Genomic DNA, 110,929 nt, shown 5'->3' with positions numbered 1-110,929 from the left:
TCATTCCCATGCGCCGCCCGTCCGACGGCAGGGCCTATGCCGATTGCCCCGTTGCCGGCGAGGATCTGGTCGATCAGGCCGTTCAAACGGCGAAGGCGGCGCTGAAAGACAGCAACTGGGGCGGCGTTCGCCCGCGCGAGCGCCTGAAGGTGCTGCACCGATGGGCCGATCTGATCGAGCAGGAAGCACCTCATCTGGCAAGGCTGGAGGCGCTGTCGTCGACCCGTCCCGTCGGTCATCTGGTGGAAGGCGACATAGCGGTTTCGGCCGAACAGATCCGCTTCTTCGCCGAGTTCGCCGACAAGGAGGGCAGCGATCTGGTGCCGACCGACGACGGCAATCTCGGCATGATCATGACGGAACCCTATGGCGTGGTCGGCGCGATCACGCCGTGGAATTTTCCGATATCGATGGCGGCATGGAAGCTCGGCCCGGCGCTCGCTGCCGGCAATGCGGTGGTTCTGAAACCCTCCGAGATGACGCCCTTTTCGACCATTTATCTGGCGGAGCTCGCCCTTCGCGCCGGCCTGCCGGCCGGGCTGATCAACGTCGTTCTGGGCGACGGCCCGGTCACCGGCACGGCGATAACGGGCCATCCCGATATCAGCAAGGTGAGCTTCACCGGCTCGACGCGGGCGGGATCGGCGATCATGGAAAACATCGCCCGAACCGGTATCAAGCCGATGACGCTGGAGCTTGGCGGCAAGAGCCCGCAGCTCGTCTTCGCCGATGCGGATCTCGACAAGACCGCGGCCGCGATTGCCGCCGGGATCATGAGCAATGCCGGCCAGGCCTGTGTGGCCGGCTCCCGCCTGATCGTCGCGGAAGCCGCAGCCGGCCCGCTCGTCGAGGCGATCGCTGCCCGGATGAAGACCGCCGTTTCGGCTCCCACCTGGGATAGCGCGGCGCAATATTCACCAATCATTTCCGAGAAGCAGCAGGATCGCATCCATGCGATCGTCTCCGCGGCTCTCGATGCCGGCGGCGAATGCCTGACCGGCGGCAGTCCGATGGATGCCCCCGGCTATTTCTACAGGCCGACCCTGATCGTCGGGATCGACGGGAATTCGCCCGCGATCACCGAAGAGATTTTCGGCCCCGTGCTGACGCTTCAGACATTCCGGGACGAGGAAGAAGGGCTCGCGCTGGCGGATCATCCGACCTACGGCCTTGCCGCGGGGCTCTTCACCCGCGACCTTTCCCGGGCGATCCGGCTCACCCGCCGCCTGCAGGCCGGAACGGTCTGGGTAAACCGGTACAACCGCTCGCGCGATCACATCCTTCCCACCGGTGGCTACAAGCAGTCGGGCATCGGCAAGGACCTCGGCCGCGAGGCCTATCATGCCAACCGCAAGAGCAAGAGCGTCTTGATCAGCCTTTGAGGAGGATATCGCCATGACAACCTATCGGATCGCTCTCATTCCAGGCGACGGTATCGGGCGCGATGTCACCGCCGCCGCCTGGTCGGTACTTGAGAAGGTGGCCGACAAGACCGGCTTCACGCTTGATGGTCAGGAATTCCCCTGGTCCTGCGCCTTCTACAAAGAAACCGGCACAATGATGCCGGCCGACGGCATCGAGACGCTGCGCGGCTTCGACGCGATTTTACTCGGCGCTGTGGGATGGCCGGCCGAGGTGCCGGATTCGGTATCGTTGCACGGCCTTCTGCTGCCGATCCGCAAGAGCTTCGTGCAATATGCCAATATCCGCCCCCATCGCCTGTTGCCCGGCGTGCAGGGCCCGTTGAGGTCCGCAGGCTTCGATATCCTCTGCATCCGCGAAAACACCGAGGGCGAATATTCGGGCGCCGGGGGCCGCGTCCATCAGGGCACGGTGGACGAGGTGGCTGTGGAGACCTCCATCTTCACCCGTACCGGCGTCGAGCGCATCCTGCGCTTCGCATTCGAACAGGCGCGTGCCCGCCGCGGCAAGCTCGCCTCGGTGACGAAGTCGAACGCGCAGAAATATTCGATGGTCTTCTGGGACGAGGTCACCCAAAGGCTTGCCGCAGAATACACCGATGTGGAGGTGACGAGCTACCATATCGACGCCATGGCGGCGCGCATGGTGATGGCGCCGGAAAGCCTCGACGTGATCGTCGCCTCCAATCTCTTCGGCGATATCCTCACCGATCTCGGCGCCGCCATCCAGGGCGGGCTCGGCTTTGCCGCCTCGGCCAACATCAATCCTGGCCGCAGCGCGCCGTCGATGTTCGAACCCGTGCACGGATCGGCTCCTGATATCGCCCATCTCGGCGTCGCCAATCCGATCGCCGCCATCTGGTCCGGTGCCATGATGCTCGACCATCTCGGGGAGAAAGCTGCCACCGGTACCATCATCAAGGCGATCGAATGGACCACCGGCTGTGGCATCGGCACGGTTCCGGGCAAGGACCGGACCGAGGCGATCACCGCCGCCATTCTCGCTCAGCTGTAATTTCGTCATCGGGGACAGATAGATGCAGAACTTGAAGGAAGCCGGCCTCTTCCGGCAACAGGCGCTTGTCGGCGGAAAGTGGATTCCGGCCGCATCCGGCAATAGCATCGACGTCGTCGATCCAGCCACACAGGCGATCATCGGCACGGTCCCTGACATGGGAACCGCTGAAACGCGGGCGGCGATCGAGGCCGCGGAAGCGGCCTATGGCCCGTGGAAGAAGAGGACGCATGCCGAACGCGCCGCGCTTCTCGAGGCGTGGCACGCCCTGATGATCGAACATATCGAGGATCTCGCGCTGATCCTGACCACGGAACAGGGCAAGCCGCTCGACGAAGCCCGCGGCGAAATCCGCTACGGCGCTTCCTTCGTGAAATGGTTTGCCGAGGAAGCCCGCCGCATCGGCGGCCACACCATCCCCTCGCCGACGCCGGATCGCCGCATCGTCGTCTTGAAGGAGCCGGTTGGCGTCTGCGGCATCATCACGCCCTGGAACTTCCCCAATGCGATGATCACCCGCAAGGTGGCGCCGGCACTTGCCGCCGGATGCACGGTCGTCATCAAGCCCTCAGAATTTACGCCCTATTCGGCGCTTGCCATCGGCTGGCTTGCCGAAAAGGCCGGCATTCCGGCCGGTGTGATCAACATCGTCACCGGTATGCCGACGGGGATCGGCAACGAGATCATGGCCAATGAGACGGTCCGCAAGATTTCCTTCACCGGCTCGACCCGCGTCGGCTCGCTGCTGATGCGGGGAGCGGCCGACAGCGTCAAGCGGCTTTCCCTGGAACTCGGCGGCAATGCCCCTTTCATCGTCTTCGACGATGCCGACATCGATGCCGCCGTCGAGGGAGCGATCGCCTCGAAATTCCGAAACGGCGGCCAGACCTGCGTCTGCGCCAACCGCATTCTCGTCCAGGCGGGCGTCTACGACGCCTTTGCCGAAAAGCTCGCGGCCTGCGTCGACGCGATGAAGGTCGGCCCGGGCACGGAAGCAGGCATTGCGATCGGGCCGATGATCAATGAGGCGGCGATCGCCAAGATCAACCGCCATGTCGAGGATGCGCTTGCCAAGGGTGCCGCGATCGTCACCAAAAGAGCGGAGCTGCCGCCCGGCCGGCAATATACTGCCCCCATGGTCCTGACCGGCGCCACCACCGACATGCAGCTCGCCGGCGAAGAGACGTTCGGCCCGGTCGCGCCGCTTTTCCGCTTCGAGACCGAGGAACAGGCGCTGGCGATTGCCAACGGCACGCCCTACGGCCTCGCCGCCTATTTCTACACGGAAAGCCTGAAGCGGGCCTGGCGGGTCGGCGAAGCGCTTGAATTCGGCATGATCGGCCTTAACACCGGCGCCGTCTCGACCGAAGTCGCCCCGTTCGGCGGCGTCAAGCAGTCGGGGCTTGGGCGCGAAGGCGCGCAGGCCGGCATCGAGGAATATCTGGAAATGAAGTCCTTCCACATCGGCGGCCTCGCCTGAGCAGGCAAAGCCGAAGGGCTGCTTTCGCAGCCCCTCGATCCGCTTCAAATGGAGAAAGGCGCAGCCGGCTTACCGGATTTTGTCGAGCATCTTGTAATAGAGCCCCACCAGCGGCAGGAACCAGGGCTTGCCGAAATGGCCGGGAACCGCCGGCCATTCCAGGCCCTTGAGCGGATTGTGGTCCGGGCGGCCGAGGATCGCGTCGGCGATCGTCATTCCGAGATGGGTGGAGAGCTGCGCCCCATGGCCGGAATAGCCCATCGCAAACCAGGCGCCGTCCTGATATCCGGCGCGGGGGTAACGGTCCTTGGTCATATCGACCAGCCCGCCCCAGCAATAGTCGATCCCGACATCGGCAAGCTGCGGAAAGATGCGGGCGAGGCTGTCATGCAGTATCGCGCCGCTTTTGGCATCGGAACGCTGATCTGACGTGGCCGAAAAGCGCGCCCTCCCCCCGAAGATGAGGCGGTTGTCAGGCGCAAGACGCCAGTAATTGCCGATGTTCATCGAGTTCACGCAGGTGCGGTTGCCGGGCATGGTCGCCGCGATTTCCGTTTCCGTCAGCGGCCGCGTGGCGATGATGAAGCTGCCGACCGGGATGATGCGGCGGCGGAAATAGCCGAAATTCGGCGTCGTATAGGCGCCGGTCGCAATCAGTACCTGATCCGCCGTCACGGTGCCCTTTTCCGTCTTCAGCACGTGCCTGCCGTCCGCTTGGCGATGGTCGCTGACCGCGGCACCTTCGACGATCGTCGCGCCATGGCGCCTGGCGGCCTCCGCCAGCCCGACGACATAGCGGCCCATATGCATCATGGCGCTCTTTTTCGACAGCATCGCGCCATGGAAGGGTGCGCCGACCTCGCTTTTCAGGTCGCTTGCCGAGAGGAGAGCGGTCTCGGCATCGACCTCCGCATGCACCGCCTCGAAATTGCGGGCGATCGCATCGTAATGCTGCGGCTTGGAGGCGAGCTTCAGCTTGCCGGCGCGGCGGAAATTACAGTCGATCCCCTCCTCGGCGATCAGTGCCTCGATGGTGTCGATCGAAGCGTCGAGCGCCCGGTAGAGCGCGACGGCGCGCTCTTTGCCGAGTTCGGCCTTGGCGCCGATGAAGCTGTGCGCAAGGCCGTTGTTGAGATGGCCGCCGTTGCGCCCCGAGGCTCCCCAGCCGACCCTCTCGGCCTCCAGCACGATGACGCGCGCACCGGCCTTGGCGAGCTGGCGCGCCGCGGCGAGCCCGGTAAAGCCGGCGCCGACGACTGCAACGTCGTAATGGCCTTCCACGGGTCCCTGCGCTGCGTTGGCGAAAGCCGGAGCCGTATCGTGCCAGTAGGATTGGAGCTTCATCGCCTCGCGTCCCTCAGAGCCCGACGACGCCGGGCAGGCCGGAAATATCGGGAATTTCGACATAGCCGTAATAGGGGTTCGCAGGCTCGTGGCCGCGATTGACCCAGACCTTATTCTTGATCCCGAGGTCATGGGCCGACATCAGGTCGTAGCGGAAGGAGGACGAGCAATGGAGGATGTCCTCCGGGCCGCAGCCCAGCATGTCAAACATGTATTCGAACGCTTTGAAGCGCGGCTTGTAGGCATTGGCCTGCTGAGCGGTATAGACCGCATGGAACGGCGCCCCGAGTTTTTCGACATTCGACATGATCTGTGCGTTCATGGCGTTGGAGAGGATCACCAGCGGGATTTCCTTGGCGACCTTGGCAAGGCCCGCCGGAACGTCCGGATGCGGACCCCAGGTCGGCACGCGCTCATAGACCATCCGTGCGGCTTCCTCGCGGAATATTATGCCGTTGCGCTTGCAGGCCCGTTCGACGGCATTGTGCACCACCTCATTATAGGGCTTCCAGTCGCCCAGGATCTCGTCGAGACGATAGGCCGCAAAGTTCCTGATGAACTCCGCCATCCGGGCCTCATCGAGCTGCTCGTCATAGAGATCGCGGGCGGCCTCCGCCATTTGGAAGTTCGTCAGCGTGCCGTAGCAGTCGAAGGTGATGTATTTCGGACGGAAGTGAGCCATGACGGTATCCCTGATGTTTCCAGCTGCCTTCATCATAGGCTGCGGCTCGAGCGTCCGCTCACCTGAAATCCGGACCGTCGAAGCAGAATGTTTCGTATCCTGAGCCGGCTTTGGCAGAAGGTTGTGTGCGGCCGCCGCCTTCGCTGCTCATCTTGTCGAAAAGGTTCGTGAAGCGTCTGCACCCGCCAGCATAAGATGCGGCGGGCCGTCCAAGCAACGCTATAAGATACTGTCGGGACTGACGCCTTCAGACGATCTGCCGGTCGATCCTGCACCAAAATTCCCGGCAAGAGATGAAGGACATCGCAATGCAGACAAGTCAGATCGATCTCGTGGCCTTCGGCCCCGAACACCTGGAGGGAGCGGTTCAGCTCTCCCGGCAGGCGGGTTGGCCGCACCGGCTGGAGGATTGGCAGATGGCCTTCGTCCTCAGCAAAGGTGCCGTTGCGATCGAAGGCGGCCGCGTCGTCGGAACCGTTCTGACGACGATCTATGAGGCCGACTGCGCCGCCATCAACATGGTGATCGTCGACGAAGCCATGCGTGGACGCGGCCTCGGCCGCAAGCTGATGGATGCCGCATTGGAGATCGCGGGGCGCCGCCCCCTCCGGCTGGTCGCGACCGAGCAAGGCTTGCCGCTCTATGAAAAGCTCGGCTTCCAGCCGACGGGTGCCATCCGGCAGCATCAGGGCGTGGCGGGAGAGATTGCCGCGTTGCCGGGGACGGAAGCGGCGATCGCCGGCGACATGGGCGCGATCATCCAACTCGACCGCCGCGCCTTCGGCGCCGATCGCAAACGGTTGCTCGCCTACCTCGCGGCGGCAGGCGAATTTGCGGTGATGCGCCGCGACGGCCGCCTTTGCGGCTTTGCAGCGCTTCGGACTTTCGGCCGCGGCGAGGTCATTGGTCCGGTCGTCGCCACCGGCCTCGACGATGCCAAAGCCCTTGTCGCCCACTTCATCGCCCGGCGCGCCGGACAATTTCTGCGGGTCGACACGACAGTCGATACCGGACTGGCGCCCTGGCTTGCCGAACAAGGTCTCGCCCATGTCGGAGGCGGGATCGCCATGGCAAAGCCGGTGTTCCCGCGTGATGCCGATCCGGCCGTGACCACTTTCGCACTCGTCAATCAGGCCCTCGGCTGAGGCAGGAGATGTCAATGTACAGCAATTCTCTCATCGAGCTCGACCGCGCCCATCTCGTTCATCCCGTCGCCTCCTATCGCGGCCATGAAGCGCAGGGCGTGCGGGTTCTGGCCTCCGCCAAGGGAGCGACGGTGACCGACGCCCATGGCCGCCAGCTGATCGATGGCTTTGCCGGCCTCTGGTGTGTCAATGCCGGCTATGGCCATGAATCGATCGTCGAGGCCGCCACGCGCCAGATGCGCGAACTGCCTTATGCGACGGCCTATTTCGGCCTCGGTTCCGAACCCGCCATCCGCCTTGCCGCCGAACTCGCCGAGCGCGCGCCGGGTGATCTGAACCACATCTATTTCACGCTCGGCGGTTCGGATGCCGTCGACAGCACGATCCGCTTCATCCGCTACTACTGGATCGCCCGCGGAAAACCGCAGCGCGACCAGTTCATTTCGCTGGAGCAGGGTTATCACGGTTCCTCAACGGTAGGTGCGGGTCTGACCGCACTGCCGAACTTCCATGCCGGCTTCGGCATTCCCTTCGACTGGCAGCATAAAATTCCGTCGCCCTACCCGTATCGCAATCCCGTCGGCGACGACCCGCAGGCGATCATCGCGGCATCGCTTGCCGCGCTCCGCGCCAAGGTAGAGGCGATCGGCGCGGACCGTGTCGCGGCCTTCTATGCCGAGCCGATCCAAGGGTCCGGTGGCGTCATCGTGCCGCCAAAGGGCTGGCTGAAGGCCATGCGCGATCTCTGCCGCGAGCTCGATATTCTTTTTGTCGCCGACGAGGTGATCACCGGCTTCGGCCGCACCGGGCCGCTGTTTGCCTGCTCCGAGGAGGAGATCGTTCCCGATTTCATCACGACCGCCAAGGGGCTGACTTCAGGCTATGTGCCGATGGGGGCGGTCTTCATGGCGGATCATGTCTATCAGACGATCGCCGAGGGTGCCGGCGCTTCGGCGGTCGGCCACGGTTATACCTATTCCGCCCACCCGGTCAGCGCCGCCGTCGCTCTCGAAGTGCTGAAGCTCTACGAAGGCGGCTTGCTAGAGAATGGGAGAAAGGCCGGGGCCCGGCTAATGGCGGGCCTCGAGGCGATGAGGGATCATCCGCTGGTCGGCGATGTGCGTGGGCGCGGCATGCTGGCGGCCATCGAACTCGTGAGCGACAAGACGGCCCGCACGCCGCTTCCCGCCGAAGCCCAGCCTGCCCGGCGCATCTTCGACCGCGCCTGGGAAAACGGACTGGTGATCCGCGCCTTCGCCAACGGCGTTCTCGGTTATGCCCCGCCGCTCTGCTGCACCGATGCCGACATCGATGCGATCCTGGAAAAGACCCTCAGGACGCTCGACCAGACATTGGAGGACCCCGACGTCAGGCGGGCGCTGAAGGATTGAAGCCCAGCCGGCGAAATACCGCCGGATGCCGATATTCGGAATTTTGTGCCGCACCACGGCGTCTATTCGGCGCAATCCATGCCGAGAAGGTGCCAAACTCGAAAAGAGCAGAAGCCAAGCGCCCCTAAAAAATAGGGGCTCATCATAAGGCCCCGGCAAAAGCCGGGCTTGGGAACGACATAGATTTTTGCGAAGCGGCGGCAGTCCATGCCGCTTTCGCCCGACACTGGGGACACGACATGACGAAGTCTCTGCCTGAATTCAAATATATGAGTTTCGACGTCGTCGGAACGCTGATCGATTTCGAGAGCGGCCTGAAATCCTGCCTTGAGGAGATCGCGGCCGAAGCTGATGTGACGATCGACGGCGAGCAGGCGCTGACCCTTTATCGCGCCGCCCGCTACAGCGAGAACGCGTCGCTCTTCCCCGACGATCTCGTGCGCGTCTATCTCGCCATAGCCCCCGATCTCGGCCTGCCCATCGATAAGCGCCATGGCGAGCGCCTGCGCGATTCCGCGAGGAGCTGGAAGGCATTTCCCGACAGCGCGGCTGCGATGGCGCGGCTTGCCCTGGACTACCGGCTGATCGCCATGACGAATGCCCGCCGCTGGGCCTTCGACCATTTCTCCGAAACGCTCGGCAACCCGTTCCATGCCGTCTTCACGGCTGACGACACCGGTACGGAAAAGCCGGATCCGGCCTTCTTCGAGAGCGTCTTCGATTTCGTGGCCGCCGAGGGCGCGTCGAAAAGCGATATTCTGCACGTGGCCCAGAGCCAGTATCATGACATCGGCATCGCGCGCGCGCTCGGCATGACCAATTGCTGGATCGAGCGCCGCCACGCGCAGAAAGGATATGGCGGCACCATCGAGCCGGCCGAATTCACCGAGCCCGACTACCATTTTACATCCATGGCCGGCCTTGCCGAGGCCGTGGCCGCAGCGCGGAGCTGAACCGCGGGAAGACCCGATCGGGGCCAAGCCCGCGTGGAGACGGGCAGCCCCCCAACCAGACGACAAAAGGGGAATGACATGACCAATAAGATCACCAACTGGACCGCGTCTGATGACGCAAAGATCGAAAACGCCATCCGCCGCGGTGCAACCCGGCGCGAACTTCTGCAGATGATGCTGGCAGGCGGCGTCGCCATGTCGGCGGGCGGGCTGATCCTCGGCCGCGCCTCGAAGGCGGTCGCGGCGACACCCGTTGCCGGCGGTGCGCTCAAGGCGGCTGGCTGGTCGTCCTCCACGGCCGACACGCTCGACCCGGCGAAGGCTTCGCTTTCGACCGACTATGTGCGCTGCTGCTCCTTCTACAATCGCCTGACCTTCCTCGATAAGACGGGCACGCCGCAGATGGAGCTTGCCGAGGCGATCGAATCCAAGGATGCGAAAGTCTGGACCGTCAAGCTGCGCAGCGGCGTGACCTTCCATGACGGGAAGCCCTTGACCGCCGATGACGTCGTCTTCTCGCTGAAGCGTCACCTCGATCCGGCGGTCGGCTCCAAGGTTGCCAAGATTGCGGCGCAGATATCAGGCGTAAAGGCGATCGACAAACAGACCGCCGAGATCACGCTCGCCAATCCAAACGCCGACCTGCCGACGATCCTGTCGATGCATCACTTCATGATCGTCGCCGACGGCACCACCGATTTCTCCAAGGCCAACGGCACCGGCGCCTTCGTCAAGGAAGTGTTCGAGCCGGGCGTGCGCTCGGTCGGCATCAAGAACAAGAACTACTGGAAATCCGGCCCCAACGTCGATTCCTTCGAATATTTCGCGATCAGCGACGACAATGCCCGCGTCAACGCGCTGCTTTCGGGCGACATCCATCTTGCCGCCTCGATCAATCCGCGCTCGATGCGCCTTGTGGAAAGCCAGGGCGCCGGCTTCGTGTTGTCGAAGACGACCTCCGGCAACTATACCAATCTCAATATCCGCCTGGATATGGAGCCCGGCAGCAAGCAGTCCTTCATCGAAGGCATGAAATATCTCGTCAATCGCGAGCAGATCGTCAAATCGGCGTTGCGGGGATTGGGCGAAGTCGGCAACGACCAGCCGGTCTCTCCCGTCAATTTCTATCGCGACGCCAATCTCAAGCCGAAAAGCTTCGACCCCGATAAGGCGAAGTTCCTCTTCCAGAAGGCCGGCGTGCTTGGACAGTCGATCCCGGTCATCGCTTCGGAAGCGGCGAATTCCTCGATCGACATGGCCATGATCATCCAGGCCGCAGGCGCCGAGATCGGCATGAAGCTCGATGTCCAGCGGGTGCCGTCGGACGGTTACTGGGACAATTACTGGCTCAAGGCGCCTGTTCATTTCGGCAATATCAATCCGCGCCCGACGCCCGACATCCTGTTTTCGCTGCTCTACGCATCGGACGCACCCTGGAACGAAAGCCAGTACAAATCGGAGAAGTTCGACAAGATGCTGCTGGAGGCGCGCGGCCTGCTCGACCAGGAGAAGCGCAAGGCCATCTACAACGAAATGCAGGGCATGGTCGCCGAGCAGGCCGGCACGATCATTCCGGCCTATCTCTCCAACGTCGACGCAACCAGCGCCAAGCTCAAGGGCCTGGAGCCCAGCCCGCTCGGCGGCCAGATGGGTTATGCCTTCGCGGAATATGTCTGGCTCGAAGCCTGAGGAAGTGAGCGGCCGGGGGCTGAAATTGTCCCCGGCCCGCCTTCCCCTGCGTTATAATCCTCAGCCGAATGCCGAAGGGAGCGCGCGCATGAATAAAGAGGTGCTGTCCCTCATATCGAACCGTTTGCTTATCGCCCTGGTTACTCTGGTGATCGTCTCCTTTGCCGTGTTTTTCGCCACGACGATGCTGCCCGGCGACACGGCGACGATCCTTCTCGGGCAAGCGGCGACACCCGAAGCCGTCGAAGGCCTGCGCAAGGCCATGCATCTGGACCAGCCGGCTATCCTGCGCTTCCTCAGCTGGCTTTACGGCCTGCTCTCGGGCGATCTCGGCACCTCCTATGCCAACGACATGCCGATCAGCCAGCTGATCGGCGGCCGCTTTGTCAACACGCTGAAGCTCGCCGGCGTGACCGCGCTGTTCTCAGTGCCGATCGCGCTGACGCTCGGCATCACCGCCGCCATGCTGCGCGGTTCCGTCTACGACCGGATCGTGACGATCCTGACGATCGGCGTCATTTCCGTGCCCGAATTCATGGTGGCGACCTCGGCGGTGCTGGTTTTTGCCGTCTATCTCCGCTGGCTGCCTGCGCTTTCGCTTGCCAATGAAGTCCACTCGCTTGCCGATATGCTGCGGGTCTATGCCATGCCCGTCATCACGCTGACTTTCGTTGTCTCAGCGCAGATGATCCGCATGACGCGCGCTGCGGTCGTGGAAACGCTGAGCACGCCCTATGTCGAGATGGCTCTTTTGAAGGGCGCGTCGCGGACCCGCATCGTTCTCAGGCATGCCCTGCCCAACGCGCTCGGCCCGATCGTCAATGCGATCGCCCTGTCGCTCTCCTATCTTCTCGGCGGCGTGATCATCGTCGAAACCATCTTCAACTATCCCGGCATCGCCAAACTGATGGTCGATGCGGTCGCCACACGCGACCTGCCGCTGATCCAGAGCTGCGCGATGATCTTCTGCCTCGGCTACCTGATCCTCATCACGCTTGCCGACATTATCGCCATTCTTTCCAATCCGAGGCTGCGATGACATCCCATATCGAACATCAGCCCGCCATGACGCGCCGGCTCGGCTACCGCTTCAACCTCGTCGGACTCCTGGGGCTTGCCGTCATCCTCTTCTGGGCCTTCATCGCGATTTTCGCGCATTTGCTCATCCCCTACCCCGTCGGCGAGATCGTCGACACCGATTATTTCGGCCCGATATCCCCGCAGTTCTGGATGGGGTCGGATTATCTCGGCCGCGACGTGTTCTCGCGCATCCTGATGGGCGCTCGCTACACGGTCGGCATCTCGCTCGCGGCGGTGACGATCGCCTGTTTCAGCGGCGTCGTGCTCGGCATGATCGCGGCCGTCGCCGGCGGCTGGCTCGACACCCTGCTTTCGCGCTTTCTCGATGCGATGAACTCCATCCCGGGCAAGCTCTTCGGCCTCGTCGTGGTCGCGGCCGTGGGGTCGTCGATTCCGGTGCTGATCCTGACGCTTTCGGTGATTTACATACCCGGGTCTTACCGTTTCGCGCGGGCGCTCGCCGTCAACGTCAATTCGATGGATTTCATTACCGTCGCCCGCATTCGCGGCGAAAACACCCTTTATCTCATCCGCTCGGAAATCCTGCCCAATATCGTCGGTCCTGTGCTTGCCGATCTCGGGCTGCGCTTCGTCTTCATCGTTCTCTTGCTCTCCGGCCTCTCCTTCCTGGGGCTCGGCGTGCAACCACCCTATGCGGACTGGGGAGCGCTCGTGCGCGAAAACATCGGCGGACTGCCTTTCGGGGCGCCCGCGGTGATGTTCCCATCGCTGGCAATCGCGAGCCTCACGATCAGCGTCAATCTCCTGATCGACAACCTGCCGCAGAAAATTCGAGATCGGAGCGAGTGATGACCAATCTCGTCGAAATCCGCGACCTCAGGGTCGAAGCCACCACCGATTCCGGCCGCCGCGTCGAAATCATCCGGGGCGTCAGCCTCGACATATCAGAGGGCGAGATCGTCGCGCTGATCGGCGAAAGCGGCTCCGGCAAGACGACGATCGCGCTGAGCCTCATGGGACATTGCCGGCCGGGCTGTCGTATCTCAGGCGGCAGCGTTTCGCTTGCCGGCAAGGACATGGTCAAGCTTGGCGAAAAGCAGCGCGCCAGGTTGCGCGGCACTGAGGTCGCCTATGTGCCGCAATCGGCCGCCGCCGCCTTCAACCCAGCCATCACGATCATGGATCAGGTGATCGAGGTCACGCGCATCCACGGCCTGATGTCGGCCGACGAAGCGAGAGGCCGCGCGGTCGAACTCTTCCGGGCGCTTTCCCTGCCTGAACCCGAGATCATCGGCACACGCTATCCCCATCAGGTCTCCGGAGGCCAGTTGCAGCGCCTGTCGGCGGCAATGGCGCTGATCGGCGACCCGAAGCTTATGATCTTCGACGAGCCGACGACGGCGCTCGACGTGACGACGCAGATCGAAGTTCTGCGGGCCTTCAAGTCGGCCATGAAGCAGGGAGGCATATCGGGCGTCTACGTCTCGCACGACCTCGCCGTCGTCGCCCAGATCGCCGACCGGATCGTCGTGCTGAAAGGCGGCGAGGTTCAAGAGATCGGCACGACCGAAGAGATCCTCACCGCGGCGAAACATCCCTATACGCGCGAGCTGCTGGCCGCCTTCGAGCCGAAGGCGCGCAGTCCCGAAGCCGATGGCAAGGCCGCGCCGGCGCCGCTGCTGACGATCGACGACGTCGTTGCCGGCTACGGCCAGCGCCAGGCCGACGGCCGGCCGCTCGTCTGCGCCGTCCAGCAGGTGAGCCTCAAGGTCGAGAAAGGACGCAATCTCGGCATTATCGGCGAATCCGGCTGCGGCAAGTCGACCCTTGCCCGCACCATAGCCGGCATCCTGCCGGCCGCCTTCGGCAAGATCGTCTTCGACGGCAAGGAGCTCGGCCACAGCGCCCGCGAACGCTCGCGCGATCAGTTGCGCGCGATGCAGATCGTCTTCCAATATGCCGATACGGCGCTCAACCCGGCAAAATCGGTCGAGGACATCCTCGACCGGCCGCTGGTCTTCTACCACGGCATGGCGGCCAAGGCGCGCAGCGCCCGCATCGACGAATTGATGGACATGGTCCGCCTGCCGCGCAGCCTCCGCCATCGCCGTCCGGGAGAGCTTTCGGGCGGGCAGAAGCAGCGCGTGAATTTCGCCCGGGCGCTTGCCGCCGATCCGAAGCTGATCCTCTGCGACGAGATAACCTCGGCTCTCGATACGGTGGTTGCCGCCGCCGTGATCGACCTGCTCAAGGAACTGCAGCGGGAACTCGGCCTCTCCTACATCTTCATCAGCCACGACCTTTCGGTGGTCGAGGCGATCTGCGACGAGATCGTCGTGATGTATGACGGCAGGAAGGTCGAGGAAATCACGCCCGAGAAGATCAAGGCAGCGCAGCATCCCTACTCCCAGCTGCTCTTCTCCTCGGTGCCGAAGCTCGATCCGGCCTGGCTCGACGGGTTGACGCAGGATCCGGAACTGGTGCGCGCCTATAGCCGGGGCTAGGACCGGCGCTGGGACGCTCTAGGTCAGTCACCGCCTCATATCGCTCAATCAGATTTTGGCTGAAGCGAGTTTGACGAGAGCAAGGTCGTTTTCGCTGGACCTAGAGCGGAAACAGGCTCGTCAGCGGCATATGCGCCCTGACGATCGGCGACTTGAGCACGACAAAGCTGAAATATTTGTCGATGCCGACGTCCATGTCGGTCAGGCGCTCCATGATTGTCTGGTATTCGCCGATCCCCGAAGTGACGAATTTGACGAGGTAATCATAGCCGCCGGAAACCAGATGGCACTCGATGACCTGCTCGACCTTTTCGATCGCCGCGAGGAAACGGGCAAAATCGATCTGCCGGTGGTTCTTCAGGGTGATCTCGGTAAAGACGGTCAGCGTCTGGCCAAGCTTGCCGACGTTGATCTGCGCCGAATAGCCTTCGATATAGCCTTCCGCCTGCAGCTTCTTCACCCGCATCAGGCAGGGGCTCGGGGAAAGCGCCACGAGGTCTGCCAGTTCCACATTGGTGATGCGCCCGTTCTTCTGCAACTCGTGGAGGATCTTGACGTCGATTCGATCGAGTTTCACGAAGCACCTATTCGGGTTATGGCCGACGGGAGACGGCAGATTATGCTGCCGTCCTCCCTTGATTGAAGGTAACACATTGCCTCTACCTGTCTATTTCGTTTTGAGCGTCGGCGCGAAGCACAACTGTCTGCGCGCTTCCGGCAAGACGGCATGTTCTGCTGCGCGCCGGTCAAACTCCAGCAACGCACGTAAGCAAATCCCGCTAGATTAGTCCGCAACCGGAGACCGCTTCATGCCAGCACCGCTGAAACTCGTTGAGTCACCCCTTGCACTTCCAGCGGCTGCCGATGCCGTGGTGATCGGCGGCGGCATCATCGGCGTCTTTACGGCCTATTACCTGGCGCAGCGGGGCCTGAAGGTCGTTCTCGTCGAAAAAGGCCGGATCGGTGCGGAACAGTCGAGCCGGAACTGGGGCTGGTGCCGCCAGCAGAACCGCGATGCGCGGGAGCTGCCGATGGCGACGAAGAGCCTCGACCTGTGGGAGCGTTTCCAGGCGGAGTCAGGCGAGGATGCCGGCTTTCGGCGCTGCGGCCTTTTCTATCTGAGCAATAGCGACGAGGAGCTGGCCGGCTGGGCGCGCTGGCGCGACTTTGCCCGCACGGCAGGTGTCACCACGCATATGCTCGACGGCGCCGAGGCGAGCGAGCGCGGCCGCGCAACCGGCAAAACGTGGAAGGGCGGTGTCTTCTCCCCGACGGACGGGACGGCCGATCCGGCGAGCGCTGCCCCGGCGGTCGCGCGCGCGATCCTGAAGCTCGGGGGCGCGGTGCGGCAATCCTGTGCTGCGCGCGGTATCGAGACCGAAGGCGGGCGTCTTTCCGCCGTCGTCACCGAGCATGGCACCATTCGTACGAAGACCGCGGTTCTTGCCGGTGGCGCCTGGGCTTCCTCCTTCTGCCATCAGCTCGGCATTCGCTTTCCGCAAGCCTCGATCCGCTCGTCGATCCTTTCGGTTTCCGCGCCTGCCGCTGCGCTGCCGGATACGCTGCACACCTCCGCCGTTTCCGCCACGCGCCGTGGCGATGGCGGCTATACGCTTGCCATCAGCGGCGGCGGCCGCGTCGACCTGACGCCGCAGCAGTTCCGTTACGCGCCGCAGTTTCTGCCGATGTTCATCCGGCGTTGGCGCAGCCTCGCGCCCGGCGGATGGGAGGGAATGAGATCCGGCCACGAGACCTTGCGGCGATGGCGGCTGGACGCTCCGACGCCGATGGAGCGGATGCGCATTCTCGATCCGAAGGTCGATCAGGCGACGATCGAGCGCACCCACGCACGCGCCCTAGAACTCCTGCCCGATCTCAGGACCACGCAGATCACCGCCGCCTGGGCGGGTTATGTCGACAGCACGCCGGACGGCGTGCCTGGCATCGGCGAGATCACATCGATTCCGGGCTTCATTCTCGCCGCCGGCTTCAGCGGCCACGGCTTCGGCATCGGGCCGGGTGCGGGCCATCTGATCGCCGATCTCGTCAGCGGCGACACGCCGATCGTCGATCCCAAGCCCTATCACCCTGACCGGTTCAAGAGATCGGCCTGGGGCAAAGTCGCCGATTTCTAGGCGGGGAGTAAACTGAGCGGCGTGGCGTTCCAGTCCCGCAGGGCATCGCAGACTTCCGTTCGGCTCGGAGCGCCGGTACGGCCGCCGAAGACCTGGCATTTGAGAGCAGCCGCCATGGACGACAATCGCATCGTCTCCTCGATCGGCATGCCTTCGGCGATCGCGAGCGCGAAAGCGCCGTGAAAAATATCGCCGGCCGCCAGCGTATCGACGGCCTTCACCTCAGGCGCACTGAGATGACGGATTTTGCTCGTGGGGTCATCGAACCAGAACGAGCCGTTTTCGCCTGACGTGACGCTGATGAAGGCATGTTCGTATTTTCGTTTCAGACGGCCGACGATCTCCGGGAGATCGCTCGTTCCGGCAAGGCGCTCGGCCGCCGGCTGGGAGAAGACGATGTGGCTTGCCGCCGGCGCCAGCATCTCGATCACACCGTCGCCCGCGACATCGCCGTCGAGAATGGCCGGTTTTCCCGCCTCCCGCGCCGCCGACAGCGTCGCCAGAGCGAGCTTCGGCCATCGTACATCGACGAGCACCGCGTTGAATGACGAGACATCCCGCGTCGTAACGGGCATCACCCTATCGTGCAGGCGGGAATCGTAGAAGGGCACGATCAGGCGCTCGCCCTGATCATCGATCAGGATGGTCGAGACGGCCGAGCGGGCGCCCTGCGCAACCACCATGCCGCTCGTGTCTATGCCGCTCGCGCCGAGATCGGCGATGATGCGCTCGCCCGTGGCGTCGTCACCAACCGCACCCCAGAGGCTGGCATGGCCGCCGAGTCGCGCGACTGCGAATGCCGCGCTCGATGCCATGCCCTCGGCGACCTGCAACATGTCGTAGGGAAGGATCTTGCCCTGGCCGATCGGCAGCGAGCGGACGCGAAAGAGGGTGTCGAGAACTGCCGCGCCGACGCAGAGGACGCGGCGCGCTGGACCGGACGGTGGATCGAATGCGGAAGAAGTCAAACTCGGTCTCACCTGCTTATTTGACGGCTCCGGCCGTCAGGCCCGCCACGATCTGCCGCTGCGCAAACACCGTCAAGATCAGCACCGGCAAGGTGACGATCAGCGCTGCCGCCGCGAGCGGTCCCCAGCTCACCTGTTCGAAGGAGAGCATATTGTAGACGGCGACGGGAAGCGTGCGCGTCTCGCGGCTGGCGAGCACGATGCCGAAGACGAAGTTGTTCCAGGAAAAGATCACCGACAGGATGAAGGCGACGACGATGCCCGGCCTTGCGATCGGCAGAGCGACCAGACGGAAGACCTGCCAGGGTGTCGCGCCGTCGATGCTTGCGGCCTCTTCCAGTTCCATCGGCGTCGTTTCGAAATAGCCGATCATGATCCAGACGACGATCGGCACGGTGACGACGAGATGGATGATGATCTGCGGCATCAGCGTGCCGAGCAGGTTCAGCCACTGGAACAAGAGGAAGAGTGGGATCAGGAAGGAAAGGCCCGGCGTCATGCGCGCGATCATGATGACCATCGCGGATTTCTCAGCCTTGAGGCGGGCGATGCCATAGCCGGCCGGCACGCCGATCAGGAGCGCCAGAAGCGTGGCGGCGCCCGTCACCAGCACCGAATTCCAGAGATAGAGGAAGAAATTGTTCTCCTCGAAGACCTTCACATAATTCGACCAGGCGAAGCGCTCGGGGATGAAGATCGGCGGATAGGCGCCGTTGTCGATCTCGTATTTCAGCGACAGCGAGATCATCCAGAGAAAGAACAGGACGACCGGCGAGATCATCACCAGGGCAACGAAAAGCAGTCCGATACGATCGAGCGTCTTGCGCTTCATCACCGTGCCTCCCCGTCGGACCAGTTCAGGCGCTGTCGGATCATCATGAGGACGAAGGAGAGGAGGACGATGAGGATGAAGAAGACGACCGCCATGGCCGAGCCATAGCCGATATCGTAATAGGCGAAAGCGGTGTTGTAGAGATAGATGTTGATCGTTTCCGATGCCGTGCCGGGGCCACCCTGGGTCATGGCATAGATGATGTCGAAGCTCTTTACCGCATCGATGCTGCGGATGATGACCGCGATCATCAGGAACGGCGCGATCATCGGCAGCGTGAGGTAGCGAAATTTCTGCCAGACATTGGCGCCGTCGATCTCCGCACTTTCATAAGGCTCACGCGGAACGGCGGCGAGACCGCCGAGCACGATCAGCATGACGAGCGGCGTCCACTGCCAGCTTTCGACCAGGACCAGCGAGGGAATGACGCTGCGCTGATTGTAGATCCACTCCTGCGGGCCGATGCCTGCGAAGGAGAGGAGATAGTTGAGGACGCCGAGTTGGGGATGGTACATCATCGTCCAGACGAGCGCGATGGCGACCGGGGTCGCCATCATCGGCATCACGAATATGCCTCGGATGAGGCCGCGTAGCGGAAATTGGGCATCGAAGATCAGCGCCGCGAGCGTTCCGAGAAAAAGCGGAACCAGCACGGAGAGCGTCGTATAGAGCACCGTATGCGAGAGCGACTCCCAGAAGCGCATGTCGACGGCGAGCCTGATATAATTGTCGAGGCCCGCAAAGGTCTGCGACTGGCCGAGCGTCCAGCTGTTGACGCTCACCCATACCGTGAACACCCATGGAAAGACGATCACGGCTGCTATGACGATGAGCGCCGGGATGACGAAGGGCCAGTAATTGGGAGCAAACCGGTCCGGTTTGCTCCTTCCTTTCGACGCCTTGGCCATGGCGGCCGTTTCGATGCCCGCCGAAGCCATTATCCCTCGCTTTTCGCCAGGACGGGTTCGAACTGGGCCGTTGCCGACTTCAGCTCGGCCGCGGGATCGGCGCCGCCGATCATGTTGGTGAGGCCGACTCCATAGATGTCGCGGAACTCGGTGACCGGAATGATAACCGGCAGCGCGAGTTGCGAGATCTTGCCGGAACCGACGACCGCATCCAGCCATGAGCCCGGCATCTTGACGCCTTCGCGGACCTTCGCATCCTCGAGGATGGACTGGCGGAAAGGAACGCCGGCGCCGGCCTGCAGCAGGCGCGCGCCCATTTCATGCGAAATCGCCCATTGGCAGAAGAGATAGGCGGCTTCCTTCTTCTGGCTTGCCGCCACGACGCCAAGACCGTCGCCGAAGGTGCCCGCAGCCTGCGCCTTCGGGCCCTTCGGCATGATGCCGTAGCCGACCTGGCCGACGACGCGCGACTTTTCCGGATTCTCGATCGGCGGTGCAAAGCCGACGCCATCGAGCCACATGCCGATCTTGCCCTGCAGGAAGGCCGACTGGGCTTCTGCCCAGTTGAAGCCGGATACGCCGGGAGGGGCGGTCTTGGTCATCAGCTTCTGGTAAAGCTTGGCGGCTTCAACCGCGTCTTCCGAGGTCGTGCGCAGCTTGCCGTCGGGGCCGAGCGGGCTTGAACCATAGCCGAGCAGCAGCGTCGTCCAGACCGGCGTATTGGCATTCTTCAGGCCGCGGGCGACGAAGCCGTAAGTGTTGGTGGAGGGATCGGTCAGCGCCTCGGCGGCACTTGCCAGTTCCTCGAAGCTCTGGGGATAGGCCAGCCCCTTCTTCTCGAACAGCGCCTTGTTCCAGTAGATGATCCAGTAATCGACCGAGAAGGGAAGAGAGCGCAGGACGCCGTTGGCATCCTTGGCGAAGGCGAGGCCGGCTTCGGCGAAGTCGCCTTCCACCAAGGACGGATCGGTCAGCGAGGCATCCTTGAGGAAGCCGCTGATATCGGCAAGCCAGCCGCCCTTTTCGAACTGCCGCTTCTGGACATGGTAGCTCATGTGCACGACGTCGAAGCTCGGTTTTCCGGAGCTGAGCTCGATCGTCGTCTTCTGGCGCTGCTGCTGCTCGGGCGTTGCTTCGGCATTGACTTTGATGCCGGTGAGTTCTTCGAACTCAGGCAGGTACTTCAGCAGGATTTCGCTGCGCGGGCTCTTGACCAGGTTGACTTCGAGTGTCGTGCCGGCGAAGCGCTTCCAGTCGACGGCCGCCGATGCCGACCGCATGCCGAGCATGCTGCTTGCCCCAAGCGCGGCCGTGCCCGCCAGGAAACCTCGCCTTGTCGGATTGATGAATGATGGCATGTGACTCCTCCTCCTTATGTGCCGGCGATCTCCTCACCCCGGCTGCTTATTCCCCGATTAAATCCCCAGTGCACGATCCCTTGCGTTATTGATGTGTGCGACAAGGCTGTTGACGGCGTCCTCCACCGATCGCCGCTCGATCGCCTCGAGCACCTTCAGGTGCTCGCCCATGACGGGGCCGACGTGACCCGCGATGCGGAAGCGGTCCTGGCTGATCAGGCGCATCTTGATCGAGTTCACGCGGTAGGCGTTCGAGATGATGGTGTTTCCAAGCGCGTCGATGAAAGCGTCGTGCATTCCCCAGTCGACGGCCTGGGCGCGCAGTTCAAGTTCGTGCGAGCCGTCGCCGCTGCGGATGGCGTCGGCGATATCCCGGTGCTGCTTCAAGAGCTTTGCGATCGTCTCGTCCGAGGCGGATTTGGTGAAGAGCGCCACGGCTTCCTTCTCCAGGAACACGCGCAGCTGGAAGGCCTCGCGAATGAGAACGAGATCGATGTGGGCGATCTGCAGACCTCGCTGCGGCACGGTTTTGATCAGCCCTTCGGCTTCGAGCCGGGGAATGAGCTCGCGGATGGCGCCGAGCGGCAGTCCCGTCAGCTCCACGAGCCGGCGCTGGGAAACGAACTGGCCGGGACGCACGTCACGGGCAAGGAGGTGGCGCGTGAAGCTCGCATACGCCTTTTCCCTGAGTGTCGGCTGCTCCTCGGTTCCGTCCATCGCCTCCTCCAGAAACATCTCCGGCCTATGCTGCTTTCGAGCGGAATAGAGTATCGAAAGCCAGAGCGAGCTGCGCCTGCCCTTCGCCGGATAATGAAACGAGCGGCGGACGAACCGCAAGCCAGATCTCCTCCGAGGTCACGCGCGCGATCATCGCCTTCACGGCCGGGATGACGGGATGTTTCAGCAGTTCCACCACCATATTCTCGATGCGGACGTCGTCCCCGCCCTCCTCGGCCAGCGGCCTGAGTTCGCGGGGCGCGAAATTCGCCATGCCTGATATCGCACCCTGGCCGCCGAGCCGCACGGCTCTCGCAAGGTGCCGTTCGTCGCCCACCAGGATGATGAGATCGCTATGCGCCTTCAGCAGGCTTTCGGTATAGGGCCAGTCGCCGGAGGAATCCTTGACGCCGGTGACGATATTGGGAAAGGCGGCCTTGAGACGGCCGATCAGCGATACGCTCAGCGGCACCATGGTGACCGAAGGCAGGTTGTAGACGATGATATCACGCGCCTTTTCGCCCAGCATGGCGAACACGGCCGAGAACCACTGGAAGACGCCGTCGTCGCTGACGTTCTTGAAGTAGGACGGCGGGGCAAGAAGGATATTGCGGGCGCCCCTGGAAAGAGCCTGACCGGCCTGCATTGCCGCATCCTCGGCGGCATCGACCAGCACGCCGACGATGATGTTCTTTGCCGCTATGCCGGCATCGAGGAAGGCTGAAAGGACGCGCTCGCGTTCCAGGCTTCCGATGGAGGAACCTTCACCCGTCGTCCCGAACAGCGTGACGCTGGAGCAACCGGCCGCAAGGCTGCGCCGCGCCTGCGCGATCATCGCATCGATCGCAATATCGCCATTGCCGTCAAACGGCGTGGCGAGAGCGACCGAAAGCCCGAATTTCTGTGTCAACGTCATCTTCTCCCAGCTGATGGGTTAGGCATAGCAGACTAACATGTTAGCTGTAAAGATGTGATTGTTTACTGTATCTACCGCGAGAAGATTCGAGTCTTCATCATCTCGTCTGCAGAGGCCCTGCCCGTCGCCCGCCTGGTGTGCAACGCGTTCGAGCACGATCCCTTCATCACGACGATCTGGCCCGATGGCGTCTTCCGCGTGGCGAAGGACACCCTTCAGGATCTAGGCCGAGGTGGCGGACGCCCGCGTTGACGTCTTGCACGCTTCGAGCAAGGAAATGCGCGCGCATCTGCCGGTCACAAGACAAATCCGAATGTGTATCGCCGTCAGTCAGATCATGGAACCGCCACCTCGCCGGAGCGTTTCTTGCTGACATCGGACCCTACCGGCATCCCGCTGGCACTCCCGAACCGGAGGTAATCATGAAAACGCTGATCGTATCCATGAGCCTGTTGGCTGCAACCGCCTTTTCGGCCTTTGCAGCGGAACCGGCCAAAATGGTCGACACGAAGATGGGTAAGATCCTGGCAAACGCCAAAGGTATGACACTCTACACGTTCGACAAGGACGAAATGGGCAAATCAAACTGCGACGAGGCCTGCTTGAAGAAATGGCCGGCCTTCCACGCCGCCGCCAAGGCCAAGGCCGAAGGCGAGTGGTCACTCGTCAAGGCAGCCGACGGCAAGGAGATGTGGGCTTACGAAGGTAAGCCGCTTTACACTTTCGCCGGAGACAAGAAGTCTGGCGATATGACCGGCGATGGCGTCGGCGGCGTTTGGCATGTCGCCAAGTAGGCCGGCGCACTAGAGCCTTTCAGGGCTGAACTGAAAGGCTCGAAACTGGGGATGAGGGCGATGATCCATCGGCGTGCGCGCCTCATCCCCGTCCGACACCGAGACAATCACCCCTTCGGCGGAGTTTCCGGAGCCGGTGTCAGCGCGCGCTTCCCAGCCCGATGCGAGGTGTCGCAGAAGCACGGCGTTCGGCAAATCGAGCAGTCAGCCAGCACGTCGGCTCGTCGAAAAATACGTCGAGGCCGCAGCACCGATCGTTCCGGACTTCAGGGCCTACCCGAGAGCATTATCCGCATCCTGGACTGTTGCCAGACCACTCGCCAGTTCATACGTTCTGTGATCCAACCTCACAGGAGCAGAAGATGCAGATCGACCTCACAGGCAAGACCGCGCTAGTCACGGGATCGACCGAAGGCATTGGATACGCGATCGTCCGCCAGCTCGCGAGGGCGGGCGCAGACGTGGTGGTCAACGGCCGGTCCGAAGAAAAGACCGCGAAGGCAGCGGACCGCTTGAAAGGCGAAGGTGCCGGGGGAAGCGTAACCGCCGTCGCAGCCGATCTCGCAACCGCTGAAGGATGCAGCGGCCTCGTCGCCAAAGTTCCTCATGTGGACGTCCTCATCAACAATGCGGGCATCTTTCAGCCGCTCGATTTCTTCGACACGGACGACGAGATATGGGACCGTCACTGGCAGGTGAACGTCATGTCCGCCGTCAGACTTTCACGGGCATATCTTCCCGGCATGCAAAAGCGCGACTGGGGCCGCGTCATCTTCATCGCGTCGGAATCCGGCTTCAACATTCCGGTCGAGATGATCCACTACGGCGTCAGCAAGACGGCAGACATCGCGGTTGCCCGCGGCCTTGCCAAGCGTATGGCTGGCACGGGCGTCACGGTGAACTCGGTCCTCCCCGGCCCCACGCTTTCCGAAGGCGTTGAGGCGATGCTCGCTGATGAGCGGGCGAAGACGGGGAAACCGATCCAGGAGGTCGCGGCGGACTTCGTCAAGAAGCACCGCGGCAGTTCGATCATCCAACGAGCTACGAGCGTAGAAGAAGTCGCCAATCTCGTCACCTACCTGGCCTCGCCTTTGGCCTCCGCAACGACCGGCGCTTCGATGCGTGTGGACGGAGGGCTGATCGACACGCTCTGACGGGCTCCACCGACCTGCCGCTGTACCGTCTTCGTCGGAAGTAGTCTCGACAATGCGCTGCAGTGGCGGGCTATCTTAGTCCCGCCCAGTTCCTCCGCGTTCACGTGTTTTTCGTCACAGTTCGGATCCATGTCCCGCGATAGCGCGTGGGAAGGACGGTTATTCATGTTCCGCAAGGACGCAAAACGCCCAGGACTGTTCAGGCAAACCGAACCACCTTTATGCTGGACCCGTTCGCCATTTTGCATGCTGCGGTCTAGGTCAGGGAAAACTTGCGGCCTAGGTAAGCACGGATAGGCGCATCGAACTGAATGTAGAAGAAATGTGCTGCACCGATAGCGGCAATGATGGTGACGCTCGCTGTGACTGGCTGTGGAATTGCGCCATCGGCAAGCTTGTGGAACTGAGCGCCAAGCTGAACAACAGGTAGGTGGACGATATAGAGGGGATAAGACAACTGCCCGAGATATGCAGCGAACGGCCGCACCGCACCCTGCGGTACTGCCGTTGCGAGCGCGACCACGATCGGAATGATGATAGCGATACAGAGGAAATCGTAGATGTCCCTCGGGACCGCGAACGGGAAAAATAGAACGGCGATCAGGACGAAAAGCGGGATCTGGGGTGGAACGCCCCTCAAACGATCGTCGATATGCCGGCGGAAGATCAGGACGCCGGCAAGAAACGAAAAACCGACCCTGACAAATCCTTCAAGGAATGCTCGCCAATTCCCGAATCCAACTGGCCCAATAGTACCCTCTATAGCGATAATCTGGAAAAGCGCTGCGGCCAATAATGTGAGTGCCGCCATCTCATGCCAAATATGAAACCTTCGGCGAGCGATGGATCCGTAAGCCATGCCGGCGACCATTTCAAAGCAGAGAGACCAGAGCGGATTGTTGATCGCGAATCCCTCCTGACCGACCAGAAATCCCAGGGGCAAGAGGAATAACGCGCCCACGGCAAGAATTGAGACGTCGATGAGGGCAATAGCTGGCGTCAAAGCAACTTGTGACGCAATAACGCCCAAGGCGACACCAACGACGACCATGGGATAAAGCCGCACCATGCGCTTCAAGATGAATGTATTGCTCCGTAAAACGCCTGACTTCAGCTTCTGGTCATATCCGTTGGCGAGAACGAAACCGCTCAGGCAGAAGAAAAAATCTACGGCAAGATAAGCGTATGAACGAAGGCCGAAGCCAAAGATCTGGCTGGCGTGCAAGAGCACCACGGATAGCGCAGCTATCCCCCGAAGCTCGTCCAGAAAAACAAAGTGCTTCTTTACCGGGTCTGCCCTGCTGGCGAAACCTGCAGCATCTTCCAGCCCGGGATCCGCGCCCTCGTAGAAGTGTGAACGTGTCAATTCTTCACTCACGAGAGGGGTTCTTTCTATGGGTAACCGGAACGTAGCGCATCTGCTCTTCCTCAGCTCCGGTTCATCTTGAGGTAGATCGAACATGCCCGCTGTAGTTGAAGAATCCCCTAACGCGACATGGATGACTTTACCGATAGGAGGCAAATAGACCGAGTTTGCCACTCGCAATTGCTGCGGTGGCCAATGTGATCAGCCGTCAACCATCGCGCCAGTTTCATTGGCCGTGTTAGCTGGAATAGCTGCCCATTGGTGATGTGCAGTTTGGCGAATGGGCCTTGTCGGAACAGATTGATCTCGTCGGTCCATGGGTCGCTGTCCCTTCGTTTATTTCCGCTCCACCGTCAAAACCATTGGCATTGCCCAGGTGGCCTGTGGAATTGGCCAGCGCAGCAATTTGACGTTGTCGTCCTCGACTTGCGCTTCCCATCGCGCATAGAATTTTTGGCTATACCCGTTCAGTCGGACGCTCCGGCATGCGATGGGGCCGCCATCGAGGTTGAGGGCGATCTTGAGATCCAGCGGCGACGCCTTGAGGAAGTCCGCCATCCGGTCGAGGGAAAAGAACGCTTCCTTCGTGGTGCCGATCACAATGCGGCCTGAGCCGTCCTTGGCCACAAAGGTCCGATTGGCCAGCCACCGGCTTTTCACGTTCACATGGGTTTGGCCATCGTCACCAATCAAAAGCGGATAGGAAACCATCGCATTCGTCGCCCCACCAAAGGCGCCTCGCCAGTCTTGATGGGTGAGGTCGCGGATATCAGCGGAGGTCGCATCTGCAATAAAGGCGCCGGCCTTCGCATCATACTGCTGAGGCCCCATCGCGACAGCTTCACTGATGAAGGGCGTGTCGGGCCTGCCATGCGTGTCGTAATAGCTGCCGTTGACGATCAGAACGGCTTTCGGCAAGGCAAGTTCCCATTCGTCGACGCCCGTGTCACCCTTTGGTGCGTTATGGACGACGAAGCGGAAGCGTGCAGGATCAATCCGGCTGAGGAAAATCCGGTCGACTTCGCGTCCATCGGCAAGCACCGGCAGTTCCGCCACCTCGAAGCCAGCCTCCGGTTGTTGCCAGGCCAACGGCCCCGGCTGCGCCGCCGGGACTGGGCTCTTCAACGCCAATTGCATGGAGGACGATAGCCGTTCATCGTCGGGCTTCACGGTGATCCAGTAGGTTCCCCCTCGTCGCAATATGGTGTTAAAACCATAGGCCCCTGCGATCTGCCACAGCCACCCGGCGCCAACGACAGTCGCGATGAGCAATGCTGCAGTCAGTCCGAGTAGGATCTTCCGAAGTGCTGACATTAAAAATCTCTTTGTTTCAAGAATGTAGGTTCGATATACGGCTTACGCTTTTCGTGTCGCGCAAATGCAATTTCCAAGTGAGGCTTTTCTACGACCTTGGTCTGCGGATCCGCTTCGAAACCGCGACGAGCCCTGTCGTCTCAAAACCGGATTGCGTCCTGAAGGCGTCAGGAAGGCAACGATCGCGTAGCGGCGTCCGGCAACCTTCAACGATGATATAGTTGCGGTCGAGCGCTGTGCCGGTTGGCTCGGCATGTTGAACGGCGGTCGCCATTGTCAGCGCGCCGGATCCACGATTGTCGTATTTTCGGTTAGGCGAATGGGCCTTGTCGGAACGGATTGATCTCGCCCGTCCTTGGGTCGAACCAGCGCAAGGAGGAAGCGATGAGAGAGTTGATCCTGACCATGGCCATGTCGCTCGACGGTTTTGTCAGCGGGCCTGAGGGCGAAACCGAATGGATATTTTCCGGCGACCAGGAAGCCATTGCCTGGAAGGTGGAGAATGCGTGGAATGCCGGCCTGCATATCATGGGCAGCCGCACCTTCCAGGGCATGGCCGGTTACTGGCCGACCGCGACAGGCGTATTCGCCCCGCCGATGAACCAGATTCCGAAGGCCGTCTTCTCAAAACAAGGCCCGGCGATCCTGAAGGCTGGTGAAACGGCCAAGGGACGCGGAGAAGGGCTGCAGCCCGGCGCGGAAAGCTGGGGCGAGGCCTATGTGGCGAGCGGCGATCTGGCCGAAGAAGTTGCCAGGCTGAAAGCCGAGGACGGCAAACCGATCTTCGCCCACGGTGGCGCGGCCTTTGCGCGCAGCCTCATCGCTCATGGATTGGTCGATCAATACATGCTGATGGTGTATCCGCTGGTCCTCGGCAAAGGCTTGCCGATCTTCTCAGACCTCGCCCAGCCCAGGCAGCTCAAGCTGATCGCCTCAAAGGTCTTTCCGAAGGGCTCGATGGTGCAGATCTATCGGCCGGCGTGAGCAGCTACCGGACGAATTTGACGATCACGCCCGGTTTCACCATACCGGCAAGCTCTTCCGCATCCCAGTTGGTCAGGCGGACGCAGCCATGCGATGCGCCCTTGTCGATCAGTTCCGGATCGGGCGTGCCGTGAATGCCGTAGGTCGGCTCAGTCAGATCGATCCAGATGCTGCCGACCGGCCCGTTCGGTCCTTTGGGGATGGTGAGGATCTTGTCGTTCTTCCCCTGCTTGAAATTGATCTTCGGGTCGTAGCGGTAGACGGGCATGCGCGCGACGCCCTTGACCTTGTGCGTACCGCTCGGGGACGGATTGTCCCTGCTGCCGACCGTCGCCGGATAGGCGGCAAGCACCGATCCGCCATCGTCATAAGCCAGGACCTGTCCCGTCCTGGCGTTCACCTCGATGCGCTTGACCTTCCCCTCTTTGGGAGGTCCCGTCGTCACCACTTCGATCGTTTTGCCGGGCGCGAATTCCGCGCCGGGATTGAGCGCCTTCATCAGATCGATGTCCATATGGAACCGCTCCGACAGCTTCTCCGCCACGCTGGTATATCCCATGCTCGTCATCTTGGCCTTCTCCCCGTAATCCTCGGGAATGCTGTCGACGAGACCGCCGGCGTCCTCGGTGGTGATGACGTAGCTTTCGACGATGGGTGTGCCGGTTTCCAACCGGGCGAGCACCTGGTCATCGAGTTTGCCGTCCGGCGGGAGCTTGTTCATCGTCTCGAACGCGGCGAGAGCCTTGCCGACATTCTCGCCATACAAGCCGTCGATCACACCGGGCGAGGAACCCGCGCGGTCGAGAAACGCCTGCAGGCGCACGATCGCCGGATCCGGGTCCGGGGACGGTTTTTTGGGGCGTTCATGCGCGATCGAAGCAAGCGATGCGCTGTTGATGGCATCCGGCGTCAGTTCCAGCGCATCCGCGGTACCGAATGAGAAAATGAGAGCCAGCGTTGCGATCGGTGTGACAGGTTTCATGATCCAACAAATGATCGCCGGCCATACTTGTTCCACCGGAGGAGGAAGAGCGTCGGTCAACGCTTACGCTGCCGCCGCTTCTCCTTCCCCTTACTCTCTCGCAGGCTTCGAACCGTGCTGACGGCTTTACTGCAATATGCGCGGTATCTGCTGTTCTTCAGCGACGAAGCCGGGCATGGCGGCGGCGCCGCCGCCTTCCAGGCCGGTCGCCACGACCGAGACCCGGAATCTCCCGTCCAGCCCGCGGTCGAAGATCGCGCCGACGACGATTTCCGCGTCCGCCTGCACTTCGTCACGAATGCGGCTCGCCGCCTCGTCGACTTCGAACAGCGTCATGTCGGAACCGCCCGAAATTGAGATCAGCACGCCCTTGGCGCCCTTCATCGAGAGGTCGTCGAGCAGCGGGTTTGCGATCGCCGCCTCTGCCGCCTTCATCGCACGGCCTTCGCCGGTGGCCTCGCCCGTGCCCATCATCGCCCGTCCCATGCCGCGCATCACCGATTTCACATCGGCGAAATCGAGGTTGATCAGGCCTTCCTTGACGATGAGATCGGTGATGCAGCCGACGCCCGAATAGAGCACGCGGTCGGCGGTCATGAAGGCGTCGGCGAAAGTGGTTTTCGCGTCCGCGATGCGGAAGAGGTTCTGATTGGGAATGACGATGACGGTATCGGCCGCCTGGCGAAGCGCCTCGATGCCGACTTCCGCCGTCCGCATGCGGCGATTGCCCTCGAAGGAAAATGGCTTGGTGACGACGCCGACCGTCAGGATGCCCGCATCGCGGGCGGCCCGCGCGATCACCGATGCCGCACCCGTTCCCGTTCCGCCGCCCATGCCGGCGGTGACGAAGCACATATGCGAACCGCTCAGGTGATCCATGATCTCGTCAAGCGACTCTTCGGCCGCCGCCCGGCCGACCTCCGGCAACGAACCGGCGCCGAGCCCTTCGGTCACCTGCGCCCCGAGCTGGATACGCCGGGAGGCCTTCGAGGTCGCAAGCACCTGCGCATCCGTGTTCGCCGCGATGAACTCGACGCCGGCGAGCTTCTCCGCGATCATGTTGTTGATCGCATTTCCGCCGCCGCCTCCGACACCAATGACGGTGATGTTCGGCCGCAGCCCCAGAATGCCGCTCTTGGCGTCCGTCATTGCATAATCCTCTCTTACCTTTGAATGCCCCATTCTCGCCCGCGGCGACGAATCGTTCGGCAGATTAAGGACATAAAAAGGCACAGGCAGGGCGAAAGCGCTACTCCTTAACCGCACCCGTCATCGAGGACACGTAGTAATCGACGAAGAAGGAATAGAGGATGACGACAGGCAGGGAGCCGAAGAGCGCGCCGGCCATCAGCGATCCCCATTCGAAGACGTCGCCGCGCACCAGTTCTGTCAGGACGCCTACCGGGATGGTCTTGTTTTCCGACGACTGGATGAATGTCAGCGCGTAGATGAATTCGTTCCAGGAGAGCGTGAAGGCGAAAATGCCGGCAGAGATCAGCCCGGGCACGGCAAGCGGCAGGATGATCTTGACGAGGATCTGCCAGCGGTTGGCGCCGTCCACCAGCGCGCTTTCCTCGAGTTCAAATGGGATCGAGCGGAAATAGCCCATCAGCAGCCAGGTGCAGAAGGGAATGAGGAAGGTGGGATAGGTGAAGATCAGCGCCAGGCGCGAGTCGTAGATCCCGAGCTTGAAGACGATGAAGGCGAGCGGGATGAACAGGATCGACGGCGGAATGAGATAGGCGAGGAAAATGACGAGGCCGATCTGCCGGGAACCCGTGAAGCGCACGCGCTCGATCGCATAAGCGCCGAACACCGAAGCCACCAGCGACAGCGCCGTCGATCCGACAGCGACCACCATCGTGTTCCAGAGCCAGCCTGGATAGGAGGTTTCCAGGAAGAGGTATTTGATGTGGTCGAGCGTCGGCCCCACCACCCAGAAGGGGCTGTTGTTGTAGTCCGTCAGCTGCTCGTTCGGCTTCACGGCGGTGATCGCCATCCAGTAGAAGGGAAAGAGCAGCACGAAGACGAAGACCGCCATCGGCAGATAGAGCATCACCACGCGCCGCGGCAGGCGGTTCAGATAGCTCATGCCCTCGGCATTGTCGGTCAGGACCTCATTGGCTGTGTTTGAATTGGTCGACATTGTTTCCCCCTTAATCCTGGCCGCCCTGCTGCCATTTGCGGCGTTGCAGGCCGAAGAAACTGAACATGATGGCGCCGAGCAGGAAGGGGATCATGGCGACGGCGATCGCCGCCCCTTCGCCGAGCTGGCCGCCCGGAATGCCGCGCTGGAAGGAGAGTGTCGCCATCAGATGCGTGGCATTGACCGGCCCGCCCTTGGTCAGCACGTAGATCAGCTGGAAATCCGTGAAGGTAAAGAGCACCGAGAAGGTCATGACGACGGCAATGATCGGCGTCAGCATCGGCAGCGTCACATAGCGGAAGCGCTGCCAGCTGGTCGCGCCGTCGAGCGAGGCCGCCTCCTGCAGCGAGGCCGGAATGGTCTGCAGGCCGGCAAGCAGCGAGATCGCGACGAAGGGAATACCGCGCCAGACATTGGCGACGATGACCGAGATGCGGGCATTGGTGGGATCGCCGAGGAAGTTGATCGGCGCGCTGATCAGCCCGAGCTTCATCAGCGACCAGGAGATGATCGAAAATTGGGAATCGTAGATCCACCAGAAGGCCAATGCCGAAAGCACTGTTGGCACCACCCAGGGCAGAAGCACGATCGCCCGGAAGAAGGATTTGAACGGCAGGTGCTGGTTCAACAGCAGCGCCAGCCAGAGGCCGACTGCGAATTTCAAGAGCGAGGCGATGAACGTGTAAAGGATCGTGTTGAAGACGGACATCCAGAATACGTCGTCGTCGACGAGGAACTGATAGTTCTCCAGACCGATGAAGATGCCGTCCCGGCCGATCCGCGTGTCGGTGAAGCCAAGCCAGACGCCGAGTCCGAGCGGATAAGTGAGAAAGCACACGAGAAACACCGCGGCCGGCAGCATGAAGAGAAAGCCGAGCACATTGTTGTTCTGCATGAGCGAGGGGCCGCGCGTATCCCCGGATTTCAAGGTCGACATTGCTTGTCTCCAGATTGTATTCAGTCCTTGAGGACGATGCGGCACGCCGGATGATCGGCATGCCGCCCGTCTCGGCTCCGGATCAGATGCGGTAGTAGCGGTTGGCCCGGCGTTCGGCTTCCCTCATCGCATCCTCGGGCGACTTCTGGCCGGTGACGGCGGCGGCATACATGTCGACCAGCACATAGTCGGCCATGGTCGCCGCCGAGGCGTAGCCGAGCGGGCCGGCATAGCCGTTCGGGCGCAGCTTTTCCGAAGCGCGCGCATAGGGCGCGTGGATCGGATCGGCGGTCCAGATCGGGTTCTTGGCAAAGGCCTTGAGCGGCTGGCAGCAATAGGCGCTGGAGCCCTGGATCCAGGCATTCATCTGGTCGGCTTCCATCATGAACTTGATGTAGGCCTTGGCCGCTTCCGGATATTTCGTGTGCTTGAAGAGCAGCAGCGAGCTCGTCTGGAAAAGTTCCACGCTCTTGCCGACAGGCCCGATCGGGAAGTTCGTCGTGCGGATGTCCTTGGCGATGTCGGCGAGCTTCGGGTCGTTCTTGGCGGTGTAGTAGACCGAGACGCCGTTGGCGATCAGCGATACCTGACCGGCCAGGAAGGCGCGGTTGTTGTTGACGTCCTGCCAGCTTTCCGTACCCGGAATGAAGGTCGCGTAGAGCTCCTTGGCGTAGTTGATCGAGGCCAGCGTCTCGGGGCTGTTGATCGTCACCGTGCCGCTTTCGTCGACCATTTTTCCGCCATGGCTCCAGAGCAGCCAGTGCGCGTAGTTGTTACCGTCGCCGACGGCCTTGCCATGCGGGAAGCCGGCGGGCGTGCCCTTTGCCTTCATCGCCTTGCAAAGCTCGAGGAAACCTGCGGTATCATTCGGGAATTCGTTGAAGCCGGCAGCCTTCACGTGGCTGTCGCGATAGACGACGGCATTGCCGATCGTCGTCAGCGGCATGGCGATGAACTTGTCGTCGCGTGTGGCATAGCCCTTCAGGCCGTCGTACCAGCCCTCATACTTGTTGCCGAGATAGTTGCCGAGTTCGGTGAGATCGACCAGCTTGTCGGGATATTGGTGCGCGTCGTCGAACCAGCACATGATGAGATCGGGGCCGGAGCCGACATTGGCGGCAACGGCTGCCTTCGGACGGATGTCCTCCCAGCTCTCCTTGTCGATGCGCACTTCCACGCCCGTGGCTTCGGTGAATTTCTTGGTATTGGCGATCCAGGCTTCCTCATCGCCCTTGACGAAGGGCGTCCAGCGCAGCAGACGCAGGCTCGCGCCGCTTTCCGGCTTGTAGGTCGGTTCGGCCTGCGCAAGGGAAGGCTTGATGCCGAGGCCGGCAACACCGGCAACAGCTGCCGATGCAGCAAGAAATTCACGTCTCTTGATCGTCATGAGATCCTCCTCATTGAAACAGCGGGAGCGAGTTCTCCGGCGTCCACCTCCCGCTTGGCGAAGGCCGGTCTGACATCCTGTAAAAGGGGATTTTGCGCTCCGGCGGGCTGGAAGACTCCTCCTCTCCCTTAACCCGCCGGTTGGCGTCAGTCGGTCAATCTCCTGCCGCCTTCGGCATCGAAGAGATGAACATGTGCGGCGTCGATCGCCACGCGGATGGCTTCGCCCGGGCGGGCGTTGACACGCTCGCGGAAGACGCAGCTGACTTCGCTGCCGCCGAGGCGGACGGTCAGATGCGTCTCATAGCCGGTCGGTTCGATCACGACGATTTCGGCCGGCAGCCCGTTCGGATCGAGCGAGATATATTCGGGGCGCAGTCCGTAGACGAGGTCGCGGCCCTTGGCACTCGCCGGCGGATTGGCGACGGGTAGCCGCGTGCCGTTCACCGCGACGAACTGGCTGGCATCGTCGGGATCGAGCCTGCCGTGGATCATGTTCATCGCCGGCGAGCCGATGAAACCGCCGACGAAGAGGTTGGCGGGGCGGTCGTAAAGCTCGAGCGGCGTGCCGATCTGCTCGACGATGCCGTCATGCATGACGACGATCTTGTCGGCCATGGTCATGGCCTCGATCTGGTCATGAGTGACGTAGACCGTCGTCGTCTTCAGGCGCTGATGCAGTTCCTTGATCTCGGCGCGCATGGCGACGCGCAGCTTCGCATCGAGGTTGGACAGCGGCTCGTCGAACAGGAAGACCTCCGGATCGCGCACGATGGCGCGGCCCATGGCGACACGCTGGCGCTGGCCGCCGGAAAGCTGGCGTGGATAGCGGTCGAGCAGCTTGTCGAGGCCGAGGATGCCGGCGGCATATTTCACCCGCTTTTCGGCTTCCGCCTTCGGCGCCTTGTTGAGCATGAGCGAAAAGCCCATGTTCTGCTCCACCGTCATATGCGGGTAGAGCGCATAGTTCTGGAACACCATGGCAATATCGCGGTCCTTCGGCGGCAGCGTGTTGACGACGCGCCCACCGATCTTGATCTCGCCGCCGGAAATGTTCTCGAGCCCGGCCAGCATCCTCAGAAGAGTGGATTTGCCGCAGCCCGACGGGCCGACGAGGATCACGAACTCCCCATCGCCGATATCGATGTCCACCCCCTTGATGACGGGATGCGCACCGAATGATTTCCTGACATCCGCGAATTGAACGTTTGCCATACTCCCTCCTCCGAGATCATGAGCACTGCTATTTGTTATTTCCGGTTTTACCCCCGGCCGACGAAGGGCATCCTCGTCGCCATCACGGTCATCGTCAGCACGTTGGCGCTGAGCGGCAGGCCCGCCATGTAGACGACCGCATCGGCAATATGGGCGGGGTCGATCGTCGGCTCCGTGGCGATGCTGCCGTTCGCCTGCAGCACGCCTGATGCCATCCTTTTCGTCATGTCGCTTGCGGCATTGCCGATATCGATCTGGCCGCAGGCGATGTCGAATTCGCGCCCGTCGAGGGCGGTGGATTTGGTGAGCCCCGTGATGGCGTGTTTGGTCGCCGTGTACGGCGCCGAATTGGGGCGTGGGGTGGTGGCGGAAATGGAGCCGTTGTTGATGATGCGCCCGCCGCGGGGGCTCTGGCTCTTCATCAGCCGGAAGGCCTGCTGGGTGCACAGGAAGGCGCCGGTGAGGTTGGCCGCAACGATGGCGCTCCACTGCCCGAACGAAACCTCCTCGAGCGGAACTGCCGGCACGCCGACACCGGCATTGTTGACCAACAGATCGAGCCGTCCGTATTTTTCCAGGATCGTATCGAAGAGCGCCCGCACCGAAGAGGGATCGCCGACATCTGTGGGAATCGCGAGAAACTCCGCGTCCGTCTCGCCGGCAAGTTCCGCTGCTGCCTTTTCAAGCACGTCGGTCCGCCGGCCCGAGATGACGACCTTGTAGCCGGCAGCACCAAGCGCTTTCGACATGGCGCGTCCGACGCCGGTGCCGCCGCCGGTCACCAATGCAATCTTTGCCTCTCCGCTTGCCGCCATGCTCATGCGATCCTCCCGCCGAGTTCATCCTCGATATGCACCTGCAGGATTTCGTCGAAGCTCGTCTCCGCCTTGAAGCCGAGCGAAGATGCCCGTGTCGCATCGAACTGGGTCGGCCAGCCGGCGACGATGCGTTCGATCACCGGATCGGGCACTGGCTTGATGAGGGCGACCGCCTTGTCGCCGGCGACCCGGCGCAGGGCCTCGATCTCTTCGGAAACGAGCGCGGAGAGGCCGGGCATGGTGAGGTTGCGGCGCGCCCCGATGCGCGCCGTGTCGATCGTCGCCGCATGGACGAAGAAGCCGACGGCCGCGCGCGGGCTTGCAAACCAGTGCCGTACGCCGTCGCTGACCGGCAATATCGCTTGCCTGCCGACCAGCGGCTCGCGCAGGATGTTGGAGAAGAAACCCGAGGCCGCCTTGTTCGGCGCGCCGGGACGCACTGTAATGGTGGGCAGCCTGATGCCGATGCCGTCGAAAATGCCGCGGCGCGAATAATCGGCAAGCAGCAGTTCGGCGATCGCCTTCTGGGTGCCGTAGCTCGTCAGCGGCGTGGTGAAGAATTCGTCGGGAATGACCTCCGGGAAGGGTGTGCCGAAGACGGCGATCGAGGAGGCGAAGACGACGCGCGGGACATAGGCACTGGTGAGGCCGAGCTTCCGGATCGCATCGAAAAGAGCGCGCGTGCCGTCGAGATTGACGGCGTAGCCTTTGTCGAAATCCGCCTCCGCCTCACCGGAGACGATGGCCGCAAGATGGAAGATCAGATCCGGGCGTCCTTCGATCAGCCTGTCGGCCGCGCTCGCAGCGGCAAGATCGACCGTCAGCGCCGTGGAGACGGGCTGAAGTGCTTCCGGCACCGGCGGCTGAAAGGCATCCACCAGCGTCAGGCGGGTGACCGGCCGGCCGAAAGCCAGAGGCTCGCGCGCAATCTTCTCGACCAGCTTGCGGCCGACCATGCCGGCCGCGCCCAAAATCATCACATGCATGTCGGCTCTTCCTCCCGTTGGCCGGTGTCGTCAGTCAAAACTGCGCCGCGCGCCGTGCCCGTGCGTCCATATAGGGCGGCATGTCACGTCGTCAGGTGCGCATCGTCTCCTTCATCGGAAGGCTCCCAGCCAGTTCAAGCCCGCGTCGGTCGTGGTTGCCGGCCGGTATTCGGCGCCGATGGGCCTGTCGTAGCCAAGCGTCTCCAGGACATGCAGGATATGGCGATAGTCGATCTCTCCATGATCCGGCTCGCGACGATCGGGGACCGAAGCGATCTGGATGTGTCCGATTGAATTCAGATAAGTCTGCAACCTGTGGGTCAGATCACCTTGCATGATCTGCAGATGGTAGCAATCGAACATAAGTCGGATATTCGGAGCACTGACGGCGGTAATGATCTCGAGCGCCTGCTCCGAGGTCTGCAGGAAATAACCGGGCGCATCGCGCAGGTTCAGCGGTTCGATCAGCACTGTGATCCCTGCGCTGCCGGCCAGATCGCAGGCGTGGCGCAGGTTTGCGATGAATGTTGCCCTTGCCTCTTCGCCTGAAGCCTTGCCGGCCATGACATGGACGTTGAGCGCGCCGATCGCCCGCGCATAATCGACGGCCTGGACAATTGCCGCGCGGGCTTCCGCCTCGCGCCCCGGCACGGCCGCAAGCCCGTTGTCGCCGGCTTCGACATTGCCGCGGATCGTGTTGATGCCGAGCATGGTGAGCCCGGTTTCGGCAAGTGCTGCGCGGACCGCCTCGGCCGGAAGGGCATAGGGGTAATGGCATTCGACCGCATCAAAGCCGGCGGCTTTCGCCGCGCGGATGGCGTCGGGGAGCGCAAGCTCCTGCCAGAGGAAGCCGAGATTGGCGGAAAAACGGGCCATCGTCAGTCCCACTCCACGTCGAAGGTCCGCACGATCTGTTCGATCTGCGCACCTGTGAGCAGCGTGGGATTGGCGCCGCGCGTCAGCATGGCGAGCTTTGCCGTCTCTTCCAGCTCCTCGATCGCGTAGACCGCCGCTTCCAGGTCTTTTCCCGCGACGACCGGACCGTGGGCCGCCAGCATCACGGCGCTGCGCTTGCCGGCGAGACCACGGATCGCATCGCCCATCGCCGGGTCACCCGGCATGAAATAGGGAAGCAGCTTCACCTTGCCGAGCTTCATGATCGAATAGGCCGTCAAGGGTGGCAGCATGTTTTCGGCGTCGACATCGGGCAGCAGCGACAGCGCCACGGAATGGCAAGAGTGGAGATGCACGACCGCGCCGGTCTTTGCGGGCCGAGTCTCGTAGAAAGCCTGATGCAGCGGCATTTCCTTGGTCGGCTTGTCACCGCCGATCAACCTGCCGCCGGCGTCGAACAGGGAAAGGCGCGCCGGATCGAGCCGGCCGAAGGAGCTTCCCGTCGGCGTCACCAGCAGACGCCCGTCACTGAGGCGTGCGGAAATATTGCCCGACGAGCCTGCCGTCAGGCCGCGATCGAAGAGCGATTTCGCCATCAAGCATATTTCTTCCCTCAGCCTGGCTTCCTCGCTCATGCCGCCTCCAGCAGATTGAGCGCGTCCTCGAAGAAGGTTTCGCGGCCGAAATTGCCGGATTTCAGCGCAAGAGCGACCCGCTCTCCCTCGACCTCGGCAAAGGTCCAGGGAACGCCGGGCGCAATCTCCGGGCCGATCTCCAGCCGCGTCACGCCGAGGGCCCTGGTGACGGCGCCCGACGTTTCGCCGCCGGCGACGACGAAGCGGCGCACACCCTGGCGGAACGCCGCGCGGGCGAGATCGGCAAGCGCCTGCTCCACCAGCAGGCTTGCTTTCTCCAGGCCGAGCTTTTCCTGCGCCCGCTTGACGTCTTCAGGCTCGGCGGTTGCGAAAATGAGTTTCGGCGCGTCGGGAGACTGCTGCCGCAGCCATGCCTCGGCCGGCCCCGCCCCTTCGGCGGAAAGCGCCAGAGGATCGAGCTGCAGGCTGGTGCTCCGGCTGGCGTACTGGGCGACCTGTCTGCGCGTCATCGCCGAGCAGCTGCCCGAGAGCACGATCTGCCCGCCCTGCGGCGGCAGGCTCGATCGGTTGGCGGAAGGCGGCAAAACCATGCCTTGCTCGATATAGAGACGCGGAAGCTGACCGGCGACCGCGCTGCCGCCGGTAATGAGCGGAAAATCTGCGGTGGTGGCGGCGATCGTCCGGAGATCCTCGTCGCAAACGGCATCGACGATGACATGCCGCACGCCATCGTCGGCGAGCGCCTCCAGCCGCGCTTTCAGCGCCTCCGCACCACGGGCAACAACAAGGCGATTGGCAAGACCGACCTTGCCGCGAACCTGCGGCGCGAGAAGCCTGACAAGGCTGGAATCGCGCATCGGCGTCAGCGGATGGTCCTTCATCGGGCTTTCCGACAGCAGGTCTTCGCCGACGAAGAGATGCCCCATGAAGATGCTGCGGCCATTTTCCGGGAATGCCGGGCAATAGATCGTCTGCCTCACACCGAGTTCGGCCATCAGCAATTCGGCAATGGGGCCGATATTGCCTTCATCAGTGCTGTCGAAGGTCGAGCAATATTTCCAGAAAAAACGGACAGCACCTGTCCGTTTCAGCCAGGTGAAGGCGCGCCGCGCCTCTTCGACGGCCTCGGCCACCGGCGCGGTCCGGCATTTGAGCGCGATGACCTCGAAGGCCGCGGGATCCGCAGCATTTTCTTCCTCGGAAGGCACGCCGATGCGCAGGGAGACGGGCAGACCGCTTCGCGCCAGCAAAGCCGCGAGGTCCGTTGCGCCGGTAAAATCATCCGCGATGCAGCCGAGCACGGTTCTCATGGGAAGCTAGCCTTCCATGCCGGGCAGGGTAGCGCCGCATTTGCGCGCCAGGATCTTTGCCACCGCCGCGTCGTCCTCGCGCCCGAGACCCGCTTCAGAAGCCTCGACGAAGAGATCAAGGGCTGTCGCGGCAAGCGGCGTGACGCCGCCGGTGCGCTCGGCCTCCGAGCGGACGATGCCGAGATCCTTGACGAAAATATCGACCGCCGAACGGGGCGTGTAATCGCCCGCGACGATGTGTTCGCCGCGGTTTTCGAACATCCAGGAGGAGCCGGCCGAAACGCGCAGGACATCGTAAAGCGTCTGGAGGTCGATGCCCGCCTTCGCGGCGAGCGTCATCGCTTCCGCGGTGGCGGCGATATGGACGCCGGCCAGAAGCTGGTTGATCATCTTGACCTGGGAGCCGGGGCCGGGCCGGTCGCCGAGCCGGAAGATCTTGGCCGAGATGGCGTCAAGGGCCGCACCCGCGCGCTCGAAAGCCGCGTTCGAGCCCGAGGCCATGACGGTGATCTCGCCGGAAAGCGCCTTGACATGGCCGCCGGAAACAGGCGCATCGACGACCAGCATGCCGGCAGCCTCCAAGCGCTCGGAAATGGCGATCGTGGCGCTCGGCGCCATGGTGGTGCAAAGCAGGAAGACGGTGCCGGCCGCGGCCGTTTCCAGCGCGCCCTGCGGACCGAACAGCACATGTTCGACCTGGGTGTTGTTGACGACGTAAACGAAGACCGCCTCTACACCATCGGCAGCGGCCGCCGGCGTATCACAGGCCTTGCCTCCCGCCTCTGAAAAGCGCGCCAGCACCTCGGGGCGAACGTCGCAGCCGTTCACGGCAAAGCCTGCCCTCAGAAGCGAAAGAGCCGCGCCCCAGCCCATGGAGCCGAGCCCGATGACTGCTGTTTTGCTGATGCCTCGCACGGCCTCTTCTCCTGTGCCACACAAGTTTTCGGTGGCTGTTACCGATACCGGTATCGATAACAAAGCCCATTTCAAGCACGTGTGTCAAGCGTTGGTTGCTTTCCTTTTTTACAAAAAGGCCTATGAATCTGTCGTTGCCGGCTTACGCGGCAGTTGGCAGATAGGAACCACCGCGATGCGCAAATCCACGCTGGAAGAGGTCGCCGCCGCCGCCGGCGTCAGCAAGATGACAGCATCGCGCGCGCTTCGTGGTGCCGCCGACGTCTCCAAGGAAACCCGTGAAAAAGTGCTGCTGGAAGCCGAACGGCTGAGCTATGTCGGCAACCAGCTGGCACTCTCGCTGTCGTCGCGCCGCACCAACCTCGTCGCCGTCGTCGTTCCCAGCATGTTGAACATCGTCTTTCCCGAGATGCTGGCGGGCATTTCCGCCGGGCTGCAGGGCTCCGGCATGCAGGCGGTTTTCGGCATCTCCGATTACGACATGGCCAAGGAGCGCGAAATCATCCGCGACATGCTCTCCTGGCGGCCTGCCGCCATCATCGTGACGGGGCTCGACCAGCCGCCCGAAACGGTCAGGATGCTCCAGCATGCCGATATCCCCGTCATCCAGCTGATAGACCTCGACGGCACGCCCGTCGATTTCAACGTCGGGCTTTCGCATGGCAAGGCCGGAGAGGAGATGGCGACGGCGCTGCTTGCGGCCGGCCGGCGGCGGTTCGGCTATATCGGCTGCGGGCTGGAGAGGGACTTGCGCGCCGGCAAGCGCAAGGCCGGCTTCGAGAAGGTGTTGCGCGAGAACGGTCTTTCTTTCCTGCACGAGCGGATCGACGGCGCCTATTCCTCCATCGCCCATGGCAAGGAGCTGACCATATCGATGCTGGCGGCGACCCGCGATCTCGACTGCATCTACTATTCCAGCGACGACATGGCGACCGGCGGCGCCTTCGCCTGCCTGGAGCTTGGCGTTTCCTCTCCCGGGGAAATCCTGATCGCCGGATTCAACGGGCTCGACGTCGGCCGCGCCCTGCCGATCAGAATCGCCACCTCGATCTCGCCGCGGCGCCGGATGGGCGAAGCCGCCGCCGCCCTGCTGCTTTCCGCAAGCCGGGGAAACCCGCCTTCCGAAAAAGTGATTGCCTTCTATCCGGAGATCATCGGGATCGATTAGGCAAAAGGCCGCTTCGGGGACTTGCCCTCATTTCGGTTGATCAAGCTGGTTTACGAGGTCGGCAAGCATTGCGAACTGGCCTCTGAGGATCTTGATCTCGGCCACGGCGATCGGAAACCATCCCGCTCGATCGACCTCGGGAAAACTCTGGATGCGGCCCGACTTCGGAGGCCACTCCATCTGGAATTCCGAACTCCTGATGTTGCCGACCTCGATCGGCGCCTCGGCTTCCACGGACCAGACGACCACCACTTTTCCGCCGGGCTGGCGATATTCGCCGAGCGCGGCGAAGTCTCCCGACATGTCGATGCCGAGTTCCTCCCGCGTCTCGCGGATCGCCGCCGACAGCTCGTCTTCGCCTGATTCCACCAGCCCCTTCGGGATCGACCACGCGCCTTCATCCTTCTTCGTCCAGAACGGGCCGCCGGGATGCACGAGCAGGACTTCCAGCCCCGTTTCGACACGGCGATGGATGAGAAGCCCGGCGCTACGGACCGGCATCTTCTGCTCCTGAAATCGTCATGGTCTCCTCCTCGGCGGTTGATGTCACCGAGAATACCATGCCCAAGGGATTTCGTTTCGACCTGCTTGCGAACGGCTGTTCAATTGCGCCGGGCGCCCCATCTCTGTCGGATGATCTACTTCACCAGCGATACCCATTTTGCCGACAGGCGTGTCCTCCGGATCGACCGCCGTCCCTTTCCCGACCTCGCCGCGCACGACGTCGCGCTGATACGGAACTGGAACGAGATCGTCGGGCCGGAGGACGACGTCTGGCATCTCGGCGATTTCATGTTTTACCGTGGCGGGGACTGCGACCAGCTTCTCTCCATGCTGAACGGACGAAAGCATCTCGTCATCGGAAACAACGATCCGGAGACGACGACGCAGGCGAGAGGATGGGAGAGCGTCCAGCACTATTGCGAGATGACGCTCGACGATCATCTGCTCATCCTCTGTCACTATCCGTTCCGCACCTGGCACAAGATGGGCAAGGGGTCGCTCAACCTGCATGGGCATTCTCATGGCCGCCTGAAGCCCCTGCCCCGCCAATACGATGTCGGCGTCGATGCGCAGGGCCTTCGCCCGGTGACGCTGGAAGCGCTGCTGTCGACGAAGCGGCCGCAATGACCAGGAAATCCCGGCGAACCGACGGCCCCGCCGGGTCTCGTTTCAACGGGCCTTTCTTCGCTCCCGCGACCGTGCCGTCCGCCTCGCCTCCCTGAGTTCCCCGATATCAGGCTGCCACCAGCCCCGCCTGCGTTCGGGCTCGCCCGCCACGGTCCTTGCCGGCCAGGTGTGGATAAGCTCCTCCAATGTCGGCAGGCGCCATGTCGCCCAGACATCCTCGGCGCCGGCATCGGGATAAAACTCGGCAACAGGATCGGGATCGACGACTTCGCCGGTAATGTCCGTCACGACGATAATCCCGTAGGCGGAGGTCGCCACCGGGCGCTCCACCGGCGGAAGATCGTCGGCCGGCACCGGCAGGCGGCGTCGCCTCCTCTCGGCCGACCGGCGCCGGGCCTTCGCTTCGTCCTCGCTGCCCCTGCGCGCCTCTGCCCTTTTGCGGCGCTCCTCCGGTTCGGCCCGCTTCGCCGCCGCCTCTATCGCATCCCAGCGATGCTGGAGCTCGTCATAGGAGGCGAAGGGAACCTCCCAGACGCGGAGGTCGCCGTTCCACTGGGCAAAGGGCACCTGGCGAAGCTCCTCGACGACCGTTCGCGAGAAGGGCGTGCGAATGCGGAAGCCAGTCTTGATGACGTCGAGATAGGGGCTGAGGATCGGCTCGAACGCATAGGCGTCCCGTCCCTTCTCGGCGGCGAACACGTCCGCCCGCGCGACTTCGCCGGCCAGCCAGCGGTCGATGCGACGGCGCGCCGTCTTGCCGGGGACCGTCCATGCCCTGAGCGTGTCGCTCCAGCGTGCGCGGGGAAAGGTCTCGCGAAAGCGCTGGACGGTCATCCTGTCGAACGCGAACGAAACGGTCTCGACAGGCGCTTCACCATCCTGGCTGGTTGGAACGTCATCCTTGCTCATGAGGTTGAAACGAGCACCTCTTCAAGGCGTTGCCGGCTTCAGCGTGCGAACTGAGGCTGCCGCTTGCCGGAAGGCTTGATCCTACGGCGAAGGAGCATAGATGAAAACCATGGAGCTGCAGAACGAGACGATATCCTGGTTCCGCTCGCTGGAGCCTGTCCAGCCGCGCGAAATGCCCGGCCTCTGGAAAGGCACCGGCATCCCCTCCGGCCATCCGCTCGATGGCGTGCTGGAGAACCTCGGCTGGTTCGGCAAGCGGTTCCATACGGACATGCGCGCCGACGCCCTCCTCTTTCAGTGGCGGCCGGGTCGTCTGGTGGCGATCGACCTCGGCTTCGTGCCGATCGGGCTGGCGATCAAGGCGGCGCCGTTCGGCCGCACGGGCCTCGCCCGCAGCGGGTTTTCCTATTTGCAGAAGGCATGCCGCGCGAGGGGCACGATCGCATCGCTCAAGCTGAGGACCCTGGAAGATGCGGCGGCCACTGCCGCAATGATCTACGACCGGCAGCCGGTCGTCGACTACTTCGGCAGGATCAATGACAAAGAGTTGGCCGGCATGATGTGCGTCGAGGGTGACGTCCGCCGTTACTTTTTCAAGCTCCAGAAGGTCGATGCGACCCCGCGGCAGAACACGTATGCGTGAAAACCTCCGATAAATGCCGTCGCATCGCCTGGATGCAGGAACAATGCGACGTGCTATTCTGTTTTACCGCACGCAACCCCGGGGGTGCCGTCATGCGCGCTGTCCTGATCGCCGCTTTGCTTTCGCTGACCTGCTTGCCTGCTCACGCTCAGATGTCGGATGCGGTGTTTTTGCAGTCCTTGGGGGGTGATTGGAGCGGGACCGGGATGGTGCTCACCCGGATCGGCGGCGCGAGCTTCAATGTCTCCTGCACCCTGAGATCGGACGCGAGCGCTTCCGCTGTCTCGATGAACGGGCAATGCCGCGGGCTGGCGGTCTTCACGAGGGCGTTCTCGGCAAACGTCAAGGCATCGGGGGAGCGCTACAGCGGCAATTACATCGGACCTTCGGGCCAGCCGTCGAAGCTCGTGGGAAGCCGACAGGGCAACCGGCTCAACCTCAGCGTCACCTGGGCCCGGGTGGTCAATGGCGATCGAAACGCAACCTTGATGATCGAGAAAGTCGGGCAGGACCGGCTGCGACTGCAGACCGTCGACCGCGACCTCACCTCGGGCCGGTCCGTGGTGACGAGCCGCATCGATCTGCAGCGCCCCTCCGCGGCAAGCCGGTAGAGCGCCGTCTTCGCCTCAGTCCTCAATGCTTTGTGGTGTGACGATCGCCGCGGTCGCCCTCGCCGGGCTTGGCATCGTTCTTTGCCTGGCGCCGCTTGTCTTGGGACAGGGAGCGGCCGACATCGTCGGATTCCTTGAAGCGGCCCTGATCGTCGCGGCGGACATAGCGCTTGTCGGTGCCGGTATCCACGAGTTCACGTTTGGACATGATTGCCTCCTGCTGCTGGAGCAGGGAAAACGCGCCAGATTCCAAAAGGATGCATCGCCTGATGTGACCAGGGGCCGACTGCCTTGATTTCACTGTCTCACGGTTTTCTCGGAGAGAGCCGCGAAGGAAGGAAAGCTATCTTCTGCGGCTCAATCGTATCCGTGATCATCACGTCAATCTCTTGGGCCTTTACGCCGAGGAGAGTCTCCGTCTCCGAGGCATCCAGCAGCAGTGGCGTTTCGAGGAGATAGTTCATCTCCACAAGCTCGTGCATGCCAAGTTCCTCCATTTGCACCTGTGAAAACGTGCCGAGGGCTGGCGGCTCTTTCCCAAGCGCGGCGGCTGTTCTCAGGATCAGTTCGCGGGGGGAGATATGTTGTGACGGAACATGGAAAGCGCGATCCCATGCGCCTGTGTATCCCGCGGCGGCCACCAACGTACGTGCCACGTCCTTGGTGAACGACCAGGCATGCTTCGCGTCCAGATCGCCCAAGAAGGTGACCGGCTTCGACGCCAGAAGTGGCGGCAGCGCCAATAGCGAGAAATATGTCACCGCTCCCTGCCCAAGGTAATCGCTCGCACGCACCTCGATGGCGGGAACGCCGGCCCGCAATGCGCGCTGCCACATGATGGTGCGTACCGTGCCCTTGCGAGAGCTGGGGGCGAGCGGTTGATCGGGTCTGAGCAGCCCGTCGGGGTTTGATCCGTAGCCATAAAGATTTCCGAGGACAATCAATTTTGCGCCGACATTCTCGGCGGCGCGCGTGACACCATCCATGATCGGGAAAAAATCCGTCGGCCAGCGATCATAGGCCGCCATCGCGCACGTGAAGATCGCATCCGCGCCTCTGCACACCTGCGTGAAAGTTTCCGCGTCGGTAGCGTCCGCCCGGACTGCCCTTATGTTCGTTCGATCTTCCAAATTCACGTTTCGGCTCGTGACGATGACATCATGACCGGCCTCACCCAGCAGCCTTGCCGTTTCAATTCCAACCGGACCGGCCCCGACAACAACATAAACACTCATTTCAACCTCTGCTCACCGTTGCGATGAGCAAAGTTTGCAAGACGACGGATTGAAAATCGCGCTGCAATCGCCAAATTTTGAGCACGTTCCGCCAATCATCGAGGCTATCCTTGAACCCGCAATATACCGCGTATCAGCCTGGCGCCGTTTCGATCGCATCGCTGCGGCTTGGCGCCGGCAGCTTTCTCCTGCCGGAAATGGATCGCCACCGCATTCTTGTCCACGCCAGCGCGGCGACACGCTCCTACTGCGGCGAGGTAGGTAAGCACTTCGTCCGCCGCGCCGGGGACATAGATCTGTTGGCTGCGGGTGAAGCCGGCGGGTTCGAGGCCGAGTCCGCCTTCGACACGATCGTGGTGAGTTTCCCCGAAACGCTCCTTCGCGACGTCACCGGCAGCTCTGATGCAAAGGGGCCGCGACGAATCGAGACACGCCACCTCCTTCGAGACGAACAGATCGAGCATCTGACGCGCGCGATCCAGGCCGACTACGAAGCTGGCTCACCAAGCGGATCGCTGTACGCCGACAGCATTGGCATCGCGATAGCAGCGCGCCTGCTGGGCCTCGATAGCTCAGCGCCCGCCCGGGAGGTCCGGCTGTCCGATGCTCAGCTGAAGCGGGTGATGGACTTCATCGAGGCACACATCGAAACGAACCTTGCGCTCGAGACATTGAGCAGGGTCGCAGCCGTCAGCAATTCGCACCTTCGTACCTGGTTCAAGGCCGCGACAGGTTTAACCGTGCATCGGTATGTCCTGCGTCGTCGAATAGAAAGGGCTCGTGCATTATTGGTCTCGACGGATCTCGGCATCGGCGAAGTCGCCCATCGAACAGGATTTGCACATCAATCCCACCTTGCCCGCTGGATGCGACGCGAGATCGGTCAAACCCCGTTCGAGTTGAGGCGAAAGAGCAGGATCTAAGATTTCACCTGTCGTCCGCAGGCGCGGTTTCCCGGCTGGGGCTGACGGCCTTGCTCTTCGCGGCGGGCTCTTCGATCGAAAAGACGAGTTCGAAGACGAGACCTTCGGGCCGGTAGTCAGAGTGGGACCGCGCCTGCGCCTTTGCCGGGAAAGCGCGCTCTATGAGGACCGAGCCGAAGCCCCTCTTCACCGGTTTCGACACCGGCGGTCCGCCGGATTCGGTCCACAGGAGAAGGAGGCGCTTTTCATCGCGCCTCCACTCGATCGCAACGGTTCCGTCCTCGCTGCCGAGGCTTCCGTATTTCGTCGCGTTGGTCGCGAGTTCATGGATCACCAGCGAGAGCGGCAGCGCGGTTTCGGCGGGGAGAACCACGTCCGGTCCGGCGAGACGAATATGCTCGGCCTCCGAGGCGACATGCGCCCGCAAGGCGGCCGAGACGATGTCCCTCAGCGATGAGGCCGATCCTTCCCTGGAAAGAATGACATCATATGTGCCGGCCAGCGCCGCGAGCCTTTCGGCGAAGGAATTGTACCGTTCCGGATCGGAGCGCGAGAAAGTCTGCCGCGCGATCGCCTGGACGAGGGTGAAGCCGTTCTTGACCCGGTGCGCCAGTTCGCGGACGAGGAGGATCCGCTCTTCTTCCGCCGCTTCGTTGCAGCGCCGGCGCTCGTCGAGTTCGTCGAGCAGCCGGTCGAAGGTCGCGCCAACGACTGCCAGATCGTCCGATCCCGTCATGCCGGTTCTGGCCGAGGTCTGGCCGCCGCGCCACTTCTCCATCACATCGGCGATCCGCCAGATCGGCACGAGGATGAATCGGTTGCCGATGACGATCGCAGCAGTGAGCGAAAACAGCGCGCCGCCGATGATGGCGAGCGTGTTCATCAGCGTCGCCCGCTCGATCGGCGCGAAGGCCTCCGGCTTGGAGAAGCTGGCGCTGACATAAAGAGGGCTTGATGGCAGCGCGATCGGGCGATAGCCGACGATGCGCACCATTCCATCCCGGCTCGTGACCTCGATCACGTCGGGCTGTTCGGCGTGAACCAGCCGCTGGTATTGGTCCGGGATCGCCGTGCCGACGAACTGCTCCGGCAGGGGAACGCGCGCGACGATGGTTCCCTTGCCGTCGGCGATCGTCACCGCATTGCCGGGCGCGACGCCGCGTTCGGTGATGCGGTTCTGCAGCCAGTCCATCCGGATGCCGCTGACGATGACGGCCTTGAGCATGCCGCCTTCCATCAAGGGCATTGCGAGCGGCAGCACGTGCTTGTCGGAAAGACGGCTTTGCGTGTAGGTGCCGACGGTAAAATCCTTGGTCTTCAGGATCTGCTGGAAATAATCGCGGTCGGAGAACGTCACCCCCTCGGGAAACGCCGTGCTGCCGCAGACCGGCCGCCCGTCGAGCCCGACGACGAAGATGGTGCTGACGTTCGGAATGTTTTCGGCAACCGATGTGAGCGCCTCGTTGCAGGTGCCGACGTCGAGGTGCCGGACGGAGGGCATGGCGGAGACCGAAATGAGAAGGCCATGCAGGCCCTCCACGATTCTTTCGACTTCCGACGATGCTTGCCTCGCCGCCTGCGCTGCCGATGCGCGCACTTCTTCATTGCGCTGGTGGCGCAGGGCCACCTCGTTATAGGCGAGCATCGCCACCACAGGCGCCAGCGCCGCGACCGCAACTGCAACCAGTTTGAGTCTCATCCCATACCCCCTCGCCAGAGGGTTGTTAGCACGATCGAGACGACCTCGCCCAGACCAGGCCTGCAATCTTGCCCGCAAAATTCCAAATGTGCGAATTCGGACATGCGCTTGGCGGGCGGGAACGGGAAGCTAACCACTCCGGCAGTGCGTTTATGCCCGAGCCTTGCCGACCTCCGGATTATCGCTAGATATTGCAAGGATGAACGATGCCAGAAGCGCTTCTTCTCAGAATTCCGCTGCCGGGCCGGCTTCGCCGCGGCCGCTGACGAGTGCGATGGCGGCCGAGGTCGAGCGTCTTCTCTCGGGCAGGACCCGCGATATAAGCCTGACTGCCGAGCTGCGTCGCCGCTTCGACGAAAGGGCATGGCGGCAGACCGCGAAAATTATCCGCTCCTGGATGATATGGGTGGCGTTTGTCGACATTCTGACGTTGGCGCTGAACGCTATCCTGCTTCCCCATCCGATCGCCCTGGCGATGGTCGCCCCTGCCTACCTTTTGCCGCCGGCGGCCATTGCAACGGCGCTCGCCTGGCGCAGGCCGCGTCCGGCGGTGTTTCAGGGCGCATCGCTGCTCGGGGGGATGTGCCTCATCCTTTTGTCGGTGGCGCTTGTCGGCGTCTTTGCCGGCGGCGAATTCTACGAGCGGCATCTGACCATCATGCTCTTCGTCGCAACGAGCGCGATCACCATCTTCAGTGTGCCGCTGGCGTGGACGATCGCGATCGCCTGTTATGCCCTCTGCCTCTATTTTATCCTTCAGTGGTTCAACCCGCTCGTGGAAACGGGCAGCGTCATTGCCGGAACCCTGTTCTTTTCCTGCGGGATCATCGCGACCGTGGTTGCCCGGCGCACGATGAACATCCTGGCGCAGAAGACATTTCTCCTCGACTGCCGGGACCAGCGCCGCGTGGCGGAACTTGCCGATGCCAATGCCCGCCTGGAGCGGCTGGCGAGAACCGATCCGCTGACGGGCATTGCCAACCGCCGCTGGATGATGGAGACGCTGGAGGAGCTCTGGCGCAGCAGAAGCGATGCCGGCGTCGTCGCCGCCATGCTGATGTGCGACATCGATCACTTCAAGGCGCTGAACGACAGTCTCGGCCACAGTGAGGGCGACCGCTGCCTCGTCAAGGTGGCCGGCATCATCCAGAGCAGCGTGCGCGCCGATCGCGACCTTGTCTCGCGCCATGGCGGCGAGGAATTCCTGATCGTGCTTCCGGGCGTCGATGAGGAAGAGGCTGTCTCGATCGCCAAGCGCATCCGCGAGAGCGTGGAAGCCGCCGCCCTTCCCAACCCCTCTTCCGCTGTGGGGCCTTCGGTGACGCTGAGCGTGGGCGTGGCGGTGAAATCGGCTCTCGATCCCGAGATTTCGCTGGATAATCTCCAGCACCAGGCCGACATGGCCCTCTATCGCGCCAAGCAGGCGGGCCGCAACCAGGTCTCCATCTTCCGCCGTCCGCGGCAGGCCGCCGAGCAGACCGCCGCACGGCGCTAAGTGCGGTTCAACTGTTCACGGAGGTGAACGACAGCCTGGAGATGTGAAACATGGCGCTCAAGCGGATGGACAACATAGGAATCGTCGTCGAAGACCTCGCAGAGGCGGTCGATTTCTTTCGCGAGCTCGGCCTCGAGTTCGAAGGGCGGGCCACGATCGAAGGAGAATGGGCCGGACGTGTCACCGGACTGGGCGATCAGCAGGTGGAGATCGCCATGATGCGCACGCCTGATGGGCACAGCCGGCTTGAGCTCTCCCGCTTCGTCAAGCCTGAGGTCGTCGCAGATCACCGGAACGCGCCGGTCAATGCGCTCGGCTACCTCCGCGCCATGTTCACTGTCGATGACATCGACGAGACGCTTGAAAGGCTCCGTCCGCGCGGCGCCGAGCTGGTGGGCGAGGTCGTCCGGTATAAGGACGCATATCTTCTCTGCTACATTCGTGGGCCTGAAGGGCTGCTCATCGGGTTAGCCCAGGAACTCAGCTGAGGGCAGCGACGCCTTCTGCGGCAGCGTATATCTCGACCCTGTCGCGCCCGGCCCGCTTCGCGCATCTGAGGTAGTTGCCTTGGCGAGGAGCGGCGAGACGCGCTGGCGGCGTCTTCGCTTGGAGTGGCCCGTTCGCATCGGCGCCGTGCAGGCGTCCTGCGTCGCATCGGCGAGATCGGATCATGACGATCTTATTGAACAGGAGAAACTTCGCGATAGGCCGAGGCGAGAGGGTGGCGGCTGGTCTGCGGCCAATTGCGGCCGGTTACGCCGGGAACGTTATAGGCATCGGCCGCGAAGGCTTCGAGGGAGGTGCGGTTGCGGATGATCACCAGGCCGCGGGTGGAATAGATCAGATGCTCGCCTTCGAGGACATGCAGGGCATCGGTGACGCTGGAGCGCCGGACGCCGAGCATGGTCGCCATGTACTCGTGGGTGATTTCGATCTCTTCGCCTTCCAGGCGATCGTGGCACATCAGGATCCATTTCGCCAATCGGACGTCGATCTTGTGAACGGCGTTGGAAAGCGCCGTGTTGGCGACCTGCGTGAAGAAGGTGAGAAGAAAACGCGAAAGCGCCCGGCGTATGCTCGGTCGCTCGATCAGAAAACCGGCCAAGGCTCCGGCTTCCACGCGCCGTCCATGGCCACCGATCTGCATCGTCACGTCGAAGGAAAGCCGCTCCACCCCCCGGTAAAGGCCGGCGGCGACATTCCGTCCCTGCCGAGCACGCCGATTTCGGCCTTTCTTCCCTCGGGGCTCGTCGCCATCATGGAGGCGATACCGTTCTCCAGGAAGTAATAGTGGCTGACCGGCATGCCCACGTGGACGAGCGAGAAATCACGCGGGAGTAGAAGCGGCTCCAGTATGCGATCCAGCGCCAGAAGCTCCGGATCCGTCAGCTGCGACAGGATGAGATTTTCGCTTTCAAAGGCTCGCATCGCTCTGCCCTTTATCGGCAAGAGGACAACGTCTCCCGGCCGCCAACGCCACAAGTCCGCCCGGCCGGATGTGAATTGTGAACTCCGGGATGGCCGATTGCAAGGCGCTGGAACCTAAACTCGCATCCTCGGCAGAAGGTTCCGTGGCCGGGTTTTGTACGCAAACGCACGGGTGATGTAATTATTTTAGCAAGTGATAATGTTGTCCGGCGGCAACTGCGGGAGCGCGGCGGCATGGATCAATATCCCCTTCCGGGCGATGAGACTGAAATCTATCGGCACATGGTCGAGAGCGCGCGGGACTATGCCATTTTCGCGATGGATCGCGATGGCACGATTGTAACCTGGAGCGCCGGCGCGGAAGAGCTCTTCGGCTATTCGGCGTTCGAAATGATCGGGCAGAACAGCGCCATCCTCTTTTCGTTCGAGGATCAACTGGCGGCTGCGCCGCTGAAGGAGATCAGGCTTGCGCTCACGACCGGGCGCGCCGAACACGATCGCTGGCATGCCAGGAAGGACGGCGGTTCGTTCTGGGCCTCTGGGCTGACGATGCCGCTGCGCAACAATGCCGGCGAGATCTACGGCCTGATGAAGGTCGTCCGCGACCGGACGCGGATGCTGCATGAGGAGGAGGCGCTGCGCGCCAGCCAGGAGCGCCTTCAGCTCATTCTCAAAAGCGCGATCGACTATGCGATCTTCGCCTTCGACCGGGACGGGCGGATCATCAGCTGGAACACCGGCGCCTGCCGCATCTTCGGCTATGAGGAAGACGAAATCATCGGTCGCGATGCCCGCATTCTCCTGCCTCCCGATGATCGCGACGGCGCGCTGGAGGATGAGATGAAGGCGGCCGCCGAGCGCGGCCGCGCGGAGAACGAGCGGTTTCACTTGCGTAAGGACGGCTCGACATTCTGGGGCAGCGGATTGACCATGCCGCTGCGCGCCCAGCGCGCCGGCTATCTCAAGGTGCTGCGGGACGATACCGCGCGTCATTTCGCCGACGAACACCAGCAGATCATGCTTCGCGAGATGAGCCACAGGGTCAAGAACAGCCTGGCGCTGGTCGCGGCCATGCTCGCCATGCAGGCCCGCTCCGCCAAACAGGAGGAGGTCGGACAGGCGCTTCGCGATGCCGAGGCGCGCGTCGGAACCATTGCGGAGGTGCACGACCAGTTGTGGCGTCAGCCGCACACCGAGACGGTGGATCTGGCGGATTTCCTGTCGAGCCTCTGCCAACGCCTGCAGCAGACGACGTCCAGCCACGTCCTCTCGGTCGACGCCGATCCCTGCCCTGTCGATGCCGACCGCGCCATCCAGATCGCCCTCCTCGTCAACGAGCTGGTGACGAACGCTTTCAAGCACGCCTATGCCGATGCCGCAGGCGCCGTCACCGTCAGCGCACACAGCATCGGCGACGAGATCCGTCTCGAGGTCGCCGACGGCGGCAAAGGCCTGCCGCCGGAGATGTCGTCCGCCGAGAACGACGGCAAAAGCCTCGGAATGAAGATCGTCCGCGCGCTTGTGCAGCAATTGAAGGCCGAACTTCATATCGAGGATCGGCGGCCTGGCACGGGTTTTGTGATCCGCTTGCCAAGGGAGGGCTGAGAGCTTCCTGTAGTCAAAACCGTACAAAACTCCGACAGGCATGCGAAATACGCGCCGCCTGACCTATATCCCAATCCATTACCGCCAAAAGGCGCCGGTATGAGCACGGGCTGTCTCCCGCAAGGAGAAGACCATGCATGCACCGGATCAGCGCAATACGCGTAATTTGCTGTTGAGAGCCCTGCCGCGCGATGCCTTCGAGATGCTGGCCGCCGATATCAGGGCAATCGAACTCCCGTTGAGGCATGTTCTGGTCGAGGCCGATCGGCCGAACCGGCATGTCTGCTTCATCGAGGACGGTCTTGCCTCGATGGTGGCGGCCAACGGCGACGGCGAAGCCGTCGAGGTCGGCCATATCGGACATGAGGGCATGGCGGGACTGCATGTCATCCTGAGGACGGACACGACGCCCAACCGGACCTTCCTCCAGGTCGCGGGCTTCGGCCTGCAGGTCCCGGTGGAAAGCTTCACGCGAACTTTGGCAAGCTTTCCGGCTGCCAACGATCTGTTCCTCAGATACATGCATTGCTGCGACATACAGCTCGCCCAGTCCGCGCTCGCCAACGGGCGCTACAACATGCATGAGAGGCTCGCCCGCTGGCTGCTGATGTGCCATGACCGGCTGAACGGCAGCGACCTGCCGCTGACGCATGAATTTCTGGCGCTCATGCTCGGCGTGCGCCGCGCCGGCGTCACCAACGAACTGCATGTCATCGAAGGGCTGAGAGCGATCAGATCGAGCCGTGCCAATGTCAGGATCCTCGACAGGGACCGGCTGGAAGAGATCGCCGCCGGAAGCTACGGCGTCCCGGAGCGGGAATACGAACGTCTGATCGGCCTGCCGATCCGTCGCCCCGAGAAGAGCCGGCGCGATGTTTCGGTTTCGCCCGTCGTACCTTAGCCCGCCGCCGCGCTCTAATCGACGCTTTCGAAGGTCTCGCTGAAGGGCAGGGTCAGAAGGACGTTTCCATCCTCGTCACAGATGTGCATTTCTCTTCCCGAGATGTCCCGTCCGGCAAGTATGGCCTGGCTCATCAGGGCTCGCGCATCCTGCACCGCTTCCCGCCTCGCGTCCTCGAGGGTCGCCAGTTCCGAGCCTTCGGGATCGACGACGGTATCGGCGCCTGAAACGACGTTGAAATAAAATCTCGGCATTGGCTGCCTCATCGTTGCAGAAACAATGCCATAGTTCACGGTTGGTTCCCGCAATAGGCTGCCAAGGTGGCACCAATTTCGTCGTTCGGCCCACCTTCATCGAGAGGGATACCGAACTAATGGACGACTATGGGGTTTCGCCGTTTCATGCCGCAGCTTCATGCCGCACGGGCTGCGCATTCCTCGTGATCGGCAGGTTCTGCAAATCCAGATGCATGTGCCGCATCAGACCCGCTAGCCTGTGCCTGTCGCGAATGCCGCATTCGAACCAGGAGACGAGCTCTCTTGCCACATGCTGGGCCTGCGGGCTCGCGATCCCGCAGGATTTCTCCCGGCACCATTCGTGAAGGACAGCGGTCAACATCTTGAGATCATCGGGCTGCAGCGCCGGCTTGGTGATTCCCGAGTGCTGGATCATCTGCTTCCTCCCTTTTTTATATGAGCTGATCCTAAACTTAGGATCGTCGATTTCAACAGCTGGTGCGGAAGCGTACGGATCAGGCTGCCGCGCCCTGCGATGTCGGCATGTGAAGACCAGGGAGCAAAGCGCGGATCAAGCGAATCTGAGGGATCGCAACACGTTTTAGGGGAACCAGCGCGGCCGGGTGAGGTTCGGCATTCACGACAAAATGAACGTCGCGTCATAAGCTTGAATATGGTAGGCAGGTGCAGGCGCGGACCGCCCGCTGTTTGAACCGCCATTGAACAGCATGATTGCCCTCAACCCCAGGATTACCGTAGGCGTCCGCTCATGAAATCGCTCAGCCCGGTCGCCGGCAAGACGATCCTTATCATCGGCGAGGCCGGCTTCCTTTCGGGCGGTGCCAGAGACGCATTGATCGCGCGCCAGGCGCTGCTCGCAGGTCCTGTGGTCGTCTCCAGCGCAATGGAATGTCTAAGCGAGGGCCTCATCTTCGATGCCGTGATCATCGACGTGACGATTTCCGACGAGGCCATGCTCTGGATGAACGAATGGCTGGAGACGCGCCGGATTCCCTTCATCTTCGCCCGTGGCGAGCGGATGAAAACGCCTCGCGGCGGCTTCGTCGTCAGCGGCCGTCCTTCCGATATCGAGGCGATGATCTCAGCCCTGTTCGGGCCGGATCCCTCCTATTATCATTAAGGGCGGCGGGACGCTCCGAGACGGGGATGCGCCGCCCGCGTCAGCGCGCAAGATGCGTGCCGATCAGCCGCCGATACTCCTCCTCGGCCGCCCCATAGGCGCCATGGGCCTCTTCGATCAATCCCCGCCGGTTGAGGATGACGATCTGCCGCCTTGTCGAGCGGATCAGGCCCTTGCCTTCGAGCAGGTGCAGAGCGACGGTAACCCCGGCGCGGCGCACACCGAGCATCACGGCCAGAAACTCGTGGGTCAGCCAGATGGTGGCGCCGTCGGTGCGGTCGTGGACCATCAGCAGCCATCGCGCAAGCCGCTCCTCGAGCTTGGAACGGCCGTTGGCGAGCACGGTCGACGTCGTCTGCGCAAGCAGGGCCTGGACATAGGCGAGAAGCAGGCTGCGTAAGGCGCGGCTTTCTTCCATCGCTTGGGAAAGGACAGCTGCCGGCAGTTTGAAGCCATGGCCGGTAATCTGCATGAACGTCCGGTTGGCGGATTGGTCGCCGCCGAGGATGACGGCCGCGCCCGTCATGCCTTCGCGCCCGACGATGCCCACCTCGAGATCGCGACCGCCCGGAAATCTCGCCACGATCGAGGCAAGCCCGGACTCCAGCATGTAGACGTCGCCGACCGGGCTGTTCTCCGTTTCAAGGATCAAGGGAACCTCCAGGTCGACAGGCTCCAGATGCGGTCGCAGGAGTTCAAGCTCCTGCGGTCCCATGGCACGCAAAAGTTCATTTCGGAAAATCAATTCTCGGTCATCCATATCAGTCCGCGCATCAATGAGAATGCGACCCCCGTTGCGGGCGAACCTAACCATATAGAATCGTTGAGCAATACATTGTGCAATAACGTACAGACCGCCGGCGGCGGCGACCAGCGAAGGCAACCCGCCCGCAATGCCGCAAATGCGGCCGCGCGGCCGGTTTTGCGCTTGGGAAAGGATGGGTCGGCGGCCGCGCGATGCGGGAACCAATGGCGGCTCTGCGGGTTAGAATGGCGAGCCCGATTGGCGATCCGGCGATCGCGACCTGGAATCGATGATACTGCCTGCGGCCGCCCCGCACTTACCGGAGGGCGAACATTGGCGGAAATGATGCACCCCAAGGAGAATCGTCTGCTGGCCCTCTTGCCGGAGGAGGAATACGCGGCCGTTGCCCCTCACCTCGAACCCTGCGCCATACCGAGCGGTTTCATCATCGTCCATGCGAATGCGCCGATCGAGCAGGTCTATTTCCCGTGCTCGGGAGTAGGCTCGGTCATCAACATCTCGCCCGAGGGCAACCGCGTCGAAGCGGGCTTGTTCGGCCGCGATGGATTTGCGCCGGTCGCCGCGGCGATCGATGCCGGTATCAGCGTATCGGAAGTTACCGTGCAGGTGCCCGGCTTCGCCTATCGGCTGCCGCAGCGCACGCTCGCGGATCTGATGAAGACGCAGCCGGTTTTCGCAGGCCTGCTGCACAAGACCGTCCATGTCCTTGCAACCCAGGCCGGTTTCACCGCGCTCTCCAATGCGGTTCACGAGATCAACGAGCGGCTGGCGCGCTGGATCCTGATGTGTCACGACAGGATCGACGGCGACAAGCTTGCGCTGACGCACGAGTTCATCGCCCTGATGCTGGCGGTCAGGCGTCCGAGTGTCACGACGGCGCTGCACATACTCGAGGGCAATCATTTCATCCGCTCCGTCCGCGGCCTGGTGATCGTGCGCGACCGCGCCGGCCTGGAGGAATTCGCCTCCGACGCCTACGGCAAGGCCGAGGCGGAGTATGAGCGGTTGATCGGACCTTTGCGCAGATCCAAGCGGCCATCCCTCACACCCCAGCCCCACGTCAGCAAAACCGGTTGAGCGTCCGCCTGCCTGTTATATCCCGGCATACCATTCATAGCCGCGATCTTCCCAGAAGCCGCCATTGCCACCATAAAGCTGGCCGAGATCGGCGACCGCCTCGATGCGGGTGAGATATTTCGCCTGCTTGTAACCGAGCTGGCGTTCGACCCTGAGCCTCAGCGGCGCTCCGTGGGCCACTTCCAGGTCGCGGCCGTTCATCGCATAGGCAAGGATCGTCTGTGGATGGAAGGCATCGACGAGATCGACGCTCTCATAATACCAGCCGCTGTTGTCGAGCGTCTTTTCGTATTCGTCGGCGCAGTGGAACACGATATAGCGCGCCTGGGGTTTCAGCCCCACCGATTGCAAGAGCGCGCCGAGCGGCAGGCCCGTCCATTTGCCGATCGCGCTCCAGCCTTCGACGCAGTCGTGTCGGGTAATCTGCGTGCGCGACGGCATCGCCTTCAACTCCGCGAGCGAGAATTGCGCCGGCTTTTCCACAAGCCCGCCGACCTCAAGCTTCCAGGTCGAGAACTGCCGGCTCATCCAGTCGAGATATTGCGGGTTGTCGGGCATGCTGGTGCCGTTCGAGCGAAAGACCGGCGAGAGATCCGCTTCGCCGAATTCGCGGGCGAGCGCATTGTCGCCGAGCAGCAGGCGCTGCGTCTTCATGCTGAAGCCCTCGGCGATCTTCAGGACGGATTTCGTCCGGTCGCTTTCGACAAGCGCGTCGCAGCCGGAAAGCCCCAGTGCCGAGGCGGTGAGCGTCGAGCCGATCAGGAAGCGGCGGCGGGTGATCAGGCGGCTCATCATTCGTCTCCCTGTTCGATGGCGTAGTAGCCGGTGATCATCGAACGCAGATTGTTGAAGACACCCGACAGGATGACCATGGCGACATGCACCACGACGAAGGCGACGAGTGAGAAGGCGGTGAGGAAATGAATCGTGCGGGCCGATTGCCGGCCGCCGAAGACATCGAGCAGCCAGGGCGCCACGGCATCAAAGCCCGGCGACATGGTCAATCCCGTTGCCACCATCAGCGGCAGCAGCAGGAAGATCACCACGAGATAGGTCAGCTTCTGCAGCGTGTTGTAGTGCCGTGCCTCGGCGCCCTTGGGAAACCGGAGCCTGGCGTGGTTGACGACTTCGTGCGCAAGATGGGCGGGCGTCAGTTCATCGACACCAGGCGCGAGATCACGGCGAAAATGCCGGCTGACCAGTCCGCAGACGAGATAGACGAAGCCGTTGAGGACGAAGAGCCAGGCAAAGAAGAAATGCCAGCGCCGGCCGGTCGACAGGTCCTGATAGCTTGGAAGGGTGAGCCAGCTTGGAAAACCCCTCGCCGTCGCCTCCCCGTCGACGTTGGAGAGACCGAGAACACCCGTCGTATCGAAGGCGAGCGAACCGATATGCGTGCGCCCCTTTGCCTCGCCGCCGTCGTCAACGGCATCCATCGAGATGAAGGACGGATCGTTATCGGTGCCGTATTGGCCCCAATAGAGCGCCGGATGGGCGTTGAATATCTGCAGGCCGCTCATGAGCAGCACGGTCAGGCAAAGCACGTTCACCCAATGCGGCAGGCGCACGGCGAGGCTGTGGCGGTAAATGAGCGTGCGGGCGGTCTCTTTGCCGGCCTCGGTCGTCGCCATGATCGTTCTCCGGATCGATGCAGTTTCAGGAACAAAAGACGCGGCCGCTGCGGAAAAGTTTCAGCGGCCGCGCGGATGCGGGCGCTTATTTCATCGCGTCGCAGGTCTTCATCATATCGGTCTTCTTCATCGCGTCCTTTTCCATGCCGGCCTTGTGCATGCAGTCCTTCTTGGTGCCGGACATCTTCATGGCGTCTTTCGACATCGCGCTTTTCTGCATGCTGTCCTTCTTCATCGCATCGGTCTTCATGGCGTCCTCGGCCGAGGCGACGCCGGCGAGCGAAAGACCGACGATGAAGGTGCAGGCTGCAAGGCTGGAAAGAAGCTTGGTCATGGAATTCTCCTCGGATAAATTGCCGTGTCCGCCGGCTGCCTGCCGATGGCTCACATCCACCCATTCGAGGCGGCGTCGAGGTGCGTTACAGCCTCACATCTATGTGATAGAGCTGTGATGCCAGAATTGTTTTCGCACTGCCTGTAACCGACCGGCTGTTTTTTCGAATGAACTCTCAGACAACATGACATCAGCCCATTCGGAAGAAGCCCTGAAAGCCTTGATGCTTCTTTCCCTTGACGGAGACGAGGCGGCCTATCGGCGTTTGCTGACGGCTTCGCGCGCGCTGCTTGTCGGTTATTACAGCCGCAGGATGGCTGCGGCGGCGAAGGCGGATATGGAAGACCTGGTCCAGGAGACATTGCTGGCACTGCATTCCCGCCGGTCCACCTATGACAGGGAAAGGCCTTTCACGGCCTGGTTCTTCTCGATCGCCCGCTACAAGCTGATCGACCATCATCGCGGCCGCGGCGGGCGCAGGCTCAGCGAAACCGAGCTTGGCGATGAGATCGAAAGCGACTTCAGCGAGGAGGCGCTGACGGCCCGCATGGATGTCGAGCGTTTGCTCGACGGCTTGCCACTGAGACAGCGGGAGCTGATCCGGCAGGTGAGACTGGAGGGACAGTCGGTCGCCGACGCCGCAAGCCGCACCGGCCAGTCCGAATCGGCGGTAAAAGTCGGCATCCACCGGGCGCTCAAGGCGCTCGGCGAGAGATTGCGAGGCGCATCGTGACAAAGACGGACGATATCATCGAAAGCCTGGTCGGCGACCTGAAGCCGGTGCCGCGCCACGCGCTGCGCCGCCGCCTGGCGCTCGGCATAGCGCCGGCCCTCGGCCTCTCGCTGCTGCTGATGCTGGTCATTTTAGGCCTCAGGGTCGATATGCACGAGGCACTGGTGCTGCCGGTGTTCTGGATCAAATCGGCCTATAACGCGCTGATCGCCGCGGCGGCCCTTCTCGCCGCCCATCGGCTTTCCCGCCCGGATGGTTCCAAGGGACGCTTCTTCGGCCTGCTCGCCATAATCTTCGCGGCCATGGCCGCGGTCGCAGCCATCCAGCTGACGATGGCGCCGGCAGCAGATTACCGGGTCCTGATCCTCGGCTCCTCCGCGCTCCATTGCCCGCTGCTCATCTTCGCCTTCGCCTTGCCCGTCTATGCGGGCGCGGTCTGGGCGCTGCGCCGCGCGGCACCGGTGGATCTCAACCTGACGGGGTTCGTCGCCGGTATTGCCGCGGGAGCGGCCGGCGCCTGGGTCTATTCCTGGTTCTGTACGGAAAACGGCATGCCCTTCGTGCTGATCTGGTATTCGATCGGCATCCTGCTGACCGGCGCGTTCGGCGCCCTCACCGGCCCTCGCCTGCTGCGCTGGTAGACGCTCGCATCTTTGATTTCACGCAATTCCGGACGCAAAACCGCTACACACTTTTGCTGGAATTGCTCTGGGATCAATCGCTCAGATGATTTCCGAGCAGGGAGAGCAGGCACTCGCGGGCGCGGCTGACGCGGCTCTTCAGGGTGCCGACGCGGCATCCGCACATCCTGGCGGCATCCTCGTAACTTGTTCCGGCGGCGACCAGCGTGAGCGCCCGGCGCCTGTCCTCGGAAAGCAGCGCCATTGCCTGCTGCAACTCGCGCTCTTTCAGCACCCATTCCTGCGTCGGCGCGATCGCGATCTGCTCCAGCCCCGCATCGACGCCTGTGGGTTCGCGCTTCCTGCGGCGATAATTGGTGCAGAAGGTGTTTCGGAGGATCGTGAAAAGCCAGGATTTGAGGGAGGTGCCGGGATGATAGAGATGAAGCGAGTTCAACGCTTTCAGCAAGGTCTCCTGCACGAGGTCATCGACGTCGTCGTCACTGCGCACGAACCGTCGGGCAAAGGCGCGCAGAGCCGGCGTCAGAGCGACGATCTCGGATTCGATTGCGGAAGCTTCTTTGCTGTGCGACGCAGGGCGTACGGAAGACAAGGACGGCATGTTTTTCTCCTTGGATGAGAAGAAAAGTCGCGACCCCCCTATTCGTTGCCGTACGATATCGGACAAATACCGATGCGATGCCCTCTCCTCCTGAGATCAAAGACCGAGCTGCCAGATGTCCGCAGAAAGCACATTGCCGGCGGGCGCGACGAGACGCGCGGCACTTACCCCCTTGAAGCCGGGCAGCCGCTTGGTCCCCGTCCATCGGCCATCATCGGCGAAGACTTCGATCGAGCCTGCATCGAGGAATATCCGGATGGCGGATGGGCGTGCGCCGGCCGCGATGTAGCGGGGCGATGGCTTGGCGCTCGCGGAAAAGGGGATGCTCAGCCCGTGCTCGTTCAACTCAACCTCGAGGGTCGCCTCGGGATGGTCGAAGACGAGGCGGAACCCGCTGCCCGCCTCCTTGAGGCCAAGCATGATTTCGACCGAGCCGTTGGCGAGATCGACGGTTCGTCCATCGAGAAGTCCTCCGGCATCCAGCCGGCGTTGCCGCAGGCTTTCTGTCGCGGCGATCGGTGGCGTGATCAGCGCCCCGCCCTGCAGCGCCAGCCGGCGCGGCAGGGTCATCGCCGTCGGCATGTCGACGTCCTTCGATATGTCAGTCCAGTTCGCGAGCCATGCGATGCCGACAGGGCCGCTGCCGTCGACAAAGGCTTGAAATGCGTAGGCGTCGGTGCCGAAATCCAGCTCCTGCTCGAACTCAACTGAGAATTTGCGGCCATCGAAACGGCCGACACTCGCAAGGGTCATGTTGCGCCGGCCCGTTGCCGGATCGCGGCTTGTGAGAAGGCCGAAGATCAACGCCCAGCGGGTCGACGGGTCGCTCGCGGGACCATCAAGAGGGATCATGCAGGGGCACTCCGCCGCCGTCATCCCGAAGCGGTTCTCGCGGTGAAGCATGCCGAGGAAGGTCCATCCCGTCGCCGCGGTCGGATCATCCGTTTCATAGAGCAGGATGACGCCGCCCTCGCGGTCCCGCGTGCCGAGCAGCATCTTCCATTTATCGTCCGGACCCAGGAAGACATAGGGATCGCGGAAGTCAGTCGTCAGACCGAGCCCGGCGGGACGGGCGGGCAGGATCAGGCTTGCCGGCTCGACGTTGACGAGATCGCGGCTGGTGGCGGTGAACTGAACCTGCTCCTCCGGCTCCCGGCCCTTCATTTGCTCGGTGAAAAAGATGCGGATTCCCGAGCCATCGAGCGCGATTGCGGAGCCGGAAAATGCGCCGCCGCGTCCATCAGCCCGCGTGGAGAATTCGTCCGAAGGGGGAAGAAAGACCGGAAGATGCGTCCAGTGAAGAAAATCGTCCGAGACCGCATGACCCCAATGCATGTTGTTCCATCGAAGGCTATGGGGATAGTGCTGATAGAAGAGATGCAGCCTGCCGCCGAACCGTCCAAAGCCGTTGGGATCGTTCATCCAGCCGAAAGGCGGGCGGAAGTGATAGCCGCCGGAGATTTCGGGCGCGGCGTTGGAGGGCCCGACATGCAGCAGCCGGATGCCTTCTTCGCGAACGCCAGACTGAAGGAAGGCATAGAGAACCGAGACCTCTGTGGTCACGGGATCGTAGGAAAAAGCGATTTCTCCGCCGCTTTCCAGCGTCAGCAGCCGAAATTCGAATTCATGGGGATTTGACGTTTCCACTGTAACGGCCGGATCACCATCGACATGTGCGGTCAGCCTTCCCAAGGCGCTGCCATGCCGGGCCTTGATCCAGGCGTGGATCGTCGCTCCTGCGGGCAGGACGGCGCTGATCGTCTCCGGCCCGGCTTCGTCGGACGGAGTCATCGCTTGGCTTGTCATCACTTCAACCTTTCACGGCGGAGCCGATAAAGGAGCTCACGAACCAGCGCTGAAATGCGAGGTAGAGCCCCAGGATCGGGATCATCATCAGAACGGAGGCGGCCATCGCGCGATCCCAGTAGATGCTGTCCTGTCCGAAGAAGGTCGCGATGGCGACCGCGATCGGGCGGGCATAGTCGGTCTGGGTGACGAGGATCGGCCAGAGATACTGGTTCCAGGTTTCGATACCCATGAGGATCGAGACAGTCGCCAGTGCGGGCAGGCTGAGCGGCAGGAAAATCGAGCGATAGGCCCGGAAGAAGGATGCGCCGTCGATTTCGGCGGCTTCCAGCAGCTCCTTCGGCAGTTGCGAGAAGAACTGGTAGAACAGGAAGATATAGAGAGGGCTCGCGACCCAGGGCACGATCTGCACCGCGAAGGTATCGGCCATGCCAGCGCGCGAAACCATGATCACGAGGGGCATGATGATGCTTTCCTGCGGGATCACATAGAGCGCAATCACGATCGACAGGATCACGGCGCGGCCCCTGAGCGATCCCCAGGCGAGAACGAAGCCGGCCATCGAATTGACGATCAGGCCGGAACAGACCGTCGTGATCAGGATGATCAGCGAGTTGATGAGATAGCGCCCGAAGGCGAGTTCGCCCGAGAGATGGCCGACCTCCGCATAGTTGGAGAGCGTAGGGATCGAAACCCAGAAGGCGCGGAAGCTGCCCATATCGGCCAGGATCTGGAACCGGTCATCCTTGAGGCTCGCCACGACCAGGAGCAGCAATGGAGAGACGATCACCAAGGCGATGATGAAGATGCAAGTCACCTGGATGAGGCGTAGCACCCGTGTGGCCGAGAAAGACTGCGCCGCACGGGCGCGCGGGATCGAGAGAGCGATATCAGACATCGAAGCGCCTCAGGAGCTGGCGCTGGATCAGCGCGATGATGAGAACGATGACGAACAGGATGACCGAAACGGCCGAGGCATAGCCCATCTTCTGCTCTTCGAAGCCGGCGCGCACCATGTAATGCACCACCGTCTCGGTGCTGCTTTTCGGCCCGCCCTGCGTGAGGATCGCGACCTGGGTATAGAGCTTGAATGCCTGGATGGTCGTGATCACGAGGACGAAGACATGAGTCGGCCGCAGGCCCGGCATCGTGACATGCCAGAAACGCCGGAAGGCGTTCGCACCGTCGATCTTGGCGGCATCGTAGAGTTCGTCGGGAATGCCCTGAAGGCCTGCGAGGTAGACGATCATCTGGAAGCCATAGGCCTGCCAGGCCGACAACAGGACGAGCGAGAACATCGCCCATTTGGGATCGCCGAGCCAATCGATCGGCTGGATCGCGCCGCCGGAAATGAAGCCGAGAATCTGGTTGAACGGTCCCGTCGGATATTGGAACAGGGTGCCCCAGATGACGCAAACCACGACCATCGAGGTGATCGCCGGCAGGAAGAACATGCCGCGCAGCAGATTGCGGAAGGGCAGCTTCTGATGCAGCAGCAGCGCCGTCGCGAAAGCGAGGCCGCATTGCGCCGGAATGATCCAGAAGGTGAAACGCGAGACGTTCCAAAGGGCGGTCCAGAAGAGATCGTCCTGGAAGATGCGGATGAAATTGTTGAACCAGACGAAGCGGACGGGCGTCGGCCGTGGCACCAGCGGCTGGTTGGTCATCGCCGTCCAGAAGGACAGGAGGAACGGCAGGATCAGAAAGACGGTCAACAGGATGACGGCCGGCGCGAGCATCGCCGCCTCCTGCATCAGGCGTCCCGTGTCATGCCGGCGCGCCGCAGCCTTTCGCACTGTTGTCGACGGCGACGTCGATTGTTGCATGACCATGTCGCTCCTCCTCTCCAGACTTCAAGTGCCGGTCCCGCCTTGCGATTGGCGGACACTTGCAAGGCGGGACCGGTCCTCGTTACTGCTGATCACCGAACGGCGGATATCCGTCGTTATCAGCGATGTCCTCGTCGATCTTCTTGGCGGCTGATGTGAGCGCCTCCTTGGGATCGCCGCCATTGAACACCTCGTCGACCGCTTGCATGAAGGCCGAGGTGATCGTGGGATAGGCCGGATGCGGCGGGCGCGCGACAGCCGTCTTCGACGCCTGTTCGAAGGCGATGGCCATCGGGCCGCCATTGGCATAGAGCGGAGATTCGGCGGCGAAGCTCTTCAATCCGGGATAGCCGGACTGGCTGGCGACATAGGCCCGATACTCCTTGTCCTTCAGCAGGAAGCTGATGAACTTGGCGGCGATATCGGGATGTTTCGACGTCTTGGTAATCGCCCAGATCCAGGTGCCATCGGGGCTCGCCCCCTTCGCGCCGAATTTGGGCAGCGGCAGCACGACGATATTGTCTTTCATGGCCGCGACAGCCTCGGCATAGACCCAGTGTCCGCCAAGCGCCAGTGCGGCCGGATTGCCCTCGGCGAAGAACTGGTTGGTTCCCGCCGACTGCGGCACGACCCAGCCGTTCTTGACCCATTTCTGCATCATGGCCAGCGCATCGACGCAGGCGTCGCTATCGAGCGTGCTCTCGGATTTCCAGGCCTTTCGGTCGATCAGATCGCAGCCGGCCGACTGCAGGATGGGACCATAGGCATAGGTGATCCATTCGGTCTTGATGCCGTAGCCGCGGAAGGTGTCGATCGGCCACTTCACCCCGTCGAGCTTGGAAAGCTTTTCGAGATAGGTTTCGAACTCCTCGCGAGTCCAGACATCGTCGACGGATTTCGGGATGCGGGCGCCGATCGCTTCGAGGTATTTCTTGTTGCCGTAAAGAACGACTGATGAGTCGGTCAGTCCGATCGCATAGAGATCCTTGTCGATCGGATATGTGCCCTGGGCGATGTTGGACGCCGTCATGTCGTCGAGGAGGTCCTTGTCGATCAGCGGCTTGATCGGCTGCAGGTAGCCCGACCAGACGTAATTGGCGAGGAAGGGCGCATCGAGCTCCATGACGTCGGGCAATTGCTTGGCGACGACAGCTGCGCTGAACTTCTCGTTATAGGCATCGTGCGGCGCATAGATGAACTGGATGTCAACGTCGGGATTGGCGGCCTCGAACCGTTCGGCCACCTTGCCATAGGCGGCGACAAAGCCGGGATCACCCTGATGCATGACCTGGATGACGGCCTTATCCGCAGCATGCGCCCATGTGGCGGCGAGCGCCGAGGACAGGACCAGAGACAGAAGTAAACGTTTACCCATTAGAATTCCTCCTCAATTGAATGGGCCTGATTCAAATTATACGGATGCCCGCTCCACCAGTTGGAACGGCAGTTTCTGCACTCCGACCGGAGCCCGGTCTTCGGCAAGCAGGATTTGCGCGGCCTGGCGCCCCATGGCGCGATGGGGGAGCGCCATGGTGGTGAGCGGCGGATCGAGACGCGAGGCGATCTCGACCTGGTTGTCGAAGCTCGCGACGGCGACGTCATCGGGAATGGTCGCGCCCGAGCGGCGCAACGCGGCATAGACCTCCATCGCCACGCGGTCATTGCCGCACAGGATGGCATCGGGAGGCCGGGGACCTTTCATCAGATCATGCACATGGGCAGGCACGAGGCTGGGTGCCCGGTCGCTGTAGACCGCCTTGCCGACGGCCGGCAAGACCACGGCGCCGGCTCCGTCGATGCCGGCATGATCGAGCGCCTGGCGGAACCCGAGTTCGCGCAGTTCGCCGGCGAGAATGCCCGGGAGGTTGATGAAGGCGATATTGCGACGGCCGGCCTCGATCAGATACTGCGTGATCTCGATCGCCGCTCCCGTTTCATCCGGCACCAGGGACGTCACCCGATCGTTGGCATCCCGGCAGTTGATCATGACGCCGACCGTATCGGCAAACTCGGCCGGCAGGTCGACGCTCTTGTGATACATAGCGGCATAGGCAATCGCGCGCGGTCGAAAGCGCCGCATCTCGTCGAGGATCGATCCGACGCTGCGATGGCCGCTAAGCGTCATGGCGAAGACGGCCATGTCGGACGCGCGCACGGCGCCGTCGAGGCCCCTGATGATCTCCGTCGCGAAAGGCGACGTGATAAGATCATCGGCAACGAGACCGACAAGCGGCATCCAGCCCTGCCGCATGCTGCGCGCGGCGAAGTTGGTGACGTAACCGAGCTCCTCGGCGATCTCCTTGATCCGCTGGCGCGTTTCCTCCGACATGCGCGCCGAGCCGCCGTGCAGGGCGCCTGACACGGTCTTGACCGAAACGCCTGCGCGGGAGGCTATGTCGTTGAGTGAAGCGGTCATGGGTTCGCCATGGGTTATCGATTACCCAATCAATACCGACGGTGCTTGAATGAGTCAAGCCGGGCTTTTCCGCTCAATCGATCTCCTCGGGGATGAAACCGCCGGTCTGGCGTTTCCACAGGCGGGCGAACAGGCCGTCCTGCTCGACCAGTTCCTCCGGCCGGCCCTCTTCGACGATGCGGCCGTGATCGAGCACGACGATCCGATCCATCCTGGCGATCGTCGAGAGGCGATGGGCGATGGCGATCACCGTCTTTCCCTCCATGACGAGGTTCAGCCTTTCCTGGATGGCCGCTTCGGATTCGCTGTCGAGGGCCGAGGTCGCCTCGTCGAGCACCAGGATCGGCGCATTCTTCAGGAGCACGCGGGCGATCGCGACGCGCTGGCGCTGGCCGCCCGACAGCTTGATGCCGCGATCGCCGACGAAGGCGTCATAACCCTTGCGGCCTTCGCTGTCGGTAAGATCGGCGATGAAGGCATCGGCGCTTGCCATCCTCGTCACCCGCTCGATCTCTTGCCGCGTCGCCTCCGGCCGGCCGTAACGGATATTGTCGCCGACCGAACGGTGCAGCAGCGCGACATCCTGGGCGATGACGCCGATGGCACGGCGGAGGCTTGCCTGGGTGACCGCGCTTATATTCTGCCCGTCGATCAGGATCGCGCCGTCCTTGATGTCGTAGAAGCGCAGCAGCAGGTTTGCGAGCGTCGTCTTGCCGGCGCCGGAGAGGCCGACCAGGCCGACCTTCTCGCCGGGCCGGACCGTCAGCGAAAGGTCTGAGATGACGGGTTTGCCGGATTTGTAGGCGAAGCGGACATTTTCGAAACGGATTTCACCTTGGCTGACCTTGATATCCCCGGCATCCGGCCGGTCGGTGATGGTCGGCGGCGTCGTCATGACCGGCATGGCATCCTTGATCGTGCCGATCGCCTGGAAGATCTGCTGGCCCATCTGCAGGAAGACGAAGATCTGCGAGGACAGCCGGTGGAGGATATAGACCGCGCCGACGAACTCGCCGACCGTCAGGAAACCCTTGACGAGGCCGGAAAATCCGATCGCCAGCATGCTTAGCCATAGAAGCGTGTTGAAAATGACGACGGTCACTTCCGACGAGCGGTAGATGCGCTGTTCGCTGTGTTGCGTCTGCACGGCCTTGCCGATGATGCGGCGGATGGCGCCCGCCTCACTGTCTTCGGCGGCAAACTGCTTGATCATCTGCATGTTGGTGTACAGATCGGTGATGGCGCCGGCGACCAGGCTGCGCTGCTTGGCGGTGCGGCGCGACCGCTCGACGAAGATCGGCACGATCCGGGCGGTGAAGGCGATGTTGAGCACGATCCAGACGACAACAGGCAGAGCAAGCTGCCAGGCAAGCGCGCTCAGCAGGATCACCGAGCCCACCAGCTGCATCAGGAAGCGAGGGATGGACTGGAAAGCGGCGAGGATCTGCTGCTGGACGGCGGAGGAGACCTGCTGCAGCCGCGAGGAAACCTGGCCGGCATAGAGATCATGGAAGAAGGCGAGATCCTGCCGCTCGACGGCCTTATGGCCCTGCCACTGGATGGCCGCCGGCATGGCGATGCCCAATGTGTGCGAGTTCAGCGTGTTGAGCATGAAGGACACGATCGGCATGACAGGAAAGATCAGCAGCCCGAGAACGGTCAGCAGCCGCCAGTCATTGCGCAGGAAGGCGGACGCACCCTGCTGCGTCACGCCATCGACGATGACCGAAAGCCCCCAGACGATCGTCAGGTTGATCACCTCGAACAGCATGGAGCAAAGCGCAAGCGCAATCAGCACGCCGCGAAACATCGAAATGAAGTGCAGCAGCACCGCCACCGGCCCCTTCGACGGCAGCGGCCGATAGGGAATATCGAGCGGCCGGATCAGGGTTTCGAAAGGACGGTAGATCGCATCTGAAATCGACATGGGCCGCTCGGGTTTAAATATTGGAGAGGGCGAAGGACTCAGGGCTATGCAGGCAGGGATAGGACCACCTCGCCGGTGCAATCTCAACTAGAATTTTTGTGAATGTCTGAGAGTGGAGGTCGTGGAAGGTTCCCTTCTCCCCGCTGGGGAGAAGGCGAGCAGGCCGCCGCGTGGTCATAAAAAACCCCGCCGAAGCGGGGTTCTTTAGGCACTCAAACCAGTCAGTTGTTGTGCGCCGCGCAGGCTTCATCCATCGGCGTGGCGTTGCTCGTGCCGCCCTGCGTCTGGAGTTTGGCGGAGTTGTTGACCGGGTTCGGGCACTTGGTCTTGTGCATCTTCATCGTGCTTTTGGTGGAGCTCGTCTTGGTCGAATCCGTTGCCATCGGCTTCTTGGTCTTCATCTTGCTGGTGGCGCCACCGCCCTGATCGGCCTGGTTCTTGTCCATCGTGGCGCCTGTTGGAGCCGGATTGGACTGGGCGAAGGCTGAAGTGGCCATGCCGAGCGCGAGGAGCGAAGCTGCTATGAGTTTCATACGCATGCGGGTGTCCTCCTTGGGGATCTTTGCGTGATTCGCGCCATCAAAACCTCGCCGGCCGGTCATTGTTCCGGTGATGCAGCCGACAAAGCGCTTAAACCGTCCGGATCGCGGATGCTCGTATGAATGGCGAGCTTTGAATGCAACATTCGTTCAATACCTGATGCTGACATCTGGCGTCGGAGCGGCTCAGATCCTTCGGTCGAAGAGCGCCAGCGAATGGGCGTCCTTCAGGCGAAACACCTGGGCGGGCCGGTTGCTCGCCCGGCGCATTTCGCCCTCGACCGGCTCCAGGAAATCGGCTTCCGCCATGCGCTTTCTAAAAGCCGATTTGTCGAGCTTGCGGCCGAGAAGGTTCTCATAGACCGATTGCAGCTCGCTCAATGTGAAACGGACAGGCAGCAGATGACCGGGCAGGCTCGAATATTCGACCTTGCTGCGGATGCGGCCGAGCGCCTCCTTGAGGAGGGCCGCATGGTCGAAGGCAAGGGACAAGCCGACGCCCTCGCCTTCGACCGGCCGCCACTCGGCGTCGCCGGCCATTGCATCCTGCCGCTGCGCGACATCGTCGGCCGAGAGCAGCGCGATATAAACGATGCTGATGCTCCAGCCCCTTGGATCCCGGCCGGCGCTTCCCGTGGTCTGCAGCTGTTCGAGATAGGGCGTTTCCACGCCGGTCTTTTCCTTCAGCACGCGCCGCGCCGCAGCCTCCAGATCGGCATCCTTGTCGATATGAATCCAGCCGCCGGGCAAGGCCCACTCGCCGGCAAAGGGTGCGTTCGCCCGCCGCATGAGCAGCACGGAGAGGCCCGCCGGCGACAGCGAGAAGATCGCGAGATCGACGGTGGCGATCGGTTTGAAGGCGTCATTGTCATGTGTCGTCATGATGGGAACATAGCACGGAGCGGCCTTAGTGTAAATATTCAACTAAGTTAGTTGACATTTGTCACTAAGTCATGTTTTCTTCTTTTCGACACGGGCGAGGCGCCCGCGCAAACAAGGAAACGGATATGTTCGGACTGCGCTTCATCAAGACGGAACCCACGCAATACGTCATCCAATACCAAAACGGCAACGCCGTCCGCGAGGGTGCCGGCCTGGCCTTCTGGCATTTTTCGCCTTCGAGCTCGCTCGTGCTGGTGCCGACGGCGAGCGTCAACGATCCTTTCATCTTTCCCCTGGTGACATCGGACTTCCAGGAAGTGACGGTGCAGGGACAGATCACCTACCGCATTGCCGAGCCGCGGCGGACGGCCGCCCTCTTGAACTTCACGCTCGACCGTAGGGGTGCTTACGTCTCGGAAGATCCGCAGAAGCTTTCGACCCGGGTGATCGACCGCGTCCAGGTGGCGATGCGGGCCGAGGTGCAGACGCTGTCGCTGAAGGAGGTTCTTGCCTCGGGCGAGGCGCTTGTCGCGGGCGTCGCCGAAGCGCTGAAGAAACACCCGACGATCGAAGCGCTCGGCCTCGAGATCCTCGGCCTGTCGCTGCTCGCCGTCACGCCGAAGGTCGAGACATCAAAGGCTCTCGAAGCCCACGCACGCGAAGCCCTGCTCCGCCAGGCCGACGAGGCCATCTATAGCAGGCGCAACGCCGCGATCGAGCAGGAGCGGACGATCAAGGAAAACGAGATCGCCACCGAGATCACGCTGGAGAACAAGAGGCGGCAGGTGCGCGAAGCCCAGATGGAGGCCGAACGCGCCGTGCAGGAACGGCAGCTGCAGATCCGCCGCGAAGAAATGGCCGGCAAGATCGCGCTCGAGGAGCAGAACCGCGAACTGGTGACGCTGGCTGCGACCAACGCCCGGGCCGAGGCCGACGCCCAGGCCTATGCGATGACGGCGATGATGAAATCCTTCGAGGAGGCCGATCCGAAAGTGCTGCAGGCGCTCGCCTCGGTCGGCATGCAGCCGGGCCAGCTGATGGCGCTCGCCTTCCGCGACCTTGCCGACAATGCGACGAAGATCGGCCAGCTGAACGTCTCGCCCGATCTTCTCAGGGAGATATTGCAGCCGCAGGAGGGCAAGGACCGTGCCGGCCTCTGACGAACGCAAGATCATCCTGGTCGTCAGGCCGACCCGGCTCGACGAACTCATCGCCCGGTTCAACACGGTGCAGCAGGCGCAGTTTTACGTCGAACATCTCGGCGCCGATTTCAGCGATTATCTCGCCGAGAAGAAGCGATACGAAGCGGCTATCTCAGAGGTGGAAGCGAGCCTGCGCGCGGTCGCCCGCGTGCAGCGACTGGAGCGTCGCTACCTCGCAAGCTTCGTCTTCGGCCCCGACGATGTCGTGGTCGTGCTCGGCCAGGACGGCCTCGTCGCCAACACGCTCAAATACCTCGACGGACAGCCGGTCCTCGGCGTCAACCCCGATCCCCAGCGCTGGGACGGCCTGCTGCTACCCTTCAACCCGAAGAGCCTTCCCCGGGTGATCGGCGAGGCGCTGAAAAACAAGCGGCCGATCAAGCGCGTCAGCATGGCCAAGGCGACGCTGAACACCGGCGCCGTCATCCACGCGGTCAACGATCTCTTCATCGGCCCGCAAAGCCACGTCTCGGCCCGTTACATCCTCCACGCCGAGGAACGTGAGGAACGGCAGTCCTCGAGCGGCATCATCGTCTCGACAGGCATGGGCTCGACCGGCTGGCTGAAGAGCCTCTATTCCGGCTGGCTCGGCGCCGCGAGCGCGCTCGGCCTCGAACCCGCCGACCGGAAGATCGACATGTCCTTCGCCTGGGACGCGGATTTCCTGCGCTATTTCGTGCGCGAACCCTTTCCGAGCCGCACGACCGGCACCAGCATCGTCGCCGGCCTCGTCTCCGGGACCCAGCCGCTCACCATCGTCTCCGAAATGCCAGAACACGGCGTGATCTTCAGCGATGGGATCGAGGCGGATTTTCTGGAGTTCAACGCCGGAACCCGCGCAGTGGTGACGATCGCCGAGCGGCAGGGGATGCTGGTGGTATGAAGGACGGAGCGTGGCGAGAATTTATTGGCTGCGATGGGCTCAGACCGGTCAACTCGCTGAAATGCCGTCCGTCGTGGTCTTTTCCGTCGTCCTTCTCGCCCGTAGCGCCGCTGCGATAAAATTGCGCGACAGGCCGTGGTAAAGCGGCTCGCGCGACAGCAAGCGCGACGTTACATAGCCGATCATCGATACGGCCATAACAGGGATCACGGCCTCATGGTCGCCGGTCATTTCAAGGATGATGACGAAGGCGGTCATTGGCGCCTGAACGACGCCTGCGAAGTAACCCGCCATGCCGAGGATCGCCGCAAGAGCGATGCTCGTGCCGAACAGCGATCCGATCGTGCTGCCGAAGCCGGCGCCGACGGCGAGCGACGGGGCGAAGATCCCACCGGGGATGCCGGAGATCATCGACAGAAAGCTGGCGAGCAGCTTTTCGATGAAGAACAGCGGCGGCGTCGCATGGCCTTCTACGGCTGCGCGCGCCAGTTCGTAGCTCGTTCCGAACGTGTTGCCTTGCGAGACGATGCCGATCACCGCCACGGCGAGACCGCAGAGGCCGGCAAGAATGAGCATGCGCTTCAGCGGGGCGGACTGCGCCCAGCGGCGGATCCGAATGCCGAAATGCAGCGCCAGTCCGCTAAAGGTTGCTCCAAGCGCGCCGCCACCGATCCCGCATACCGGCACCAGAAGCCAGTCATGGATGCCGGCTGGCGCGACGGATGTCGTCCCGAAATAATTATAGCTGCCGGAAAGCGCCAGTGCCGCAAGGCCCGAAATGATCACCGCCGTCAGCACGATGCCGTTGGTGCGCGCCTCGTATGCCCGGCCCATCTCCTCGATCGCGAAGACGATACCCGCGAGCGGAGTGTTGAAGGCTGCCGCGATGCCGGCGGCAGAGCCAGCCAGGATCAGCCCGCGTGCCTGCGCCATGCCTCCGAAGCGCGCCGCTGCCAGCATGAACGAAGCACCGACCTGGACCGTCGGGCCCTCGCGTCCAATCGAGGCGCCGCAGAAAAGACCGAGGATGGTCAAGGTAATCTTGCCAAAGGCAAGGCGTAGCGAGAGGAGCCGCGTGCGGTCGGCATCATCGTGTAAGTGGCGGGCCGCGATCGCCTGCGGGATCCCGCTTCCCTGCGAGTTCGGGAAAAGGGTGATTGCCAGCCAGGCGGATAAAACGAACCCGATGGGAGTGACGAGGAGCGGCAAAAGAAAGCTCCAGCCGGTGGACGTCGTCAAGCTTGCGAACAGCGCCTGCGCCATGTCGGCGAGCCTCGCAAAACCGACGCTGGTCACGCCGATCGCCAGCGCTCCGATCCAGAACACCAGCCGTGGCTTCCACAGATTGAATGATCCCCAGACCACGCGGGAACGGCGCATGAGTTTGGACTTACGATAAAACTTCTGCATATCGGCCGCCGATTTGAGACTGCGCGTTTATCGGCTTCACCAGGACGGGATGCAAGGTTTGGTTGGACCATATTCAGCACTTGGGGAAAAATCCTGTTCTGGTCGCGTCTTGCGCTACGCGCCGACCGGGACGGCGGTCAATGCGTAGCTGTTATAGCGGGATCGCGACGTTGTTCCCCAAGAGTGAAGCGAAATCGTCGGCTGCTACGCTCAGCACATGATCGCGAATGGCTGCTGCGCTCGCTTCGGCCGTCTTTGAGGTCACATCCAAATTCAGGGTGAATCGATGTTGGGGATCGAAGACCTGGGCTCGCCTGCTCCTTTCCCTGGAGGCTTGTGCGTCAATCGACTTCAACCGCTCGCGACGCGCTGGCGTGGTAATGCGGCGCGCCAGTTCCTCCTCATCGCAAAGCAATCGCACCGGCACCAGCAGCGCCTCGCATTGCCTGGCAGCGTCAGCAATCTGCTGAAATGTGCGGATACTGCGCTCGTCGCCCTCTATTCCGGCGTGCGTGAAGATGAAATTCACCGAGGGCGGGCCATAGGCGACGATGGCATCGAGGACGGCCTGCCGAACTCTGCCAGTATATTCCCATATGCCGCTCGGAAGGGGTGCCGTCCCATCGTCATCGATCAGGCGCAGTATCGGATTGTTGAACCAATGATTGTCGATAATCTTCGCAGCGAAATGCGGACTCAATTCTCTCGCAATCGTCAGCTTACCGACACCAGGAAAGCCCATGAGCAGGACGAATAATTTCATCGCAGTTTAACCTCCGCTAACCTCTCAAACCTCGCAATCATTGCAGTCGGCGATTCAAGGTGGTGTCTGGCCTCATCCCTGGATCGGCGCTGCCAAGTAATATCCAGGCACGCGGTTTCGAAAAGCCCTCCCCTTTCGGTGATTGTTTCAAAAGTTGCATCAGCGCTGTTCAGACACCTTTGCTGGACCTCTCGTCTTGAGCGCAGCGCCAAAAGAATAACCTATTGATTTCGTTTGATCGGTGTTCTTTGCGGAAGCGATATTGGGCATCACTTCCGTTACCTCCGCGCGCGTTGTTCAGAGGCCATTACCAGCTATCTCCCCGCTGGTATAATTTCGCTCGGCATGGCAACCATCGGCAACGCAGCTCTGTCATCGAACGCTAAGACAAGCTGCATTCTCTCACATCGATACTCATGACCCCTATGGAAAAACAACCGCCAGCAAACGAAGCATCAAGTATCTTCCGCAAGGTGAGCGGGCGCTTCTTTCGGTCCGTTCCTATCGAGCGCCTCGATCGCGTGCTCGATCTTCCGGATGAGACGAGCGCGGGCCGTTATCACCGGCTCGGTCAGCCTGCCCTCTATATGAGTGCTTCGGCCGAATGGGCGATCATGGCGATTTCGGGTTATATGCGCGAAGACGGGCGGCGGCGTGTGGTGGTGCCGCTCGCGGTCAACAACGCCTTCGTGCTCGATCAGCATGATGAGCAGGCGTGTGAACAGCTCGGTATCGACCGGGAGGCCTCCAATCTCTCCTGGCGCTCGGCACTGGCTGTCGGCAAGGAGCCGCCGTCATGGCGCACGGCCGATCTCGCCAGGGCGGCGGGCGCCGATGGCATCATCGACCGATCGAGACTGATCCCCGGCGGCCGGCATCTCAATCTGTTTCGCTGGAATGCGCTCGGCGGTCCGTCCGTCGAGGTGAACGGCGATCCGGTCGAGATTACCTTGTCGCAGGGCGGCCCGAAGTGGGGTCTGTAACCAAAGCGCTCTCGGGGCCGGCGCGTTCAAGTTTCGCTCGGCTTGTCATCATCCGCGGCCGCCGCTGACGAAACCAATCCGCGCCGGGCACGCACCACGCCGTCGGGCGGCTCCACCCACTCATGCCTGGATTGTTCGTAGACGGAAAGCAGGGGCGGCGGAAAGGTCGGGTCCGCGAAGGCGCCGACCGCGATGCCGCAGAGCTCCGCGCTGAAATCACCTTCCCAATACAGCGACGTCCCGCAATTCGGGCAGAAGCGGAACCGGACCTTGCGCCCTTCGGCGGCGTCGCGCTCGAAGACCTTCCAGTCTCCCTCGAGCGTCACCTCGGATTTCGCGAAGATCGCGCCGCTGCTCGCCACGGCGCCGGTTCGGCGCTGGCAGTCCCGGCAATGGCACAGGCTCACCGTAAGCGGATCGCCTGAGGTCTTCGCGCGGAGTGATCCGCAATGGCATTGCGCTAACCTGTCCATCTGTCACCTCGGTTCTTTCGCTGCTGATCGATCAATGAGAAATGCTGGGGATTCGCGCAAGGTCCCCAATGGGGCTTGCTCTGAGGCACCCCGCAGGGGCCTCGAAGGGCGAGGCGGGCACCTCGGTTCGATCTTCGAGGCTGCGGCCTTGAGCCTGCTCGGGATGAGTGAGGGAAATGCCGCGTCCAAGGGATGAGGAGGATTCGACGGGAGAGCTGCCATCCGCGCCGCGGCATGGGAGGGGCAGAAGCCCGGCGCGGGAGAGAGAGGCGCCGGGCTTCGATAGTGACCGACAGCATGGGAGGAGGAAAGCTGTCCATCGGGCCGAAGCAGCTAAAGAGGGGTGCAGCGCTTCGGCTCATCACGAGGTAGTGCCGCAATGCGGCAAATTCAAGCCGGGTGGTTGCGTCGATTTCGTACAGTTGCGAACAAGTGCGGCGCGGCTTGCGATCGCTTCGTCCTGGCTTGAAGACAGCGTTGTCCGCGGACAACGGGGGAATATTGGACGCCTATTGAACGAGGTGATTTGGTTCGGCCTCCGAACTGCCGATTTCAATCCGCGCCGCTCCCGCGTTTTCGAGCACCTGTAGAATTTCCCAAAAAGCATCGGGCGGGGCCGTGCCGAAGTCGATACTGAGGAGGCCTAGCTGAAGCAGCATCGAGTGGATCATTTTGGACACGTCCCCGTTGGGATCATGCCGTTCATCCTCCGGATCGAACCAGGATCGAAACCATTTGGCGAGATCATCATAAGGCGGCTGATCGACGTCATGCCGGATCAATACGTCGTCCCACCGCAGGTGCTTCATGAGGAGAAGTGAGTTGCCAAATGTGGCCCTGAGGGCATCGAAAATTAAGATGTACTTGGGGGCGAATTCCACGATCGGCGATGGGCTGCCGCCCCTGATGAAATCCACGCAATAAAGCCGATCGAACAACGCGCACTTTTCACTGAGGCGTAGCTTTAGCTCGGGCACCCCTTGGGGACAGATCGCCACCTGTGTTTGGACGAAACAGCGAAATTCTGCGACGTAGTGATCACGCATGCGAGAGGCGAGAGCGGCCGGGTCCATGTCGTGAAATTGCCGGGATGGCGGGTTCTTGGCAAGGGGGTTCTCCTGAGGCGAGGGTTCGGTATTGGCATGCGCCAGTATGATCCTGCAGACTCCGGCAAAGGTCGCTCGGCCAAGCTGTTGTCCGCGGACAACGAATGATTTGGCGGCCCCTTGATGGTCCGACGATGATGTTCCGTGAAGGGGCGCCGACGTTTCCGCGGACCCCTTCGCTCCAGCGGGAGAAGGGGAAGCAAGTGTGCGACCAGCGATCTACCCACGTTTTGGTTTGGCCATTGCTGGCCATGGTCGCTGCCACCGGCGCTGGAGGGGAGGCATACCTTGAGGAAGAAGCGTCTGCAGGTTAATGTCTGACTCGGGAACCTATCCAAACCTGCTGCCGGGTTGAAGGGTACGTAGGGTCTTTTCGACGGCCATGTTCACCAAGGTCGAAGTGTAATCGGCAGACTTCGGCCAGAACATCGGATCGTCATATGCTGAACCCATCCTTCAGGTTCTCGCCTTCGAATATCGCCACGCTGAAAAAAGCTCTGCGCAGCCAGTATCCTCACATCAAGTCATCGCATCTGGATGAGGCGATCGCCGCGTCATTCGGTTTCAACTCCTATGCGGCCATGCGTCCTACGCTGCATCAGCTCGGCGCCCATGCCCGATTGGTGGTTGTTGCCGATCATATGTTGCTGCTGCCTATCGCGGCATTGCCCGAGAGCGATTGAACCGCCTCGTCTGGAACGTCAAATTTCCTGATGATCAGTATGCCAATGATGTCGAGCAGATTGTTCAGGCGCGCAGAAGGCCGACGGCCGCTAATACGGAATAGCCCACGCGCGAGCTGCCAAACTTGCGGAGAAATTATCGCTGCGACCGATGGCATCGACTGTCGGGCCGTGATCGGTGCGCTATGGCCCCCGCTCGCGTCGTCCGCAACGAACTCGTCGTGATCCGAGTGCATGGGGATGCGATCGTGTGCGTCCGGCCGGTATCAATCTTTGCCGTGGATAACGAGCGCGGTTATTGCGGGCCTCGGGTGCCGGCGTTATTGATGAGGCCGGGTGTCACTTCGTCGGGCTGTATTTTGTAGGTATTAGGCTAGGAATGGCGGACGGAATTCAGGCCAAATCGTGCTTTCCAAGCGGCGAAATGCTCCGATTTTCGGCCTTGGCTCCCACAAAATCGCCGCATCGGCCACAGCACCAGAATGACCCTCACGCCGGAGTAACGAAACCAAACCCCGGTTTCGCTTCCGTAGCCTGAAACTAATCTAACAAAATCAGATGTTTATAATCTTCAAAATTGCGCGGGATTCTCATCTGCGACGCTGATGGCGGCAGCGAAGTCCCCTCCCCCGCCGGGATTCTCTGCGGGAAAGCAACGGCTTGCATCCTTTAGCGGCGCGCAGCGTTATCCCCGAAGCAAATCGGAGGATAGGGTAATGGCAGAGGTGCTCCGCCTCAAGAGGTTCTCCGTCGCGGTTGGAATTGTGGCCGCGGCGATCGGTGCGTTTGTCCTGGTGCAGGCAAGGCAGCGGGGTTCCTTCGCCACCGTCGTTGCCGGCAAGGCGGGCGACGAACATGGGCGCAGCGCGGCCACGCCCGAGGCCATTCCGCTCGCCGGCCTGCGCGACGTGTTCTGGCGCGCCTTCCATGAAATCCTCGACGACCGGGTGACGCTGATTGCGGCGGGCGTGACCTTTTATCTGCTGCTGGCGCTGTTTCCCGCACTCGCGGCCTTGGTTTCGCTTTACGGGCTGGTGGCTGATCCGGTGACGATATCAGAACATCTGCGCGAGCTTGCCATCCTTCTGCCGCCCGGGGCCTTTGATCTTCTTGCCGATCAGATCAAGGCGCTCGTCGAAAAGCGCGAAAGCACCCTCGGCATCACCTTCTTCGTCGGTCTCGCGATCGCGCTCTGGAGCACCCATAGCGGCACGCTGGCGATCTTCGACGCGATGAACGTCGCCTATGAGGAGAGGGAGAAGCGCAGCCTCGTCAGGCTGAACCTGATCGGCCTCTGCTTTACCCTGTGCGCGATGGTTTTCGCCGTCGTCATGGTGGCGCTCGTCGGCGTGCTGCCCGTCATGCTCTCCTATCTCTGGCTCGACCAGTTCAAGGAGAACATGGCGCTTTTCCTGCGGTGGCCGCTGCTTCTCTTCGTCGTCGCGGTGGCTGTGACCCTGGTCTATCGTTTCGGGCCGAGCCGCGCGCCTGCAAGGGTCCGCTGGATGACGTGGGGCGCGGGGCTGACCACATTCGCCTGGGCCGTCATGTCGGTCGGCTTCTCCTTCTACCTCGATCATTTCGCCAATTACAACGCGACCTACGGCACGCTCGGCGCGCTGATCGGCTTCCTCGTCTGGATCTGGCTCTCCGTCGTCATTCTCATCGTCGGCGCCGAACTCAATGCCGAGCTGGAGCATCAGACGGCGAAGGACACGACGACCGGGCCTCCGCTGCCGATGGGCGCGCGCGGCGCCTATGTCGCCGACACATTGGGCGAGACGGTGAGCTGATAATTAAGCTGATCGTTAAGGAGCCTTATCGATGGCCGCTCGCCCGATGCGGTTTTGATGTAGTTTGTGCTTCGGCACGTCGACAGAGGAGACGATCATGACCGCCCCGCATCCTTCCAAAACCCATATCGGCAATCATGCACTGCATCCCGAAACGCAGATGCTGAACTACGGCTACGATCCCGAGCTCTCGGAGGGCGCGGTCAAGCCGCCGGTGTTCCTCACCTCCACCTTCGTCTTCAACTCCGCCGAGGATGGCCGCGATTTCTTCGATTACGTCTCGGGCCGGCGTGAGCCGCCGGCGGGCAAGGGTGCCGGCCTCGTCTATTCGCGCTTCAATCATCCGAATAGCGAGATCGTCGAGGACAGGCTCGCCGTCTATGAGCGGACGGAAAGCGGCGCGCTGTTTTCATCCGGCATGGCGGCGATTGCCACCACGCTGCTTGCCTTCGTCCGTCCCGGCGATGCGGTCCTGCATTCGCAGCCGCTTTACGGCGGCACCGAAACCCTGCTGGCAAAGACCTTCCTCAATCTCGGCGTCGCGGCCGTCGGCTTTGCCGATGGCGTCAGCGAAGCATCGGTGCAGAAGGCGGCCGATGAGGCGATGGGCAAGGGCCGCGTCTCCGTCATCCTGATCGAAACACCAGCCAACCCGACCAACAGTCTCGTCGACGTCGCGATGATCCGGCGTGTCGCCGATGCGATCGGCGCACGGCAGGGGCATACGCCGATCGTCGTCTGCGACAACACGTTGCTCGGGCCGGTCTTCCAGCGGCCGATCGAGCACGGCGCCGATATCTCGCTCTATTCGCTGACCAAATATGTCGGCGGCCATTCCGATCTCATCGCCGGCGCGGTTCTCGGCCGCAAGGCCGTCGTCAAGCAGGTCAAGGCGCTGCGCGGCGCGATCGGCACGCAGCTCGATCCGCATTCCTGCTGGATGCTCGGCCGGTCACTCGAAACGCTGCAGTTGCGCATGGAGCGGGCCAACAGCAATGCGCGGGCGGTGGCCGATTTCCTGCGCGAGCACCCGAAGGTCGAGAAGGTTCACTATCTCCCGTACCACGATCCGGATTCGCCGCTGGGGCGCACCTTCACCGCGCAATGCACCGGCGCCGGTTCGACCTTCTCCTTCGATATCCGCGGTGGCCAGCCGGCCTCCTTCAAATTCCTGAATGCGCTGCAGGTCTTCAAGCTTGCCGTCAGCCTCGGCGGCACGGAGTCGCTGGCAAGCCATCCGGCCACGATGACCCATTCCGGCGTGCCCGCCGATGTGCGTGAGCGTATTGGCGTTCTGGAATCGACGATCCGGCTGTCGATCGGCATCGAGCATCCGGATGATCTGGTGGCGGATCTGGAACTGGCGCTGCAGGCCGCGTGACAAGGCGGGGGAAAACGATGCCCGGCGGTGCCGGGCATCGGGGGCAGCTTACTTGTCGTCGGTCGTCAGTTCCGTCTCGCCCGTGTTCACCACGAAGACCGCGAGCAGTTTCGCCGGCTTGGTCTTGCTGCCGTTGGCGCTGACGCTGTGGTGATCGCCGGGGAATTCGGGAAAGCTTTCACCGGCCTTGTAAATCTTCACCGGGCCGTCGTTCACCTGGCTTTTGATCGAGCCCTCCAGAACGGTGGCATAGATGAAGGCCGATTTCGGGTGGGTGTGGCCTGGCGATGTGCCGCCGGGCTTATATTCGACGAGCACGGCCTTGATGCTCTTGCCGGGAACGTTGGGAAGCTCGTGATCGTAGACGAGGGTTACCTTCGCCTTGTCGCCCGCGGCATGCGCGGCGGCGGTGCCGGCAACAAGGGCAACGGCGAATGCCGCTGCCGAGATCATTTTTCCTAACATGTCTGGTCTCCTTGGATTGATGGGAACGGTTGCAGCGAGGGCCGCGAAAGCGGCCCCGGCGATCAGGCGCTCATCTTCTGGGGCGGATGCTGGCGCAGCCAGTCATCGAAGCGGATGCGGCCGAGCCGGGCCTTCGGCCCTGCCACGAGTGAATTGTCCTCGAGCTCGACGCCGAAATAGCGGGCATGCGGATCGGCCATGATCTGACGCGGATCGTTCGTCGCCTTGAAGAGGCGCGTCACGATGTCGGTGAGGCGGACTTTCTCCGGTCCGCCGATTTCGATCGTGCCGTTGACGGGTGCGGCCAGCGCCACCTCGGCCATGACATCGGCGACGTCGTCCGAGGCGATCGGCTGCACGTAAGCCGGCGACAGATGCACCATCTGGCCGACCGCGCCCGCCTGGGCGATGCCCGCCATGAACTCATGAAACTGCGTGGAATGCACGATGGTGTAGGGAATGCCGGAACCCTTGATCAGGTCCTCCTGGGCCTTCTTGGCGCGCATGTAGCCGCTGTCCTGCAGCCGCTCCATGCCGACGATCGAGAGCGCGATGTGATGCTTCACGCCGGCGGCTTTCTCGGCGGCGAGAAGGTTGCGCCCCGAGGTCTGGAAGAATTCGAGAACCGCCTTGTCCTCGAAGGAAGGCGAGTTGGCGAGGTCGATCACCACCTGCGCGCCGGCGAGCGCTTCGGGGAGCCCCTTGCCGGTGATGGTGTCGACGCCCGAATTCGGCGAGGCCGGCAGGACGTCGTGCCCCTTGCTGCGCAATCTTTCCACGGTCTTCGAGCCGATGAGCCCGGTGCCGCCGATAACGACGATCTTCATGGGTAGTCTCCTTCTCCTTGCGAGGAATATCCTCTGTTGACTTGCCTTTGCTGAACGAAGGCGAGCAGGACCTGCTCGAAGTGCCGAAACCGCGTGAAGCGGTTCCATCGGCCGGAACCGATCGCCAAGAGAATGCGCCCGATCGCGGCTCTGAACCATTCTCCCTCAGTCGCTGTCGCCCTATGCCAAGGTGTAGGAGGGCTCGCCCTGCGGTCGAAACGTCTTGCGGAAACGGAGGAGGATCTGCGTCGTCAAAGCGTCGCGAGGGACGGAGGCGGTGCGGCATATCCTCTTCTCCCCAGCGGGGGTTCGAAGGACGGGCTGAGACCAGTGGCTCAACCCAGGCAAAGGTGCCGGCAGGCGGATGAGGGGCGGCACGACCATCCCTTCCGCTTAAGCTACACGGCTACGCCGCCGGCGGCGGTGCTGTCGATGAAAGAGAGAGCCTTTTGCCATGCCGCGGCTCATGACCAGCACCAGGCAGGCGCCGTCATTCAGCGGGCAGGCATTGCCTGCCGTCACCGAGCCGTCGGCCAGGAAGACGGGCCGGAGCTTTGCCAGCGCCTCGATCGACGTGGCAGGGCGCGGTCGCACGCCGCCGGCGTCAGTGCGTCCGGTCTGTTTCCCAGTTCGCCGGCCCCCGAAATTCGATGCCGTAGCGTTCCGCCAGTTGCAGGAGCCGATCCATGTCTTCCGGCAGCCGCGCGCCTGCGCGGCCGCCTCGATGAAGAATTCCTCCATGCCGCCCGGCGTCAGGACGGTAAGGTTGCGTCCGGGAGACGTGCCGATTACACGAAAAGTGTGCGGCACGCCGCGCGGCAGGAAGATCGAGCTGCCCGGACCGACCGGGACAAGCTTGCCATCGCACCAGAACTCGTAGGCGCCTTCGATCACATGGATCACTTCGTCCTCGTTGTGATGAATGTGGATCGGTGGCCCGCCACCTGCGGGCACCTTGCTTTCGAAAACGCCGAGGATGCCCCCGCTTTCAAACCTGCCGATATTGATGGAGTAGGTCGTTTGCATCCAGGTTACTGTCCGCACGGTTCTCGCCGCAACGCTCATGCCGATTTCCTTCCGGGGTCATTTGGAATAGAGTTCCAGCCTGCTCTCCATCACTATCGCCGACCGCGGCCGCACGGAAATCGAATGATCGTATAGGGGATATTGACCGCGTGAATTTCTCCGCCCTCGACCTGAACCTGTTGCGCGTCTTCGACGCCATGATGGCAGAGCTTTCGACGGTGCGGGCAGGCGAGCGGGTCGGCTTGTCCCAGCCGGCCGTGAGTTCGGCGCTCGGCAGATTGCGCGCCTTGCTTGATGACGAATTGTTCGTGAGAGAAGGCAACCAGATGATGCCGACGGCGCGCGCCCTCGAATTGCGCCATCCGATCAGGCAGGCGCTGGCCGGCATGGAAGAGGCATTGGCGGCGACCGCTGTTTTCGATCCCGCCACCTCGACCCGTTCCTTCATGCTGATCGGATCGGATTACTTCTCGACATTGCTGATGCCGCCGCTGGCTGCGCGTGTGGCCGAAGCTGCGCCTTCCGTCACCTTGCAGATGATCGATCATGCCTCGTCGGAAGTCTTCGAGATGCTGCGCGACGGCCGAGCGGATATCGTCGTCGACCGATCGCTCGAAGCGCCGGAATGGGTTGCGAGCCGCAAGGTGCTCCAATCATGGTTGGTCTGCATCGCAAAGCAGGGGCATCCTCTTTTTGCCAGCCGCGGACTTCGTCCGGGAGACGCCATACCGGCAGATCTGTTCTGCGCCGTCCCTCACGTCCTGCGCTCCGCCGATGGGAGCCGGACCGGAACGATCGATCCCGCCCTCGCCCGCCTTGGCCTTGCGCGGCGCGTCATGGTCACGGTACCCCATTTCCAGGCAGTTGCTCTCGCCGTTGAATCGAGCGAAATGCTGGGAAGCATTCCGGTTCATTTTGCTCGCACCCTGATCGGCCGGCTAAAGCTCGACGTGTTCATGCCGCCGATGGAATCGCCGAAAATGGATGTGACCATGTACTGGCTTCGCCGTTTCGACAGCGATCCGGGAAGTGCATGGCTGCGAAGTGAAATCGCGCACGCGCTTTCCGCGCCCGAGACGCCTTCATTCCAGTCATCGGTCGATCGATCCGAGAATTGATCCCCTGGCGCAAGCATGAAGAACGTCTCTTCACGAAAGCCCGACAGCCTCGAACAGTGCGGTCAGCCCGATGCCGCCGCCGATGCCGATCGTGGCGAGGCCGGTTGCGGCAGGCGACCAGCGGTCTCCGCGAACCAGCTGGCTATATAGCCGGCTAACGAGAATTGCGCCGGAGGCGCCGAAGGGGTGGCCGAGCGCAATGGCGCCGCCCTCCTTGTTGACCGCGTCGGCGGCGATGCCGAGTTGATCCAGCGATGCCAGAACCTGGGACGCGAAAGCCTCGTTGAATTCGATGGCGTCAACGCCGGAAAGTGAGAGGCCGGGCTGGCGCTGCAGGAGCTTTCTGGTCGAGGCGACCGGGCCGATGCCGAGCAGGTTGGGGTCGACGCCGGCGGCGGCGCTGTCGATGAAGGCGAGGCCTTTCTCGATGCCGAGGCCTTTCGCCATGCCGCGGCTCATGACGAGCACCAGGCAGGCGCCGTCATTCAGAGGGCAGGCATTGCCCGCCGTCACCGAACCGTCTGCCTGGAAGACGGGCTTCAGGTTTGCCAGCGCCTCGATCGAGGTCGTCTGGCGTGGGCATTCGTCCCGTTCCACCAGTCCGTGAGCCGTGGAGATCTCGACGATCTCCGGCCGGAGCAGGCCGGCTTCAGCCGCCTTGACAGCGAGCCCGTGGCTGCGCAGGGCGAATTCATCCTGCCTTTGGCGCGAGATGCCGAACTCCCGCGCGACGTTTTCGGCGGCGACGCCCATCTCGGGATCGCCGATCGCCTCGGGCGAAAAGCGCGCCCGACCGTAAAAGCGTGGCACGGCGCCATTGGCTTTCGGTTTTTCGACACGCCATGGCGCGGTGCTGACGCTCTCGACGCCGCCGGCGAGAAAACACGAGCCGGCTTTCGCCTGGATCAGCCGGGCGGCCAGGATGATCGCTTCCAGCCCGGAGCCGCATTGCCGGTCGATCGCAACGCCGGGAACGGCCATGGGCAGCCCCGCGTTGAGGGCGGCCAGCCGGCCGATATTGCCGCCGCCTCCCGCGGCATTGCCGACAAGGACATCGTCGATGGCGTCGGGCGCAATTCCCGTTTCGACGACGATCCGGCGGATGATCGGGGCAAGCAGATCTTCGGCCGTAATGGTCGCAAACGAGCCGAAGGCTCGGCCGATCGGCGTGCGGTAAGCGGCGACCACCACCGGTTGCCAATCCTCGTCAGGCTGATAGGCGTAGGACAAGACCGTCTCCCGAATTGACCGATGCTTCCACCTGTCCGCGCGCGATCTTGCCGCTGCTCGTCATCGGCCAGGCGCCGATATGGTGGAATTCCCTGGGGATCTTGAACCTTGCAAGCTTGCCGGCGCAATGGTCGGCGAGATTTTTCGCATCCGTCGCCTCGCCGGAGACGACGGCGACGATCCGCTGGCCGTAATAGGCATCCGGCAACCCGAAGACGACGGCATCCTCAACGCCGGGGCAGGTTTTCAGCGCGCTCTCGACCTCGGCGGGATAGACGTTGTTGCCGCCCGTGATCATCATGCCGCCCGACCGGCCGATGACCCGCAGCATGCCGTTCGCATCGATCTCGCCGAGATCGCCGACCGTCGCCCCCGCCGGGGTGACCCGGAACGCCTGGCCGTCGTCGCCCCAGAGATAGCCGTCGGCAATCAGGTCGCTGTTGACGAAAATGGTGCCCGGCACATCGGTGCCGACGTCGTTTTGCTCGGGGTCGCGGATGGAGATTTCGACGCCGGGATAGGCTTGTCCGACCCGGTCGATCGGAAAATCGGTCTCGCCGCCGACAAGTGTCGAGACCGTCATGAAGCCGATTTCGGATGCGCCGTAATATTCCCGGATGCGCGCCTTCGGGAAAAGGCGGCGCATGGATTCGACCTCATTGAGGTTCAGTTTCGCGCCTGCCGTCAGCACGTCGCGCAGCGAAGTCAGCGCGGGTTCGCCCGTCGATGCTCGAGCAATGCCCGCTATATGGGTGGGCACGGCGACCAGCCGTTCGATCTGCATGGAGGAGAGAATGCGGGCGACCGCGCCGGGCTCCCATTTCCCCACAGAATGGAAAGTCGCCCCGGTATCGAGTGCTTCGACCAGTGCGTAAAGCGCCAACCCATGCGCGAGCGCTCCCGGGCACAGGGTTGACGGCGCGTCCTGGAGTTCGAAGACAAGACGCCCCCGGTCGAGGCTCCTGCGCCACTGCTCGCGGGAACGATAATAGGCCTTCGGCTCGGCTGTTGTGCCCGAGGTGAAGCCGATCAGGAAGATCCCCTCGGCATCGGCAGGCAAGCTGGCTTCCGGCGAAGGAAGGTCGAAGGGCTCGGCTCCGGCGACGATGACAGGGATGCCGAGCCTGCGGCCGATTTCGCCGCTCGGGCTCGCACCGTCGTCGACGACAAGCACGTCGGGTGCCAGGCGCTCGACGATGCGCTCGATCCTTTCGGCCGGCATCATCGGATCGATGACTGCCGCGGCATGCGGCGAGGCGGTGGCGGCGATGAAATATTCGGCAAAGCCGATGTGATTGCCGAGGCTGAGGCCCACAAGTTTTTCGACGCCGGGCAAATCGAGTGAGCGCCGGTTCGAGCGCGGAAGCGCTTGGAGAAAGCGACAGATCGCGCTTGAGCGGGCGTAAAGTTCGCCATAGCTGAGCGACCGGCCGTCGATCACGACCGCCGGCTTTTCCGGTCTCTCGGTGGCGTGTCGAAGAAGCTCGTTATGGATCGGCATGGCTCAGTCCTGCGACAAGGCGGCTCTCGTCGCCTCGGGGATCGGCGTCGGGCGGCTGTCGGAGAGGCCGACGCAGACCCAGACGAGGCCGCCCGATGCGCAGTGGGCGCCATCGCGCTGGCGATAGAGCTCGATCGTAAAGGAGAGGCTCGAACGTCCGATCTTCTCGACCTTGACCTTCGCCTCGACGATATCGTCGACATCGATCGGGCTGTGAAAGGTGATCTCCGCCTTCTTGACGTGATAGGCAACGCCGGACGTGGTGTGACGGAAGTGGCTGAGAATGTCGCGGTGGCGCAGGAACTCGACGACCGCATCCTCGCAATAGTCGAGATAGACCGAATTGTGGACATGGCCATAGATGTCGATGTCTCGCATCGAGACCCGGAACGATGCTAAAGGCCTGTCGTCAACGCTCATTCGATCACCGAAATTTCGAAGGCGTGTTCTAACCTGATGTGTGGGGGATGCAAATGCAATATCAGGCGGTCGTGCGAAAATTCGGCCCGGCCGAGGAGGTCGTCGGCATCGAACGGGCCGAACTGGCGCCGCTTTCGCGCGACAAGGTGCGGGTGCGGCTGCTCGCGCGCTCGATCAATCCCTCCGATATCATCACCATTTCAGGCGCCTATGCGGGCCGCACGACCCTGCCCTTCATTCCCGGCTTCGAAGCCTTCGGCGTGGTCGAAGAGTGCGGTCAAGAGGCTCATGGCCTTTCGCCCGGAACGCGCGTGCTGCCGGTGCGCAGCGCCGGCGGGTGGCAGGAGTTCAAGGATACCGATCCGAGCTGGTGCCTCCGCGTGCCCGACGCGCTTTCCGATTTCGAAGCGGCGACCAGCTACGTCAACCCGATGACCGCCTGGCTGATGCTGCACAAGAAGATCGGCTTGAGGCCGGGCATGCGCATCGCCATCAATGCCGCCGCCGCCTCGATCGGCTCGATCCTGATCGGTATGGCGAATGCTGTTGGCGTGGAGCCGATCGCCATCGTCCGCAGCGAAGAATCCCTCGCGCGCCTCGGCGGCCGGCTCGAGGCCGTCATCGTCGACAAGGCGGAGAACGATCTCGCCGCCGGCCTCGCCGGCCGGCATGGGCTCGACGCCGTGCTCGACTGCGTCGGCGGCGCGCGCGCTTCGGTGCTTGCCGATGCGCTCAAACCCGGCGGACATTTCGTGCATTACGGCCTGCTGTCGGGAGAGAGTATCCCACCCTCCTTCTGGGCCTCCCATCCCGATATCTCCTTTTCCTATTGTCACCTCAGGGAATGGGTCCATTCCGAAGCGATGGATGGCGTTCAGCGCGCCTATTCCGAGGTCGCCGCGCAGATCGCAGCCAAAGTCATCGCCACCGAGGTACGGGAGGTGTTTCCGCTGGAAAAGGTCGGCGATGCGCTGCGCTGCGCCCTGCCGTTCCGATCGGGGGGGAAGGTGCTGCTGGCGTGATGGGCCGCCTTGGGATGAGGCTCTCTTGAGCGCGAGATACTTTACTTCTTCCTTCACAGGCGTGCCGCATGGCAACCCCCCTCTGGCCTGCCGGCCATCTCCCCCACAAGGGTGGAGATTGGCAGGAGGTTGGACCATCGCTCCCTTTCAAACGGCAGCGACAATCACAATGCTCAGTTGTTTGGGGAAGCCATCGCGCCCAGCCGATCTCCCTCCTTGTGGGGGAGATGGCCGGCAGGCCAGAGGGGGGTGCCACACGGCACGCCCTATCCACCCTCACCCCGAGGTGCGCGGGCCCCTGCGAGGCACCTCAGCAAGGATGAGGCTCTCTTAACCCGTCTCATTCCGCTGCCGCGCACTCATGATTTGCGGATGATTCCGCTCAGCCCAGCCGATCAGCGCTTTCATCGGGATCAGAAAGGAACGCCCCATCTCCGTCAGTTCATATTCCACACGGGGCGGAACCTCGGGATAGACGGTGCGGGTCACGAAGCCGTCCTGTTCCAGATGCCGCAATGTCTTGGAGAGCATCTGTTTCGAAATATCGCCGATCTCGCGCAGCAGTTCGTTGAAGCGCTTCTTGCCATCTTCCAGCGCCTCCAGCGTGAGCAGGCTCCATTGATCGCCGATGCGGTCGAGCACGCCTCTGACCGGGCACCCCGTCCCGGGCGCTGGTTTCGGCTCGTTCTTTTCCCCAGACATGCCCTCTCCTCGGTCATCGCAGGCTGACCTTGCCACCAAAACCTGCCTTCTTGCCCGCCGTGTCAGGCTTGCGTAGACCAGTTCTCATAGTCTGTTTTCTAGACTAGATCCCAGATCCATACCAAGGAGTTTAACGCATGACTTTTGGGAAATCGCTTTTCGCACTCGCCATCGTGGCAGGCATTGCCGCACCGTCAGGCGCTTTTGCCGAGTCGGCTGCTCGGGATCTGAAGGTCGAGGAAGCCAACCGCAAGCTGGTGGTGGAATTCTACGACAAGTTTTTCAACAAGCACGACGTATCTGCCGCCTCGGTCATCGCGGACGATTACCGGCAGCACAATCCTCAGGTTCCCGACGGCAAGAAGCCGCTCATTTCCTTCTTCACCGGCTTCTTCAAGGACAATGCCCAATCGAAGGCGGAGATCGTCCGCAGTGCTGCCGATGGCGATCTCGTCTGGCTGCATGTGCATGCGACGAACGGCGCGGCCGATCGCGGCGAGGCCATCGTCGATATTTTCCGCGTTAAGGACGGCAAGATCGTCGAGCATTGGGACGTGACCCAGGCCGTTCCGAAAGAGGCGGCCAACAAGAACACGATGTTCTGAATTCGTGCAGGTCATTCGCCCGTTCGGTCGATCCGATCCTCGGGGTGCACGCCGAATTCTGCGATCGCAAAGGAGATGACGCTGCGTAGTCGCGGCGTCATTCGCCGGTCGCGCTGGTATATGAGCGACATCGGCCGTTCGCGCAGATGCCAGTCGGGAAAAAGCCGGACGAGCATGCCGGAGGCAATGTCGCCATTGACCAGCATGGCCGGCTGCATGATCACACCCAGGCCGGCGCGCGCCGCCACGCGAACAGCCTGACCGCTGTCGACGCTGATCGAGATCCGCGGGGTGACCTCTACCGCCTCGTCGCCTTTCGATAATCGCCACGGCGACCGCATGGCAGGGGTAAACCCGACCGCGTCATGATGCGAAAGCTCGCTGGGATGTTCGGGACTTCCATGGCGGGCGATATAGTCCGGGGATGCGCAGACGACCATCCTGTAAGGCGAGAGCTGGCGCGCGACCAGGCGGCTGTCCGGCAGATCGCCGATGCGGAAGGCGATATCGAAACCCTCCTCGACGACATCGACGTTGCGATCCGTCAGGGTGATGTCGATGGTCACTTCAGGCGCGATTTCGCGATAGCGCTTCAGGGCGGGCATCAGGATTTCCGCGCCGAAGGTTGACGGCGCCGTCATCTTCAGCCGGCCCCGAGGCTTGACTTGCGATGCCTCGGCATCCGTCTCGGCAACGGCAACCCGCTCGAGAATGTCCCGACACTGCTCCACATAGCTCCTGCCGAAATCCGTCATGCTCTGGCGGCGCGTCGTCCTGTTCAAAAGCCGCGTCCCGAGCCTCTCTTCCAGCGCTGCCACATGCTGCCCGACCATGGCCGGCGACATGCCGAGCTTGCTGGACGCCGCGCTCATCGAGCCTTCTTGAACGACGCTGACAAAGACTTGCATGGAGCGAAAGAGGTCCATTCGATGCTTTTGCTTTCAAATGAATAAAATTTTCCGGCAATTATCGCTATGGCGCGATGGAATTACAACAGCCTCGCTGATGCAATCAAGGAGGCGCAAATGACGCAAAACAGATTTACGGGCAAAACTGTCTTCATCACCGGAGCGGGAACCGGCATGGGGCGGGCAGCCGCCCTTCGGCTGGTGAGGGAAGGCGGCCAGGTTGCTCTCATCGGACGCCGTCCCGAGCCGATCAACGAACTGCAGTCCGAGATCGAAGCTGCCGGAGGCACCGCGATCGCAATCGCTTGCGACATCGCGGATGAAGATGCGGTCGCGGCCGCTGTTCAGGCCACGGTAGCGCGCTTCGGGACACTAGACGCCGTCTTCGCCAATGCCGGCGTGTTGGGCGAATTCAAGCCTTTGGCCAAGACCACGGCTGATGAACTGGACACGCTGATCGCAACCAACCTTCGCGGCACTTTCTTCACGCTGCAACAATGCCTGCCCTTCCTTGCCGATGGCAGCATACTCATCAATGCGTCCTGGACGGCGGGCGGAGTGATGCCGGGCGCGGGAGCCTACGCCGGCACAAAGGGCGCCCTGCTCGCCATGATGCGTACGTTGGCTGTGGAACAAGGTCCCCGGAACATCCGGGTAAACGCGATCAATCCGGGGATCATCCTGACGCCGATGGCAGACGACGTCATCGATCCGGCCTTCGCCGCCCGCCTGGCCAGCCACACGCCTCTTCGCCGCAACGGCAGACCGGAAGATGTTGCAGGCACGGTCGCCTGGCTGCTGTCGGGCGACGCCGATTTCGTCACCGGACAAGAAATCACTGTCGACGGCGGCTTCACGATAGGTGGCGTTCGACTCTAACTTGACCCGACCGCAGTCATTTTCCGTCGGCGGCCGCCACGCAACGCTGGTGGAAATGATTGAGGCGCTGGAGGGTTAGCGCCGTCCTTTTGCCGGGATCAGGCGAGTGCCAGCTGCGTCGCGCACCAGTCCCACACCGCGTCGACGGCCTTTCGCGGCGATGATGAGCGTTTGCGGACGAGGTAGTAGTCGGGTCCGATGGTCGCCGTTTCGTCGCTCACCCGCACCAGCCGGCCGGCTTCGAGATCGGCCATGACGAAAGCGCGGCAGGCGAGCACGACGCCCCGGCCGGCGTGTGCGGCGTCGAGCGCCAGCGTCGTATGGTTGAAGGCGGCGCCCGGCAGCTTCTCGCGGGATTGCAGAAGCACCCGCCAGTGATCATGCGAGTCATGCAGAAGCGGCAGTTTGCGAAGCTCCTCGCCGGTCAAAGGCAGGGCGAGGCCGCTGACCAGATGCGGGCTTGCAACCGCCACCAGTTCCTGGCGGAACAGCAGCTGCGCCTCCAGATTCGCCGGAAAAGGCGGGCGGGTGAGGCGCACCGCGATATCGACCTGGTCGCGGTCGAAATCCGACAGCACCTCGGTGGCCATCGTCCTCAGATCGATATCGGGAAGGGCGGCGTAGAGCTCGGCGAGCCGCGGGATCAACAGCCTGGTGGCGACTGTGGGGGTGGCGCTGATCGTCACTATTTCCGGCCGGTCGAGAAGCCGCCAGGTCGCTTCGGCAAGCGTATCGAAGGCGTGGGTCACATCCGCCAGATAGGCCGTGCCATAGTCGGTGAGCGCGAGGCCGCGGGCAAGGCGTTGAAACAGTCTGAGGCCGAACAGGTCTTCCAGCGCGCGAACCTGCTGCGCGACCGCCCCTTGCGTGACGCCCAGTTCCTCGGCGGCGGCGCGGAAATTCAGCCTGCGGCCCGCGGCCTCGAAGGCGCGCAGGGCGTTCAGCGGCGGCAGCGTGCGGCGGGATTGGGTCATCGGTCTTCCAGTAGATTTTCTACAGTCTCGCAGCTTTCTTTCTCGCGCGAAAGTCCCGAAGGCATCTGCCATAATACTTTTGAAAATCAGCTATCGGAGGCCTCAAATGTCTGAAGGAAAAGTCGCTCTCATCACCGCTGGCGGGTCCGGCATGGGGGCGGCAGCGGCCCGCAAACTCGCCGCGGACGGCTATCGCGTCGCCATTCTCTCCTCATCAGGCAAGGGAGAGGCGCTGGCACGGGAGCTCGGCGGCGTCGGCGTCACGGGATCGAACCAGTCGAACGACGACGTGAAGCGGCTCGTGGATCTGGCGATGGAGACATGGGGGCGCATCGACGCGCTGGTCAATTCCGCCGGCCACGGCCCGCGCGCGCCGATCCTCGAAATTACCGACGAGGACTGGCACAAGGGCATGGAGGTCTATTTCCTCAGCGCGGTGCGGCCGATCCGGCTGGTGACGCCGATCATGGAAGCGCAGGGCGGCGGCGCCATCGTCAATATCTCGACGGCATGGGCCTTCGAGCCGTCGCCGATGTTCCCGACCTCCGCGGTCGCGCGGGCGGGCCTGGCGAGCTTCACCAAGATCTTCGCGGACACCTATGCGGCCAAGAACATCCGCATGAACAACGTCCTGCCCGGCTGGATCGACAGCCTGCCGGCCACCGACGAGCGACGGGACAACGTGCCGATGCGCCGCTACGGCACGAGCGAGGAAATCGCCGCCACCATCGCCTTCCTCCTGTCGGAGGCTGCGGGTTATATCACCGGCCAGAACATCCGCGTCGACGGCGGCATCACCCGTTCCGTCTAAGCGAGGCGCGCCGGTGGATCTGAGCGACATCGATGCTTCGGCATGGGCGGAACTCGAAACGGCTGCGGGAAACCCGCAGTCGGGTTTCCGCTATGTGAACCTCTGCTCGGTCGACGCCGAGGCGAGACCGCAGGCGCGCATGGTGGTGTTGCGGGCGGCCGATGGATCGGCGCGCAGCCTCGAATTCCACACCGATACGCGGAGCCAGAAATGGCTGGAGCTCTCGGTAAATCCCGAAGTCACGGTGCTCGGCTTCTGCCCGCAGGCCCGGCTGCAGTTGCGGCTTCAGGGAAGGGCCGAACGCCATGGCCCGGGAAGCGAAGTCGCCGACGCCGCGTGGGAGAGGATGCCCGACCGTACGCGGTTGACCTATGCGGGCGGCCCGCCGGGGGACGAGCGCGCCCTGGAGGCCATCGGCGAGTTGGCGGCACCTGTCGACGAAGCGGGAAAGGCACGCTTCGGCGTCCTCAGCTTCCGGGCGCGGACGCTGGACTGGTTCCAATTGCGGCAGCAGGACAATCGAAGAGCGTTGTTTGCCTACGACGAGACCGGCGCCCTCTCCTCTTGTCGATGGGTCAATCCGTAACCTGAAATCCCGGTGCGAATCCACGTTAGATGCATAGGCGCCATATCCGCCTCCATCCCGGCAAAAGCCGGACGGAGATCGCCGCAGGCCTTGCGGAGGCTGCCTCGCTACTCCCGATCGCCGCCGAACTGCTCGGCCAGCATTCGCCGAAAGCCGACGTTCGTCGCCGGCGGTAACGCGGAGGTCTTGTAAAATACACTTTATTGCGTGGGTGCGTCGCAAGGGCGAGGCTAGTGCGTCAGCGGCTAAGCAAGCAACGGCGTTGCCGACATGTCCTTCGAGGCTTCTTGCCGACACCTTCTCTTGGCGCGAGTGCTTCTTTGCTCCGCTACCGGTATGCCGTGCGGCACCCCCTGTCCAGCAGCTTATGCGGAAAGGCGAAGATGGCACCCTCCGCTCAAGTCAAATGTCGAAGGAGCTCGGCAGGATGACCATGTCGCGGATTGTCACGTTGCGGGGCCGGGTCAGCATGAAGACCACGGCTTCGGCGACGTCTCGCGGTTCGATCAAGGCGCCGGCCTCCCGCGCTTTGCGCAGGTTCTCCTCCGGCCAGTCCTTCAGCAAGGCGCTGATGACCGGGCCCGGCGAGACGGATCCAACGCGGATGCCGTTCTTGAAGAGTTGCCGCCGCATGGTCTGGACGAAGCAGTGCATCGCCCACTTCGAAGGGGAGTAGACCGGCTCCCATGGGACGGGGGCGTGGCCTGCGACCGAACTGGTCACGATGATGTCTCCCGTCCCTCTCTCGATCATGTGGGGTATGACAGTCCGGACGTTCTTTATGACCACGTTTACGTTCAGATTGAGCATGCGGTCGATCGCATCAAGGTCTGCGTCCGCCAGATCTCCGCCGATATAAGTGCCCGCATTCGCATGGAAGATGTCCAGCTTGTCGACCTTCGACAGAATGCGGTCGAGCAGGCCAGCGCACTCCTCAGGGTCAAGAAGGTCGAGCCGCAGCGCGATCGCCTTCTCTCCGAGCCTGCCGCAGGCCTCGTTCAGCGCCGCTTCGTCTCGATCGATCATCACGACCGAACCGCCCGCCGCGATTATCGCTTCGGTCGACGCCAGTCCAATTCCCGAGGCAGCTCCGGTGATAGCGGCAACCTTACCCTGCAAACCGTTCATATCAACTCCTCCCGTGTGTCGATCATCTATCGCATGCAAGCTCCATCGTGGCTAGGCGGAACGTGGCGTCGGGATGATGCCGCCCAAGCTCTGGGCAATCTTCCCATTCGGAGGCACTCAAACAAAAAAGCCCGGGCGCAGCCGAAGCTGCGCCCGGGCGAGATGCGAAATGCCTGCCGATCAGACGAGGTCGAAGCGGTCGGCGTTCATGACCTTGGTCCAGGCGGCGACGAAGTCCTTGACGAACTTCTGCTTGGCGTCGGCCTGGCCGTAGACTTCGGCGAAGGCGCGCAGCTGCGAGTGCGAGCCGAAGACCAGGTCGACGCGAGTGCCGGTCCACTTAGGCGCACCCGTCTTGCGGTCGCGGCCTTCATAGACGCCGTCCTTGCCGGCGGCGGGAACCCATTGCGTGGCCATGTCGAGCAAGTTGACGAAGAAATCGTTCGTCAGCGTCTCGGGGGCCGAGGTGAAGACGCCGTGCTCGGGGTTGCCTGCCTTCAGCACGCGCAGGCCACCGACGAGAACGGTCATCTCAGGACCGGTCAGCGTCAAGAGCTGGGCGCGGTCGACAAGCGCTTCTTCCGGCTTCATGAACTGATGGCGCTTGCCGTTCACATAGTTGCGGAAGCCGTCGATGCGCGGCTCGAGCGGCGCGAAGGAATGTGCGTCCGTCTGGGCTTCGGAAGCGTCCATGCGGCCCGGCGTGAAGGGCACGTTGACGTCCTGGCCTCCGGCCTTCGCGGCCTTCTCGACGCCGGCCGCACCGGCGAGAACGATCAGGTCGGCGAGCGAGATCTTCTTGCCCCCGGTCTGGGCGCCGTTGAAGTCCTTCTGGATGCCTTCGAGAACGCCGAGCACCTTGGCGAGCTGGGCCGGCTGGTTGGCTTCCCAGTGCTTCTGCGGGGCAAGGCGGATGCGGGCGCCGTTGGCGCCGCCGCGCTTGTCGGAGCCGCGGAATGTCGAGGCCGAGGCCCAGGCTGTGGAGACCAGTTCCTGCACGGTGAGGCTGGTCGCCAGCACCTTTGCCTTGAGGTCGGCAATGTCCTTGTCGTCGACGAGCGGATGGTCGACGGCCGGGATCACGTCCTGCCAGATCAGGTCTTCGGCCGGAACTTCCGGGCCGAGGTAGCGCACCTTCGGTCCCATGTCGCGGTGGGTCAGCTTGAACCAGGCGCGGGCGAAAGCGTCGGCGAACTCAGCCGGATTTTCGAGGAACCGGCGCGAGATCTTCTCGTAGATCGGATCGAAGCGCAGCGCGAGGTCGCTCGTCAGCATGGTCGGCAGGTGCTTCTTCGAAGCGTCATAGGCATCCGGAATGGAGGCTTCGGCGTTCTTGGCCTGCCACTGCTTGGCGCCGGCCGGGCTCGTCGTCAGCTCCCATTCGAAAGCGAAGAGGTTTTCGAAGAAGTAGTTGCTCCACTTGGTCGGCGTCTGCGACCAGGTGACTTCGAGGCCGGCGGTGATGGCATCCTTGCCGACGCCGGTGCCGAACGAGCTCTTCCAGCCGAGGCCCTGGTCCTCGATCGCGCCGCCTTCCGGCTCGACGCCGACCAGGGACGGGTCGCCGGCGCCATGCGTCTTGCCGAAGGTGTGGCCACCGGCGATCAGCGCCACGGTCTCTTCGTCGTTCATCGCCATGCGGGCGAAGGTTTCGCGGATGTCGCGGGCCGAAGACAGCGGATCGGAATTGCCATTCGGGCCTTCCGGGTTGACGTAGATGAGGCCCATCTGCACGGCGCCGAGCGGTTCTGCGAGCTCACGTTCGCCGCTGTAGCGCTCGTCGCCGAGCCAGGTGCCTTCGGGACCCCAGTAGAGTTCTTCCGGCTCCCAGACGTCGGCGCGGCCGCCGGCGAAGCCGAAGGTCTTGAAGCCCATGGATTCAAGCGCGACGTTGCCGGTGAGGATCATAAGGTCGGCCCAGGAGATCCGGTTGCCGTATTTCTGCTTGATCGGCCAGAGCAGGCGGCGGGCCTTGTCGAGGTTGGCATTGTCAGGCCAGCTGTTCAGCGGCGCGAAACGCTGCTGTCCCTGGCCGGCGCCGCCACGGCCGTCGGTGATGCGGTAGGTGCCGGCGCTGTGCCAGGCCATGCGGATGAAGAGGCCGCCGTAATGACCGAAATCGGCCGGCCACCAGTCCTGCGAGTCCGTCATCAGCGCGGTGAGATCCTTCTTCAGCGCGTCGAGATCGAGCTTCTTGAACTCCTCGGCATAGTCGAAGTCCTTGCCGAGCGGATCGGCGCGGCCGGAATTGTGATGAAGAATCTGCACGTTCAGCTGGTTCGGCCACCAGTCGCGGTTCGTCCGCGCGGTCGGAGCCTTGTGATGGGCAACAGGACATTTGCCTGCGCTGTCAGTGGGGTTGTCCATGATCGTCTCCTTCATTGCTTGATCTGTCTGCCGTCGAAAAAGATGAACCGGGCAGCGCCCTGCTCTCTCCCTGCAGTCTTCATATCGGAAGCGTTCAATAATTTTAAGTTGGATTTACTGATTGCTGCGATAAGTTGAACTTATGAAAAATCTTACCCTGAAACAGCTACGCTATTTTGAAGCCCTGGCAAGGGATGGCCGTTTCCGGCGCGCTGCCGAGGCCTGCGCCATCTCCCAGCCCGCGCTCTCCATGCAGATCAAAGAACTTGAGCAGGAATTGGGCAGCGAGCTCTTCGAGAGGAGCGCGCGCGAGGTAAAGCTCACCCCTTTCGGCCGGACCTTTGCGCTCAGGGTCCGCGACATCCTGCGAGCCGTCGACGAACTGGGCGAACTCGCCCGCGCCTCGCGCGATTCCTTCCTGACGCGGCTGCGCATCGGCATCATCCCGACGATCGCGCCCTATCTGCTGCCGGCCATTATAAACGATCTCAACCAAACCTTCGCCGGAATTCAGATCGAGGTGCGCGAGACGCAGACGGGCAAGCTGGTTCAGGAACTGGCGCAGGGCCAGCTTGATATGGCGATCGTCGCGCTGCCGGTGTCTGAGCCTTCACTCACCGAACTCGAGCTTTTCAGGGAGGAATTCGTGCTGGTCAGGCGGCAGGAGGATGGGGGCAAGCCCGTGCCCGAACGCGAGGCGCTGCGCGAGATGCGGCTGCTGCTGCTCGAAGAGGGCCATTGCTTCCGCGATCAGGCGCTGTCCTTCTGCAAGATCGGCCCGGCCCGCCCGCGGGAGATCATGGAAGGCAGCTCGCTCTCCACCCTCGTCCAGATGGTCGGCGCCGGCATCGGCATCACCCTGATCCCGGAAATGGCCGTTCCCGTCGAGACGCGCTCGGCGCATGTCTCGATCTCCCGCTTCCCTTCGCCGCAGCCATCGCGGACGATCGGCATGGTCTGGCGCAATTCGACGCCGATGGCGAGGCAACTGCGCGAGGTCGCCGAGGCAGTGCGGCGCTCGGCCGACGCCATGCGGGAGCGATATGGCCGCTGAGGAACCGCGGCTGACTGCCTCGGACTGCAAAAAAGACCCCTCCCCACAAGGGGGAGGGGTTAGGCCCCGGTTCCCGCTGCGACCAAAAGAGTGATCCTGCCAGTTGTTACTGTTCGGCCGATTGCTACGAAGGAGGATTACATGAGGCGGCGCGGCGCCTTAGCCCCTCCCCCTTGTGGGGAGGGGTTGGGGAGGCGTCTTATTAGCCGGTTAAGAGGCCGCGCCTCGCCTTACGGCCGCCGCTTGAATGTATGCTCGTCTGCCGGGAATTTTCGCGAGCGCACCTCGTCGGCATAGGCGGCGGCGGCGTCCGCCACGCGCTTGCCGAGCTCGTCGTAGCGCTTGACGAAACGCGGCCTGAAATCGTTGAAGAGGCCGAGAATATCGTCGGTGACCAGGATCTGGCCGTCGCAGGCCGAAGAGGCGCCGATGCCGATGGTCGGTATGTGGATGGATGCCGTCACCTCGCGGGCGAGCGGTTCCACCGTGCCCTCGACGACGACAGCGAAGGCGCAGGAGCCGCCGATCGCATGCGCGTCGCGCCGGATCTTCGAGGTCTCGTGTTCGGAATGGCCGACGGAGCGATAGCCGCCGGCGGTGTGGACGAGCTGCGGCATCAGGCCGATATGACCGAGCACGGGAATACCGCGCTTGGTCAGGAAGGCGATGGTTTCGGCCATCTCCTCGCCGCCTTCCAACTTGACGGCGTCGCAGCCGGTTTCCTGCATGATGCGAACGGCGTTGCGGAAGGCGATTTCCTTCGATTCCTGATAGCTGCCGAAGGGCATGTCGACGACGACGCAGGCATTGGCGACGCCGCGCATCACCGCCTTGCCGTGCGCGATCATCATGTCGAGCGTCACGCCGATCGTGGTCTCCATGCCGTAGAGCACCATGCCGAGTGAATCCCCGACCAAAAGCAGGTCGCAATGCTGATCGAGCAGCCGCGCCATCGGCGTCGTATAGGCGGTGAGGCAGACGATCGGCTGGCCGCCCTTCATGGCCGAGATGCGCGTCGGCGTCAGGCGCTTCTGGGATCCGGTGGCGCTCATTTCTTCACTCCCTTTCCCGGCTGGCCGGTCATTCTGTTGTCCCGGACGATTTTATTGTCTGCCGCAATCCGGATCACCCTGTTATCGAGAAGCCGCGTCGAGCCGATGCGCACGAAGAGCGCCACGACGACGGGCTCTTCGATCGAGGCGACCGTGGCAAGCGTCTCGGCGTCCCTGACGGCGACGACCTCGGGCTTTGCGAGCGGCTCGCGGTTCAGAAACGCCGTGAGCTTCGCCTCGAGTTCCCGTGCGTCGCTCAGCCCTTCGCCGACCAGGCGCTCGGCCTCGTCGAGGGTTTGGGGCACGATCACCGCGGCGCGTCGCTCCTCTTCACTGAGATAGACATTGCGCGAGGACAATGCGAGGCCGTCGCTGTCGCGCACTGTCGGTACCGGGATCACCTGCACCGGCATGGCGAGATCCTCTACCATGCGCTTGATGATGACGACCTGCTGGTAGTCCTTCTGGCCGAAATAGGCCGTCTGCGGCTGCACGATGTTGAAGAGCTTGGAGACGACGGTGGCGACACCGGCGAAATGGCCGGGCCTCACTTCGCCTTCGAGCTCGCGGCCGAGATCCGGAACGTCGACCACCGTCTTCATCGGGCGCGGATACATGTCCTCGACGCCGGGAGCGAAGAGGAAATTGACCCCGGCCTGCCTCAGCATGGCCGAGTCGCGTTCGAGATCGCGCGGATATTTGCTGAGGTCTTCGGCCGGGCCGAATTGCAGCGGATTGACGAAGATCGAGACGACGACGATGTCGTTTTCCGCCCGGGCGCGCGCGACGAGTTGCATATGGCCGGCATGGAGATAACCCATGGTCGGAACGAGGCCGACGGTGCGGCCCTGCCGTTTCAGCGCATCGAGCGTGTGGCGCAGCTCTTCAATTTTCGAGAAAACCCGCATGTATCCTCCCCTGCGGCCGGTCACCTCATCTTGGGCGCGGATAAGAAGTGTAATCCATGCGGGAGGTCAATGCATATTCCTCGATAAAAACGATTAGACGGAGCAGGAGCGCGGCGACGCCACGCTTTGACGCCGGGCTCTGCCAGCCGGCAGCGGCTTTTCGTCGCCGGGCTTGCGCGGGGGGGTGCAATGTGCGACCTGCGCCTCTATCTACCCTCTCCGTCAAGATACCATCACACTCGGTCGCTATGGAGGACGCATGGACAAACCCTGGAAAATCAGCCGCGGGCCGATTGCGGCGACCGAGCTCGACGTGGAGAAGGCGAACGCGATCAACACGCTGTTGATCCGGCCGGTCGGCGTGCTTCCGGCCAAACCAGGCGATCCGGTCCTTCCCTTTGCCGTCGGCCTGTTCAACGAGCTGCGCCCGCTGCTGAAGCCCGAGGCTGGCGTGACGACGCTGCGGCGCGCCACCGCCGCCTATGTCCATTGCCGTCGCTATTATTTCGCCAGCGCCCAGCCCGACTCCATGCGTCACGGCCTGGAAGGCGAACCGGTCGAGCCGTTGTCGGAGGAAGACCGGCTGGTCGCCCAGAAGCGGTTCCTCAGCCTCAAGCAGAGTGCGGCCAAGGCCGAAGCGCCCGAACCGCCGGCACCAGTGCCGGTGCCCCCGCCCGCGCTGAGCAAGAGCGAGCTGATCCGCGCCGCCCTGCTCGGCAAAAGGAACGCGGCTTCCTGACGCATTCCGCCGGGAAGCGTGCAGCGGTCATGCCCTATTTCAGGTAGCGGTCACGGCGACTTCAGGCGCGTGAAAACCTTCGCGCATTAAGCACCGGAGCGCGCGGGCTGCGCGCCTGCGATATCCCTCTTGACGTACGCGCGGTTTTCGAGATCGGTGAAGCTAACCGTGGCGGCTCGACCCGCCGGAAGGATGCTAAGATGGCTGATATTTCCGTGAAGGGCCGCAAACCGTCGCAAGCCATTCCCGGCGGCGTGTGGGCGCTGGGTTTCGTCTCGCTGTTCATGGACGTCTCCTCGGAGATGATCCACGCCCTGCTGCCGGTCTACATGGTCACGGTCCTCGGCGCCTCGGCCCTTTCGGTCGGCATCATCGAGGGCATCGCGGAGGCGACCGCCGCCATCACCAAGGTCTTCTCGGGCGCGATCAGCGACTGGTTCGGCCGACGCAAGCTGCTGGTGCTCGCCGGCTACGGCATGGCGGCGCTGACCAAGCCGGTCTTTCCGCTGGCGCCGTCGATCGACTGGCTGGTGGCGGCGCGCTTCGTCGACCGCGTGGGCAAAGGCATAAGGGGTGCGCCGCGCGATGCTTTGATCGCCGACATAACCGCGCCCGAAATTCGCGGCGCAAGCTTCGGGTTGCGCCAGTCGCTCGATACGGTCGGCGCCTTTCTCGGGCCGGCTCTTGCCCTGGTCCTGATGTGGTGGACCGCCGACCACTTCGCCACCGTCTTCTGGATCGCGGTCATCCCGGCCTTCGTGTCGGTCGGCATCGTCCTGTTTCTTGTCAAGGAGCCGCCCAAGGTGGCGGCAAGCAGGAGTGTGCGCGTGCCGCTGCGCAGGCAGGACCTGCTCCGCCTTCCCGCCGCCTATTGGCTGGTCACGATGGTCGCGGCAATTTTCACGCTGGCGCGCTTCAGCGAGGCCTTTCTGCTGCTCGATGCCGGGCGGCTCGGCCTGCCGGTCATGCTGGTGCCGCTCGTCCTCATCGGCATGAACCTCGTCTATGCCCTGTCGGCCTATCCGATCGGCATCCTGGCGGACCGGTTCGACCGGGTGACGCTGCTGCTGATCGGCATCTGCCTGCTGATCGCGGCCGATCTCGCTCTCGCCTTCGTCCCGGGCTTTATCGGCCTCGGTCTCGGCGTGCTGTTATGGGGTCTGCATATGGGCTCGACGCAAGGCGTCTTCGCGGCGCTCGTCGCGGACGCGGCACCTGCCGATCTGCGCGGCACGGCATTCGGCGCCTTCAACCTCGTCTCAGGGGTTGCGCTGCTGCTCGCCAGTGTGGTGGCCGGCGCCTTGTGGGAAGCGGCGGGGCCGGCCGTCACTTTCGCCGCCGGCGCGGCCTTCGCGGCGCTGGCGGGCGCTGCCCTCCTCGTCGTGAAAGCACCCATGGCGCAGAAGTCTTGAAGAATATTGCGCCGGGCAGGCAATGGAAGAATAACCTGCTCGTGTATTCCTCGGGATAAACTATTTCTCGTGCAACGTCAGGTAGTTAAAACTTGCTTGATATATTCATGTATTCCATGCTTTACCGAGATTTAACGCAATTACTCTAATTTAAGCGTCAGCTATTAAATATCGCTGGACGTTCTAAAACGATGCGTTTTCTGGTTGCAGCATCCCTCTTCGCAATGGCCGCAGCCCAGTCCGGCGCGGCGGCCGATCTTTCAGCCTACAAGCGGCCGCTGACGGTGCCTTTCGAGAAGGTGACGGCCTATTCGCCGCAGCTCGCGACGCTCGGCAAGATGCTGTTCTTCGATCCCCGGCTTTCCGGCAACAAGAACATGACCTGCGCCAGCTGCCACAACCCGTCCTTCGGCTTCGAGACGCCAGTGACGACGCCGATCGGCGCAGCCAATACCGCGCTTGCCCGCCAGGCGCCGACGGTTCTCAACGTCGCCTGGGTCTCGCCCTTCTTCTGGGACGGCCGCGCGCCGAACCTGGAGGAGCAGGCGGCAGGCCCGATCACCGCTTCGGCCGAAATGAACGGCAAGCTCGAAACCGCCGTCGCCGAAATGCAGAATATTCCCGATTACAAGGCCTGGTTCGGCGAGGTCTTCCCCGACAAGGGCATTTCAAGGGAAACGATCCTGACGGCGATCGCCACCTATGAGCGGACGGTGGTTTCCAACTGGTCGCCCTTCGACCGCTGGGTCGATGGCGACGAAAAGGCGGTCTCCGACAGCGCCAAGCGCGGCTTCGATCTCTTCACCGGCAGCGCCGGCTGTTCCGCCTGCCATTCGGGCTGGAACTTCACCGACAACAAGTTCCACGATATCGGCCTGCCGGACGAGGATATTGGCCGCTTCAAGATCGATCCGAGCAGTCCGAACAACCAGCACGCCTTCAAGACGCCGGGCCTGCGCAACACGCTCTATCGCGGCCCCTATATGCATGACGGCAGCCTGAAGAGCATGGACGAGGTGATCGCCCATTACGAAAGCGGCGGCGTCAGCCGTCCATCGCTCGATCCCGCCATGACGGCCTTCCTGCTGACCGACCAGGAGCGCAACGATCTCATGGCTTTCCTTGGAACCCTGACCGCCGAAAAGCAGGACATCCCCCTGCCGACGCTGCCGAACTGAGGTGCATGCCATGAAACTCTCCATCCGCATGCAGATCCTCGTTCCCATGGTGGCAACGATCGTCGTCGGCTTCGGCAGCGCCTTCCTGATCGGCTACCAGGCGGTCACCGGCCAGGCTCGGGTGGCCGCCGTGGTGCAGGAGGCGGTGAACGCCAAGCTCGCCTCGGCCCATATCGAGCAACAGTTCCGGCAGGCGACGTCTGTCGTCGACCGGGTGCTGTCGATGACGAATTTCGTGCCGGCGGCCGAGGTCAAGGCTGAATTCGACAAGAGCGACGGCGCGCTTTCGCAATCGCTCGACGAGCTTGGCGGTATCGATCTCGCAACGTCGCTGACCGAGGGTGTGCGTACGCTGCGCGAGGCGCATGGCGCCTGGGAAAAGGACGTCAAGGTCAGCCTCGGCCTGCAGCAGGCCGACGAAGTCCCGACCGCCGAGAAGCTGGCGCGCTCGCAGCAGGCGATCCTGGCCGGCATCACCTCAGTTAACGCCATCGTCGACAGGATCGCGACCGAGAGCGTCACTGAGGCCGGCCAAGCGCTGGAAACGAAGATCGAAACCGAACTGGCGCTGGCGGGCCTTGCCGCCCTCATCGGCTTCGGCATTCTCATTGCCATCGCGAGGCACGTGTCGCGTCCGATCCAGCGCATCACCCACTCCATGCAGGAACTGGCCGCCGGCGAGACCGACAAGGCGATCCCCTATGCCGGGCGCGGCGACGAGATCGGCCTCATGGCGGGCTCCGTAGAAGTCTTCCGCCAGAACGCCATCGCCCGGATCAGGCTGGAAAGCCAGGCCGACGAAAACCGGCGTCGGGCCGAAGCAAACCGGCTGGCCGACCAGGAGCAGGCGGAACGCAGCGCCGCAGCGCGGTTGAAGACCGCGACCTCGGGCCTCGCCGCCGGCCTGAAACGGCTTGCCGCGGGCGATCTCGCGTTCAAGCTCTCGGATCGCTTCGCGCCGGAATTCGAGCCGCTGCGGCATGATTTCAACGCGTCGGTAGAGCAGCTCGGTGGCACGCTGCTTTCGGTTTCCCAGAGCGTGTCGATCATCAACACGGGCACCCGCGAGATCAACAACGGCTCCAGCGAACTGTCCGGCCGGACCGAACGCCAGGCGGCGACGCTTGAGGAGACCGCCGCTGCGCTCGACGCCGTGACCGCCAAGGTGACCGAAGCCTTCAAGATCGCCGAAGAGGCGCGCAACGTTGCCGACAACGCCAATCGCAGCGCCATGGCCTCGGGCAAAGTGGTGGCCCAGACGGTTGACGCCATGAGCCAGATCGAAGAATCCTCGAAGCAGATCAACAATATCATCGGCGTCATCGACCAGATCGCCTTCCAGACCAACCTGCTGGCGCTCAACGCCGGCGTCGAAGCCGCGCGCGCCGGCGAGGCCGGCAAGGGCTTTGCCGTCGTCGCCATGGAAGTGCGCGAGCTTGCCCAGCGCTCGGCCCAGGCCGCCCGGGAGATCAAGGAGCTGATCGGGCGGGCCTCCGCCAAGGTCGCGAGCGGCGTCGAGCTGGTCAACCACACCGGCGCGGCGCTTAGCGACATCGGCCGTTTCATCGTCGATATCAACCAGCGTATGGAAGCGCTCGCCGCCTCGGCGCGCGACCAGGCGACCAGCCTCTCGGAAGTCAATTCGGCCATGGGCCAGCTCGACCAGGTGACCCAGCAGAACGCCGCCATGGTGGAGGAAACCACCGCCGCCAGCGTGACACTCGCCAGCGAAGCCGAGCGGCTGCGCGAACTGGTCACCCAGTTCGAACTGGGCGGGGCGGAGGCCGTCGCGCGGGGTTATCGCGACGCCGCGTGAGCGGCTCGGCGTAGCAGAGAGACGTGACGTTCAGGAGCTGTCAGCGAGGCTTGTTTCCAAGCGCATAGCCGTCGACATCCTCGCTCAGCGAGGTCAGCCGATCCAGCGCCGCGTTGCGTTTGGCGTCTCGATCCGCCTTGAATGCCGCAACATCCGTTGCTCTCAGGCGGCGATGACTGCCGACCATTTCCGCCGGAAGCTCACCCGCGTCGACCAATCGGACCAGATACTGCCGGGAAACATTGAGGATATCCGCCGCAGCCTGGGTCGACAGCATCTCTTCGTCGGGAAGCACCGTCACCGGGCGCCCTTCCGCGAGAAGCTTGGCCGCCTGATAGATGATCTCGGCCAATACATGCGGCACTTCCAGACGCTCCCCATCAGCGTCGATGACCTGGACGCTCCCCTGCTGCTTGTACGAACTCGCCCGCAGAAGCGATGCTATGCGCGCGGCGGCCGATCTTTCGGGTGCCGGAACGGCATTCAAGCTTTTGGCGGGATTTTCGGACGATGTGCGATGGGATGTGGCCATGCCGGCAATATGGCACGCAAACGCTATAAACACAACCAACCAATACAGAGCAATTGGAAAGCTCGCATGGGTGAATATGCTGGTCGCCGTACTTGATGCCAACGTGCTGTTTCCGATGCTGCTGCGTGACACGCTGCTACGCGTTGCGTCGGAAGGTTGTTTCCGGGCTCACTGGTCGCCTCGCATTCTCGAAGAAATGACACGCAACCTGATCAGCGATTACGGCATGGAACCATCCAGGGCAGAGGCGCTGCGAATGGCCATGGATGAGGCATTTCCCGAAGCGAACGCGGAAGGCTGGGAAGAGATCGAGCCTGCCATGCGAAATGATCCGAAGGATCGGCATGTCGTTGCGGCGGCGGTCGCGGCTGAAGCTGCAGTGATCGTGACGTCAAATATCCGCGATTTCGGCAATCTTCCCGACGGTATCGTCGCCTTGACCCCTGACGAATTTCTCACCGAGATCCTCGCGAAAAATACGGCGAAGGTACTGAGGGTGCTGACCATGCAGGCAGCGGCCTATCGGCGACCGACACTGACCACTAGTGAACTGATCGGAAGACTTGCACTCACCTCACCCCGGTTCGCCGAGCAGGCCCTCCAGGCGCTTGCCCGACGCTGACCTGCTCGCAACGACGCTCCCCGGCGAGTTCGCCCGCAACAGCGCCATCAGCATCGGGCCGAGCGCAAATTCACCCCGTTCGGCGCGCCGCGTCAGGTCCCTGAGATAGCCGCCGGCCGAGTTGATGCACCCTCCCCTTTGCAGGATGCAGGCCATGACGGTGGCGGCGGTTTCCGGCCCCATCACGTTTGCCGCCACCTCATAGGCCGATGGGCTGACGGCGAGCATCGAGCGTACGACGATGGCCGCCGTCATCAGGTCCCGCCAGGTGCCGATCCTGCCGGCCGGGCCGTAGTCGGCGATGTCCGGGCAGGCCTGGAGAACCGTGGCGAGCGGGAGGGATTTCAATTCGCCTGCCCTCGGCCGGGCGTCGAAGCGCGATCCTTCCCCGCCTTTTGTTTGCGCTTTCAGCCGGTCATTGTGCGGCTTCGTTCCCGGTTGCTGATCCCGGTCAGCCTGCCCTGCCGCCTTCGCCCCCTGCCCCGTTTCCAAGCCCGGTTCAGATTCAGATGCGGATTCGGTGTGAGAATTCTGTATGTGGCGCTCAATCTGGGATTCACTGGTGCTCGCCATCTGCATTTTCTCATGCAGTTCCAACAGGTTGACGATATCTCCGCGGATTGCCTCGAACTCTTCGAGGATGGGCGTGAGGTTTTCGATCGTCGCGGCTCTCGGAATGCGCTGCAGGATCGTCTGGAACATCGAGGACACGCGCTCCCAGTCGCCGGGAATCCCTTCCTCGACGGCGGCGGCAAGGAGCTTGGCGATGTCGCGCCGGCAGATGGTCAGTCGCTCCTTCATGGCGCGCAGCATCTGCCGGTCGGCGGTGATCCGCGCTGCCATCGTCTCGATCTCGCCTGCGCGGGCGAGAAGCGGGGCGAGGCTGAAGCCATAGGCCTCGTCGATGCCGCCTTCCCGGCCGCGGCGGGCATAACGCTTGCCGTTCGGGCTGTCCTTGCGGGAGATGAGACCGGCCTCGACGAGCACGGCGAGATGCCGGCGCAGCGTCGCGGCCGCCATGCCGCGGGCTCTGAGCGAAAGCTGCGCGTTCGAGGGAAAGACGACCAGCGGCTTTTCGCTTGAGAGTTCGTCCTCGGGATAAAATGTCAGCAGCGCATCGAGCACCGTCAGCGCCCGGTCGGTGACGTCGAGCCCTGCCCGGGCCTCGCAGACCGATCGGAACAATTTCCATTTGTTGCGCGTCGTCCCGGCCGCGATCGCTTCGCCACGCCGCTGTTTCAGCAGCAGGGCAAGCGTCATCGGCCGCCGCCCGAAGGGCGTCGTCACATATTCACTCTCCATTTCCTTCACCTCTATTCAGGCAAAAGAAATCCGCTCACCGAAACGATGCGAGGGTTGAGGGTGCTGCAGCGTCATTTATGCGTCTGAGAAGACGCCAGCGCGCTTCAGGACTCTTGACTGGGATTCGTGAAAATGCGATTCTCTGTCTTGCTTAAGGATGTGAGAAGGGCTTCCACGACTCGTTCGTTTGGGGGCCTTTTTCTTTTGCGGTTTCAGTCTCCTCGTCTGCCCTCCTCGGCGAGGAATTGCTCATAGAGCGCATCCAGCCTGCTGGAGAGAAATTCTCCGAAGCGGCCGGCATTCCTCGCCTTCATCGAGAGCGAGAACGCCTTGCCGTCATTCTTCATTTCCGCCTGGACCGCCTTATCAAGCGGTTGCCATTTGACCTTCCTTGCCACGACCGTTTTCTTGACCGGCCGCGCGCTTTTGTTGAGCGCCGCATAGAGCGCTTCGAAACGTTTGTCGGAAGGTAGCTGATGAAAGTTGTCGTCTTGCAGGACCTTGGCGACGCTTGCCGCGTTGGCCGATTTGCCGGCGAGTAGCGACAGTTCCACCCAGCGCTCGCGACCGACACCGGGCGCCGCGCCGATCGCCTGGACGACCTCTTGCGAGATGCGCTCCATGACCGACATCATCTTCGAGACAGAAGCCGCATTGGCGGCGAGCGCTACCGAGATGACCTCCCTGTCGTAGCCGAGCTCTTCCAGCCGCCGGGCGAAGAGCGCCCGCTCGATGAAGGTGAGGTCGGCGCGCGCCGAATTCTCCTGGCCCTGGGCGATGACATGGGTGCGATCATCCATCGTCTTGACGACGGCCCTGACATTGCGGCCGAGCTCGCGGGCGGCGCGCAGGCGCCGGTGGCCGAAGACGACCTGATAGCGCCCGTCGATTCTGCCGTGGGGACGTACCAGGATCGGCGTGTCCTGGCCGCGGGCGCGGATCGCTTCCACCAGCGCCCGGAAATCCTCGTCATCCTCCGACAGGCGGTCCTTGACGAAGGAGGCTTCGACGAGATCGGGGTCGAGATCGACGACCGCCTCGCCCTCCAGGAATTTCTCGGCCTGTTTGGCGAGCTCATCCAGCGAGCGGACGAGCGAGCGGCCTGCCCCGCGCATCGGATAATTCGCAGTGCCTGCGTTTTCATCAGGCATATCGGCCAGCCCTTCAAGCAGATTCTTTCGTGCCATCGTTTCCTCCGATTGCAGTCAGTCCATTGATTCGGTTCAAGGAAACGGCAAATTTGTCAGCCGACAAATTCATCGTCCCCATGCCTGGTGAATAAGGCCGGCGATCTCCGCGTTGACAGCGTCCATCGCCTCCAGCGCCCGATCATAGGTTCCCCGGTTCAGCGAAGCGCGCTCGACCTCGTAAAGTGTCTGCTTGGTGATGCCGGCATCCGAGATCGCCGTCGATTTGACCATCTGGTTCTTCAGCATGAACTCATGGAACATGGTCGACATGAAGCCGACCATCTGGGCCTGCGGCACGTCTGTTGGTTCGTAGCGGGTGATGAGATAGCGGTACCATGAAAGGTTCACTTCTGCGCCGGCGGCGCGGATCGGCTTCAGGATACCGCCGAGCATCAGCAGGAACTGGCCCATCGACATGACGTCGAGCATCTGCGGATGAATGGTGATCAAGACGCTGGTCGCCGCCGTCAGCGCCGTCAGCGTGAGATAGCCAAGCTGCGGCGGGCAATCGATGACGACGACGTCGTAGCGGGCGTCGACCTCGGCGAGCGCGCGCGAGATGCGGGTGAAGAAGGTCTTGCCGTCATTGGTCGATTTGTCGGCCATGGCGAGCGGCGTGTCGTACTCGTATTCCTGCAGGTCGAGATTGGCCGGCACGATATCGAGGCCGGGAAAGTTGGTCTTGTGGATGATCTGAGAGAGCGGCTTCTTCTCGCCGTCGTAGCGGATCCCTTCATAGAGCGACGAGGCCTGGTCGAATTCCGGCTGGAAGCCGTGCAGGGAGGAGAGCGAGGCCTGCGGATCGAGATCGACGGCCAGCACGCGGTGGCCGGTCAGCGCCAGGTGCTGGGCAAGATGGGCTGCCGTCGTCGTCTTGCCCGAGCCGCCCTTGAAGTTGACGACGGCGATCACCTGCAGCTTTTCGTGGCCGCGGCGGTGGGGAACATACATGCGGCTCTCGGAGCGGCCATGCGCATCGAGATAGCGCCTCAGCTCCAGCATCTGCTCGGCGCTGTAGGAACGCCGGCCGGAAGGCGAAGTCTGCGGGCAGGGGCCCTTGCCTTCGAGATGCAGCTTCTTCAGCGTGCTCTGCGACGCCCCGACATAATTGGCGACCTCGGCGAGGGAAAAGTTGCGCAGCGTCTTCTTCGCGTTCGGTGGAAAGCGCTGCACGCTCAAGAGATGCAGCTTCTTCGAAATCACATCGCCCTGCTCAAGAATCTGATCCTCGAAATGCAGCGGCGCGGCCTTCAAGGCGTTCGAATTAGCGTTCAT

111 protein-coding genes and 2 pseudogenes (1 of these 113 cut by a window edge) are annotated in these 110,929 nt (G+C 62.7%); 46 read left to right on the top strand and 67 right to left on the bottom strand.

Annotated elements, in window-relative coordinates; translation table 11 throughout:
* The 3 genes in view from NE852_RS28675 to NE852_RS28665 are tightly spaced (at most 22 nt apart) and all read left to right on the top strand, a layout consistent with a single transcriptional unit that may run on beyond the window.
* Window positions 1-1,382, top strand: partial view of an aldehyde dehydrogenase gene (locus tag NE852_RS28675; protein ID WP_258157125.1) — the 3' portion only. Its footprint begins 82 nt before the window's first position; the window shows 1,382 of its 1,464 coding nt (coding positions 83-1,464); its start codon lies off the left edge, out of view; the stop codon is at window positions 1,380-1,382.
* Between the two features lie 13 nt (window positions 1,383-1,395).
* Entirely contained in the window at window positions 1,396-2,436 is a 1,041-nt protein-coding gene (locus NE852_RS28670; protein WP_008532584.1) for a tartrate dehydrogenase, read from the top strand.
* A 22-nt stretch (window positions 2,437-2,458) separates the two neighbouring features.
* The gene (locus NE852_RS28665) at window positions 2,459-3,916 is read left to right on the top strand and encodes an NAD-dependent succinate-semialdehyde dehydrogenase (RefSeq protein WP_258157124.1); all 1,458 of its coding nucleotides are present in this window, start codon (window positions 2,459-2,461) and stop codon (window positions 3,914-3,916) included.
* Between the two features lie 69 nt (window positions 3,917-3,985).
* Here the strand turns inward: NE852_RS28665 and NE852_RS28660 are convergent, their stop codons facing one another.
* Window positions 3,986-5,260: an FAD-binding oxidoreductase gene (locus NE852_RS28660; RefSeq protein WP_258157123.1), complete on the bottom strand. Its 1,275-nt coding sequence runs from the start codon at window positions 5,258-5,260 to the stop codon at window positions 3,986-3,988.
* Between the two features lie 13 nt (window positions 5,261-5,273).
* Complete coding sequence (locus NE852_RS28655; protein WP_008532590.1) at window positions 5,274-5,942, bottom strand: haloacid dehalogenase type II; 669 nt, start codon at window positions 5,940-5,942, stop codon at window positions 5,274-5,276.
* 308 nt (window positions 5,943-6,250) lie between these two features.
* Here NE852_RS28655 and NE852_RS28650 point away from each other — a divergent pair, with 308 nt between their 5' ends.
* The 7 genes from NE852_RS28650 to NE852_RS28620 all read left to right on the top strand — a co-directional run bounded on the left by NE852_RS28650 (window position 6,251) and on the right by NE852_RS28620 (window position 14,665).
* A complete protein-coding gene (locus tag NE852_RS28650) occupies window positions 6,251-7,087 on the top strand; it encodes a GNAT family N-acetyltransferase (RefSeq protein WP_258157122.1) in 837 nt (278 codons plus the stop codon).
* 14 nt (window positions 7,088-7,101) lie between these two features.
* On the top strand, window positions 7,102-8,478 hold the full coding sequence (locus NE852_RS28645) for an aspartate aminotransferase family protein (protein ID WP_258157121.1): 1,377 nt from the start codon (window positions 7,102-7,104) through the stop codon (window positions 8,476-8,478).
* A 239-nt stretch (window positions 8,479-8,717) separates the two neighbouring features.
* Complete coding sequence (locus NE852_RS28640; RefSeq protein WP_008532599.1) at window positions 8,718-9,431, top strand: HAD-IA family hydrolase; 714 nt, start codon at window positions 8,718-8,720, stop codon at window positions 9,429-9,431.
* 78 nt (window positions 9,432-9,509) lie between these two features.
* Window positions 9,510-11,120 (top strand): ABC transporter substrate-binding protein, encoded by a 1,611-nt coding sequence (locus NE852_RS28635; RefSeq protein ID WP_008532600.1) that lies wholly within the window; start codon window positions 9,510-9,512, stop codon window positions 11,118-11,120.
* An 88-nt stretch (window positions 11,121-11,208) separates the two neighbouring features.
* The gene (locus tag NE852_RS28630) at window positions 11,209-12,159 is read left to right on the top strand and encodes an ABC transporter permease (protein ID WP_008532601.1); all 951 of its coding nucleotides are present in this window, start codon (window positions 11,209-11,211) and stop codon (window positions 12,157-12,159) included.
* On the top strand, window positions 12,156-13,010 hold the full coding sequence (locus tag NE852_RS28625) for an ABC transporter permease (protein ID WP_008532604.1): 855 nt from the start codon (window positions 12,156-12,158) through the stop codon (window positions 13,008-13,010). Before NE852_RS28630 ends, NE852_RS28625 begins: the two co-directional genes overlap by 4 nt.
* Window positions 13,010-14,665, top strand: coding sequence for an ABC transporter ATP-binding protein (locus tag NE852_RS28620; protein ID WP_008532605.1), 1,656 nt, complete (start codon window positions 13,010-13,012; stop codon window positions 14,663-14,665). Before NE852_RS28625 ends, NE852_RS28620 begins: the two co-directional genes overlap by 1 nt.
* Window positions 14,666-14,765: 100 nt before the next feature.
* On the opposite strand, the gene NE852_RS28615 is transcribed toward NE852_RS28620, so the two are convergent.
* On the bottom strand, window positions 14,766-15,242 hold the full coding sequence (locus tag NE852_RS28615; protein WP_008532606.1) for an Lrp/AsnC family transcriptional regulator: 477 nt from the start codon (window positions 15,240-15,242) through the stop codon (window positions 14,766-14,768).
* A 232-nt stretch (window positions 15,243-15,474) separates the two neighbouring features.
* Here NE852_RS28615 and NE852_RS28610 point away from each other — a divergent pair, with 232 nt between their 5' ends.
* Window positions 15,475-16,800, top strand: a complete 1,326-nt coding sequence (locus tag NE852_RS28610; RefSeq protein WP_258157120.1) for an FAD-binding oxidoreductase — start codon at window positions 15,475-15,477, stop codon at window positions 16,798-16,800.
* Here the strand turns inward: NE852_RS28610 and NE852_RS28605 are convergent.
* Genes NE852_RS28605 through NE852_RS28580 form a run of 6 tightly spaced genes read right to left on the bottom strand, consistent with a single transcriptional unit; the run spans window position 16,797 to window position 22,493 of the window.
* Window positions 16,797-17,768 (bottom strand): sugar kinase, encoded by a 972-nt coding sequence (locus NE852_RS28605; protein ID WP_258157119.1) that lies wholly within the window; start codon window positions 17,766-17,768, stop codon window positions 16,797-16,799. The two genes, NE852_RS28610 and NE852_RS28605, sit on opposite strands and share 4 nt — an antisense overlap.
* A gap of 16 nt (window positions 17,769-17,784) precedes the next feature.
* A complete protein-coding gene (locus tag NE852_RS28600; RefSeq protein WP_008532611.1) occupies window positions 17,785-18,600 on the bottom strand; it encodes a carbohydrate ABC transporter permease in 816 nt (271 codons plus the stop codon).
* Complete coding sequence (locus NE852_RS28595; RefSeq protein WP_008532613.1) at window positions 18,600-19,538, bottom strand: carbohydrate ABC transporter permease; 939 nt, start codon at window positions 19,536-19,538, stop codon at window positions 18,600-18,602. The genes NE852_RS28600 and NE852_RS28595 overlap by 1 nt, the downstream gene beginning before the upstream one ends.
* The gene (locus NE852_RS28590) at window positions 19,538-20,866 is read right to left on the bottom strand and encodes an ABC transporter substrate-binding protein (RefSeq protein ID WP_008532614.1); all 1,329 of its coding nucleotides are present in this window, start codon (window positions 20,864-20,866) and stop codon (window positions 19,538-19,540) included. The genes NE852_RS28595 and NE852_RS28590 overlap by 1 nt, the downstream gene beginning before the upstream one ends.
* 57 nt (window positions 20,867-20,923) lie before the next feature.
* Window positions 20,924-21,601: a GntR family transcriptional regulator gene (locus NE852_RS28585; RefSeq protein WP_205621975.1), complete on the bottom strand. Its 678-nt coding sequence runs from the start codon at window positions 21,599-21,601 to the stop codon at window positions 20,924-20,926.
* Between the two features lie 7 nt (window positions 21,602-21,608).
* Window positions 21,609-22,493, bottom strand: a complete 885-nt coding sequence (locus tag NE852_RS28580) for a dihydrodipicolinate synthase family protein (RefSeq protein ID WP_008532616.1) — start codon at window positions 22,491-22,493, stop codon at window positions 21,609-21,611.
* 428 nt (window positions 22,494-22,921) lie between these two features.
* Here NE852_RS28580 and NE852_RS28570 point away from each other — a divergent pair, with 428 nt between their 5' ends.
* On the top strand, window positions 22,922-23,293 hold the full coding sequence (locus tag NE852_RS28570) for a hypothetical protein (RefSeq protein ID WP_008532618.1): 372 nt from the start codon (window positions 22,922-22,924) through the stop codon (window positions 23,291-23,293).
* 362 nt (window positions 23,294-23,655) lie between these two features.
* Window positions 23,656-24,447 (top strand): SDR family NAD(P)-dependent oxidoreductase, encoded by a 792-nt coding sequence (locus NE852_RS28565; RefSeq protein WP_008532619.1) that lies wholly within the window; start codon window positions 23,656-23,658, stop codon window positions 24,445-24,447.
* A gap of 256 nt (window positions 24,448-24,703) precedes the next feature.
* Here the strand turns inward: NE852_RS28565 and NE852_RS28560 are convergent, their stop codons facing one another.
* Window positions 24,704-25,825, bottom strand: coding sequence for an acyltransferase (locus NE852_RS28560; RefSeq protein WP_258157118.1), 1,122 nt, complete (start codon window positions 25,823-25,825; stop codon window positions 24,704-24,706).
* A 324-nt stretch (window positions 25,826-26,149) separates the two neighbouring features.
* On the bottom strand, window positions 26,150-27,127 hold the full coding sequence (locus NE852_RS28555) for a phosphodiester glycosidase family protein (protein ID WP_037174054.1): 978 nt from the start codon (window positions 27,125-27,127) through the stop codon (window positions 26,150-26,152).
* A 384-nt stretch (window positions 27,128-27,511) separates the two neighbouring features.
* Between NE852_RS28555 and NE852_RS28550 the strand changes: the two genes are divergently transcribed.
* Window positions 27,512-28,111 (top strand): dihydrofolate reductase family protein, encoded by a 600-nt coding sequence (locus NE852_RS28550; RefSeq protein WP_037174065.1) that lies wholly within the window; start codon window positions 27,512-27,514, stop codon window positions 28,109-28,111.
* Window positions 28,112-28,115: 4 nt separating this feature from the next.
* On the opposite strand, the gene NE852_RS28545 is transcribed toward NE852_RS28550, so the two are convergent.
* The 12 genes from NE852_RS28545 to ltnD form a co-directional block, all read right to left on the bottom strand.
* A complete protein-coding gene (locus NE852_RS28545; protein ID WP_008532631.1) occupies window positions 28,116-29,093 on the bottom strand; it encodes a L,D-transpeptidase in 978 nt (325 codons plus the stop codon).
* A 126-nt stretch (window positions 29,094-29,219) separates the two neighbouring features.
* Window positions 29,220-30,242: a cell division protein FtsZ gene (ftsZ, locus tag NE852_RS28540; RefSeq protein ID WP_008532632.1), complete on the bottom strand. Its 1,023-nt coding sequence runs from the start codon at window positions 30,240-30,242 to the stop codon at window positions 29,220-29,222.
* A 100-nt stretch (window positions 30,243-30,342) separates the two neighbouring features.
* Entirely contained in the window at window positions 30,343-31,239 is an 897-nt protein-coding gene (locus NE852_RS28535) for a carbohydrate ABC transporter permease (protein ID WP_008532634.1), read from the bottom strand.
* 10 nt (window positions 31,240-31,249) lie between these two features.
* The gene (locus NE852_RS28530; RefSeq protein WP_008532635.1) at window positions 31,250-32,176 is read right to left on the bottom strand and encodes a carbohydrate ABC transporter permease; all 927 of its coding nucleotides are present in this window, start codon (window positions 32,174-32,176) and stop codon (window positions 31,250-31,252) included.
* An 82-nt stretch (window positions 32,177-32,258) separates the two neighbouring features.
* Window positions 32,259-33,563: an ABC transporter substrate-binding protein gene (locus NE852_RS28525; RefSeq protein ID WP_008532640.1), complete on the bottom strand. Its 1,305-nt coding sequence runs from the start codon at window positions 33,561-33,563 to the stop codon at window positions 32,259-32,261.
* A 146-nt stretch (window positions 33,564-33,709) separates the two neighbouring features.
* Complete coding sequence (locus NE852_RS28520) at window positions 33,710-34,777, bottom strand: ABC transporter ATP-binding protein (RefSeq protein ID WP_258157117.1); 1,068 nt, start codon at window positions 34,775-34,777, stop codon at window positions 33,710-33,712.
* A gap of 47 nt (window positions 34,778-34,824) precedes the next feature.
* Entirely contained in the window at window positions 34,825-35,598 is a 774-nt protein-coding gene (locus NE852_RS28515) for an SDR family oxidoreductase (protein ID WP_008532646.1), read from the bottom strand.
* The gene (denD, locus tag NE852_RS28510) at window positions 35,595-36,581 is read right to left on the bottom strand and encodes a D-erythronate dehydrogenase (protein ID WP_008532647.1); all 987 of its coding nucleotides are present in this window, start codon (window positions 36,579-36,581) and stop codon (window positions 35,595-35,597) included. Before denD ends, NE852_RS28515 begins: the two co-directional genes overlap by 4 nt.
* A 111-nt stretch (window positions 36,582-36,692) precedes the next feature.
* Window positions 36,693-37,457 carry a hydroxypyruvate isomerase family protein gene (locus tag NE852_RS28505; protein ID WP_008532648.1) on the bottom strand — a complete coding sequence of 255 codons (765 nt, stop codon included), beginning with the start codon at window positions 37,455-37,457 and terminating at the stop codon, window positions 36,693-36,695.
* Window positions 37,458-37,459: 2 nt separating this feature from the next.
* Entirely contained in the window at window positions 37,460-38,110 is a 651-nt protein-coding gene (gene otnC, locus NE852_RS28500) for a 3-oxo-tetronate 4-phosphate decarboxylase (protein WP_037174073.1), read from the bottom strand.
* Entirely contained in the window at window positions 38,107-39,381 is a 1,275-nt protein-coding gene (gene otnK / locus NE852_RS28495; RefSeq protein WP_008532653.1) for a 3-oxo-tetronate kinase, read from the bottom strand. The genes otnC and otnK overlap by 4 nt, the downstream gene beginning before the upstream one ends.
* 6 nt (window positions 39,382-39,387) lie before the next feature.
* Entirely contained in the window at window positions 39,388-40,254 is an 867-nt protein-coding gene (gene ltnD, locus NE852_RS28490; RefSeq protein ID WP_258157192.1) for an L-threonate dehydrogenase, read from the bottom strand.
* Between the two features lie 217 nt (window positions 40,255-40,471).
* Between ltnD and NE852_RS28485 the strand changes: the two genes are divergently transcribed.
* On the top strand, window positions 40,472-41,464 hold the full coding sequence (locus NE852_RS28485) for a LacI family DNA-binding transcriptional regulator (RefSeq protein WP_037174083.1): 993 nt from the start codon (window positions 40,472-40,474) through the stop codon (window positions 41,462-41,464).
* A 27-nt stretch (window positions 41,465-41,491) separates the two neighbouring features.
* On the opposite strand, the gene NE852_RS28480 is transcribed toward NE852_RS28485, so the two are convergent.
* The gene (locus NE852_RS28480) at window positions 41,492-41,965 is read right to left on the bottom strand and encodes an NUDIX domain-containing protein (protein ID WP_008532663.1); all 474 of its coding nucleotides are present in this window, start codon (window positions 41,963-41,965) and stop codon (window positions 41,492-41,494) included.
* Window positions 41,966-42,097: 132 nt separating this feature from the next.
* Here NE852_RS28480 and NE852_RS28475 point away from each other — a divergent pair, with 132 nt between their 5' ends.
* Complete coding sequence (locus tag NE852_RS28475) at window positions 42,098-42,595, top strand: hydrolase (protein WP_008532665.1); 498 nt, start codon at window positions 42,098-42,100, stop codon at window positions 42,593-42,595.
* 42 nt (window positions 42,596-42,637) lie between these two features.
* Here the strand turns inward: NE852_RS28475 and NE852_RS28470 are convergent, their stop codons facing one another.
* A complete protein-coding gene (locus NE852_RS28470) occupies window positions 42,638-43,504 on the bottom strand; it encodes a hypothetical protein (RefSeq protein WP_258157116.1) in 867 nt (288 codons plus the stop codon).
* Window positions 43,505-43,604: 100 nt separating this feature from the next.
* On the opposite strand from NE852_RS28470, the gene NE852_RS28465 reads away from it, so the two are divergent.
* Together NE852_RS28465 and NE852_RS28460 are read left to right on the top strand one after the other, a co-directional pair.
* Complete coding sequence (locus tag NE852_RS28465; RefSeq protein ID WP_008537339.1) at window positions 43,605-44,147, top strand: GXWXG domain-containing protein; 543 nt, start codon at window positions 43,605-43,607, stop codon at window positions 44,145-44,147.
* A gap of 92 nt (window positions 44,148-44,239) precedes the next feature.
* Window positions 44,240-44,758 carry a hypothetical protein gene (locus NE852_RS28460; RefSeq protein ID WP_037174089.1) on the top strand — a complete coding sequence of 173 codons (519 nt, stop codon included), beginning with the start codon at window positions 44,240-44,242 and terminating at the stop codon, window positions 44,756-44,758.
* 22 nt (window positions 44,759-44,780) lie between these two features.
* On the opposite strand, the gene NE852_RS28455 is transcribed toward NE852_RS28460, so the two are convergent.
* Both NE852_RS28455 and NE852_RS28450 read right to left on the bottom strand, forming a co-directional pair.
* Complete coding sequence (locus tag NE852_RS28455; RefSeq protein WP_037174092.1) at window positions 44,781-44,966, bottom strand: hypothetical protein; 186 nt, start codon at window positions 44,964-44,966, stop codon at window positions 44,781-44,783.
* Window positions 44,967-45,063: 97 nt separating this feature from the next.
* Window positions 45,064-45,993 (bottom strand): NAD-dependent epimerase/dehydratase family protein, encoded by a 930-nt coding sequence (locus NE852_RS28450; RefSeq protein WP_008532671.1) that lies wholly within the window; start codon window positions 45,991-45,993, stop codon window positions 45,064-45,066.
* 110 nt (window positions 45,994-46,103) lie between these two features.
* Between NE852_RS28450 and NE852_RS28445 the strand changes: the two genes are divergently transcribed.
* Window positions 46,104-46,916, top strand: coding sequence for an AraC family transcriptional regulator (locus NE852_RS28445; RefSeq protein ID WP_008532679.1), 813 nt, complete (start codon window positions 46,104-46,106; stop codon window positions 46,914-46,916).
* A gap of 4 nt (window positions 46,917-46,920) precedes the next feature.
* Here NE852_RS28445 and NE852_RS28440 read toward each other — a convergent pair whose 3' ends face one another.
* On the bottom strand, window positions 46,921-48,615 hold the full coding sequence (locus tag NE852_RS28440; protein ID WP_258157115.1) for a sensor histidine kinase: 1,695 nt from the start codon (window positions 48,613-48,615) through the stop codon (window positions 46,921-46,923).
* Window positions 48,616-48,814: 199 nt separating this feature from the next.
* Between NE852_RS28440 and NE852_RS28435 the strand changes: the two genes are divergently transcribed.
* Both NE852_RS28435 and NE852_RS28430 read left to right on the top strand, forming a co-directional pair.
* Entirely contained in the window at window positions 48,815-50,110 is a 1,296-nt protein-coding gene (locus tag NE852_RS28435) for a GGDEF domain-containing protein (RefSeq protein ID WP_008532687.1), read from the top strand.
* A 50-nt stretch (window positions 50,111-50,160) separates the two neighbouring features.
* Complete coding sequence (locus tag NE852_RS28430; RefSeq protein ID WP_008532688.1) at window positions 50,161-50,598, top strand: VOC family protein; 438 nt, start codon at window positions 50,161-50,163, stop codon at window positions 50,596-50,598.
* A 191-nt stretch (window positions 50,599-50,789) separates the two neighbouring features.
* Here NE852_RS28430 and NE852_RS28425 read toward each other — a convergent pair whose 3' ends face one another.
* Together NE852_RS28425 and NE852_RS28420 are read right to left on the bottom strand one after the other, a co-directional pair.
* Window positions 50,790-51,215 carry a Crp/Fnr family transcriptional regulator gene (locus NE852_RS28425; protein WP_258157114.1) on the bottom strand — a complete coding sequence of 142 codons (426 nt, stop codon included), beginning with the start codon at window positions 51,213-51,215 and terminating at the stop codon, window positions 50,790-50,792.
* Window positions 51,216-51,259: 44 nt separating this feature from the next.
* A complete protein-coding gene (locus NE852_RS28420; RefSeq protein ID WP_258157113.1) occupies window positions 51,260-51,538 on the bottom strand; it encodes a hypothetical protein in 279 nt (92 codons plus the stop codon).
* A 234-nt stretch (window positions 51,539-51,772) separates the two neighbouring features.
* Here NE852_RS28420 and NE852_RS28415 point away from each other — a divergent pair, with 234 nt between their 5' ends.
* Both NE852_RS28415 and NE852_RS28410 read left to right on the top strand, forming a co-directional pair.
* Window positions 51,773-53,143 carry a sensor histidine kinase gene (locus NE852_RS28415; RefSeq protein WP_008532690.1) on the top strand — a complete coding sequence of 457 codons (1,371 nt, stop codon included), beginning with the start codon at window positions 51,773-51,775 and terminating at the stop codon, window positions 53,141-53,143.
* A gap of 133 nt (window positions 53,144-53,276) precedes the next feature.
* Complete coding sequence (locus tag NE852_RS28410; protein ID WP_008532691.1) at window positions 53,277-54,044, top strand: Crp/Fnr family transcriptional regulator; 768 nt, start codon at window positions 53,277-53,279, stop codon at window positions 54,042-54,044.
* A 14-nt stretch (window positions 54,045-54,058) separates the two neighbouring features.
* Here NE852_RS28410 and NE852_RS28405 read toward each other — a convergent pair whose 3' ends face one another.
* Together NE852_RS28405 and NE852_RS28400 are read right to left on the bottom strand one after the other, a co-directional pair.
* Window positions 54,059-54,298, bottom strand: a complete 240-nt coding sequence (locus NE852_RS28405) for a DUF6894 family protein (protein WP_008532692.1) — start codon at window positions 54,296-54,298, stop codon at window positions 54,059-54,061.
* 145 nt (window positions 54,299-54,443) lie between these two features.
* Window positions 54,444-54,716 carry a hypothetical protein gene (locus NE852_RS28400; RefSeq protein WP_008532693.1) on the bottom strand — a complete coding sequence of 91 codons (273 nt, stop codon included), beginning with the start codon at window positions 54,714-54,716 and terminating at the stop codon, window positions 54,444-54,446.
* Window positions 54,717-55,049: 333 nt separating this feature from the next.
* On the opposite strand from NE852_RS28400, the gene NE852_RS28395 reads away from it, so the two are divergent.
* Window positions 55,050-55,421 carry a hypothetical protein gene (locus tag NE852_RS28395; RefSeq protein ID WP_008532696.1) on the top strand — a complete coding sequence of 124 codons (372 nt, stop codon included), beginning with the start codon at window positions 55,050-55,052 and terminating at the stop codon, window positions 55,419-55,421.
* 40 nt (window positions 55,422-55,461) lie between these two features.
* Here the strand turns inward: NE852_RS28395 and NE852_RS28390 are convergent, their stop codons facing one another.
* A complete protein-coding gene (locus NE852_RS28390; RefSeq protein ID WP_258157112.1) occupies window positions 55,462-56,181 on the bottom strand; it encodes a Crp/Fnr family transcriptional regulator in 720 nt (239 codons plus the stop codon).
* Window positions 56,182-56,508: 327 nt separating this feature from the next.
* On the opposite strand from NE852_RS28390, the gene NE852_RS28385 reads away from it, so the two are divergent.
* Window positions 56,509-57,264 carry a Crp/Fnr family transcriptional regulator gene (locus NE852_RS28385; RefSeq protein WP_052034577.1) on the top strand — a complete coding sequence of 252 codons (756 nt, stop codon included), beginning with the start codon at window positions 56,509-56,511 and terminating at the stop codon, window positions 57,262-57,264.
* A gap of 15 nt (window positions 57,265-57,279) precedes the next feature.
* On the opposite strand, the gene NE852_RS28380 is transcribed toward NE852_RS28385, so the two are convergent.
* From NE852_RS28380 to NE852_RS28370, 3 genes are all read right to left on the bottom strand, one after another.
* A complete protein-coding gene (locus NE852_RS28380; RefSeq protein WP_008532701.1) occupies window positions 57,280-58,056 on the bottom strand; it encodes a molybdopterin-binding protein in 777 nt (258 codons plus the stop codon).
* A complete protein-coding gene (locus tag NE852_RS28375; RefSeq protein ID WP_008532702.1) occupies window positions 58,056-58,895 on the bottom strand; it encodes a cytochrome b/b6 domain-containing protein in 840 nt (279 codons plus the stop codon). Before NE852_RS28375 ends, NE852_RS28380 begins: the two co-directional genes overlap by 1 nt.
* Window positions 58,896-58,980: 85 nt before the next feature.
* Window positions 58,981-59,229, bottom strand: a complete 249-nt coding sequence (locus NE852_RS28370) for a pentapeptide MXKDX repeat protein (protein ID WP_008532703.1) — start codon at window positions 59,227-59,229, stop codon at window positions 58,981-58,983.
* Between the two features lie 184 nt (window positions 59,230-59,413).
* Here NE852_RS28370 and NE852_RS28365 point away from each other — a divergent pair, with 184 nt between their 5' ends.
* Window positions 59,414-59,962, top strand: a complete 549-nt coding sequence (locus tag NE852_RS28365) for a sigma-70 family RNA polymerase sigma factor (protein WP_008532704.1) — start codon at window positions 59,414-59,416, stop codon at window positions 59,960-59,962.
* Window positions 59,959-60,603 (top strand): NrsF family protein, encoded by a 645-nt coding sequence (locus NE852_RS28360; protein WP_008532705.1) that lies wholly within the window; start codon window positions 59,959-59,961, stop codon window positions 60,601-60,603. The genes NE852_RS28365 and NE852_RS28360 overlap by 4 nt, the downstream gene beginning before the upstream one ends.
* Window positions 60,604-60,676: 73 nt before the next feature.
* Here the strand turns inward: NE852_RS28360 and NE852_RS28355 are convergent, their stop codons facing one another.
* From NE852_RS28355 to NE852_RS28315, 9 genes are all read right to left on the bottom strand, one after another.
* On the bottom strand, window positions 60,677-61,204 hold the full coding sequence (locus NE852_RS28355) for a sigma-70 family RNA polymerase sigma factor (protein WP_008532706.1): 528 nt from the start codon (window positions 61,202-61,204) through the stop codon (window positions 60,677-60,679).
* A 96-nt stretch (window positions 61,205-61,300) separates the two neighbouring features.
* Window positions 61,301-63,010: a GH32 C-terminal domain-containing protein gene (locus tag NE852_RS28350; RefSeq protein WP_008532707.1), complete on the bottom strand. Its 1,710-nt coding sequence runs from the start codon at window positions 63,008-63,010 to the stop codon at window positions 61,301-61,303.
* Between the two features lie 4 nt (window positions 63,011-63,014).
* Window positions 63,015-63,908: a carbohydrate ABC transporter permease gene (locus NE852_RS28345; protein WP_008532709.1), complete on the bottom strand. Its 894-nt coding sequence runs from the start codon at window positions 63,906-63,908 to the stop codon at window positions 63,015-63,017.
* Complete coding sequence (locus tag NE852_RS28340) at window positions 63,901-64,842, bottom strand: carbohydrate ABC transporter permease (RefSeq protein ID WP_008532711.1); 942 nt, start codon at window positions 64,840-64,842, stop codon at window positions 63,901-63,903. Before NE852_RS28340 ends, NE852_RS28345 begins: the two co-directional genes overlap by 8 nt.
* A 79-nt stretch (window positions 64,843-64,921) precedes the next feature.
* Window positions 64,922-66,214: a sugar ABC transporter substrate-binding protein gene (locus tag NE852_RS28335; RefSeq protein ID WP_258157111.1), complete on the bottom strand. Its 1,293-nt coding sequence runs from the start codon at window positions 66,212-66,214 to the stop codon at window positions 64,922-64,924.
* A 36-nt stretch (window positions 66,215-66,250) separates the two neighbouring features.
* Complete coding sequence (locus NE852_RS28330) at window positions 66,251-67,255, bottom strand: LacI family DNA-binding transcriptional regulator (RefSeq protein WP_008532714.1); 1,005 nt, start codon at window positions 67,253-67,255, stop codon at window positions 66,251-66,253.
* A 73-nt stretch (window positions 67,256-67,328) separates the two neighbouring features.
* The gene (locus tag NE852_RS28325; protein ID WP_258157110.1) at window positions 67,329-69,182 is read right to left on the bottom strand and encodes an ABC transporter ATP-binding protein; all 1,854 of its coding nucleotides are present in this window, start codon (window positions 69,180-69,182) and stop codon (window positions 67,329-67,331) included.
* Between the two features lie 221 nt (window positions 69,183-69,403).
* Complete coding sequence (locus NE852_RS28320; RefSeq protein WP_008532719.1) at window positions 69,404-69,721, bottom strand: hypothetical protein; 318 nt, start codon at window positions 69,719-69,721, stop codon at window positions 69,404-69,406.
* A 186-nt stretch (window positions 69,722-69,907) separates the two neighbouring features.
* Window positions 69,908-70,603, bottom strand: coding sequence for an NUDIX domain-containing protein (locus NE852_RS28315; protein ID WP_008532720.1), 696 nt, complete (start codon window positions 70,601-70,603; stop codon window positions 69,908-69,910).
* A gap of 125 nt (window positions 70,604-70,728) precedes the next feature.
* On the opposite strand from NE852_RS28315, the gene NE852_RS28310 reads away from it, so the two are divergent.
* Together NE852_RS28310 and NE852_RS28305 are read left to right on the top strand one after the other, a co-directional pair.
* Complete coding sequence (locus NE852_RS28310; RefSeq protein ID WP_008532722.1) at window positions 70,729-71,763, top strand: SPFH domain-containing protein; 1,035 nt, start codon at window positions 70,729-70,731, stop codon at window positions 71,761-71,763.
* The gene (locus tag NE852_RS28305; protein WP_008532724.1) at window positions 71,750-72,688 is read left to right on the top strand and encodes a sugar kinase; all 939 of its coding nucleotides are present in this window, start codon (window positions 71,750-71,752) and stop codon (window positions 72,686-72,688) included. Before NE852_RS28310 ends, NE852_RS28305 begins: the two co-directional genes overlap by 14 nt.
* A 48-nt stretch (window positions 72,689-72,736) precedes the next feature.
* Here the strand turns inward: NE852_RS28305 and NE852_RS28300 are convergent, their stop codons facing one another.
* Together NE852_RS28300 and NE852_RS28295 are read right to left on the bottom strand one after the other, a co-directional pair.
* Window positions 72,737-74,098 carry a chloride channel protein gene (locus tag NE852_RS28300; RefSeq protein ID WP_008532726.1) on the bottom strand — a complete coding sequence of 454 codons (1,362 nt, stop codon included), beginning with the start codon at window positions 74,096-74,098 and terminating at the stop codon, window positions 72,737-72,739.
* Window positions 74,099-74,249: 151 nt separating this feature from the next.
* Window positions 74,250-74,861, bottom strand: a complete 612-nt coding sequence (locus NE852_RS28295) for an AAA family ATPase (RefSeq protein ID WP_008532727.1) — start codon at window positions 74,859-74,861, stop codon at window positions 74,250-74,252.
* A 425-nt stretch (window positions 74,862-75,286) separates the two neighbouring features.
* Here NE852_RS28295 and NE852_RS28290 point away from each other — a divergent pair, with 425 nt between their 5' ends.
* A complete protein-coding gene (locus tag NE852_RS28290; RefSeq protein WP_008532728.1) occupies window positions 75,287-75,844 on the top strand; it encodes an RES family NAD+ phosphorylase in 558 nt (185 codons plus the stop codon).
* 26 nt (window positions 75,845-75,870) lie between these two features.
* Here the strand turns inward: NE852_RS28290 and NE852_RS28285 are convergent, their stop codons facing one another.
* Window positions 75,871-76,317 (bottom strand): GFA family protein, encoded by a 447-nt coding sequence (locus NE852_RS28285; RefSeq protein ID WP_258157107.1) that lies wholly within the window; start codon window positions 76,315-76,317, stop codon window positions 75,871-75,873.
* A gap of 509 nt (window positions 76,318-76,826) precedes the next feature.
* Window positions 76,827-77,390 carry a hypothetical protein gene (locus tag NE852_RS28280; protein ID WP_258157106.1) on the bottom strand — a complete coding sequence of 188 codons (564 nt, stop codon included), beginning with the start codon at window positions 77,388-77,390 and terminating at the stop codon, window positions 76,827-76,829.
* A 473-nt stretch (window positions 77,391-77,863) separates the two neighbouring features.
* Between NE852_RS28280 and NE852_RS28275 the strand changes: the two genes are divergently transcribed.
* From NE852_RS28275 to NE852_RS28265, 3 genes are all read left to right on the top strand, one after another.
* Entirely contained in the window at window positions 77,864-78,106 is a 243-nt protein-coding gene (locus tag NE852_RS28275; RefSeq protein ID WP_008532732.1) for a hypothetical protein, read from the top strand.
* 716 nt (window positions 78,107-78,822) lie between these two features.
* Window positions 78,823-79,899: a YihY/virulence factor BrkB family protein gene (locus tag NE852_RS28270; RefSeq protein ID WP_258157105.1), complete on the top strand. Its 1,077-nt coding sequence runs from the start codon at window positions 78,823-78,825 to the stop codon at window positions 79,897-79,899.
* A gap of 97 nt (window positions 79,900-79,996) precedes the next feature.
* Window positions 79,997-81,280 (top strand): cystathionine gamma-synthase family protein, encoded by a 1,284-nt coding sequence (locus tag NE852_RS28265; RefSeq protein WP_008532738.1) that lies wholly within the window; start codon window positions 79,997-79,999, stop codon window positions 81,278-81,280.
* 48 nt (window positions 81,281-81,328) lie between these two features.
* Here the strand turns inward: NE852_RS28265 and NE852_RS28260 are convergent, their stop codons facing one another.
* From NE852_RS28260 to NE852_RS28245, 4 genes and pseudogenes are all read right to left on the bottom strand, one after another.
* A complete protein-coding gene (locus NE852_RS28260) occupies window positions 81,329-81,745 on the bottom strand; it encodes a cupin domain-containing protein (protein WP_128623616.1) in 417 nt (138 codons plus the stop codon).
* Window positions 81,746-81,807: 62 nt separating this feature from the next.
* Complete coding sequence (locus NE852_RS28255; RefSeq protein ID WP_008532740.1) at window positions 81,808-82,572, bottom strand: SDR family oxidoreductase; 765 nt, start codon at window positions 82,570-82,572, stop codon at window positions 81,808-81,810.
* 413 nt (window positions 82,573-82,985) lie between these two features.
* Window positions 82,986-83,160: pseudogene (locus tag NE852_RS28250) on the bottom strand (acetyl-CoA C-acyltransferase); the annotation flags it as partial.
* Between the two features lie 228 nt (window positions 83,161-83,388).
* Window positions 83,389-83,598, bottom strand: a pseudogene (locus NE852_RS28245) (cupin domain-containing protein); the annotation flags it as partial.
* 149 nt (window positions 83,599-83,747) lie between these two features.
* Between NE852_RS28245 and NE852_RS28240 the strand changes: the two are divergent.
* Window positions 83,748-84,716 (top strand): LysR family transcriptional regulator, encoded by a 969-nt coding sequence (locus NE852_RS28240; RefSeq protein ID WP_008532746.1) that lies wholly within the window; start codon window positions 83,748-83,750, stop codon window positions 84,714-84,716.
* Between the two features lie 30 nt (window positions 84,717-84,746).
* Here NE852_RS28240 and NE852_RS28235 read toward each other — a convergent pair whose 3' ends face one another.
* Genes NE852_RS28235 through NE852_RS28225 form a run of 3 tightly spaced genes read right to left on the bottom strand, consistent with a single transcriptional unit; the run spans window position 84,747 to window position 87,867 of the window.
* On the bottom strand, window positions 84,747-85,946 hold the full coding sequence (locus NE852_RS28235) for a thiolase family protein (RefSeq protein WP_008532747.1): 1,200 nt from the start codon (window positions 85,944-85,946) through the stop codon (window positions 84,747-84,749).
* Window positions 85,924-87,447 (bottom strand): class I adenylate-forming enzyme family protein, encoded by a 1,524-nt coding sequence (locus NE852_RS28230; protein WP_008532748.1) that lies wholly within the window; start codon window positions 87,445-87,447, stop codon window positions 85,924-85,926. The genes NE852_RS28235 and NE852_RS28230 overlap by 23 nt, the downstream gene beginning before the upstream one ends.
* A 3-nt stretch (window positions 87,448-87,450) precedes the next feature.
* Window positions 87,451-87,867: a thioesterase family protein gene (locus NE852_RS28225; RefSeq protein ID WP_008532749.1), complete on the bottom strand. Its 417-nt coding sequence runs from the start codon at window positions 87,865-87,867 to the stop codon at window positions 87,451-87,453.
* A gap of 53 nt (window positions 87,868-87,920) precedes the next feature.
* Between NE852_RS28225 and NE852_RS28220 the strand changes: the two genes are divergently transcribed.
* The gene (locus NE852_RS28220) at window positions 87,921-88,889 is read left to right on the top strand and encodes a zinc-dependent alcohol dehydrogenase family protein (protein WP_008532750.1); all 969 of its coding nucleotides are present in this window, start codon (window positions 87,921-87,923) and stop codon (window positions 88,887-88,889) included.
* Between the two features lie 330 nt (window positions 88,890-89,219).
* On the opposite strand, the gene NE852_RS28215 is transcribed toward NE852_RS28220, so the two are convergent.
* Entirely contained in the window at window positions 89,220-89,591 is a 372-nt protein-coding gene (locus NE852_RS28215; protein WP_258157103.1) for a helix-turn-helix domain-containing protein, read from the bottom strand.
* 137 nt (window positions 89,592-89,728) lie between these two features.
* On the opposite strand from NE852_RS28215, the gene NE852_RS28210 reads away from it, so the two are divergent.
* Entirely contained in the window at window positions 89,729-90,196 is a 468-nt protein-coding gene (locus tag NE852_RS28210) for a nuclear transport factor 2 family protein (protein ID WP_008532755.1), read from the top strand.
* A gap of 11 nt (window positions 90,197-90,207) precedes the next feature.
* On the opposite strand, the gene NE852_RS28205 is transcribed toward NE852_RS28210, so the two are convergent.
* On the bottom strand, window positions 90,208-91,122 hold the full coding sequence (locus tag NE852_RS28205; RefSeq protein WP_008532756.1) for a LysR family transcriptional regulator: 915 nt from the start codon (window positions 91,120-91,122) through the stop codon (window positions 90,208-90,210).
* Window positions 91,123-91,221: 99 nt separating this feature from the next.
* On the opposite strand from NE852_RS28205, the gene NE852_RS28200 reads away from it, so the two are divergent.
* On the top strand, window positions 91,222-91,983 hold the full coding sequence (locus tag NE852_RS28200; protein WP_037174143.1) for an SDR family NAD(P)-dependent oxidoreductase: 762 nt from the start codon (window positions 91,222-91,224) through the stop codon (window positions 91,981-91,983).
* A 98-nt stretch (window positions 91,984-92,081) separates the two neighbouring features.
* Here NE852_RS28200 and NE852_RS28195 read toward each other — a convergent pair whose 3' ends face one another.
* Window positions 92,082-92,957, bottom strand: coding sequence for a LysR substrate-binding domain-containing protein (locus NE852_RS28195; protein ID WP_008532758.1), 876 nt, complete (start codon window positions 92,955-92,957; stop codon window positions 92,082-92,084).
* Between the two features lie 106 nt (window positions 92,958-93,063).
* On the opposite strand from NE852_RS28195, the gene NE852_RS28190 reads away from it, so the two are divergent.
* From NE852_RS28190 to NE852_RS28180, 3 genes are read left to right on the top strand one after another with little or no spacing between them, the layout of a single operon-like run.
* The gene (locus tag NE852_RS28190) at window positions 93,064-93,768 is read left to right on the top strand and encodes an SDR family oxidoreductase (RefSeq protein ID WP_008532759.1); all 705 of its coding nucleotides are present in this window, start codon (window positions 93,064-93,066) and stop codon (window positions 93,766-93,768) included.
* 13 nt (window positions 93,769-93,781) lie between these two features.
* Window positions 93,782-94,354, top strand: coding sequence for a pyridoxamine 5'-phosphate oxidase family protein (locus NE852_RS28185; RefSeq protein ID WP_008532761.1), 573 nt, complete (start codon window positions 93,782-93,784; stop codon window positions 94,352-94,354).
* A gap of 29 nt (window positions 94,355-94,383) precedes the next feature.
* On the top strand, window positions 94,384-94,530 hold the full coding sequence (locus NE852_RS28180; RefSeq protein ID WP_164841446.1) for a hypothetical protein: 147 nt from the start codon (window positions 94,384-94,386) through the stop codon (window positions 94,528-94,530).
* Between the two features lie 226 nt (window positions 94,531-94,756).
* Here the strand turns inward: NE852_RS28180 and NE852_RS28175 are convergent, their stop codons facing one another.
* Entirely contained in the window at window positions 94,757-95,482 is a 726-nt protein-coding gene (locus tag NE852_RS28175; RefSeq protein WP_008532763.1) for an SDR family oxidoreductase, read from the bottom strand.
* 180 nt (window positions 95,483-95,662) lie between these two features.
* Complete coding sequence (gene katG / locus NE852_RS28170; RefSeq protein WP_258157094.1) at window positions 95,663-97,849, bottom strand: catalase/peroxidase HPI; 2,187 nt, start codon at window positions 97,847-97,849, stop codon at window positions 95,663-95,665.
* Window positions 97,850-97,991: 142 nt separating this feature from the next.
* Between katG and NE852_RS28165 the strand changes: the two genes are divergently transcribed.
* Window positions 97,992-98,903, top strand: a complete 912-nt coding sequence (locus tag NE852_RS28165) for a hydrogen peroxide-inducible genes activator (RefSeq protein ID WP_008532767.1) — start codon at window positions 97,992-97,994, stop codon at window positions 98,901-98,903.
* Window positions 98,904-99,133: 230 nt separating this feature from the next.
* Here NE852_RS28165 and panB read toward each other — a convergent pair whose 3' ends face one another.
* Window positions 99,134-99,955: a 3-methyl-2-oxobutanoate hydroxymethyltransferase gene (panB, locus tag NE852_RS28160; RefSeq protein WP_258157093.1), complete on the bottom strand. Its 822-nt coding sequence runs from the start codon at window positions 99,953-99,955 to the stop codon at window positions 99,134-99,136.
* Window positions 99,952-100,863 (bottom strand): pantoate--beta-alanine ligase, encoded by a 912-nt coding sequence (gene panC / locus NE852_RS28155; RefSeq protein WP_008532773.1) that lies wholly within the window; start codon window positions 100,861-100,863, stop codon window positions 99,952-99,954. The genes panB and panC overlap by 4 nt, the downstream gene beginning before the upstream one ends.
* Before the next feature lie 259 nt (window positions 100,864-101,122).
* Here panC and NE852_RS28150 point away from each other — a divergent pair, with 259 nt between their 5' ends.
* From NE852_RS28150 to NE852_RS28135, 4 genes are all read left to right on the top strand, one after another.
* On the top strand, window positions 101,123-101,602 hold the full coding sequence (locus NE852_RS28150; RefSeq protein WP_008532777.1) for a ProQ/FINO family protein: 480 nt from the start codon (window positions 101,123-101,125) through the stop codon (window positions 101,600-101,602).
* Between the two features lie 200 nt (window positions 101,603-101,802).
* Window positions 101,803-103,014: an MFS transporter gene (locus NE852_RS28145; protein WP_258157092.1), complete on the top strand. Its 1,212-nt coding sequence runs from the start codon at window positions 101,803-101,805 to the stop codon at window positions 103,012-103,014.
* A 191-nt stretch (window positions 103,015-103,205) separates the two neighbouring features.
* A complete protein-coding gene (locus NE852_RS28140; protein ID WP_008532779.1) occupies window positions 103,206-104,192 on the top strand; it encodes a cytochrome-c peroxidase in 987 nt (328 codons plus the stop codon).
* Window positions 104,193-104,202: 10 nt separating this feature from the next.
* A complete protein-coding gene (locus NE852_RS28135) occupies window positions 104,203-106,008 on the top strand; it encodes a methyl-accepting chemotaxis protein (RefSeq protein WP_258157091.1) in 1,806 nt (601 codons plus the stop codon).
* Window positions 106,009-106,048: 40 nt separating this feature from the next.
* On the opposite strand, the gene NE852_RS28130 is transcribed toward NE852_RS28135, so the two are convergent.
* Window positions 106,049-106,372, bottom strand: a complete 324-nt coding sequence (locus NE852_RS28130) for an excisionase family DNA-binding protein (protein ID WP_245270671.1) — start codon at window positions 106,370-106,372, stop codon at window positions 106,049-106,051.
* 79 nt (window positions 106,373-106,451) lie between these two features.
* Between NE852_RS28130 and NE852_RS28125 the strand changes: the two genes are divergently transcribed.
* Window positions 106,452-107,162 (top strand): PIN domain-containing protein, encoded by a 711-nt coding sequence (locus NE852_RS28125; protein WP_008532781.1) that lies wholly within the window; start codon window positions 106,452-106,454, stop codon window positions 107,160-107,162.
* Here the strand turns inward: NE852_RS28125 and repC are convergent.
* The 3 genes from repC to repA all read right to left on the bottom strand — a co-directional run bounded on the left by repC (window position 107,115) and on the right by repA (window position 110,929).
* Window positions 107,115-108,464 (bottom strand): plasmid replication protein RepC, encoded by a 1,350-nt coding sequence (gene repC / locus NE852_RS28120; RefSeq protein WP_258157090.1) that lies wholly within the window; start codon window positions 108,462-108,464, stop codon window positions 107,115-107,117. The genes NE852_RS28125 and repC overlap by 48 nt on opposite strands.
* Before the next feature lie 212 nt (window positions 108,465-108,676).
* The gene (gene repB, locus NE852_RS28115; RefSeq protein ID WP_008532784.1) at window positions 108,677-109,651 is read right to left on the bottom strand and encodes a plasmid partitioning protein RepB; all 975 of its coding nucleotides are present in this window, start codon (window positions 109,649-109,651) and stop codon (window positions 108,677-108,679) included.
* A gap of 69 nt (window positions 109,652-109,720) precedes the next feature.
* A complete protein-coding gene (repA, locus tag NE852_RS28110) occupies window positions 109,721-110,929 on the bottom strand; it encodes a plasmid partitioning protein RepA (protein ID WP_008532785.1) in 1,209 nt (402 codons plus the stop codon).

This window comes from Rhizobium sp. Pop5 (assembly GCF_024721175.1).
GTDB lineage: Bacteria > Pseudomonadota > Alphaproteobacteria > Rhizobiales > Rhizobiaceae > Rhizobium.
The sequence above is the reverse complement of the archived record's forward strand: the minus strand, read 5'-3'. Positions and strand labels throughout refer to the sequence as shown.

Excerpts from the sequence above, each read along its gene's own strand:
- NE852_RS28670 (WP_008532584.1), top strand. The coding sequence starts at position 1,396 with ATGACAACCTATCGGATCGCTCTCATTCCAGGCGACGGTATCGGGCGC.
- NE852_RS28665 (WP_258157124.1), top strand. The coding sequence starts at position 2,459 with ATGCAGAACTTGAAGGAAGCCGGCCTCTTCCGGCAACAGGCGCTTGTC.
- NE852_RS28660 (WP_258157123.1), bottom strand. The coding sequence starts at position 5,260 with ATGAAGCTCCAATCCTACTGGCACGATACGGCTCCGGCTTTCGCCAAC.
- NE852_RS28655 (WP_008532590.1), bottom strand. The coding sequence starts at position 5,942 with ATGGCTCACTTCCGTCCGAAATACATCACCTTCGACTGCTACGGCACG.
- NE852_RS28650 (WP_258157122.1), top strand. The coding sequence starts at position 6,251 with ATGCAGACAAGTCAGATCGATCTCGTGGCCTTCGGCCCCGAACACCTG.
- NE852_RS28645 (WP_258157121.1), top strand. The coding sequence starts at position 7,102 with ATGTACAGCAATTCTCTCATCGAGCTCGACCGCGCCCATCTCGTTCAT.
- NE852_RS28640 (WP_008532599.1), top strand. The coding sequence starts at position 8,718 with ATGACGAAGTCTCTGCCTGAATTCAAATATATGAGTTTCGACGTCGTC.
- NE852_RS28635 (WP_008532600.1), top strand. The coding sequence starts at position 9,510 with ATGACCAATAAGATCACCAACTGGACCGCGTCTGATGACGCAAAGATC.
- NE852_RS28630 (WP_008532601.1), top strand. The coding sequence starts at position 11,209 with ATGAATAAAGAGGTGCTGTCCCTCATATCGAACCGTTTGCTTATCGCC.
- NE852_RS28625 (WP_008532604.1), top strand. The coding sequence starts at position 12,156 with ATGACATCCCATATCGAACATCAGCCCGCCATGACGCGCCGGCTCGGC.
- NE852_RS28620 (WP_008532605.1), top strand. The coding sequence starts at position 13,010 with ATGACCAATCTCGTCGAAATCCGCGACCTCAGGGTCGAAGCCACCACC.
- NE852_RS28610 (WP_258157120.1), top strand. The coding sequence starts at position 15,475 with ATGCCAGCACCGCTGAAACTCGTTGAGTCACCCCTTGCACTTCCAGCG.
- NE852_RS28600 (WP_008532611.1), bottom strand. The coding sequence starts at position 18,600 with ATGAAGCGCAAGACGCTCGATCGTATCGGACTGCTTTTCGTTGCCCTG.
- NE852_RS28595 (WP_008532613.1), bottom strand. The coding sequence starts at position 19,538 with ATGGCTTCGGCGGGCATCGAAACGGCCGCCATGGCCAAGGCGTCGAAA.
- NE852_RS28590 (WP_008532614.1), bottom strand. The coding sequence starts at position 20,866 with ATGCCATCATTCATCAATCCGACAAGGCGAGGTTTCCTGGCGGGCACG.
- NE852_RS28585 (WP_205621975.1), bottom strand. The coding sequence starts at position 21,601 with ATGTTTCTGGAGGAGGCGATGGACGGAACCGAGGAGCAGCCGACACTC.
- NE852_RS28570 (WP_008532618.1), top strand. The coding sequence starts at position 22,922 with ATGAAAACGCTGATCGTATCCATGAGCCTGTTGGCTGCAACCGCCTTT.
- NE852_RS28565 (WP_008532619.1), top strand. The coding sequence starts at position 23,656 with ATGCAGATCGACCTCACAGGCAAGACCGCGCTAGTCACGGGATCGACC.
- NE852_RS28555 (WP_037174054.1), bottom strand. The coding sequence starts at position 27,127 with ATGTCAGCACTTCGGAAGATCCTACTCGGACTGACTGCAGCATTGCTC.
- NE852_RS28550 (WP_037174065.1), top strand. The coding sequence starts at position 27,512 with ATGAGAGAGTTGATCCTGACCATGGCCATGTCGCTCGACGGTTTTGTC.
- NE852_RS28545 (WP_008532631.1), bottom strand. The coding sequence starts at position 29,093 with ATGAAACCTGTCACACCGATCGCAACGCTGGCTCTCATTTTCTCATTC.
- ftsZ (WP_008532632.1), bottom strand. The coding sequence starts at position 30,242 with ATGACGGACGCCAAGAGCGGCATTCTGGGGCTGCGGCCGAACATCACC.
- NE852_RS28535 (WP_008532634.1), bottom strand. The coding sequence starts at position 31,239 with ATGTCGACCAATTCAAACACAGCCAATGAGGTCCTGACCGACAATGCC.
- NE852_RS28530 (WP_008532635.1), bottom strand. The coding sequence starts at position 32,176 with ATGTCGACCTTGAAATCCGGGGATACGCGCGGCCCCTCGCTCATGCAG.
- NE852_RS28525 (WP_008532640.1), bottom strand. The coding sequence starts at position 33,563 with ATGACGATCAAGAGACGTGAATTTCTTGCTGCATCGGCAGCTGTTGCC.
- NE852_RS28520 (WP_258157117.1), bottom strand. The coding sequence starts at position 34,777 with ATGGCAAACGTTCAATTCGCGGATGTCAGGAAATCATTCGGTGCGCAT.
- NE852_RS28515 (WP_008532646.1), bottom strand. The coding sequence starts at position 35,598 with ATGAGCATGGCGGCAAGCGGAGAGGCAAAGATTGCATTGGTGACCGGC.
- denD (WP_008532647.1), bottom strand. The coding sequence starts at position 36,581 with ATGCATGTGATGATTTTGGGCGCGGCCGGCATGGTCGGCCGCAAGCTG.
- NE852_RS28505 (WP_008532648.1), bottom strand. The coding sequence starts at position 37,457 with ATGGCCCGTTTTTCCGCCAATCTCGGCTTCCTCTGGCAGGAGCTTGCG.
- otnC (WP_037174073.1), bottom strand. The coding sequence starts at position 38,110 with ATGAGCGAGGAAGCCAGGCTGAGGGAAGAAATATGCTTGATGGCGAAA.
- otnK (WP_008532653.1), bottom strand. The coding sequence starts at position 39,381 with ATGAGAACCGTGCTCGGCTGCATCGCGGATGATTTTACCGGCGCAACG.
- ltnD (WP_258157192.1), bottom strand. The coding sequence starts at position 40,254 with ATGGGCTGGGGCGCGGCTCTTTCGCTTCTGAGGGCAGGCTTTGCCGTG.
- NE852_RS28485 (WP_037174083.1), top strand. The coding sequence starts at position 40,472 with ATGCGCAAATCCACGCTGGAAGAGGTCGCCGCCGCCGCCGGCGTCAGC.
- NE852_RS28480 (WP_008532663.1), bottom strand. The coding sequence starts at position 41,965 with ATGCCGGTCCGTAGCGCCGGGCTTCTCATCCATCGCCGTGTCGAAACG.
- NE852_RS28475 (WP_008532665.1), top strand. The coding sequence starts at position 42,098 with ATGATCTACTTCACCAGCGATACCCATTTTGCCGACAGGCGTGTCCTC.
- NE852_RS28470 (WP_258157116.1), bottom strand. The coding sequence starts at position 43,504 with ATGAGCAAGGATGACGTTCCAACCAGCCAGGATGGTGAAGCGCCTGTC.
- NE852_RS28465 (WP_008537339.1), top strand. The coding sequence starts at position 43,605 with ATGAAAACCATGGAGCTGCAGAACGAGACGATATCCTGGTTCCGCTCG.
- NE852_RS28460 (WP_037174089.1), top strand. The coding sequence starts at position 44,240 with ATGCGCGCTGTCCTGATCGCCGCTTTGCTTTCGCTGACCTGCTTGCCT.
- NE852_RS28455 (WP_037174092.1), bottom strand. The coding sequence starts at position 44,966 with ATGTCCAAACGTGAACTCGTGGATACCGGCACCGACAAGCGCTATGTC.
- NE852_RS28450 (WP_008532671.1), bottom strand. The coding sequence starts at position 45,993 with ATGAGTGTTTATGTTGTTGTCGGGGCCGGTCCGGTTGGAATTGAAACG.
- NE852_RS28440 (WP_258157115.1), bottom strand. The coding sequence starts at position 48,615 with ATGAGACTCAAACTGGTTGCAGTTGCGGTCGCGGCGCTGGCGCCTGTG.
- NE852_RS28435 (WP_008532687.1), top strand. The coding sequence starts at position 48,815 with ATGAACGATGCCAGAAGCGCTTCTTCTCAGAATTCCGCTGCCGGGCCG.
- NE852_RS28430 (WP_008532688.1), top strand. The coding sequence starts at position 50,161 with ATGGCGCTCAAGCGGATGGACAACATAGGAATCGTCGTCGAAGACCTC.
- NE852_RS28420 (WP_258157113.1), bottom strand. The coding sequence starts at position 51,538 with ATGCGAGCCTTTGAAAGCGAAAATCTCATCCTGTCGCAGCTGACGGAT.
- NE852_RS28415 (WP_008532690.1), top strand. The coding sequence starts at position 51,773 with ATGGATCAATATCCCCTTCCGGGCGATGAGACTGAAATCTATCGGCAC.
- NE852_RS28410 (WP_008532691.1), top strand. The coding sequence starts at position 53,277 with ATGCATGCACCGGATCAGCGCAATACGCGTAATTTGCTGTTGAGAGCC.
- NE852_RS28405 (WP_008532692.1), bottom strand. The coding sequence starts at position 54,298 with ATGCCGAGATTTTATTTCAACGTCGTTTCAGGCGCCGATACCGTCGTC.
- NE852_RS28400 (WP_008532693.1), bottom strand. The coding sequence starts at position 54,716 with ATGATCCAGCACTCGGGAATCACCAAGCCGGCGCTGCAGCCCGATGAT.
- NE852_RS28395 (WP_008532696.1), top strand. The coding sequence starts at position 55,050 with ATGAAATCGCTCAGCCCGGTCGCCGGCAAGACGATCCTTATCATCGGC.
- NE852_RS28390 (WP_258157112.1), bottom strand. The coding sequence starts at position 56,181 with ATGGATGACCGAGAATTGATTTTCCGAAATGAACTTTTGCGTGCCATG.
- NE852_RS28385 (WP_052034577.1), top strand. The coding sequence starts at position 56,509 with ATGATGCACCCCAAGGAGAATCGTCTGCTGGCCCTCTTGCCGGAGGAG.
- NE852_RS28380 (WP_008532701.1), bottom strand. The coding sequence starts at position 58,056 with ATGAGCCGCCTGATCACCCGCCGCCGCTTCCTGATCGGCTCGACGCTC.
- NE852_RS28375 (WP_008532702.1), bottom strand. The coding sequence starts at position 58,895 with ATGGCGACGACCGAGGCCGGCAAAGAGACCGCCCGCACGCTCATTTAC.
- NE852_RS28370 (WP_008532703.1), bottom strand. The coding sequence starts at position 59,229 with ATGACCAAGCTTCTTTCCAGCCTTGCAGCCTGCACCTTCATCGTCGGT.
- NE852_RS28365 (WP_008532704.1), top strand. The coding sequence starts at position 59,414 with ATGACATCAGCCCATTCGGAAGAAGCCCTGAAAGCCTTGATGCTTCTT.
- NE852_RS28355 (WP_008532706.1), bottom strand. The coding sequence starts at position 61,204 with ATGCCGTCCTTGTCTTCCGTACGCCCTGCGTCGCACAGCAAAGAAGCT.
- NE852_RS28350 (WP_008532707.1), bottom strand. The coding sequence starts at position 63,010 with ATGACAAGCCAAGCGATGACTCCGTCCGACGAAGCCGGGCCGGAGACG.
- NE852_RS28345 (WP_008532709.1), bottom strand. The coding sequence starts at position 63,908 with ATGTCTGATATCGCTCTCTCGATCCCGCGCGCCCGTGCGGCGCAGTCT.
- NE852_RS28340 (WP_008532711.1), bottom strand. The coding sequence starts at position 64,842 with ATGGTCATGCAACAATCGACGTCGCCGTCGACAACAGTGCGAAAGGCT.
- NE852_RS28335 (WP_258157111.1), bottom strand. The coding sequence starts at position 66,214 with ATGGGTAAACGTTTACTTCTGTCTCTGGTCCTGTCCTCGGCGCTCGCC.
- NE852_RS28330 (WP_008532714.1), bottom strand. The coding sequence starts at position 67,255 with ATGACCGCTTCACTCAACGACATAGCCTCCCGCGCAGGCGTTTCGGTC.
- NE852_RS28325 (WP_258157110.1), bottom strand. The coding sequence starts at position 69,182 with ATGTCGATTTCAGATGCGATCTACCGTCCTTTCGAAACCCTGATCCGG.
- NE852_RS28320 (WP_008532719.1), bottom strand. The coding sequence starts at position 69,721 with ATGCGTATGAAACTCATAGCAGCTTCGCTCCTCGCGCTCGGCATGGCC.
- NE852_RS28315 (WP_008532720.1), bottom strand. The coding sequence starts at position 70,603 with ATGACGACACATGACAATGACGCCTTCAAACCGATCGCCACCGTCGAT.
- NE852_RS28310 (WP_008532722.1), top strand. The coding sequence starts at position 70,729 with ATGTTCGGACTGCGCTTCATCAAGACGGAACCCACGCAATACGTCATC.
- NE852_RS28300 (WP_008532726.1), bottom strand. The coding sequence starts at position 74,098 with ATGCAGAAGTTTTATCGTAAGTCCAAACTCATGCGCCGTTCCCGCGTG.
- NE852_RS28295 (WP_008532727.1), bottom strand. The coding sequence starts at position 74,861 with ATGAAATTATTCGTCCTGCTCATGGGCTTTCCTGGTGTCGGTAAGCTG.
- NE852_RS28290 (WP_008532728.1), top strand. The coding sequence starts at position 75,287 with ATGGAAAAACAACCGCCAGCAAACGAAGCATCAAGTATCTTCCGCAAG.
- NE852_RS28285 (WP_258157107.1), bottom strand. The coding sequence starts at position 76,317 with ATGGACAGGTTAGCGCAATGCCATTGCGGATCACTCCGCGCGAAGACC.
- NE852_RS28280 (WP_258157106.1), bottom strand. The coding sequence starts at position 77,390 with ATGGACCCGGCCGCTCTCGCCTCTCGCATGCGTGATCACTACGTCGCA.
- NE852_RS28275 (WP_008532732.1), top strand. The coding sequence starts at position 77,864 with ATGCTGAACCCATCCTTCAGGTTCTCGCCTTCGAATATCGCCACGCTG.
- NE852_RS28270 (WP_258157105.1), top strand. The coding sequence starts at position 78,823 with ATGGCAGAGGTGCTCCGCCTCAAGAGGTTCTCCGTCGCGGTTGGAATT.
- NE852_RS28265 (WP_008532738.1), top strand. The coding sequence starts at position 79,997 with ATGACCGCCCCGCATCCTTCCAAAACCCATATCGGCAATCATGCACTG.
- NE852_RS28260 (WP_128623616.1), bottom strand. The coding sequence starts at position 81,745 with ATGTTAGGAAAAATGATCTCGGCAGCGGCATTCGCCGTTGCCCTTGTT.
- NE852_RS28255 (WP_008532740.1), bottom strand. The coding sequence starts at position 82,572 with ATGAAGATCGTCGTTATCGGCGGCACCGGGCTCATCGGCTCGAAGACC.
- NE852_RS28230 (WP_008532748.1), bottom strand. The coding sequence starts at position 87,447 with ATGCCGATCCATAACGAGCTTCTTCGACACGCCACCGAGAGACCGGAA.
- NE852_RS28225 (WP_008532749.1), bottom strand. The coding sequence starts at position 87,867 with ATGAGCGTTGACGACAGGCCTTTAGCATCGTTCCGGGTCTCGATGCGA.
- NE852_RS28220 (WP_008532750.1), top strand. The coding sequence starts at position 87,921 with ATGCAATATCAGGCGGTCGTGCGAAAATTCGGCCCGGCCGAGGAGGTC.
- NE852_RS28215 (WP_258157103.1), bottom strand. The coding sequence starts at position 89,591 with ATGTCTGGGGAAAAGAACGAGCCGAAACCAGCGCCCGGGACGGGGTGC.
- NE852_RS28210 (WP_008532755.1), top strand. The coding sequence starts at position 89,729 with ATGACTTTTGGGAAATCGCTTTTCGCACTCGCCATCGTGGCAGGCATT.
- NE852_RS28205 (WP_008532756.1), bottom strand. The coding sequence starts at position 91,122 with ATGGACCTCTTTCGCTCCATGCAAGTCTTTGTCAGCGTCGTTCAAGAA.
- NE852_RS28200 (WP_037174143.1), top strand. The coding sequence starts at position 91,222 with ATGACGCAAAACAGATTTACGGGCAAAACTGTCTTCATCACCGGAGCG.
- NE852_RS28195 (WP_008532758.1), bottom strand. The coding sequence starts at position 92,957 with ATGACCCAATCCCGCCGCACGCTGCCGCCGCTGAACGCCCTGCGCGCC.
- NE852_RS28190 (WP_008532759.1), top strand. The coding sequence starts at position 93,064 with ATGTCTGAAGGAAAAGTCGCTCTCATCACCGCTGGCGGGTCCGGCATG.
- NE852_RS28180 (WP_164841446.1), top strand. The coding sequence starts at position 94,384 with ATGCATAGGCGCCATATCCGCCTCCATCCCGGCAAAAGCCGGACGGAG.
- NE852_RS28175 (WP_008532763.1), bottom strand. The coding sequence starts at position 95,482 with ATGAACGGTTTGCAGGGTAAGGTTGCCGCTATCACCGGAGCTGCCTCG.
- katG (WP_258157094.1), bottom strand. The coding sequence starts at position 97,849 with ATGGACAACCCCACTGACAGCGCAGGCAAATGTCCTGTTGCCCATCAC.
- NE852_RS28165 (WP_008532767.1), top strand. The coding sequence starts at position 97,992 with ATGAAAAATCTTACCCTGAAACAGCTACGCTATTTTGAAGCCCTGGCA.
- panB (WP_258157093.1), bottom strand. The coding sequence starts at position 99,955 with ATGAGCGCCACCGGATCCCAGAAGCGCCTGACGCCGACGCGCATCTCG.
- panC (WP_008532773.1), bottom strand. The coding sequence starts at position 100,863 with ATGCGGGTTTTCTCGAAAATTGAAGAGCTGCGCCACACGCTCGATGCG.
- NE852_RS28150 (WP_008532777.1), top strand. The coding sequence starts at position 101,123 with ATGGACAAACCCTGGAAAATCAGCCGCGGGCCGATTGCGGCGACCGAG.
- NE852_RS28145 (WP_258157092.1), top strand. The coding sequence starts at position 101,803 with ATGGCTGATATTTCCGTGAAGGGCCGCAAACCGTCGCAAGCCATTCCC.
- NE852_RS28140 (WP_008532779.1), top strand. The coding sequence starts at position 103,206 with ATGCGTTTTCTGGTTGCAGCATCCCTCTTCGCAATGGCCGCAGCCCAG.
- NE852_RS28135 (WP_258157091.1), top strand. The coding sequence starts at position 104,203 with ATGAAACTCTCCATCCGCATGCAGATCCTCGTTCCCATGGTGGCAACG.
- NE852_RS28125 (WP_008532781.1), top strand. The coding sequence starts at position 106,452 with ATGCGCGCGGCGGCCGATCTTTCGGGTGCCGGAACGGCATTCAAGCTT.
- repC (WP_258157090.1), bottom strand. The coding sequence starts at position 108,464 with ATGGAGAGTGAATATGTGACGACGCCCTTCGGGCGGCGGCCGATGACG.
- repB (WP_008532784.1), bottom strand. The coding sequence starts at position 109,651 with ATGGCACGAAAGAATCTGCTTGAAGGGCTGGCCGATATGCCTGATGAA.
- repA (WP_008532785.1), bottom strand. The coding sequence starts at position 110,929 with ATGAACGCTAATTCGAACGCCTTGAAGGCCGCGCCGCTGCATTTCGAG.